We start from the raw sequence: 115,343 nt of genomic DNA, 5'->3' as shown, positions 1-115,343 counted from the left end.
GCAAAATCGCCGTCCTCGACGCTCACGCCAACCCGCTCGATCGCGACGCCGTCGATCATGCGTGCGAGAAACTCGCGGCTGATCTCAGGCAACATCGTGTTGGTCAGAATCGCATCGATCATCCGGCCACCCGATTCGCTCTCCGTGCAGCGACTCACGACCAGTTGCGCCACGGCGTCGTCATAGTCGAGCGGCACGCGATAGCGATCCTCGATACGCCGCTTGATGCGGTCCAGTTGCAGTCTCACGATCTTCGCGAGCATCGCGCCACTGAGCGGGAAGTAAGGGATCGGCACGAGCCGGCCTAGCAGCGCGGGTGGAAACACCTCGAGCAACGGTTCGCGCAGCGCTTTGGCGAGGCCCTGCGCATCCGGCATCAGCTCCGGGTCCTGGCACAGGCCGGCAATCAGATCCGTGCCGACGTTCGTGGTCAGCAGGATCAAGGTGTTCCTGAAATTGATCGAGCGGCCTTCACCGTCATCCATCACGCCCTTGTCGAACACCTGAAAGAAGATTTCGTGGACATCGGGATGCGCTTTCTCCACTTCGTCGAGCAGCACCACCGAATACGGCTTACGCCGCACGGCCTCGGTCAGCACTCCGCCTTCGCCATAACCGACATAGCCTGGCGGCGCGCCCTTCAGCGTCGAAACCGTGTGCGCTTCCTGAAACTCGCTCATGTTGATCGTAATCAGGTTGTGCTCGCCACCGTACAGCGCCTCGGCGAGCGCCAGCGCGGTCTCGGTCTTGCCAACGCCCGACGTGCCGGCGAGCATGAACACGCCGATCGGACGGTTGGGGTTGTCGAGACCGGCGCGCGATGTCTGGATGCGCCTGGCGATCATCTCCATCGCGTGGTCCTGACCGACGACGCGCTCGCACATCAGGTCGGCGAGATTCATCACGGTCCGCAGTTCGCTACGGACCATGCGTCCGACCGGAATGCCGGTCCAGTCAGCGACGACCGACGCGACCGCCTGGTAGTCGACATTCGCCAGGATCAGCGGGTTTTCGCCCTGCCGCTCGGCGAGCTGCGCCTGCAGTTGTTTCAACTCGGCAAGCACCTCTCCCCTCGTGTCATCGTCGAGCGCCGGCGGCGCGAACGAGTTTGTCGATGCGTCGGACTTCGCGTCGCCGTGCGCAGTCGGTTCCCGCGCACTGCCGGCGCGCTCGCCCGGCGCGGCCTCGCGTCCTAGCCGCGCGCGCAACGCCAGAATCTGCTGGACCAGCGATTTCTCGTTGTCCCACGCGGCTTCGAACTGCTGCAACCGCAGCCGTTCCGCTTCGAGCGTCGCTGAAGCCAGCGACTCGCGAGCCTCCACCTCCATGCCGACGCTTTTCTCGCGCGCGATGATCGTCTGCTCGGTCTCCAGCGCCTCGATCCGCTTGAGTGTGTCGTCGATTTTCGCCGGCACCGCGTGCTGGCTGATCGCGACACGCGCGCACGCGGTGTCGAGCAGGCTCACGGCCTTGTCCGGCAACTGACGCGCGGGAATATAGCGATGCGACAACTTGACGGCTGCTTCGAGCGCTTCGTCGAGAATCTGCACACGATGATGCTGCTCCATCACGCTCGCGGTACCGCGCATCATCAGGATGGTCTTCTCTTCGCTCGGTTCGTCCACCTGCACGGGCTGGAAACGTCGCGTCAGCGCCGGATCCTTCTCGATGTGCTTCCGGTATTCGGCCCAGGTGGTCGCGCCGATCGTGCGCAGATTGCCGCGCGCGAGCGCGGGCTTGAGCAGGTTCGCCGCGTCGCCGGTGCCCGCCGTACCGCCCGCGCCCACCAGCGTATGCGCTTCGTCGATGAACAGGACGATCGGCTTGCGCGAAGACTGCACTTCGTCGATCACCTGACGCAGGCGGTTTTCGAACTCGCCCTTCATGCTCGCGCCGGGGCCTGCAACAGGCCGATATCGAGCGCACGTACCTGCACGTTGCGCAATGGCGGCGGCACGTCGGCACGCGCAATGCGCAGTGCGAACCCCTCCACCACAGCCGTCTTGCCGACACCCGCTTCGCCGACCAGCATGGGGTTGTTCTGGCGCCGGCGCATCAGTACGTCGACCAATTGGCGAATCTCGGCGTCGCGGCCGACCACCGGGTCGATCTTGCCGTCGCGCGCCTGCGCGGTCAGATCGACCGTGAACTGCTGCAACGCCTGTTGCCTGCCCATCTGCGCGGGCGCCATCGCACCGCTGCTCTCGCCCGGCGCAACCTCGCCGGACGCAACCGCGCCGGACGCAACCGCGCCGGCACGAAACCCGTCGGTGGCAAGCTGGCCGTCTTCCGGCGAGCCTTCGACGATGCCGGCGAAGTCGTCGGCCAACGTCTCGGCGCGTAGCTTGGCGAATTCCCCCGAGACATCGAGCAATGCGTGGCGCAAGTGTCGCGTGCGCAAAAGGCCGACGATCAGATAGCCGGTGCGCACCTGGGCTTCGCCGAACAGCAGCGTAGCGAATACCCAGCCGCGCTCGACCGCTTCTTCCACCTCGGCCGACAGATCGGAGATGCTCGTACTGCCGCGCGGCAAACGTTCGAGTGCGACCGTGACGTCGCGTGCAAGGTGCGACGGATCCAGGCCGAAATGCCTGACGATGCGATGCAGATCCGAATCCTGCAGTTGCAGGATCTGATGCATCCAGTGCGCCAGTTCGACGCACGGGTTGCCGCGTAGCCTGCAGAACACGGTAGCGCTTTCGATACCCCGATAGGCCAGCGCGTTGAGCTTGCCGAACAAGGCGCCACGACTTATTTCAGCCATGATTCCAATCCTGTATGACCAGAGGCGGCCGCGAAGCAGTCGCCAGTTCAGTTGAAAGATGCCTGGACATGCGTACGCCGGACTTCACTCGGCCGGGCTCAACACGACCTGGTCGGCATCGTTGTGCTGCGGATAGCGGCCCATCCACGTGTTGAAGCCCATGCGGGCCGCCTGACCCAGATGCGTCAGCGGCACTTCTTCTTTCTTCAGCACGAGCTGCACGTCCCAGCCCTTCTCGTCGCCCACATACAACTTGACCGCCGCGACCAGTTGCAGGAGCGTGTCGCCGCCCGGCAAAAAACGGTTGAACTCGTTGCGGGTCAGCGGCCCCACGCGCAGCCGGAAGCGCTGCTGCGCGCCGCGCACATGCGTGCCGAGCAATGCGTCGCGGCCCATCGAGGCCATGCTCTTGCCCATATGCAAACGCGCGTCCCGAGGCAATTGCATCCACCCGACGACGAACTCGAGCACGCGCACCGGCACACCGAAGAAGTGCTCGAGAAAACGCCTGAGTCCTTCGGCATTGCGCGCTTGCGGCACCAGACGCCCGGCGAAAAAGCGCTTGTACTGATCGGGCAGCGCGTCGCGTCCGTCGAGGTGCGGCGTGGCGATGCCGATCAGCGCGCCGACATAGGTGCGAAACTGATCCTGTTCCGGACGGTCCAGCTGCACGGTGGGCTGCGCATCGGCCCACGCGCGATAGAAGAGGCTCAGCATCCGGTGATGAAACACGTCGGCAAACGCGACGAACGTCGGGTCTTTCGCGTTCCGCTCCCGATCGACGGCGTATTCGGTGAGGTGCAACGGCAGCGGCCCGTTCGGTCCGAACAAACCGAGAAACAGCCCAACCAGCCGCGCCGGCCGGCCGGCCTTTCCCGCCTCGAAACGCGCGATGCTGCGCGACGGAAATTCCAGTGCCGCGGCATGGGCGAGACGCACAGGATCTTCGGCCGGCCTGGTCGAATGACCGAACCGCGGCCGTTCCGGATACGCGCATTCGAGACGGCGCATTGCCTCGAAGAACTCGAAATCTTCCGGGCTCGCGCGCAACGCGGCTTCGAGCACTACAGGATCGGGCGCTTGCCGGGATTCGCGGGCCATCGGGCCACCTCGTTTCGTTCGAGCGTGCGCAACACCGTCTCGGCGAATGAATTCAGCGAGACATAGCGCGCAAAGAAATGCTGCAATACCGACGCGAGCAGAAATGCGCCGCTGCCTTCAAAAGCGGCATCGTCGCAGCTCAGCGTAATCTCGAGCCCGCGGCCATACGTGATCGGCCCGGGCACCGGCACGCGACGCGTGATGGGCTTCGCCGCGACATGCTTGATGCCTTCGATCTGCCGTCGCGTCGCGGCGTCGAACTCGTCGTGATACAGGCCGAGCATTTCGCGCAGCGCCGCCGCGCCCGTTTCGCCTTCCTCGTCGAGCAGTGACAGATAGTTCAACTGCAGGTGGCTGATGAGCCGCCACGCGGATTCGCCGGTCGCGCTCGGCGCGCGTGGCCGGGTCGGTCCAGCCACACAGCGGATCGACGACACGGGCGCGTCGGTATCGAGCGTGAAATCGGTGTACGACTTGCCCACCGGCATATGTAGCGGCAAATCGCGATTCGTGCACAGCAGCCGCAGTCCTAACTGGCGCAGCGTGGTCGCATAGGGCGCGTCGTTGGCATCCACGAGCGCGATAAACGTTTCGCTGCCGACGTAGCTTGAGCGTGCGCCGCGTTGCTTCTGGCGGCTCGAGATCAGCCGCGGCTCGCGGCGCAGCGTGTAGAACGCCGCCTGCCCGCCGTGCCATGTGCGAGCGGTGCTGTCATAGAACGGCAGGAAGCTTTGCTCCGGCTCCTGGCGATCGCCGTAGCCCTGCACTTCCAGCACGCTATGCACTTCGAAATCCATCGGCCGGGTGTGGTCGCCGAGCACGTGATACTCGGTGTCGCCCTGCTGCACATGAATACGATCCGCGCGGCGCTCGAACAGATTGATTGCCGGCGCGCAGAACAGGCGGAAGTTGCCTGCATCAATCGCGTTGTGCAGGCGCGTCACGCTGCGGTCGAGCCACACCACGATCTCGAACTCGTTGCCCCGCGAACGTGCGAGCAGCGGGCGCAGCTCCGTGAACTCGGCAAACAGGAAACGCTCCGGACACGCGAAATACTCCTGCAACAGCCGGTAACCGCTGAACGAACGGCCACCGTAGGGCAGTATCGCGTCATCTTCGTCGAAGCCTTTGGCGCGCAGCGCCGACGCGTCATGCTGTGTCTCGATGGTTTGCCCATCCGGCGCGGCTGCGCGCACGGTATAGCCGATGCGGTTGGCCATCAGCTGCTCGTAGAGCCATCGCGGCAGATCGTCGGCGCCGGCGAGATAAACCGGCAGGCTGTCGAGCGCGAGCGTGTTCGCCGGCACGCCGGAAAGGGTTGCGAACGTCAGGCGCAAACCCGCGCGGACCTGCCCGGCTTTCGACGGCGGCGGCACGAGGTCAGCGGCGGCAAGCGCCGCGGGTGTGTCCAGGTATCTCGCCTCGGTGATCGCGAGCGGCCACAGCGTCACGTCGTGCGCGGTGCGGTATTCGCACGCCGTGCGTTCGCCGAAGCCGGTGAGACCGCGCAACACCGTGTGCCGCGCGACCGGGTGTCCGGTGGCAGGAAGGTCTTCGGCTTGATCCGGATACAACTGCACGACCGCCATCGACGGAATCGGCGTCAGGTAATGCGGGTAGATCATCTCCAGAAGATGCTGCGTGAACACCGGATACTGCGCATCAAGCTTCATTTGCACGCGCGCCGCCAGAAACGCGAAGCCTTCGAGCAACCGTTCGACGTACGGGTCAGCGCAATCGAGACCTTCCATCCCGAGACGGCCGGCAATCTTCGGATACTCGCTCGCAAACTCCGCGCCCATCTCGCGGACGTGTTGCAGCTCACGGTTGTAGTAGCGCAAGTGTCGTGGGTCCATGACGATCAGCCGAAGCGTTGCGACACGTGAAACTCGCCGGTCTCGAGATCGACGTCGGTGCGAAGATAGAGAGAAAGCGGCATCGGGTTCGCCCACATGTCGGCTTCGATCAGGAAACGCAGCGAACGGTTGCCCATGCGCGCTTCGTCGACCTCGACGCTCACCTGAACAGTGCTGGCGATCAGACGTGGTTCGAAGTCGAGCAGTGCCGAACGGATCCGGTTCTGCAACAGCTCGGCATCGATACCCGACAACGCCGCACCCGCAAGATCGGGGATACCGAAATTCAGTACGGAATTACCCACCTGCGCGAATCCGGTCAGCTCGTCGCTGCTCCAGTGCCGCGTGCAGTTGAGCAGCCACGCGATATCGCGTGTCACGTATTCGCGCAAACGCGCGGCCGTAATGACGCGCTGCTCCCGGCTCTCCTCGCGCTGCGCAGGATCGAAATCGGTGAGACGATCGAGCAGCGACGGCTGCAGACGCTCCTGGGGCATCAGTTCTGCCATGACGTGCGCCCCCTCAAGCTGTTTCGAACGTGATCGAGCGCACGTCGAGCAAAGGATATTCGTCGACGTCGGTGATCAGCATGCGCTGACCAACGCCGATGAAACAGCCGTCGCCGAGATCGGTCCAGGCCGTACGCTTTGCCAGCGCGAGCGCGACGTCGTCACCTCGCTCGCTGCCGCAATAGCGGCAAGGCACGAAGCCGATCGCCTCATCACCGCTCTTCCAGGTGATTCGCACCGGCGCCCAGATCTTGTCGCGCAGATCAGTGGGCGCATCGAAAGACAGCGCAGCGACGCGCGAGAACGGCACCCACGCATAGCTGTCCTTCAGGATCACTTCGAGGCACGGCCCGAAACGCGGGTCTGCGTCGGCGATCCATTTGAACGGCACGCCATCGATGCTGCCGCGCACCGTTTCCGCTTCGTCGAAGGCTCGCGCGCGCAATGCGAGCGCTTCGGCGATCCGTCCGCCGCACAGTTGTTGCAGCGACTGCAACAGCAAGCGCTCCCATTCCGACCGCTCGCCGACCGTTGCCGGGTTACGCAGGGCGGCCAGCACGGCTTCGCGTTCGCGTTCGCCGACCAGTGCCGCGCGGTAGGCGGCGACCATCAACGCGTTTTGTCGTTCCAGTTCGCCCGCCACGGTCAACTGGGTTCCCGCACGCTCCCAGTCACCCCGCAACGCAAGCAACTGAAACAGAAACACGCGCAGCGTCGCGTCCGCGGGCGAGTTTTTCACTTTCGCGGCCAACGCTTGCAACGCGTCGTTCAAATGACCGTCCGCGAGCAGCTTTTCAGGTTTGACATCGACTGAAGAAAGTGTCACTGGATGTGCTCCATTCAATGAAAGAAAGCGGGCGAAAAGACCGGTATCGCCGCCTGCTTACTGCTTGGTGACCTGCTGGATATCGAATGTGAAATCCTTGGTGCCGCCGTTTGCCTTGCCCTCATCGTCCTGCGGCTGGAACGAGTACTTGAACTTCCCGAAATGCAACGTGATGTTCTCGGTGAGTCGTTCGTCGCCACCGCTGCCGCCCGTGGATACCGACGTGACCAGCACCCCTTCGCTCAGCTCGATGGTCAGGAAGTCGGTCTGCTGACCCGTTGCGTTGGTGACGTACAGATAGGCGTTGTCGACGCGCGCGCCCGTGCAGCAAGCGTTTAGCAACGCGTTCGAGCAACTGTCGATGTACTTCGTGACGGTGATGTCCTGAATGTTGGCCTTGCCGCCCGATGCATAGCCCGCACCCGTGTGCAGATTGCCGGTATTGCTGGCGCCCCACGACCACGCGATGATCGGAACCTGGTTCTTGTGCTTCGAGTGATTGGAAGCGCCCTGGATCGTGACCGCTCCGGAGCCGAATTTCAGGTGCATGTCGAATGCCATAGTGACCTCTATTTGTGAGCCAAAGAGTGCGCTCGCCGTAGCGGCGAACGATCAGGACCGGAACGCTGCCGCTCCGGACGATTACCTGCAAGGTGAGATGCAGCAGAAGCCTCAGGCCGCCTGCGCGGAAGGCAGTCGCGATACGAGCCGCAGCGATACGGTGAGTCCTTCGAGCTGGTAGTGCGGCTTCAGGAAGAACTTCGACGTGTAGTAGCCGGGATTGCCTTCGACGTCCTCGACGACGACTTGCGCGGCAGCGAGCGGCTTGCGGGCCTTGGTTTCCTCGCTGGAATTCACCGGATCGCCATCGACATAATTCATGACCCAGTTCGACAGCCAGCTCTCCATCTGCTCGCGCGTGCTGAATGAGCCGATCTTGTCGCGCACGATGCATTTGAGGTAGTGCGCGAAACGGCAGCACGCGAACATGTATGGCAAACGTGCCGACAGATTCGAATTCGCCGTGGCGGCCGGATCGTCGTACTCTTCCGGCTTCGCGACCGATTGCGCGCCGATGAATGCCGCGATGTCCGAATTCTTGCGATGCACGAGCGGCATCAACCCCATCTTGTCGAGTTCGGCCGAGCGCCGATCGGTGATCGCGATCTCGGTCGGGCACTTCATGTCGACGCCACCGTCGTCGCTCGGGAAGGTATGCACCGGCAGACTGTCGACTGCTCCTCCCGACTCGACGCCGCGAATCCGCGTGCACCATCCGTAGTACTTGAACGAACGGTTGATGTTCACCGCCATCGCATACGCAGCGTTCTGCCATGTGTACTTCGATGAATCCGCGCCTTCGGTGTCTTCTTCGAAGTCGAACCCGTCGACTGGGTCGGTCTTCGCGCCGTACGGCAGGCGTGCAAGCGTGCGCGGCATCGTCAGCGCGAGATAGCGGGCGTCGTCCATTTCGCGAAGCGAACGCCAGCCCGCGTAGTCCGGCGTCGTGAAGATCATCGACAGATCGCGCGGATTGGCCAGCTCGTTCCAGCCTTCCATGCCAAGCAACGTCGAATCCGCCGCCGAGATGAACGGCGCATGCGCGGCGGCGGCGACCTGCGAAATGCCGCGTAGCAGTTCGACGTCCTGCGGACCGTGATCGAAGTAGTAATCGCCGATGAGGCAGCCATACGGTTCGCCACCCAGCTGACCATATTCTTCTTCATAGATGCGCTTGAACACAGGGCTCTGGTCCCATGCAACGCCCTTGAAGCGCTTGAGATTTTTTGCGAGTTCCTTCTTCGATAGGTTCAGCACCCGGATCTTCAGCATCGGATCCGTTTCGGTGTTGGTAACGAGATGGTGCAGCCCTCGCCACGCGCCTTCCAGCTTCTGAAAGTCCGCGTGGTGCATGATCTGGTTCAACTGCTCGCTGAGCTTGCGGTCGATCTCGGCGACATACGCGTTGATGGTTTGCGTCAGGTCATCCGAAACGATGTGCGAATCCTGCAGCACCTGTGCAGCGAGCGTGCGCACGGCCGATTCGACTTCTTGCTTCGCGCGCTCGTTCTTCGGCTTGAACTCCCTGTTGAGCAGCGCGGCGAAATCATCGGCGCCGCTCAATGAGTCCTCGACGCCTTGCTCGATCTGATTCTGGCTTTCCATGATCGCGCTCACTCCTGTGCGGGTTCGATGTCGGCGGCTTTCGGCGCCGCGCCCAGTGATTGCAGCAAGGCGGGATCCTTGATCGCCTGCGCGATCAGCTTCTCCGCGCCCGACTTGCCATCGAGATAAGTGCCGAGGTTGGCGAGCTGCGTGCGCGCCTCGAGCAGCTTCGCGAGCGAGTCGACCTTGCGCGCCACCTCGGCGGGCGAAAAATCGTCCATGCCTTCGAAGGTGATATCGACCGCCAGATTGCCTTCGCCCGTCAGCGTGTTGGGCACGCTGAAGTTCACCCGCGGCCTCATCGACTGCATGCGGCTGTCGAAGTTATCGACGTCCACTTCCACCGCCTTGCGCGCTTCGAGCGGCGGAAGATCGCCCGCATTGGCGCCTGACAGATCCGACATCACACCCATCACGAACGGGATCTGCACTTTCTTCTGCGCGCCGTACAGTTCCACGTCGTACTCGATCTGTACGCGTGGCGCCCGATTGCGCGCGATGAATTTCTGACTGCTCTGTCTCGTTGCCATGCGCTGATTTCCTCTGGTATCCGTAGGGTTTCGTGAATCCGGCGATGCGTCTTACGAGCCTGCACTCGACTTGCAGCGTTGCAGACGCGTCGTCCATGCACCCAGAACAGCGCAGCATCGCGATCTATTCCACGTCTGTCGAAGCTGTTGCGTTCATGTTCCAGATCACACTCGCCGCCGTCTGCGCAAATCAGAACAGCCCAGCCGGGCAGATATTCCGTTCCGTCGTGGGCTGCATCTTTTTGTGCGTGCGTCACGCGGAGACCAGATCACTATATGGGACACGCGGAGGCGAGTTTGCGATCATCGAAACCCTGGAATAAACCCGCGAGCCGGCTGTTTTGTTGATACTCGCGCGATATAACGCGCCGCATTCACTGCGCTTCGTCAAATGAAACGCTCAACCCAACTCACCCGGATGATCTTCGGACTTTTCAAGCGGTCTGTACCGTTCGCCTTGCTGCTGCTCGCACCCTATGCCAATGCGGCGTGGACGCTCGTGCAGGCCGATGCGGCCGCCACCGTCATTCATGAGACGGGGCGTTATAAGGCAGATGTCGGGCAGCGCTTTGCGCTTGACGATATGGTCGAAACGCCGACGGGCGCAGGCGTGCAGATCCAGGACGACGCGGGCAATAGCATCGCGCTGGGTCATGGCACTCGCGTGATGCTAATGCGCGACGCGCATATCGCGTTGCTCGGCGGCTGGCTGAAGGTGCTGCACGCGTGCGACGCAAACACGGCGAATTGCGCCGCGCCTGTGATCGAAACCGCGCGCACGCGATTCACGCCCTCGAACGATACCGTGCTGGTCATCGCGGCAACGGCTACGAATTATCGGAGTGGCATTGAGCGGAACGCCAGCGTCCAAGACACCGATGCAGTGTTCTGTGAGAGCGGCGCGGCCAGCATTCTCGGCATCGGCGCTTCGCACGGCAATGTTGCGCCGCTCAAGCTCGATGCGCATCGCTTCGCCATGCATCCCGCGGCGAGCGACACGATTGCCGTGACAGCGGGCCCTGATCCCGCTTTCGTCGCCGCGATGCCCGTTACATTCCGCGACGCGTTGCGTGTGCTGCCGATGCCGGCCCATCCACGCAACGAGCCGCCGGGCAGCATCCGACCGGTCGCTTACGACGACGTATCGGACTGGCTCGACAGCGAACTCGCTGCGCGCAGGGATCCATCGACGCGTTTCACTTCGCGCTTTCGCGCGCGCCTGACCGATCCCGCGTTTCGCAGCGCAGTCGTGCAGCGCATTCGCGATTTGCCGGACTGGCGTGCGCTGGTCTTTCCGCGGCCACCGCGTGCCGTGATACGGAGCCCCGCAATCCAGACCGGTTCCGTCTACGGTTCCGCTTACCGTTCCGCTTACCGTTCCGCTTACCCATCCGCCCCGGTTCGCCCATGAAGCTGTCACTCGCCATCAAGTTCAATCTCGTGTTCATCGCGATCTTCGCGATCGGACTGACCGCCATCGGATTCGTCGCGGATCGTGTGTTGCAACAGCAGGCGCTCGACGAAACGCGTCACGATGCGGACGTCCTTCTGAACGCCGCCAGCGCGATGCAGAACTACACGGCGCAACACATCACGCCGCTGCTCGCGACACAGATCAAATATTCGTTCGTGCCCGAGTCGGTGCCGGCCTACTCGGCGATCGAAATGCTGAACTCGTTGCAGAGCGCGTTTCCGAACTTCTCGTACAAGTCGGCGATGCTCAATCCGACCAACCCGCGCGACCGGCCAAGCGATTGGGAAAGCGAAGTGATCGCCCATCTGCACGACCATCCGGAATTGAAACAGGCCACCGGACAGCGTCATACGCCGGGCGGCGAGCAGTTGCTGTTTCTCGCCCATCCGAGCCGCATTACCGACGCCGCGTGCATGCAATGTCACAGCACGCCGTCCGCGGCGCCGCACACGATGATCGACAAGTACGGGCCGGCCAATGGTTTCGGCTGGACCATGAACGACGTGATCGGCGCAGAATTCGTGTCGGTGCCGATGTCGGAGTCGATCGCGCGCGGCCGCGCGGTATGGCGCAGCCTGATGGTCTCACTGACCGCTGTATTCGCGGTGGTGCTCGTCGTGCTGAACGCAATGGTGCACTTCCTCGTCACGCGGCGTTTGCAGATGTTGTCGCGCGCCGCGGACGAAGTGAGTCTTGGCAAACTCGGCGACGTCGAACTGCCGGCCGGCGGCAGCGATGAAATAGCGTCGCTCGCGGTGTCGTTCGGACGGATGCGCACGAGCCTCGTCGCAGCGTTCGAGATGATCGAAGAGCGCCAGGAGTAAGCGTGCCGCACACATCGTGGACGACTCCATGACTTCCCAAACCAGCGCGACTCCGCGACAGATCGGCCGCTATCGGGTGGAACGGGTGCTCGGTCGCGGCGCGATGGGCACGGTCTATCTCGCGACCGATCCGCATATCCAGCGCGAGGTAGCACTAAAAACGATTCGCACCCCGTCACTGAACGACGGACAAGGCACGGCGGAGCCATCCGGTGCGGAGCTGACCGCACGCTTCCTCAACGAAGCGCGCGCTGCCGGCCGTCTCGTGCATCCGCACATCGTCGGCGTGTTCGACTATGGCGAGGCGCAAGGCGTCGCGTTCATCGCGCTCGAATACGTACGCGGCGAGAACCTCGCGCAACGGCTCGCGCAGCACGCCCGCGATGGCAGCATGATGGCGTTGCTCGATGCGCTCACGTGGTTCGCGCAACTGCTCGATGCACTCGCTTATGCGCACGAACTCGGCGTGATTCATCGCGACATCAAGCCCGCGAACCTGCTGATCGCGCCGCGCGGCGAATGCAAGGTGACCGACTTCGGCATCGCACAGCTCGATACAGGACGCCTGACGCAGACCGGCATGATGATCGGCACGCCAAGCTACATGTCGCCGGAGCAGTATGCAGGCGCGGAGATCGACGCACGCAGCGACCTGTTTTCCGCCGGCGTCGTTCTGTACGAGATGCTGAGCGGGCAATGCCCGTTTAGCGGCGCGCCAGCCGCCGTGATGCATCAGGTAATGAACGAGATGCCGCCGCCCCCATCGACGCATGTCACAAGCCTGCCCGCCGAACTCGATGCCATGGTGCTGAAGGCGCTCGCCAAACGGCCAGACGACCGCTATGCGTCCGCGCAAAGCTGGCGCAACGCCTTGTTGACGCTGCACGACTCGTTCATGGCGCGGCTCGATCCCGACCATACCGTCGTGCGCGCGCAGCCGTTCCGTCAGACGCTTGCGCCACCGGCGGGGGCTGCCAGACCAGACTGGCCACCCGAGTTTCTGGCCCAACTGGAGCAACGGCTCGCCAGCCACGTCGGCCCCATTGCCTCGCTGCTCGTGCGGCGCGCCGCATCGCATGCGACCGACTCGCAAACACTGGCGGCTCAGCTTGCGCGCCATTTTTCCAACGACTCGGCTCGTCGTGAGTTCGATACGCTGCTCAAGCAGCACGTGATCGCTCCGGACGATGCATCGAAGCGCGGTACGCTGCCCATCGAATCGACATGCGCGGCGTGCATGCCGCTCGATGCCGAGCACGTCGAGGCCGCTGCGCGGCGGCTCGCATCGCACGTCGGACCATTCGCACACGTGATCGCAGAGCGGGCCGCGCGCGGCGCGGACGCAGCGACCTTCCGTGCGCGACTGGCCGACGCGCTGCCGGCGTCGGTGGATCGCGAGGCTTTTTTGCGTGCCTTCGACGACCCGTCACCCTGAATCTCCCGGCTCGCGCCGCCGATCGATCGTCAGGCGGCCGCGATCAGGCGATCGATCCGTAACCGCAGCGCTACGGGCAATGCGGGCAAGCTTTGCCGGCCAACGATCTCAGTGTATGGAAACTTCGATGCCATCAGCCATATCACGCGATTCGCAATATCGACGGACTCGTGCATCGCTCGCTCTATGTCGGCCACGCGCGCGTGAGGCAACGTACGATCGACATAGGCAAGCAGGTCGGCGTCGTCGATCGTCATCGCCCGACTTCGACCCGAGGTGGAGCCGAACGTGCGGCCGGTCCCGCGCCGCTGTCGAAGCGCGCGCCAATGCTTTGCCGCGCGCGCGACAGGCGGCTCATGATCGTGCCGATCGGAACATCGAGCACCTGCGCGGCTTCGGCGTAACTCAATCCTTCGAACGCGACGAGCAGCATCACCACGCGCTGAGCCTCGGGCAAGCGCCCGACGGCGGCGATGATCTCACGGCTCAGCAGCACATCTTCGGGAGAACGCGCGGCAGGATCGGAGACGGCTAGCAATGCGTCATCCCACTCGACACTCGCCCGGCCTCGAACGCTGCGTGCCCGCAATTCGTTGAGCCACGTGGAATGGAGGATCGAGAACATCCAGCTGAGCGGTGCGGTGCCGGGCTGCAGTTGATGCGCCCGTTCGAGTCCGCGTACGCACGAACGCTGCAGCAGGTCTTCTGCGTCGTGCTGATTGCCGGACAGGCGCAACGAGAAAGCCCACAATCTGGGCAGCATTCCGGGTAAAAGATCCGGCAAACTCTCAACGACATTGGTGGACATGGTTGAATGGCCAATTTCGAGTAGAGCCCATGAACGACGGCTCGACGTGCCGCTTGAGGGTCACGTCGAACTAACATCGATCACATCAGGAACAAGGCCAGACAGAATTTCTCTGGACCGGTTGATTGGTCTCTTCGCCGAGCAGAGGTTTGGCGGATCTGACGCCACCTCTTTATCTGGGACCGTTGCATGGAGTTCGTCAACGGCTTAAACGCGGATACTTGCAGAATTGCCAAAGGCAGCGCCGCTCCATTTCGATTTTGACCGAACGCGTGCGCAGGGCATCTTTATCCAAAAACCACTGTTGCGACCAATCGTTTGTGGCTATGACCTCGATTGCGAATCGCGGCTCACGGGTCGCCGTTTACTGAATAGAGCGAAACAACGACCAGCGAGGTCATCGTTTCGTTTCACTACGACTCTCCTGTCATACCCCGTCACGCAAAAAACCGGCAGAACTTGACTCCGGACGCCGTCACGCGGAATGGCCCGCACTGCGATCAGATCGCGCCGCGCTCATGTACGCGCATCCCTCGGCTTCGCATCGGGCGCTTCGTTAAGCGCGAACAACGCGTCCACGCTGCTGTTCGAGATCCGCTGTGCGATCGACTGGAGATCGGTTGAGTCCGGTTTGCCGATCAGCGCATAGGCAAGATCGTTCTGCCGCCACGATACGACGGTCATGCCGTTCAACTGCTGTTGCGCGATCGCCTGGTCCGGTCGCGCGTCCTTCATCACACACAGCGCAACCGGCGCGCCGTGGTCGGGCAGATAGACGATCTGGACCAGCGGCTTGTCGTTGAAGCGCAGGCGCGCGACTGCCTTGAACGACAGCCCCGCGTCCCGCAAATCCGGCACACGCAATGCAATGCCGTCGACGTACCGGATCGCCGTGACGGTCTTCGCCGACGCGCCGAGGTCGGGCGTGATGTCGGCAACGGTATCGCGTGTATAGAGCCGTTGATAGCCCACCGCTGCATGGATCCACGACGCCGCATCGTTCGACGCGACAATCGCGCCGCCACTGCCGGGCACGCCCAGCCATGCAGGTCCGAGCCGCATCGCGAGGCCGGCGCAAAACGCGCCGGCGACAAATGCCGCGGCAAGCCACAGCCGCGCCTGCGGCTTTCTTGCGGGTATCGGCTGATGGGATGCGTGATTCGATTCGTCGCGCTGTGCGGCGCTCGCCATTGCTTCGATACGGCGCTGCAATTCTCCCGGTAAAGGCGGTAGCTTCTGCGTTGCAAACGCCTCGCGATAAGGGAGCTGCGACGCGCGCAGCAAATCGACGCTTTCCTGCAACTCAGGCGAAACGGCGAGTTCCTTTTCGATCGATGCCGCCTCGGACGGGTCAAGTTCGCCATCGACATACGCGATCAATTTACTGTCGTCGGGTCTCATAGGACGATAGGCTTAAAGGAAGTTGAGCACGATCAGCATTCGCCTTCAACGCGCGGGGCGGGCACCGCCCGTTCGTCATCAAATTCTATGATAACCGTAGTTGCGCGTTGTTCGCAGGTCGTACGCAGCGCGCGGATGAAGCGTGGATCACCGGCCAGAACTTGCTATTGCCAACCGTTTTCTCAGGCGTCGCTCCCGAAGCCTCGCGGTAGAGACGACATTCAATGATCATTCGATCCGGCAACGGCCTCCTCCCGAGTTCGGCGATTGAACGATACGCTATACGTCGACGACCGCGCGGCCAGCAACGGATCGGCGGATGGCGCGATGCCATCGGGCAGGATGGTCGGATCGAACGTGATGTCGCGACAGGGACCGTCGATCTGTGCCTGCGCGCGATCGATGACGATCGTGCCCACGTCGACCCGCTCGCGTTGCGGTGAGTCGATCCATTGCCGCGTCGAGTCGTCGATCGGATCGCCGGGCATCGCGACGTTCAGCACCAGATGCCAGCGCAATGGCCCCTTCGCGAGTTGCGTCATCAGGTCGTGCGACAGAAAGTCTGGATCGCTTTGCGCGCGTGCTTCGACAGGACGCCAGGGACTGTCCGGCACCACCTCCCAACGTACGAAACGCTTCGCGCCCTGCGCATCCGTAGTCTGGAACGAACTGATACCGAAATAGGCCGCGTTGTCGAAGCGGGACGATGGCGGGTGCAAGCGGACCCATTCGAGAAACGCGCGGGCCTCAGGATGGCCGTCGAGAAACGCCTGCATTTTTGCGGGGTTCGCCTGACCGGTGTGCGGATCCAGCGCTTCCGCCTGAAGCTGTTCGAATAGCGCCTGCGGCGTGCGCACCGCGAAAATCGGCGTCGAATTCATCGCGAGACGCCATTGCTCGCCGCGCGACAGCGCGATCAGCAATGCGAAGCTGCGCACCAGGGCTTCGCCGTCGTCTTGTTGCGGATTGCCGCCGGGCCTCGACAGTCGCCCGACGACGGCGTAGCTGCCGCGTTCGAACACGCTTGCGCGCGATACCGACGCGCCGTTGCCGTTGCTGTCGAAGTGTCCGGTGATGCAGATGCCCTTCGCGTGGTTGCGCCGGAAGCCCGAGTGCGGCGTCGTCGTCGCTTCGAATGCATCGACGATCCGCTGCGAAGTCAGGCGCGGCGGGAACCATCCGGCGCACCAGACGAACAGCGCCAGCAGTAACATAGGCGCCGCGAAAACCGCGAGCCAGCGCAGCAGCAAGCCATGGCCTCGCTGGTGATCAGCCCGACCGGGCATCGTCATGCGCGTCCGTGCGGCCGATGGTGGTCGACACCTCGCCGCCGTAAAGGTGTTTGCCGAGTGCTTCGAGGTCGACGCCGCCGTGCTCGCCGATCAGCGCATAACCGAGTTGGCCGCGCCGCCACGCCACCACGTCCATGCCGCCGACGCGATCGCGCGCGGGCGCCGCGTCGGCCTTCGCTTCTTTCAGCACGCATAGCGCGACGGGGCCGCCGTGCTCCGGCAGGTAGACGATCTGCACAAGCGGTTTGCCACGAAATCTCAGGCGCTGCACGCGCTTGAACGAGAGCCCTTGACTGCGCAGATCGGGAATCTGCAACGCCAGATTGTCGTATTGACGAATATTGGCGGCGGTGGCGGCGGTCGCGCGCATGTCGGGTTGCAACGAGGCGACGGTGTCGCGTGTGTAAAGCTGCTGATAGCCGGCCGCCGCAGCGATCCACGGCGACACGCCCGGATCATTCGATGCCGTCGCGATGGCGCCGCCACCGGTCAGTTGCGGCAACAGACGGAACGCGATGCCGCAGGAGAACACGCCCGCGACGAACGCCACCGCCAGCCACGGCAATGATGCGCGCGGCTTCAGCCGATGCACATTGCCACCGGACGGGATCGATGACTCACCGCTGGTCGCGGTATCGATTGCGTCGGCGGCATTGACCTCGCTTTGTGCGGACGAACCTGCGAGGTGCTGTCGAATCAATTCGTCGACGTTGCGGCGCAATGTCTCTGGCACCGGCGGCAACGCCTGCTGGCTGAATGCTTCCGCATACGGCAATTGCGAGGCCCGCAGTATCGACAGGCGCGACGCCACGTCGTCCGACTCGCGGATCGCGCTCTCGACATGCGTGCATTCGTCCGGCGGCAATTCGCCGTCGACGTAGGCTAACAGGGTGGTGTCGTCGATCGTCATCGCGCCGCTCGCCCGCTGGTGGATGACCGCGCCGCCGGGGCTTCGCGATCGCCGAATTGCGTCCCAATGGTCTGCCGGGCGCGGGACAGGCGGCTCATGATCGTGCCGATCGGCACGTCGAGCGCCTTGGCGGCCTCGGCGTAGCTCAGGCCCTCGACGGCCACGAGCAGCATGACGATCCGTTGTGCCTCGGGCAGACGGTTGACGGCCGCGATGATCTCGCCATTCAGCAGGTTCTCTTCCGGCGTGCGCGCATCGGGATCAGCAATGGTCTGCAGAAAATCGTCGTCCCATTCCATGCTCGAGCGGTTGCGCACGTTGCGCGCTCTCAGCTCGTTGATCCAGGTGGAATGAACGATCGAAAACATCCAGCTCAGAGGAGAAGTGCCTGGCTGCAATTGATGGGCGCGTTCGAGTCCGCGGACACAGGCCCGCTGGACGAGATCCTCGGCGTCGTGCTGGTTGCCGCACAGGCGCAGCGCGAACGCCCATAATCGCGGCAGCATCCCCGGCAGTTGACTGGGCAGACTCTCAACCTCTGCTGTTGGCATGATTGACTGGCTAATGGCGGATTGATGGCGGCCGGGCGTGGCGACCAACGACTGGCCAATTCCGGCTGGTTTCCCCAAGCCGTATTGTGCAACGTTCGCAAAATGTTTGCCGACGCGCGGCAATCGGCTCGCAAACATCATCCGCGGGCAATGAGCGTCAGATCGGCGAAGCACGCGCGCCGTCTTTGACGGTCGCGTCGGCATTCGACGCGCCTTCCTCCGCTTACTTCATGATCCATGGTCGCCGGTGTCCTCACCGGCGCCAATGTGTTGTGGAAATTGCCATACGTCAGCCTGGCTTGCCCCTAGGCGCATCGTGCGTTGATCGTGCGGGCGCTCAAGGGCTTGAACGAGATGGTCAGTATTTCGGTTGTCCACTGGCTGATGCTCGAGCACGGATGGACCTTCGCTGAGGGGCCCGGTACCGTGCCCGATACCGTCAACGGCGCAAGTTTGCTGCATCAGGTCTACACCGCCGCCGATCCGCACATCCCATGCTCCCTCCCGTTCGCGGCCTGCGACTCAATAACGTCGCGCTCGCCGTGAGCGACCTGAACGCGATGGTCGCGTGGTACGAATCCCGACTCGGTTTCGTCGTGACCGGGCGCGGCCTGCTTGGCCTCAAAGCGATGATGTTCGAAACCGACGACCTGGAGGCGATCACGGCCTTGCTGACGGAGCATCAGGTAGACATGGTGTGGGCCGACCAGCCGTTGAGCGCCGAGCGGCGCTCAACCTTGTTGCGCGATCCGGAGGGAAACCTGATTCATATCTTCGGCCCGATGTTGCGCCACACTGGAGACCGCATCAGGGCGGGGCCACCGACGACATGCCGGAGGCCCGCTGCTGACAATCTCGCGAAGCTCTCTCACGACGGCGCCGGTATGGCGCACGGATTGCAGGCTGTTGCGATCGAGTCGTTTAAAGCTGACTCATGCCACCATCAGCGATGATCTCCGTGCCGACGATAAATGCCGATTCGGGTGACGACAGATGCAAGACGGTGGCGGCGATTTCCTCGGCCGTGCCGAAGCGTCCCAAGGGAATCTGATTGAGAATTTGAGCGGCAGTGGCTTCGAGGGTCGCTGCATCCATGCCGAGCTTGCCGTACAGCGGCGTTTGCACCGGCCCGGGGCTGACGACATTCACGCGCACGCCGCGCGGCAATAACTCCGCGGACAAGGTCTTGGCGAGCGAGATCACGGCAGCCTTGCTGGCCGCATAAACGGATGAACCCGGCATGCCGATGTGCGCGTTTATCGAGCCATTGATCACCACCGAAGCACCCTTATTCAAATACGTCAGCAGCGACTGGATCTGAAAATAGGCGCCCTTGACGTTGGTATTGAAGCTCGCGTCCCAGAGCGCTTCGTCCACGTCAGTGAAAGGCGCGAACTTTGCAGCGCCCGCGTTGATGAAGAGCGCATCGAGCTTGATGCCCGCCTTGCCGATCGCAATGGCGAGTTCGCGCGCCGCCGCAACCGAGCCTGTGTCGTTACGAACTGCCACCGCGTCCGCGCCAAGCACCCGTCTAGCCTCTTCGAGAGCCGCGCTGTCACGGCCCGTGATGACGACTCGCGCACCTTCCGCGGCGAACGCCTTTGCTGCGGCGAGACCGATCCCGCTGCTACCGCCAGTGATCAATACAGATTTGCCATGAAATCGAGCCATGTTTTTCTCCGATCAGTCAGGTGAGTTACTGCAATTCAAGGATGCGCCGCTTCAATTGAAATGCCGTACGATCTGGGCGATGCAATCGTTCGATTTTATCGAACATTTGATCAGACGCTCGCGTGGTCCGTGCGGCGTTTTATAACGATTAACGGCCTCGATGCTGGGCTTAAACGACATTTTCTGGTTATCGGCAGTGATCTTTATCGCGATCATTCCGCTAATCTGGCTGACTAAACCGCACAAAGGTGCCGACGCAGGAGCAGCGGGAGCCGCCGGTCATTGATTGGCGCGCCGAGTGGCACGGTGGGCAACTCCACCCGGCGCGACACCAGGAAACACCGAGTCCCAGCCCTTCATGCACGCCTTCGGACGCACCGGTACTTCAATTCGGCGAGCCGCCGCACAGGCACGGAAGGACCGGGATGGTCGTGGGCCAGGTCAGGCTAGCCAGCCGCGCAGCCGCGCGTGATCGAGAAAGCGATAGACGTCGGGCGCAAGTTCGGACGTGCCGAAAAGCCGTTCGAGTTCGCCGATGATGTCGTCGAGCTCGTGTTCTCCGTCGCAACGCGCGAGGATCGCGCCGGCGCTAGTGTTGAGCTTCACCATCCCTTCGGGATAGAGCAGCACGTAGGCGTCCTGCGCCGCTTCCCACTGCAGGCGGAAGACGCTCCGCAGGCGGGGGCGCAGCGGCACGCCGCTATCCGCGTCACGCGTGTTCATAGGGGCCAGGCCTTTTCGACCGCATCGAGGATCGACCAGAGAATATCGAGTTTGAACCGCAGGATATCGAGCGCGCGCTGCTGCGCCTCGGGCGTGCCCGGCGTTGCGAGCGCCGCCCGCGGCGCCACTACGGCACTGCGGGCGGCACGCCGCAGCCCGCTCAGCGATTGGCGATATACATCGTGACTTCAAAGCCGAAACGCACCTCGGCGTACGACGGGGTGATCCATTGCATGGCATGTCTCCTTGTTTGCGATGGGACGGAAGAACCGCACTCGATGCGCGGCCGTTCCCTTCAAAGCAAAGGACATGCCGATGTCGCCACGCGAGGCTCGTTTGGCTCGCGCACAAGCCTTCGCCTGGGTATGGGCACCGACATCGTCAATTCGCTGACGTAAGCGGGACAAACGCGTCGCCATACGACGCGTTCGGCAGATGGGCAGTGTTGATTTTTTGAGCACCACTGCTGCGGGATGCAACAACGGTGTGACAGCACGTGAGCGAAACAGAAGAGAAGTGCTGATGAAAGCGGCGCGGTGGGGTTCAGAAGTCGTCCACCTCACGATCCGGCTCGACCGCGGGCATCTTGCGATAGATCGTGTTGCGCGACACGCCGAGTTCGCGCGCGGCCGCCGAAACGTTGCCGCCATGCCGCGCGAGCGCGGCGGCAATCACCGACACGGTCACGTCCTGCAGGCGCGCGCACTCCGGCGCGAACGCATTGCCCGAGCCCGGCGTATCCGCCGCGCCGCTCGACGAAACGCCGCAGCGCAGATCGTCGAAGAAGTCATCGGGCAAATGCTCGCGCCGGATCTCGCCGTCCGCGTCGACCATGGCCGCCGCGGTGCGCAGCAGGTTGCCAAGCTGCCTGAAGTTGCCCGGCCATGGACAGCGCTCGAACATCGCCATGACATCGGGTGCGACGTGAAGCGGCCGTCCGCTCGCGCTGGCGATCGATTCGCGCAGCAACATCTTCTGGATCACGACCGCGAGGTCGGTACGGTCGCGCAGCCGCGGCAGACGCACCACGAGGCCATTGAGCCGGTAGTAGAGATCCTCGCGGAAGCGGTTTTGCGCGATCATCTCGCGCAAGTCCCGGTGCGTCGCGCAGATGATCGCGACGTCCACCGCGATGCTCCTCGTCGAGCCGAGCGGGTTGACGACGCGTTCCTGCAACACGCGCAGCAGCCGCACTTGCAGCGAGTACGGCATGTCGCCGATCTCATCGAGAAACAGCGTGCCGCCGTTTGCCTGCAGCAGTTTGCCGATCGCGCCTTTGCGCCGCGCCCCGGTGAATGCGCCCTCCTCGTAGCCGAACAGCTCTGATTCGATCAGCGTCTCGGGAATCGAAGCACAGTTGACCGCCAGGAACGGCCCGGCGCAGCGCGGCGAATCGTTGTGGATCGCCTGCGCGAGCAGTTCCTTGCCGGTGCCGGTCTCCCCATTGATCAGGATCGGAATGTCCTTGCCGATCACCCTCCTGACCTTCGCGATGACCGCGGCGACCTGCGGGTCACCCGTGTCGAGATGGCTCAGACGCGAGAGTCCGGCGGCCGCCTGCGGCGGCTCCTCGCGCGCGAGCGCGCGGGCGCCGTCGTGCACGGCGACCGGGCGGCTGCCCTCGGCCAGCGATGCCCGCCTGAACTGCACGCGCGCGCAGACGACCGCGCCGCTGCTCAGGTTGAGCATCAGGTGCGGGTCGAGGCTCACCCGCGCGCGATCGATCAGTTGCGCGCTCGTGGTCTGGAACAGCGACGACAGGGTATGCGCGCGCAGCCCGGAGAGCGACATGCCGAGCTGGAACTGGGCGCTCCGGTTGGCCGACAGAAAGCGTCCGTCGCTCGTGAACGCCACGATGCCTTCCATCAGCGTGCCCAGAAACTCAGGACGACTATGGAAGGACACTTGCAGCGTTTCGTGAAAGGTGGTCGTAAAGAGATGATTCTCGATCATCTGCACCGACATTTTGGCGAGAGCCATCGTGTGCTGATGGTAGCTGCGGTAGTCGCCCGTCACGTCGAGCACCCCGATCGCGTCGCCATACGGATCGAGAATCGGCACGCTCGAGCAGGTCAGGAAGCGGTTTGCCGCCAGGTAGTGCTGGTCGCCGTGCACGACCATCGCGCAGCGCTCGGCCAGCGCCGTACCGATCGCATTGGTGCCCTGGCGGTCCTCGGCCCAGTTCGCGCCGGGCCGCAGCGCGACTTTCTCCGCGCGCGCGAGGAAGTCGTCGTCGCCGATCGAGTGCAGGATCAGCCCTTCGGCATTGGTCAGCACGATCATGCTTTGCGTGTCGGCGATCTGCTCGTGCAGCGACTCCATCACCGGCATCGCATGCGCGCACAACACTCGGTTCTGCTCGCGTTTGAGCACGAGACCCGCGTTCGAAAGAACCTCGTATTCCGGCCGCGCCGACGCGCACAGACCAAACGTTTCGGAGCGTTCGTGCGCTTTCTGAATTGCCGGCACGGGAAAGTCATTGGACCGTATGGCAGTCTGAGCCACGGCCGGGTGAACGTCATCGCGCATTGTCTCCCTCCTGGAAAGCCTGGTACCTTGCCAGACTTTTCTCCGTCCTCTTAAGCAAGCTCCGGGCCATCCATTTCAGCGATAGCGGGGAAGCGAAGCGGCATCAATGCGGCCGCGACGCGCAATGCGTCGTCAAACGCGCGAAATGCCGAGCCGCATCCATGCGGACCGGAGAAGCTGTATTACCGCAAATTGATCCGCGCCGCGATATGCGGCGTCACCCCGAGGGGCGCTTAGCCCGCGATCCTGGCGTCGCCCTCGACCCGAGCGATGCGCGCCAGCGCTGCAACTGTCCTGTTTCTCAACACTCCATCGCCCGGCGTTGTATCGGGATGCAACACATGGAGCGCTCTACGCGCGATATGTGCCGCCGCACGTTTCAGGCGTGCCGCCCTTTCGGACTCGCCCACAAAAATGGCATGTGACTTGCAGTAACGGCACCGCAACCGGATCGACACGGAACAAAGGGGCGACGCCTCTCCCGGCACTGCATCGACAAACACTCAGGAGACGACCATGAAGAACCGTTCGCCCGCCGCAGGCCGGCTGGCTGTCCTTGGAGCGAGCATCGCGATCGCGATGGCACTGAACGTGGCTCCGGTGCACGCCGCCCCGGACTACCCCGCCGTGACCTACGAGCGCCTCGCTCAAGCACAGAGCGACCCAGGCTGGCTCACCTACTACCGCAGCTATAGCGGCCAGTCACATTCGCCACTGAAGCAGATCGACGCATCGAATGTCGCCGGGCTCAAGGAGGCCTGGAGCTATCAGTTCCCCGCGGATCTCAAGCAAGGCTTCGAAGCAACCCCGATCGTCAACGGCGGCTACCTTTTCGTCAGCACGCCGAAAGACAACGTCTATGCATTCGATGTCAAGACCGGCACGAAGCTCTGGAAATACGAGCCGAAGCTCGGCGCGGAATCGTTCAAGACCGCATGCTGCGACGTAGTGAATCGCGGCGTCGCGCTGTATGGCAAGAACGTCTACGTGGCCATGCTGAGCGGCGAGGTAGCCGCGATCGACGCGCAGAGCGGCAATGTCGTGTGGAAGAAGCAGATGTTCGAACCGGGTCTCGGCTACGCGTTCTCGCTCGCGCCGCTCGCGCTCGACGGCGCGATCGTGGTCGGTACATCAGGCGGCGAGTATGGGATTCGCGGCTATATCGCCGCACTCAATCCCGACGACGGCTCGATCATCTGGAAGCGCTATACGATCCCGAATGCCGGCGACAAGGACGGCAATACGTGGCCCGACGGCATGCAGGAACATGGCGGCGGCGCGGCGTGGCTGACTGGCACCTACGACGCCGCCACGCAGACGCTGTACTGGGGCGTCGGCAATCCGGGACCGTGGCTCGCCGCGCTGCGTCCCGGCGACAATCTGTACTCCGATTCCCTGCTCGCGCTCGATCCGAAGAACGGCGACCTGAAATGGCACTATCAGTACACGAGTAACGACACATGGGACTACGACGGCGTCAACACGCCGGTTCTTGCCAACATCAGCTACAAGGGCAAGCAGTATGACGCCATCATCCATGCCGACCGCAACGGCTTCTTCCACGCGATCGACCGCAAGACCGGCAAGCTGATCTACGCGGAGCCGTTCGTCAAGGCGCTGTCGGTGACGGGCTATACCGCCGACGGCAAACCAGTTCAGGACGCCAGCCGGTTTCCCAAGGCCGGCACGACGATCAACACCTGTCCGAGCTTTCTCGGCGGCAAGAACTGGTGGTCGACTTCCTACGATCCCGAGCGGCACATCGCGGTGGTGCCCTCGCTGCATGCGTGCATGAGCCTGTCCGGCAAGTCGGTCAGCTACATGGAGGGTCTGCCCTACCTCGGCGAAGGCTTCGAGATCCAGCCTGAACCGGGCAGCCAGGGTTATGGCGAGCTTCAGGCCATCGATGTCAATACCGGCAAGAAGCTGTGGGGTCACTGGACCAGGATGCCCTGGAACGGTGGCGTCGCCACCACGGCCAGCGGCCTCGCCTTCAGCGGCTCGCTCGACGGCCATCTGTACGCGTTCGACGTGACGACGGGCAAGGTGCTGTGGGAGAGCCCGCAACTCGCGAGCGGCATCGTCGCGCAACCTTCCGTGTTCGAAGTCGACGGCAAGGAATACGTGGCCGTGCTCGCGGGCTACGGCGGTGCGAATCCGATCTGGGGCGGCCCGATGGCCGACGTCGCGAAGGACGTTCCGCGCGGCGGCACGCTGTACGTGTTCGCGCTCGATCGCAGCTAGGCGCAGCCACCGCACCCACACCGTTCTGCCCATCCGGCCTTCGCAGCCGCATCTTGCCGCGCCCGCACGCAGCCCATGCGGGCGCGGTGTTCCCGCCATCACAGGAACGCACCATCATGAACATTCGATTCACACACCTTGCTCTCGCCAGCGCGCTCGTCGCCGGCGCCGCACATGTTGCCGCCCAGGCGGCCGCGCGGACGTCTTCCAGCGTCCGCGTGTGCACGATGCCCGGCAGCCCTTCGGCCGAGCTGGACAAGTCCGTTGCACGCGCGGTGTTGAGCGCGGCGGGCATTACCCCGACATTCGCGCCGCGCGGCATCGACGACGACGGTGGCGACGACGGCATCTCCGCTCGCGAGCTCTCGACATCGCTGCAACGTAACTGCGACGTGATCGCGGGCTTTCCGCGTTCGAGCGTGGCCGACGGCTCCGACTCGCACCTGCTCTTTTCCGACAGCTATCTGCACTCCGGCTACGTCAGCGTCACGCTGCGCGGCGCCCATGCGTCCAACACCCCGGTCACGGCGCCGGACGGCAAGATCACCATTGCCGCCACCTGGTCGAGCCCGTCGCAACTGATCGCGGTCCAGCAGAAGAATGCGCGCTTCGATCTGGAAACCACCTCCAAGCTGACCGTCGACGCCCTCGCGAAAGGGCGCGCCCAGCGCGCGATCGTCTGGTACCCGGCCGTGGTGGCGTATCGGCATGCGCACCCGCAGCAGCACTTCGACGTTGCCGTCGCCGAGTCGCCCTATGCCGACTGGAATCTGGTGTTCGCGTCGGGGCCCGACACGCAGCCGCTGCAAAAGCGCATCGATGACGCGCTCACGCGTCTGCGCAGCGATGGCCGGCTCGCAGCGCTCACGCGCAACTGGGCGCTGCCAACCACCATCGCGAGCGGTTCGGCGACCGCGGCCAGCACTCACGCGAATCTTGCGCACTATCTCGACGGCCCGACCCAGGCGTCACCACGTGCGGACCTATGGCGCGTGGGCGGCATGCCCGCCGCCGGCGGCTTCATCAAGGTTGCGGCGACGACCGGGACACCGTCGTTCGATCACGATCAGGTCACCCACGGTGAACATCTGTATGCCGATTCATGTGCGAAATGCCACGGCGAGAAGCTCGAAGGCAACACCGCGCCGTCGTTGATCGGACCGGCCTTCGCGCCAGCGGCGAACTCGCATCTGACGATCGGCGGCATTTACCAGTACATGTCGACCAACATGCCCGCGGATCATCCCGGCAAGATGAGCGACGAGGAGTACGCCGATCTGATGGCCTTCCTGCTCTATACGAATGGCTACGACACCGGCAGCGCGAAGCTGACCGCGCAAGCCGCGCAATCCTCGACCACACCGCTGAACGCCGGACCGCGCCACTAACACGTTGCTTCGCACCGCATTACGACGCCACGCCGCTTCAATCGAATGCGGCATGGACGACCCATTTCTTTTCTCAGGGCATCATCATGGTCTCTCACAACCGCAGACACTTCATTCTCCAGGCCGCGGGCCTGTGTGCCGCGCTCGCCAGCGCCGACCTCGCGTTAGCCGCGCCGCCCGCCGTAGATGAAAACGACGCCACGGCCAGCTCGCTCGGCTATCGTGCGAAAGCGAGCAGCGTCGACGTCGCGAAGTTCCCCAAGTACCACGCTGGCCAGACCTGCGCGAACTGTCGTTTCTATACCGGCGCAGCGGGCGAGGCTTCAGGACCGTGCCCGATGTTCCCCGGCAAATCCGTTGCCGCTGACGGCTGGTGCAACGTCTATGCGCAACGAGTTTGAGCGCTGGTCCCGCACCTATTCTTAGGCTCCCGAACAAACAGCGAGATCATTTGAACCGGAGAAGATCGATGTCGACGCCCTGGCTGGGGCGCTGCCTGTGCGGCGCGGTGCAATACGAAGCTCGCGGTGATTCACTCGCGCAACTGATCTGCCATTGCCGCGATTGTCAGCGCGCGTCAGGTTCCGCGGGGTTGCCGGTCGTCGTAGTGAGAGCCGCCGGCTTTTCGTTCAAAGGCGACGTCAGGCCTTATACGAAGATCGGCGGCAGCGGAATGCCCACGACGCGCAACTTCTGCGCTCATTGCGGCAGCCTGCTATTCGCTACGCCGCATCATGCGCCGGACATCGTGACCCTCTATGCCGGCACGCTCGATGATCCTGCGCGGTTCAAGCCCGAGTTCGTTCAATTCGCGTCCGAACGCCATCAACTGGATGCCCACCAGCCTGACATTCCCCACCATCCGCGAAGAGCGCCCTGACCGGTGCAATCAAAGATGCCGTGTTTGCGCGGGCGGATTGCCCCAAGCGTTGTGCAGCCCATCGCGATAGGTGACTGGCGCATTCAGCGCGGCATCGAGATCGAGTTCATCGAGGCACATGATGTTCACGTTGATATACGGATACCCTGTGCCGTTTGGCATATCGATGCGATCGAATACGTGGACCCCGCAGCGTTTGCAGAATGGGTGATGCGCGACCGCATTGTGCCCCTGATATTCGCTGAGCGTGGCTTCATCCGAAAGAAGACGAAAATCTTCCCGGCGAACCTGCACGTGCCAGAATCGCAGCCTGCTGCAGTAGCTGCAATTGCACTTCGACGTGCCCTCGTCGAAATCGATGCGAGCCTCGAACTTCACGAATTGGCAATGGCAACTTCCGAGGTACGTGCGCAACATGGGGTTCTCCGGGGTTGAGGGCCGCTGCCATTATGGACGGCACGACTTCGCGCTGCCAATGCACGAGCCGTCGCAACCCTCGCAGTAATGGCGGTCGCGCACCGCGCGATCCACGCGCCAGACGTTCGCCGCAACCGGCGCCGCCGTCCCCGCCGAGCGTCCGTTTTCCCGCGCATGAAACGTCGGCTCGCCCGCCTTGCCGCGGCGAATCGCTTCATCGATGTCCGGCTCGCCGAACATCGCTTTCAGTTCGGCCACGAACGCCGCGATCTCCGGCATCGGATGCCCGGCTGGCTTGCGCACTCGCATGTCCATGAACCCGCCCCCAAAAAGTGCCTGTTCGCTATCTCATAAAAACCATGTAGGATACTGTATATCCATACAGGTATTTTCGCAAATGACAGCCGCCCTGCCAGCACCGGAAGCCATTCACCCGTCCTTGTGGCGGGCGTCCCAGCTTGGCGCTGGCCGCGGCCGCAGCGTCGATACCGGTTATCCGGCCCTGTCGGCGGAGTTGCCCGGCGGCGGCTGGCCGCTCGGCGCGCTGGTCGATCTGCTCGTGCAGCAGGCCGGCGTCGGCGAACTGCGGCTGTTGCAGCCGGCGCTCAGCGCCGTCGGCAAGCGTCCGCTCGTCTTCGTGCAACCGCCGCATACGCCGGACGGCCTCGGGCTCAACTACATCGGCCTGTCGCTGCAGCAGGTGCTGCGGATCAATGCGCCGAAAACCGCCGACGCGCTGTGGTCCGCCGAGCAGATCCTGCGCGCCGGCAGTTGCGGCGCGCTGATCTTCTGGGCGCAGTACGCGCAGGCGTCGTCGCTGCGCCGTCTGCATCTGGCCGCGCAGTCGTCGGAGACGCTTTTCATCATGGTGCGGCCGCTCGCCACCGCGCAGGAGGCATCCCCCGCGCTGCTGCGGCTCGCGCTCAGGCCATCGGCCGAAGGTCTGACCATCGACATCGTGAAACGACGAGGGCCCGCTCGCGCAGAGCCCCTGTCGATTCCCCTTCAACCCACTCCCGTTCTGCTTTCCCGACATGCGCGTCTTTCTCGCCGTTCATCTGCCAAAGTTGCCGCTCGAGGTCTTCAGACCGAAGTGGTCGCCTGAGCCCGCGCATGGCTGCGCGGTGCTGGAGAAAGACAAGGTGGTCATGGCCGACCCCGCCGCGCGCTCGGCAGGCGTGCGTCCGGGCATGAAGCGCGGCGGCGTGCTGACGCTGTCGCCGCAGACCGAGATGTATGAGCGCGATAGCGGCCGCGAAACGGCGGCCCATCGCGAGGTGGGTATCGCGCTGATGCGCTTCTCGCCCGAAGTCGCGCTGCTCGATGAGGCGACGGTCGTCGTCGAGATCGGCGCGAGTTTGCGGCTCTTCCGCGGCCTGCTCGCGCTGTGCCGCGACGCGAAAGCCATCCTCGACGCGCTCGGCTTCACCGCGCGCATCAGTGCCGCGCCGACCGGCCAGGGCGCGTGGCTGCTCGCGAAGTTTGGCAACCGGCGCGTGCTGAAGCTCGCGTCACTCGACCAGCGCCTGTCCGCCCTGCCGATGCTCGCCGTGCCCGAAGTCCGCCCGTTCGCCGACTGGTTCACGGGCCTCGGTTGCGAGCGCATCGCCGATCTGCGCCGCCTGCCCCGCGCCGGCTTGCAGCGCCGCTGCGGCGAACATCTGCTCGACTCGCTCGACCGCGCGTTCGGGACCGCGCCCGAACTGTTCGACTGGCTCGAACTACCGCCCACGTTCTCGGCGCGCATCGAGATGCCGGACCGGCTCGAACACGCGGATGGCGCGGTGTTCGGCGCGCAGCGCCTGATCGTGCAACTGTGCGGATGGCTGTGCGCAAAACAGCTCGCGCTCACCGGCATTCGCCTGTCGCTCGAACACGAGCGCGGACGCGCCGCGATCGAGCCGACCACGATCGACGTCGCACTCGGCGAGCCGACCTGGCGCGAAGAACATCTGATGCGCCTGCTGAAGGAGCGGCTGCATCGTATCGAGCTCGCCGCGCCCGTGATCGCGTTGCGGCTCGACGCGTCGAACGTCGAGTCGGCCGCGCCCGCGTCCGACACATTGTTTCCCGAACCGGGCAGCTCGCAGGAGGATCACGCGCGGCTGCTCGAACTGCTGGTCGCGCGGCTCGGCGAAGAGAACGTGCTGAAACCCGCGCCGAGCGCCGATCATCGTCCGGAGATCGCGAACCGCTGGCTGCCGGTGTCGCAGCCGGTCAAGCCCGGCCCGCTGCCGCAGAATCTGCCCCGCCCGACGTGGATGCTCGACACGCCCGTGCGTCTGCTGATGCGCCAGCACCGCCCGTTCTATGGCTCGCCGTTGCGCATGGTGTCGCCGGGCGAGCGCATCGAGAGCGGCTGGTTCGACGGCGAGCTCGTCACGCGCGACTACTTCGTCGCGCAGGCGGACGATCAGAGCTGCTACTGGATCTACCGCGAGCGCGTGAGCAGCCGCGACGCGGAAGAGGAGCAACGCTGGTTCCTGCATGGCCTGTTCGGCTGATATGCGCGGATGAGCGGCCATGGACACCACCTTCACGATGCTGCCGGCGTATGCCGAGCTGTTCTGCTTTTCCAACTTCACGTTTCTGCGGGGCGCGTCGCACGCTGAGGAACTGGCCGAGCGTGCCGCGCAACTCGGCTACTCCGCGCTCGCGATCACCGACGAATGCTCGCTCGCGGGAGTCGTGCGCGCGCATGTCGCGGCGAAGGAAGCGAAGCTGCCGTTCATCGTCGGTTCGTATTTCCGGCTCGTCAATGCCGATGGTTCGCCGGCTTTCGGCCTGATCCTGCTCGCCCGCAACCGCAACGGCTACGGCAATCTGTCCGAGCTGATCACGCTGGCGCGCATGCGCGCGCCCAAGGGCGAATACCGGCTCACGCCGCAGGATCTGTCGCGGCCGGAGAAGGAATATCGCCACCTGCTCGGCATGCCCGACTGCCTCGCGATTCTCGTGCCGGATTTCCCGGCCAGCGAAGACGCGCTCGACGCGCAGGTCGAATGGCTCGACGAAACGTTCACCGGCCGCGCATGGGTCGGCCTCGTGCTCCATCAACGCGCGATGGACGACCTGCATCGCGGCGCGGTCGAATTCGTCGCGCGCAGCCGCGACGTGCCCGTCGTCGCGCTCGGCGAAGTCGTGATGCACGTGCGCTCGCGCAAGCCGCTGCAAGACACGATGACCGCGATCCGGGTCGGCAAACCGGTCCATCAGTGCGGCTATGATCTGGCGCCGAACGCCGAGCAGCATCTGCGCTCGAGGTTGCGGCTCGCCAACCTGTACCCGCAAGACGCGCTGGCCGCGACGCTCGACATCATGAGCCGCTGCACGTTTTCGCTCGACGAGCTGCGCTACGAGTATCCCGACGAGCTGGTGCCGGCCGGCCATACGCCGGCCTCGTATCTTCGTCAGGAAACCTATGTCGGCGCGCAGCGGCGTTTTCCCGCGGGGATTGCGCATCACGTGCAGCAGCAGATCGAGCATGAACTCGAACTGATCGCGGACCTGCAGTACGAGCCGTATTTCCTGACCGTCTACGACATCGTCCGCTTCGCGCGCAGCCAGCACATTCTGTGTCAGGGGCGCGGGTCGGCCGCGAACTCGGCGGTCTGCTATTGCCTCGGCGTGACCGAGGTGGACCCCGCGCGCGGCAACATGCTGTTCGAGCGCTTCATCAGCAAGGAGCGCGGCGAGCCGCCCGATATCGACGTCGACTTCGAGCACCAGCGGCGCGAAGAAGTGATCCAGTACATCTATCGCAAGTACGGCCGCGACCGGGCGGCGATCGCGGCGGCGGTGTCGACCTATCGTCCGCGTGGTGCGCTGCGGGAAACGGGCAAGGCACTCGGCGTCGATCCGCAGATCGTCGACGCGGTCGCGAAGTCGCATCACTGGTTCGATACCAGTCGGGATCTGCTCGCGCGTTTCGCGGAATCCGGCCTCGACCCGAACCAGCCCCTGATTCAGGCCTGGGCGAAGCTCGCCTCGCAACTGCTGAATTTTCCGCGCCACCTGTCGCAGCATTCGGGCGGCTTCGTGATCAGCCGCGGCAAGCTCACCCGGCTCGTGCCGGTGGAAAACGCGGCGATGGCCGATCGCTCGGTGATCGAGTGGGACAAGGACGACCTCGAATCATTGGGCTTGCTGAAGGTCGACGTGCTCGCGCTCGGCATGCTGTCGGCGATCCGGCGCACGCTCGACCTCGTTTCGGAACAGCGCGGAGAACGCTTCGAAATGCAGGACATCCCCGCCGAGGATGAGGCGACCTACGCGATGATTTCGGCCGCCGATACGGTCGGCGTGTTCCAGATCGAATCGCGCGCGCAGATGAGCATGCTGCCGCGCATGCAGCCGCGCAAGTTCTACGATCTCGTCATCGAAGTCGCGATCGTGCGGCCCGGTCCGATTCAGGGCGGCGCCGTGCATCCCTATCTGCAGCGCCGTCAGGGCTTCGAGCCCGTGACCTATCCGAGCGACGCGTTGAAGACCGCGCTGGGCCGCACACTCGGCGTGCCGATCTTCCAGGAGCAGGTGATGCAGGTGGCGATTCTCGCGGCCGGCTTCACCGCCGGCGAAGCCGACCAGCTGCGACGCGCGATGGCCGCGTGGAAACGCAAGGGCGGACTCGAAAAATACTATGACCGCATCGTGCTCGGCATGCAGGAGCGCGGCTACGACCAGGCCTTCGCCGAGGCGATCTTCGAGCAGATCAAGGGCTTCGGCGAATATGGCTTCCCCGAAAGTCACGCGGCCAGTTTCGCGCTGCTGGTCTATGCGAGCAGCTGGCTCAAGTGTCACGAACCCGAAGCCTTTCTCGCCGCGATGCTGAACAGCCAGCCGATGGGCTTCTATTCGCCGTCGCAACTGGTTCAGGATGCGCAGCGGCACGGCGTCACGGTGTTGCCGGTCGATGTGACGATCAGCGGTTGGGACTCCTCGCTCGAACACCGTGCGGGGGCGACGCGCCCTGCCGTGCGTCTCGGTCTTTCGCTGCTGCGCGGCATGAAGGATGGCGCCGCCGAACGGATCGAGAACGCGCGCGCGGTTCGCCCGTTCGCGAGCGTCAACGATCTCGCGCGCCGCGCGCAGCTCGACCGCAAAGACCTGCATGCGCTCGCGGATGCGAATGCGTTGGCAGCGCTCGCGGGAAACCGCCGCGAAGCGCTGTGGCAGTCGGTCGTCGCGGTGCCGGACAAGGATATGCTCGCGGCCGCGGCGACTCAGGACGAAACGCCCGAACTGGGCGCACCGAGCGAAGCGAACGACATCGTCGCCGACTACCGTTCGCTCGGCCTGACGCTCAACCGCCATCCGCTGGAACTGCTCCGGCCGCAGTTGCTCGCGAACCGGCTGATGCCGGCCTCGACGCTGCGGACCTATCGCGACGGCCGCCTCGCGCGCGGCTGCGGACTGGTGACGGTGCGTCAGCGTCCCGGCACGGCCAAGGGCGTCGTGTTCGTCACGCTCGAAGACGAGACGGGCAACGTCAATGTGATCATCTGGCCGAGTCTGCTCGAAAAACAGCGCAAAGAAGCGTTGGGCGCCGCGCTGCTCGCGGTGTACGGCACATGGCAGTGTCAGGGAGAAGTACGGCACCTCGTCGCGCAGCGGCTGGTCGACATGTCTCATCTGTTGGGCGAGTTGCAGACGACGAGCAGAGACTTCTGCTGACGCGAGCGCGCAAATGCGTATCATCGGAACAGCAAACGGAGGCATCCATGTGCTATTCGGCTCAGATTCTGGCGGACTACCGGCGCTACGTCCGCATGTTCGGCGCGCACATGAGCATCGAGGAATTCGCGCGTCTTTTCTTCGAACGCGCAGAGGACGGTCAGGCCAGGATTCCCAAAGCGATGGAAGACGCCTTCTCGGAACCGCAGTCCGACGCGGAACGGGAAGTCTGGGCGCTGATCGAGCGCTTCAGATCGCAGCAGACCGTGAAGCTCGAACAGGAACTGTTCAAACAGCGCACCCGCTTCGCCGATGCCGAGCGCTCTTTGCAGACCAAAGCCACCAAGGCGGCGACCGACAGCAAACGGATCGCGAAAGACAAGATCGACCGCACGCTCGAGCGACTCGACGACCTCGGCCGAACCGCTCCCAAAGCAGGCGACTCGCGCATCTTTCCCGGCTACTACGCGCCGGTGATGGTGATGGAGCATGGCCAGCGCGTCGTCAAACCGATGCGCTATCAGTGCCGCCTGGCCGGCAAGCCCGCATCGTACGACACCCGCTATCCCGGCACGTACAACGCTCGTCGGGACAGTCTCGAAAGTTTCTGGAAAGCGCTATTCGGCTATTCGCATGGACTCGTGCTGGCCAGTTCTTTCTATGAGAACGTCTCGCGCGCGCGAATGGAAGGCCGCGAACCGGCACCCGGCGAGAAAGATGAAAATGTCCGGCTCGAGTTCCGGCCCAATCCGCCTCACGACATGCTGGTCGCATGCTTATGGTCCCGCTGGAGCGGCAAAGGCGAGCCCGATCTATTGTCCTTCGCGGCCATCACCGATGATCCGCCACCCGAGGTGGCCGCTGCCGGCCATGATCGCTGCATCATTCCGATCAAGCCTGAGCATATCGACGCGTGGTTGAATCCCGATCCGCGCGATCTGGCAGCGTTGTACGCGATTCTCGATGATCGGGACCGGCCGTTCTACGAACATCGGATCGCGGCCTGAATACAAGACGCGGTTTCGCAGGCCGCGCGAGACGGTGTCGGATCATCCTTGCAATCTTCGCGCAGTAACATATTCTGCGTTATGGATGTTCATCGGCTGGCGAAGAATACCCGGTTGTAGAGGTCCGCCAACAGGCGCGATTCGGACCCCATCAATCATCGAAGCGCCTGCGCAGCGGGCCCGACACGATCCACACCCTCGGGTTGCGGCTGCAAGCACAGGAGACGTCGGTATGGGCAAACATCCCGCGGCGGACGCTTCGCAGCAGACCGCGCTCGGCAGCGACGAACTTCAGCTGATCGATGCGTGGTGGCGCGCATGCAATTATCTTTCGGTCGGCATGATCTTTCTGCTGGACAACCCGCTGCTGCGGGAGCCGCTGAAAGTCGAACACGTCAAGTATCGCCTGCTCGGACACTGGGGCGCGAGCCCGGCGTTATCGTTCGTCTGGGCGCATCTGAACCGCGTGATCAAACGCGACGATCTCGACGTCGTCTTCATGGCCGGTCCCGGACACGGCGCACCGGGCGTGCTCGGCCCCACCTATCTGGAAGGCACCTACTCGGAGATCTATCCGGACAAGAGCGCGGATGCGGAGGGCATGCAGAAGTTCTTCAAGCAGTTCTCGTTTCCCGGCCATATCGGTTCGCATGTGACGCCGGAGACGCCCGGGTCGATCCATGAGGGCGGCGAGCTTGGCTACAGCCTGTCGCATGCGTATGGCGCCGTGCTCGACAACCCGGACCTCATCGTGGCCTGCGTGGTCGGCGATGGAGAAGCGGAGACCGGCCCGCTCGCCACCGCGTGGCATTCGAATAAATTCATCAACCCGGCCCGCGACGGCACCGTGCTGCCGATCCTGAATCTGAACGGCTACAAGATCGCCAATCCGACCATCCTGTCGCGCATCAGCAGCAGAGAACTGGAAGCGCTCTTTGTCGGCTACGGCTACACCCCGCATTTCGTCGAAGGATCGGATCACGCGGAAATGCATCGGAAGATGGCGCACACGCTCGATACCGTGCTCGGCGAAATTCGCGCAATTCATCAGCAGGCACGCGCGAACGGCAATCTCGAGCGGCCGCTCTGGCCGATGATCGTGCTGCGCACGCCCAAGGGCTGGACCGGACCGAAGCAGATCAACGGGCACAAGGTCGAAGGCTCGTGGCGCTCGCATCAGGTGCCTTTTTCCGATGTGCGCAACAACTCCGCGAATCTCGAAGTGCTCGAAGAATGGATGCGCAGCTACCGGCCCGCCGAACTTTTCGATGCCGAGGGCCGGCTGATCCCCGAACTCAAGGCGCTGTCGCCCCAAGGCCCGCGGCGCATGAGCGCCAATCCGCACGCGAACGGCGGCGTGCTGCGCCGCGAACTGAAGCTGCCCGACATCCGCGCGTACGCGGTGGATGTGCAGCACGCGGGCAAGGTGCTGCAGGAGAACACGCGGCCACTCGGCGAATTTCTGCGCGACACGATGCGCGCGAACATGAACACCTTCCGCGTGTTCGGCCCGGACGAAACGGCCTCGAACCGTCTGCAGTCGATCTACGAGGTCAGCAAGAAGGTGTGGATGGCCGAGATGCTCCCCGAGGACGAGGACGGCGGCGAACTGGCGCGCGACGGCCGCGTGATGGAGATGCTGTCCGAACATACGCTGATGGGATGGCTCGAAGGCTATCTGCTGACGGGCCGCCACGGCTTCTTCCATACCTATGAAGCGTTTGCGCACGTGGTGGATTCGATGTTCAACCAGCACGCGAAGTGGCTCGACATCAGCCGCAATCACGTGCCATGGCGCGCGTGGGTGTCGGCGGAAAACATTCTGCTGTCGTCGACCGTGTGGCGGCAGGATCACAACGGCTTTTCACATCAGGACCCCGGCTTCATCGATCTCGTCACCAACAAGAGCCCCTCGGTCACGCGCGTCTATCTTCCGCCCGACGCGAACACGCTGCTGGTGGTCGCCGACCACTGTCTGCGCACCACCGACTGCATCAACGTGATCGTCGCCGACAAGCAGAAACACCTGCAATTCACCACCATCGACGAAGCCGTCGTGCACTGCGCCAAAGGCATCGGCGTGTGGCGGCGCGCGAGCAACGACGAGGACGCCGAACCGGACGTGGTGATGGCCTCGTGCGGCGACGTCGCCACCCAGGAAGCGCTGGCGGCGACGGCGATCCTGCGCGAACGTCTGCCCGAACTGAAGCTGCGTTTCGTCAACGTGGTCGACCTGTTCAGGATGCAGCCGGCGAGCGAGCACCCGCACGGTTCGACCGAACGCGAATTCGACAGCCTGTTTACGACCAATAAGCCGGTGATCTTCAATTTCCACGGTTACCCGTGGCTGATCCACAAGCTCGCCTATCGCTTTCGCAATCACGAGAATCTGCACGTGCGGGGCTACAAGGAGAAAGGCAACATCAACACGCCGCTCGAACTGGCGATTCTCAATCAGGTGGACCGCTTCAATCTGGTGATCGACGTGCTCGACCGCGTGCCGCGCTTGCAGGGCAGATCCGCGCATCTCAGGGAAGACATGAGGAACGCGATCGTCAGCAACCTGAACTATGCGCATACGCATGGCACGGACCGCGCCGAGGTCGCCGACTGGGTCTGGCCCTTCTGAACGTCACGCGCAGCATGCACCGAGGAAAGCATCATGGCCGACGCTCCCACCACGACCTCGCAGCAAAGCGCGGATGCAGCGCGCACCGGCCTGAGCGCCGCCGCGCTCCAACGCGGCGTGCTCGACAATCTGCTGTGCCTGCGGGGCCGCTATCCGGCGATCGCTTCCCCGCATGACTGGTACATGGCGCTCGCGTATAGCGTGCGCGACCGGCTGCTGGCCCGCTGGGCAACCTCCGTACAGACCTACGCCAGAAGCGATGTGCGGGTCGCCTGCTACCTGTCCGCCGAGTTCCTGATCGGCCCGCAACTCGGCAACAACCTCGTCAATCTCGGCATCGAGGCCAACGCACGCGAAGCGCTGCGCGCGCTCGGCGTCGACCTCGATATGCTGCTCGAACTCGAGGAAGAGCCGGGGCTCGGCAATGGCGGACTTGGCCGCCTCGCGGCCTGCTATCTGGATTCGCTCGCAAGTTTGGAAATACCGGCCATCGGCTATGGCATCCGCTACGAGTTCGGCATCTTCGACCAGCAGATTCGCGACGGCTGGCAGGTCGAAACCACCGACAAGTGGCTGCAAAAGGGCAATCCATGGGAGATCGTGCGCGCGGAGGTTGCGTACTACGTGGGGTTCGGCGGCAGCACCCACAACGAAACCGATGCACGCGGGCACCTGTGCGTGCGCTGGACACCCACACGGCAGGTCAAAGGCGTGGCTTGCGACACGCCGATGCCCGGCTATCACGTCAACACGTGCAACACCTTGCGGCTGTGGAAGAGCGAGGCGGTCGAGTCGTTCGACCTGCAGGACTTCAATGCCGGCGACTATTACGAGGCCGTCAACGAAAAGGTCATCTCCGAGACGCTGTCGAAGGTGCTGTATCCGAACGACGAGCCCGAGATCGGCAAGCGCCTGCGTCTCGCGCAGCAATACTTCTTCGTGTCGTGCTCGCTGCAGGACATGCTGCGCCTGCTCGAAATCAAGGGCGAACCGGTCGGACACTTCGCGCAGATGTTCAACGTGCAATTGAACGACACGCACCCGTCGATCGCCGTCGCCGAGCTGATGCGTCTGCTGGTGGACGACAGGCAGGTGCCGTGGGACGAGGCCTGGGACATCACGCGGCGCGCGCTCGCGTACACCAATCACACCCTGCTGCCCGAAGCGCTTGAAACCTGGGGGCTGCCGCTGATGCGCAATCTGCTGCCGCGCCTGCTCGAAATCATCTACGAGATCAACCGCCGCTTCCTCGACGAGGTCCGGCAGCGCTATCCGGGCGACGACGCGCGCATCGAACGCATGTCGCTGATCGACGAGCGCGGTGACAAGCTCGTGCGCATGGCGCATCTGGCGACGGTCGGCAGCCACGCGATCAACGGCGTCGCCGAACTGCATTCCGGGCTGCTCAAGCAGACCGTGCTGCGGGACTTCGCCGAATTGTGGCCCGAGCGCTTTCACAACGTCACGAACGGCGTCACGCCGCGCCGTTTCATGCTGCTTTGCAATCCGGCGCTCGCGCGGCTGCTCGACGAGACCATCGGCGCTGGCTGGGTCACCGATCTCGAGCGACTACGCAAGCTCGAAGCCTATGCCGACGACGCCACGTTTCAGCAGCATTGGCGTAGCGTGAAGCAGTCGAACAAGGCCGTGCTCGCCGAGCATATCCGGAGCGTCACGGGCATCGGCGTCGACACCGCCGCGCTGTTCGACGTGCAGGTCAAGCGCATCCACGAATACAAGCGGCAACATCTGAACGCGTTGCTGATCGTCACGCTGTACCGGCGCCTGCTGCGTGATCCGCAGCTCGCGCTGACACCGCGCTGTTTCGTATTCGGCGGCAAGGCGGCGCCCGGCTACGCGACGGCCAAGCTGATCATCCGTTTGATCAACGGCATCGCCGAAGTCGTGAATAACGACCCGATGGTGAACGGGCGGCTGAAAGTCGTGTTCTATCCGGACTTCAATGTGAAGAACGCGCACTTCATCTACCCTGCCGCCGACCTGTCCGAGCAGATTTCGACGGCCGGCAAGGAAGCATCGGGCACCGGCAACATGAAGTTCATGATGAACGGCGCGTTGACGATCGGCACGCTCGACGGCGCCAACGTCGAAATCCGCGAAGAGGTCGGCGACGAAAACTTCTTCCTGTTCGGCCTGACCGCCGACGAAGTGGAACGTGTGAAGCGCGCGGGTTATCGCCCCGCGGACTATGTGAAGGACGACGCGGAACTGAGCGAAGTGCTGCAACTGATCGCCGACGGTCATTTCTCGCGAGGAGACCGCGAGATGTTCCGCCCGCTGATCGACAATCTGACGCACGCGGACCCGTTTCTCGTGCTGGCCGACTATGCCGCCTACGTGGCGCGTCAGGACGACGTGAGCGCCGCCTGGCAGGACACGCGGCGCTGGACCCGGATGTCGATCCTGAACACCGCGCGCTCGGGCAAGTTCTCTTCCGATCGCGCCATCGGCGAATACTGCGACAAGATCTGGAAGATCCGCCCGATGAGGATCACCCTTGATCAATGACCCTGAAACGGGATCGGTGCGTGCTCATGCGGTTCGCTCCGGGTCGCGGTTTCCCGTGGGCGCGTCGGCGGTGCCCGGCGGCATCAATTTCTGCATCTTCTGCCGTCACGCGACGCGCGTCGAGCTGTTGCTGTACGACGCGGCTGACAGCCCCGAGCCGTTCCAGATCATCACGCTCGCCGCCGGTTGCAACCGCACCTTCTACTACTGGCATGTGATGGTCGAAGCGCTGCCGTTCGGCACCTACTACACGTGGCGGGTGGACGGCCCGCGCGATACACGCTCTAGCGGCTACGCGTTCGACCCCGACAGGGAACTCCTCGACCCGTATGCCCGCGCGATTAGCGACGTGCTGTGGACGCGGCCTGCGGTCGGCCAGCCGAATCCCAACGGGCACAAAACCCACCGCGCGATCGTGACGGAACCCCTGCCCTCGTCCCCTGGGCGTATCTGGCGCGGACTCGACGGCGCGATCATCTACGAGCTGCATGTCGGCGGCTTTACACGTGATCCGTCGAGCGGCGTGCAGCATCCCGGTACCTTCGCCGGCCTGATCGAAAAGATTCCGTACCTGACGCAGCTTGGCGTGACCCACGTCGAGCTGCTGCCGGTGATGGCCTTCGACGAACAGGACGTTCCGCCCGCCACGGCGGCCCTCGGCCTGAGCAACTACTGGGGTTACAGCACGCATAGCTATTACAGCCCGCATCCTCGCTACTGCCGCGATCCCGCGCGCGCGCCCCAGGAGTTTCGCGCGCTGACCGACGCCATGCACGCCGCGGGCATCGCCGTGCTGCTCGACGTCGTGTTCAACCATACGGCCGAAGCGGGCGAGACGGGCCCCGTCATCAACTTCAAGGGCCTCGTCAACGATATCTTCTACCACCTCGACGCGGCCGACCGGCGCCGCTACCGGGACTACACCGGCTGCGGCAACACGATCAATTGCAACCATCCACTGGTGACGACGTTCATCGTGCGCTGCCTCGAATACTGGGTGGAAGAACTCGGCGTCGATGGCTTCCGGTTCGATCTGGCGAGTATCTTCGCGCGCGACCAGCGCGGCGAGCTGATGGTCGATCCACCGCTGCCCTGGGCGATCGAGTCTTCGCGTGTGCTGTCGCGCGTGCCATTGATCGCGGAGGCGTGGGACGCCGCCGGCATGTATCAGGTCGGCGCCTTTCCCGGCATGGCGTGGGCCGAGTGGAACGGCCGCTATCGGGACGTGATTCGCCGTTTCGTGCGCGGCGACCCGGGGCTCATCGAGGCGGTCGCCACCTGCATCGCGGGCAGTTCGGACCTCTATGCGGACGACGGCAGGCTGCCCAACAACAGCGTCAACTTCGTGACGTGCCACGACGGTTTCACGCTGATCGATCTCGTCAGCTACGAATCGAAGCACAACGAAGCCAACGGCGACGAGAATCGCGACGGCAGCTCCGACAACCTGTCGTGGAACTGTGGCGCCGAGGGCGAGACCGGCGACGCCGGGATTCTCGGTCTGCGACACCGCCAGGCGCGCAACGCGATGGCCATCCTGTTCCTGAGTCTGGGTGTGCCGATGACGCTCGCCGGCGACGAGGTGCTGCGCAGCCAACGCGGCAACAACAACGCCTATTGTCAGGACAACACGCTCAGCTGGTTCGACTGGACACCCACTGAAGCCGGCTCGGCCATGTCGCGCTTCGTGCGCGAGCTGATCGCGCTGCGCAAGCGCCACGCAAGTTTGCGGCGGCGGTATTTCCTGACCGGCCGGCCCTCGCCGGGGCAGACTCGGCCGGATGCGGTGTGGCACGGCGAGCGCCTGAACGAGCCGGGCTGGCACGATCCAGCCGCGCGTCTTCTCGCCGTCACGCTGGGCGGCGAAGAACCGGGCGAGCCGGCACTGCACGCGGTGTTCAACATGGACGATTGCGCGCGCACGGTCCAGTTGCCCGCGCCCGACGGGCGGCACTGGCGGCGTATCGTCGATACCGCGCGCGACAGTCCGCATGACATCGTACAAGCGGCGCAACAGGCCGCTGTCGAAAGCGATCAATTTCGCGTGGAGGCGCGCAGCGTCGTGGTTCTGGAAGAAGCGAGCTGAACCGACGCAAATAACCCGGGTTCTTGTCCTCGAATGTCGATGCTGTGGCGGAAAGGCCGTGCGCAGTTTCGATTTACTGGCGGAACAAAATCCACCGGCAACGATCGCGGAGGGCATCATGAGAATCAGCGTAGACGGGCCGTCCGTCGTCTTTGCGATGGTTGCGGTCGTGACCCATGGCAGCGCATTCGCGAGGTCCGAAGCCTGCCATCCCACCTCGGAAAAGCAGATTTCCGCACTGTTCGATCGCTGGAACGACTCGCTGAAAACCGGCGACCCGCAGAAGGTCGTGGCGAACTACGCGCCGAACTCGATCCTGCTGCCGACCGTCTCGAACAAGCCGCGTTTGACCGCCGACGAAAAGCTCGACTATTTCAAACACTTCCTCGAAAACAAACCGGTCGGCACGATCGACTTCCGCGACATCATGATCGAATGCAACACCGCGATCGACTCGGGGCTCTACACCTTCAAGTTCGCGGACGGCTCGGTCGTCAAGGCGCGCTATACGTTCACCTACGCGTGGAATGGGCACAAGTGGCTGATTACCAGCCATCATTCGTCGAAAATGCCGGAAGGCAATTAGCCGATGTGGTTTAGAAAAAGTCAGGCTGGGACTTGAACCTCATTCACGAATGACCTGAATACGTCCCGCCTTGACTGCCGCCTTCAATACCGTCCAGTCCGCCTCATTCTGTTCCGCGTAAGCGAGCGCGAATTGCACGACGGCTTCGTCGAATGCCTGCGACTTGCCGACATATCCGCTGAGTAACGCAGGGTCGCCTGCTTTCGCCATCGAATGGGCCAGCGCGTGAGCGCAGGACACCGCGTATTCGCCGAGATCTTCGACGTCGAACGTGGTGAAGTCGAACGCGCCCTTCATGTCGCGCAATTGCCGCACATAGAAGTCGTTGCCGGTGTGATGCATCTTCGACCAGCCGAGAAAAATGTCGCTGGCCGACTGCAGCAAACGCTGCCCGTTCACCACACGCTGGCCGTGATTGGCATAGCGGCTCGGCGCCAGATACCCCTGCAGCGCGGAAGCCCGTGCCTCCTTGAGTTGCAGGAACAGCGGGCACTCTCCGTCGGCCATGAAGAGCGCCTCGTAGCAACGCGTTCCCACCGACCCGATGCCCACGACGCGAATGGCGACATCCACCAGTTCATAGCGATCGAACAGTGCGCGCCTGTCATCGGGAAGCGTTAATGTGCAGAAGCCGCTGCTTTTCCTCGGCCGCCAACTGCGCGACCGGAATGCCCGTGAGCCGCGCGACACTCTGCCCGCACGCAAAACCTTGCCTCGCTATCCCGTCCTTTCCGCCCGATGCGCGGCCTCCTGCACACCTCGTACAGCCGCGGCCACGATCAAGCCGGTGAATACCACGCCGATCAGCCCGAGGCATGCGGCGTCGATCCGGCCGAACGCCGAAGTGGGCACGACATCGCCGTACCCGATGGTGAGCGCCGTGATCGCGCAGAAGTACACGGTTTCACCCAGCCGCGACGGTGTCCGGTTCGCTGTCTCGACGGGCGCGCCCCAGTAGTACATGCCAATCGTCAGCAGGACGAACAGTAGAAGCAGGCTGATCAGAATCGCTCTCAGATACCACAGGGTTATCGCCATTTCCTTCAGGATCTCGCCGGCCCGAGGACGGGCAGCGCCATCACCTGTCGCATTTCCCATTGCACGCTCCTGTTGCGATCACCGGGTCGGCTTTGCAGCATGCCGCACCGCCTCACTCGACACGGCGGTGCTGCTCGAAAAGCAGAAGCATCAAATACGCATAGGCCGTTACGGCCAGAAAGAGCCCCATTCGCACGGTAAACGCGGTGTAGACATCCTTGCCCGCCACGCTGTCCTGCACCGATTGCCCGAGCAGAATGATCATCGTCACGAGACTGTTCAGCCAGAAGCCCGGCGAACAACGCGTGGGTTGCAGGCCGTACAGCTTGCGTCCCACCAGCAGGCCGAACAACAGCATCCACAGAAAGAACATCCACAGATGCACGAACAGCCTCAGCGCAAACCAGAACGCGATGGCGAGCAGACCGCCGAGCAGCGTCGAGCCGATCAGATCGCGTGCGGCGCCGCGGGCCGAGGTCGTGCAGGTTTGTCGGCCGAGGCTGACGGACTTCATGATGATCGGCATGTAGTTCGCCGGGTCGGTCATCGCGAGCAGATAGGCCGGCATGACGACGAGCGCGGCACGCAGCGCGATATAGGCCGCCTCGTCTTCCGCCATCGCTGCCGCGGCGGGCTGTTCTCGCGCGCCCATGCTTTCAGGAAACAATCTGTGCGCCAGCGTCGACGCCAGCACGGCAAGCAGAAGTCCCTTCGCCAGCGCGCCGACGACCGTCAGGGCCAGTTCGAAGTCGGCCGTGCCCGCGGCGGAAATCATCGTCAGTCCCGCGACCAGAAAAGTCGCGACGAGATTGTTGCCGCCACGCAGCCCGTAACGAAACGCGAAGAACAGCATGAGGCCGACGATCATGATGCCGGCCAACGCATAGTGACGAAGCAACGGAACGAGGAGCAGGCCGCTGCCGGTGGTCGACGCCACGACCAGCGAAAGAATCACGCCGGCCTTCAACGATAGCGGGCGATTCTGCGTGGCCAGCAGAAACACCGTGAATACCGGCGCGACGACGGGTATCGGGAAATCGAGTCCAAAGCTGACGGCAAGAGCGATCGCCGTTCCGATGGCCACACGTATCGCGCGATAACCGAGGCGCTGGGTCACGGGCTGCATGGGCTTCTCAATAGACGTAGGAGAGCCAGCTCATCAGCCGGATGAACGCGTGTCCCAGCGGATTGAGCGGATTGCCCTGGGTCGGAAACGCCATTACTTCGGCCTGCCCGCCCACCCGCAGATCGCGCAGACGCGCGCGCTCGCTGTCGTCGAATTCGACGATTACCGGGAAACGCTGCGCGGGACGCAGCCAGTCGCGGCTATTCTGCACGGTGGGCAGGCTGCCCGCCGGCGTGCTCTGCCCCACGCTCACGCCATAGCCGACACTGCGAACCCGCCCGCCGAACACTTCGCCGGGCAGCACGTCCAATGCGATCTCGACGCGCGTGCCGGGTTTGAGATGGCCCAGATTGTTCTCCGTCATGTCGGCGCTGACCCACACGTCGCGGATCGCGATCAGCGTCATGACCGGATTGCCCGCCGCGGCGAACTGACCGACTTCCGTGCGCAGATCGGTCACGACGCCGCTCGAGCGGGCTCTGATCCGCGCGTTGGCGAGATCGAGTTCGGCCTTCTCCAGCGCGCCAGCGGCGCTGCGCAACTGCGCATTCTCCGCCTCGCTTCCGCCCTGCTGCTCCCGCGCCCGCTCGACTTCGGCACGGGCCCCGTCGACCTGGCTTAGCGCCTGTTCATGCGTCGCCCGCGCGACCTCGAGGCGTCGCAGGGAGACGGTGCCCTCGTCTTCACGATAGAGCCGCTCGAGACGGTCGCTGTCCTGGCGCGCCTTGACCTCGTTCGCGATGGCGGCCCGCAACGCCGCGAGTGCCGACTCGACACCGGCCGTGCTGGCACCGACCTGCCGGCGCGTGGACTCCAGATCGGCGCGCGCCCGGTCAGCAGCAATGCGGTAGGGCTCGCTATCGACTTCGAACAGCACATCCCCCGCGTTGACATCCTGGTTGTTATGGACGAACACCCGCGTCACGCGTCCCGACACCTCGGCGGCGACGGGCACGACATAGGCCTGAATCCGCGCCTGCTGCGTATACGGCGTGAAACGGTCGGCGAGCAGATACCAGATCAGGCTCAGCACGATCAGACAGACGACCCATTTGACCGCCCTGCCCGAAGGGTCGGCGGCAGGCGTCGACGACTTCGGCGGGGCGGCGGTTCGAGGCTCGCGGGTATCCTGGGTATCGCTCATCGTGACGCCCCTTCGGCTTGCCCCGGCGTACCGGAAGACGGCGCGGTTTGGTCGAGCAGGTCGCCCCAATCGGTGCGTTGCCGCATCTGCGCACGCGTCGCCGCGTCGACGAGCGGCTGTTCGGTTTCCCAGCCGCCTCCGAGCGCCTTGTAAAGCGCGATCACACTGCCGAGCGCATTGCTGCGATTGACCACGTACGCGTCCTGCTGCGCGAACAGCGCGCGCTGCGCATCGAGGACCCGCTGGAAGTCCGAATACCCTTCCCGATAGATCGTATTGGCGAGCGTCAGCGAGCGCCGCGCCGCACCCTGCGCGTCGTTCAGAATGGTGTCGCGCTGCAAGGCGGCGAGCAGCGCCGTCGCGGCATCGTCGGCCTCGCGCGCCGCCTCGCGCACCGTGTTCTGATAAGCGACCGTCAACTCTTGCAGCCGTGCGTCCTGGACGCGCACGTTGTTCGTGATCCTGCCGTAATCGAACACGTTCCACGTCACGCTCGGGCCCGCGGCAAAGAGCAGTGTGCTCGGTGCGCCCGCGAGCGAACTGGCGGTCCACGTCAGCGTGCCGAGCAACGATACCGACGGGTACAGATCCGCTTGTGCCACGCCGATGAGCGCCGACTGCGAAGCCATCTGATACTCGGCCGCGCGAACGTCAGGGCGGCGCGACAGCAGATCGGCCGGCACGTCCTGCAGCACCGCATGATCCACCAGCGGCACGACGCCTTCCTTGCCCGTCTGCACGTCGAGTTCCGGCAGCGGACCCGGCGCTCGCCCGATCAGCACCGACAGCGCATGACGCGCAAGCACGATCTGGCTTTCGAGATCGGGGATGCTGCTCAGCGTCCCAAGGTACTGCGTCTTCGCCTGCTGGAAATCGAGTTCGTCGGATTCGCCAGCCTTGAAGAGCTTTTGAGCGATGTCGTAGCTGCGTTTTTGCAACTGGGCGTTCTCGCGAGCGATACGTAGCCGCGCCTGCGCGACCCGCAGCGTGAAATACGTATCCGCGACCTGCGCGTGCAACAGAACCAGCGCATCGTCGCGGTTGGCTTGCGCGGCGAAGAACGCGGCGTCGGCCGATTCGATCGCGCGGCTGAAACGTCCCCAGAAATCGAGTTCCCAGCCGATGCTGAAGCCCGCGCCGTACTGCACGAAGGCGCCCGAGCGCGGATTGGAACCATCCGAGCGCTTGCGCGCCGAAGCCAGTACATCGGCACTCGCCTGCTGCACCTGCGGATAGCGTCCCGCGAGCGCGATGCCGAGCTGTGCGCGCGCCTCGAGCACGCGTAGTCCGGCGATCTTCAGGTCGCCGTTGTTCGCGTCGGCTTCGGCGATCAGACGTTCGAGATTCCTATCGCCGAAGATCAGCCACCACTGGCGCACATCGGGCTGTGCACCCGGTTGCGTGACCCGCGCGATCGATTCGCTACTCCAGTGCTCGCTCCACGCTTCATGCTGCGGCTTGAAGTCCGGGCCCACCCGCATGCATCCGCTCAGGCCAACCGCCGCCCCGAAAAGCACTGCGATCCCGTACGGACGCATCAACGGTGACACGGAGCCATCCTCGAGCTTCAGGTCTGCTTCTGTTCGTGGGTCTGCGTGGGTTGCGTGGGTTGCTTGGGTTGCGGCTGGTCTCGGACCCAGCGCCAGAACAGCTGATAACCGACGGCCAGCATCACGGGCCCAACGAATAGCCCGATGACGCCTCCCGTCACCATGCCGCCGAGCGCTCCGATCAGCACGACGGGCATCGGCACCGCGACGCCACGGCCCAGCATCAATGGCTTGAGCACGTTGTCGGCGAGGCCCGCGACGAACACGTAAACCGAGAAGATGATGTTTGCAGTGTTCACGCCGTCCGTGACGATCACGAAGGCGATCACCGGAATGGTGATCAGCGTGGCCGGCAATTGCATGATGCCGAGCAGCAGCACGGCCAGCGCGAGCAACCCCGCGCCGGGTATCCCCTTCACGACGAAGCCGATGCCGATCAGCAGCATCTGGATAAACGCGATGCCCACTACCCCCTGGGCCACCGCGCGAATCGTCGCCGTACACAAGTCGGCGATCTGAGCGCCGTTCTCGGGGCCCGAGATGCGCGAGGCGATCTGCACCGCGCTGTGATAGCCCTTCTCACCGTGGGCCATCAGGATTCCTGCGACGATCAGCGCGACGAAAAATATCACCAGGCCGGCACCGAGACCCGTCACCGTTGCAAGCACAGCGAGCCCGGCCTCCTTCAGCTGCGGGGCGAATTTATGCGCAAGACCGGTCAGGTCCGTCGATGCCTGTTGCCAGAAGTCGTACACACGCTGGCCGACCAGCGGCCAACTCGCCACCGACTCCGCGGGAGGCGGAATCCGGAAGCTACCGCTCCTGGCAATGGCTATCGATTTCTCGACCGAATCGGCTACCGCGAGACCCAGCGCATACGTTGGCACCAGAATCACGACAAGCGCGACAAGCACGATCAGCGTGGCGATCAGGCCATCCTTGCCGCCGAGCATGGAGCGAAGCAGGACCTGCAGCGGATAGAGCGTGATCGCAAGAATCACCGACCAGGCCATCAGGTTAAGAAACGGCGCGAAGATCCGAAAACAGAGTACGGCCAGGACCGCGACGAGTCCGGCGCGGATCAGGACGTCGAGCATCTCTCGGGACGGCGTCCGTTGGGGAATCGGTGTGAGCAGCATAAGTTGTTCTCCCGCCAGGTCGCGTCGCGGTTCGGCGGCGACACCGTGATAGGCCTGCAATCGCGAAAACTCAAACCCACTGGAACGTTCTTGACGCCAATACCAAGGCCTGCCTGCAATTCCGGCATTTTAGGAAGAGGATCGCGCCGGCTTTGTCGTCGACAGAACGCGGCGTTTCACTACTATTGAACCCGCGCCTGAAATATTCAATTGGACTTTGGTCTCATAGCCTCGAGCCGTCCGGAGCTCAGCCCGCCGCCGACAATCATGGAGAGAACCGTGAGATTGATGGCGATCGTCGCCCTTCTTCTGGCCATGACGCCTGGCGCGCCTGCCCTCGCCGCCGGGGTCGGCTTTCAGAAGGTCGACATACCGAATGGCACCGAGCCGCCGCTCACTGCCGGAATCTGGTATCCCACCGATGCGCCGGCCACGCCGCACGCCTTGGGCGACGTCACCCAGACCGTCGCGGCCGGCGCGCCGATCGCAGGCCATCACCTGCCGCTGATCGTGCTGTCGCACGGCGGCGGCGGCTGGTACGGCGCCCATTACGACACGGCGCTCGCGCTGGCTCGCGCGGGCTTCGTCGCGGCGGCGGTCAGCCACGCCGGCGACACTTTCGATGACCAGAGCCGCGTGCTGCAACTCTGGCGCCGGCCCGCGCAGCTTCATCGACTGGTGGACTACATGCTCGACGACTGGCGTGGGCGCGAGCGGCTCGACGCGAACCGCGTCGGCGCATTCGGCTTTTCCAACGGTGGCTTCACCGTGCTCGTGGCCGCGGGCGGCATCCCGGATCTTTCGAAAATCGCTCCGTTTTGCGAAGTTCACCCGGATCATGACCTCTGCGAAGCGTTGCGGCATGCGGGCGTCGACGTTCGTTTCGGCGCGAATGTTCCCGCCAGCGTGTGGGTCCACGATGCGCGCATCAAGGCCGTCGTCATCGCGGCGCCTTCGTTCGGCTTCGCGTTCGGCCGCGCGGGCTTGAGCGGCGTGCGCGTCCCGGTCCAGTTGTGGAGCGCCGCCGACGATCGTCATCAGCCGCATCCCTGGTACGACGAGCCGGTGCGGGACGACCTGCCCCGCGCTCCCGACTATCGCGCGGTGGCCAACGCCGGCCACTACGACTTTCTGCCACCATGCGATGCGCGTCTTGCGCGGCTGCGCCCGGAGATCTGCGACAGCGCGCCGGGCTTCGATCGGAAGGCGCTCCATCAGCGATTCAACGCCGCTGTGGTGCGATCTTTCGAGTCGATGTTGCGATAGGAAAGAGACTCACCCGAATTCGTCGTGTTGCGGCAATGGGTCAGTGATCGAATACCACGGTGCCTTTGAACCCACGAAAATGTGGGCAGTGGGAGACATGGCGGGCGAGTCCGTGAGTGTTCCCAGCGTGACGTGAACGTACTGCCCCTGACGAACCACTGAGAACATCAGGCTTCCACATATTTTGCAGCGCACATCATGCGACGCTCGCTCGTCGCCGAAAATCAACAGGCTGTCTTCGCCCCGAGTGATGCGCAGCTTGTCGCGCTCGATTCCCGCGAAGGGTTTGAACGCCGAGCCGGTCGCGCGCCGGCAGTTTGAACAGTGGCAGTTCAACGCATAGACGAATTCGTCCTTCACCGAGTAATGGACGGCACCGCAAAGGCATCGGCCGGCAAGCAATGGTTTCATGGCTGCTTTTAAACAGAAGGTACGTCGCAAATTGGAAAGTCACGCAACCGTGATTATTCGCGAGCCGACGCGCGATGTCGAACCGCCAGACCGCTAGCGCCTGAAAATTACCTGCGCCGTGCCGACCTCGATCGGAGAGGAGGTGTGCTGGTGGACAATTTTCCATCCGTCGGCCTGCTGCCTCAGCGTCATGGTCAGGCGATTGTCCATGGAGCGCAGTTCCAATCCGTCGGCGTCGACGGCTTTATATGTCGCGAAGGCGTGAACAGCGGCGAGGTCCGCGGCGACGATCGTTTGCGCCGCGCTGAAATCGACTATCACGCGTTCTGTACCCAGCGAACCGAACCAGCCCTCCACCATGGCGCGCCACGATGCGATGCCGTTGTACGACCATGTCCCCCACATGTCGAAGACCACCGCATCGCGGTCGTATAGCGCAACGAACGCGTCCGCGTCTTTTGCCAATACCGCGGCTTTGTAGCCTTCCAGGACTTGCAGGATCGGATTGTCGAGTCGGTTCACAGTGTGCTCCCAGGTCGGATGACGATGGCGGCCAGACTTGGCGCAAAACGGCAGATCCAAGGTTCCTGACCAATTGTCTTACCAGGTAACGACGATCGACGCACCATCGGATCGACATCCCCCCGAAAAAACCTTCAACGCGATATTGCGTTGCATTGATCAGATCCCCGTCCGCTGCGCGGATCACTGGGCGATCTGCTGACGTTGATACTCGTCGTGCTTCATTTGCATATAGTCGGCGCGGCTGACCTCGTGCAATTGCCGCGGATACTGCTCGGTCGCATCGAACCAGTCAGCGAGGCGTTTGTCGAGGCGGGCGTTGGGCGGGCTGGAAAGCGCGCCAAGATAGGCATCGATGGCGAGGTAGTAGCGCATCGTATTGCGTTCGACCAGGCCGCGCACGCCGCCGATGTATTGCGGCTCGCTCGTCGACGAATCGGGAGCAGCGGAAAAGCCCACCTTGTCGCTGCCGATCGTCGCCAGGTAGGTTTTCATGGCAATCCGTCCCGCAGTGCCATATCCGTACGCGTAGGTCAGGTGAATAAAGGTGCGGTTATCGCCCACCGGTATTGCTTCCAGCACGATACGGTAGTCTTTCGTGCTCAGCGGACCCGTGGCGGCAGTGAGCTCGACGCGAAAATAATCAGGGGTGCTCGCTACCGCACGAAAGTTGAATTGCACGCGGTACGACGACGAAAGCGATTCCTCGGTTTTCTTGCCGATGTTCACGGTGAGGATCGTACCGCTGTCGCTGGTCGACGCGTGGCAGTATTTGGTGTTCAGATGCAGGATCAGCACGTCGCACCAGTTGGCCGGGCCCTGAGTCGGGTCGTTGAGCGCGCCGCTGACCACCGCGAAAGGATAGTTGAGCACCCCGTAAATATCGCCCTTGAGCGCCGACGGCAACTCCTGCGATTCGAGGTACAGCGGTCGCTGAAACTGGTTGTGCGCGAGTTGCTGCGTCAGACTTTGATATTTCGCGTGCAGGCGAGCCGCGCCGTCGTCCGCTTGCGCGACGACGCTCTGGCATAAGAAACAGAACACCGTCGTGATCAAGACCATCCACCACGGTCGCGTCCGCAGATTACCCGCCGGGGATGTGGCAAGCCCGCTCATGGTCCTCCTCCTACTTTGGCTCAGGTCGTGGCGCAACGGAGGCGGATCCGATCCTGGCGCCCTCGTGGTTCCCGCATATCGGCGACGTCACACGGCCATGCGCAAAAACAGGCCGCGGAACCCGGACCCTCATCGCTCGCCCGCATCCCATTCCGGGCTGTAACCTCCGAGTGCCGGGTGATACATCTCATCGCCGGAGTGCTGAGTGAACTCAACGTTGAGTCGGTCCTCGCGCAAGCCAAGAATTTCGACGCAGAGCGCGCAAAGCGCTTTGGCCACCTCCATGCGCGACTCGGGCGGGCGCCCCCTTCTGATATCGAGCATCATCAACGCGACGGGCACCGGTTCTCCGCTTTCCTCCGCAATGCGCCAGACGCTACCGGGACCGAGTTCGCGTATGGCTACGCTGATTCGCCTGACGTCCACCGACATCATCCGGGCATAGGTCTCACTCATTTTCGCCGCGAGCAGTCTTTTGCTCTCGACAGAGTAGTGATCGTTTACATCAAGCTGTAGATAAGGCATTGCGTCGATCTCCGGGGGAAAGCGTTTCGCACGCGCCAACTATATGCCGAAAAGCAGTTGCATACGGTCGTGAACCCGCCCAATGCCAACGGCGGGATCTTCAAGCCGAACCGGATGTGGGCGATTGCTTCCCGAGCGCCCTGAACGCCGAAAAGATCGAGCAGATACCTTCGTACCGACCGGCTTCGAACGCTTGGCCGGGCGACAGCCACTGACGACGGCAATAATCGACCCGTGGCATCGGGCTTCCGGACAATGTATCGGAAGCCCGCGTCAAGTCTCAGACAGTCGGAGTTGGATTGCCTGCGCATACCCCGCAGACTGATGCGGTGAAAATCGTCAACGCATCTGCCCGTCAATTTGCCTGCGCAGACGATTTTCCTCGTCTTGAAGCTCGGGCGTAAAAGCTTCGCCAAAGTCCGCAGGCTCAAAGAAAGGGCGAATCTCGATCTCTGAATCGCTGATCATCGGATTCGGGCAGCGCTTTACCCATTCAATCGCTTCGTCCATCGATTGAACCTGCCAGAGCCAGTACCCGGCGATCAATTCCTTGGTTTCCGCAAACGGGCCGTCAATGACGGTGCGGTCCTTCCCTGAGAACCTCACGCGAGCGCCGGCCGAACTCGGCTTCAACCCGTCGCCGCCCTGCATGATGCCGGCCTTGACCAGTTGCTCGTTGTACTGCCCCATCGCCGTGAGGAGTTCCGTACTCGGCATTTGCCCGGCTTCCGATTCGGGGGTTGCCTTGATCATGACCATAACGCGCATTTGGGTTTTCCCTTTGAAGACGAAAGTGTCTGGAGGCAACGACGCCTCCAGTGACTACGACGAATGATCATAGGGGAAATCGACACGCGCAAGACACGATTGCGCGATTTTTCAGAACGTTTCTTAGCCGATTGCGCCGGGCAGATAGCCGACGTACGTGGCAATGCCCTCGCTGCCTTTGCCGCCGATGCCGAGCGGCCATCGCACGCTAGTGCCTTCGCCTACCCTGCGCTTCCATTCCGGACTGACCTGCGCGAGGTAGTGAGTCCAGATCAGCGTCGTGCCCGAGCCATCCTGGCGACGCACCACGGCAATCGGGTAGTTAGGCATCTCGATCTTTGGGTTCAACCGCACGATTGCCGGGTCGTCCCAGAACTGAATCTTGCCGAGAGAAATGTCGGCGACGACCGGCCCCGTCAACATCACCTCGCCGGCCTTGAGCCCCGGAAGGTTCACGACGGGTACCACGCCGCCGATTACGGTTGGAAATTGCCGCAAGCCGATGCGGGTCAGTTGATCGTCGGTCAGTGGCGCGTCCGAGCCCGCAAAGTCGACTTCCCGGGCGATGACCTGCTTGAGCCCATCGGACGAACCCGTGCCCTGATAGATCACCCTGCCGCCACCCGACTTCTGGTAGTCGGCGGCCCATCGGGTGTAGAGAGGAGCGGCGAACGTGCTGCCGGCTCCCTTAATGTCGGCGGCGTAGGCCGCGGCTGCGCATGAACAGCAGATCAGACCAGCCATGATGGCGTCGGATGTTCTCACGAATGTCTCCCGTCGGTTCTTGTTCCGGGACATCGCTGATCCAGACCTGCCACTGCGTGAACTCGTTGGAGGGCGACCGTGCCGGCGATTCAATGTGCAGTTTTCATCGGTGTGCCAGGTCTCCTGCATGACGCGCCATACGGCACATTAAAGAACGGTGACAGGCCGAATTCCAGTTGAATCGTGCTATCGAACGCGCCATGCCCGGCGGCCTCTTCCATAATTGCAGGCATCCGGTTTCCGGATTGCCGACACACATCAGACCTCCCTTCACGTCTCGTCCCACGGTGGCACGCCCGAGAACGCGTTGACCAGGAAATCGATTGCCGCACGAACTTTTGCGCTCACGTGGCGACGGCTCGGATACAGCGCAAGCACGTCGATATCCGGCAAACGGTATTCAGGCAATACCTGGACGAGCCCGCCTGCGCGTAGATCCTCGCCGATCAGAAACGTCGGCTGCCAGATCACGCCGTGCCCCGCGAGCGCCGCCGCGCGCGCGGAGTCGCCGTTATTGGTGTGCATGGGGCAGTTGACCTCGACAGCATGCGTTTTGCCGTCTTTGTCCATCAGTTGCCACTCGTCGGCCGTGGCGGCATACGTATAGCCGATACATCGATGTCCGAGCAGGTCCGACGGCGTTTCAGGATGTCCCCAACGCTTCAGGTAGTCGGGAGATGCACACAGGATGTTTGTCGACGTCGCGAGTTTGCGGGCCGCGTGATCGACCGTGCCGGCGCGCGAGATGCGGATGGCGAGATCGAAGCCCTCCTCGACGATATCGACGACGCGATCTATCAGCGTGACGTCGAGTTCGACGTCGGGATATTGCTGCATGAACCGTGGCCACAGCGGCGCGAGATGCAGGATGCCGAAGCTGACAGGTGCATTGATACGCAGCCGTCCACGCGGTTCGATCGACGTTGTCGACACGAGCCCTTCCGTTTCCGCAACGTCTTCGAGGATTGCCTTGCATCGCGAATAAAGCGTTTCACCGGCCTCGGTAAGAGACAATCTGCGTGAGGTGCGATTCAGAAGCCGCGCACCGAGATGCGCCTCCAGTTCATTCACGTAGCGGGTCACGTTCGCGGGCGAGGTTTCGAGCGCATCGGCCGCGCGCGCAAAGCTGCCCCGGTCGACTACGGTGACGAAGATCTCAAACGCGCGCAGCCGGTCCATATGGCACTCCGGTCATTCATAAAAGCTGAATGATACCGTCATATTTTTGGTCTTTTTGTCTCAAGAACGGAATCTTATAGTACGTATCAACGAGCCGACGCATTGGGCATCGGCCGATGATCAGACCGGAGATTCAACATGCAACGCTTGACAGGAAAAGTCGCTATCGTCACTGGCGCCAGCGCGGGCATTGGTCGCGCCGCCGCCAGGCTGTTCGCCGCGGAAGGCGCGAAAGTTGTCGTGGCCGCACGCCGCGAAGCTGAACTCGAGGCGCTGGTGAGCGAGATCGCTCGCGACGGCGGCACGGCTGTCTCGCTGGCAGGGGACGTCCAATCCGAAGCATTCGCGAAAGCGCTGGTCGAACTCGCCGTCAGCCGCTTCGGCCGCCTCGACATCGCCTACAACAACGCGGGGACGCTCGGTGAAATGGGACCGTCCACAGGCGTATCGGAAGCGGGCTGGTCAGCGACGCTGGCCACTAACCTGACGAGCGCGTTTGTCGGCGCCAAGCATCAGATTCCTGAAATGATCAAGCAAGGCGGTGGGTCGATCATCTTCACGTCGACGTTCGTCGGCTACTCGTTCGCCTTCCCGGGGACCGCCGCCTATGCCGCGAGCAAAGCCGGGCTGATCGGACTGACGCAAGCGCTCGCGGCTGAATACGGCCCGCAAGGCGTGCGCGTCAACGCGATCCTCCCGGGCGCGGTGGACACGGAGATGTATCGCGGTATGAACGATACGGCCGAATCGCAGACGTTCGTGACCGGGCTGCACGCGCTCAAGCGGGTCGCAAAGCCGGAAGAGATTGCCCGCTCGGCGCTCTATCTTGCTTCCGACGATTCGTCCTTCGTGACGGGTACCGCTTCATTGGTGGACGGTGGGGCTTCGATTACGCGCACCTGAGCTTTCTTGACGACGGCACCCGCGGGAATGCGGATGTTCGACGACGACCCGCGAACGGCTGCTTGACCCACGCTTCGATGATGTCGGCTCGTGTCCGGAGGTACGGTTTCGGATGCGCGGCCGACATCGGAGCGTTCGGGCGCGAGCGTCGACCAGCGTCGGCTGATGGACGAACCCCCTACCATGAAAAATAAACGACCACTGTACGGTTCCTCACCTAATCTTTGATCATCTGAACCGCGAAAAGCGAAACGCGAGTCAGCCGGAGTAACCAACAAGGAGTTGGGCCATCATGAAGACGTTAGTCCACACAGCTTGCGCGGTCGCGGTCATGGCTGTGCCAGTTGCATCGCTGGCGCAGTCGGACGGGGCGCTGACGCACGCGCAAGTGCAGGCAGAAATCGCTCAGCTCGAGCAAGCCGGCTTCAATCCGGCCAATGCGAATACCGTCGACTTTCCTACCAACATGCCGACCACCAACGCCACTGCCGCAGGCCAGAGCAGCGGCTACGGCCCTGCGACCAGCGGTACGCAGCAGATGGGTCATCCGGCCAGCACGAGTGGGATGAAGCCGGTGTTCTTTGGCGGATCGTAAGCCTGCCCGTCTGACCAACTCGACGATGCAGAGCATGCCGTCCCCGCCGGGGACGGCATGGAGTGTCGTGCTATGCGCGCTTGGAGAGTGGTTTCGGCCGCCGCCTGAATGCCCGAAGCCGTCATGACGACGATTTCGGACGCACCCGACTCGAGCGCCATGTCGCATGGCGCCCTGTTGTATTGCCAGCCTTGTTTCGCTGAGCGCCTGGGCGCGAACAGCTAACACCTCGTCAGCGTTTGTTAACGTCGATGGTCAGGATTTCGTATCCGGGGTCGGCGTGCTCGTTCGCGACTTTATTCGCTTCCTCGTACGAGCGAAAGGACGTGGCTTCCTTAATCTCCGGTGCCATGCCGATATCGCCGTCCTCTGCGGTGCAGAGGAACTTTTCGCCGGTCTTTACGACGTAGACGGTCGTCATATCTCCCTCCATGGCTTGCAGGGGAACTTCCAGTCTAGCAGGCTGGTAGGGTTGCACACGGTTCGCTGAATCGATGGGCTGGAAAAGGAAGCGAGGAAAAGTCGTGTTGCTGCGCATCGCGGCAACACGTGACGATAGCGACCGTCGTGCGTTCAAGAACCAGGCGATTCTGCTTTGCCTGGTCCGATCGCTGCTTTCGCTTAGGGCGTCACTGCGCGATCGACCGCCGCACATTGCGGGCGATCCACGCCGCAAGACCGGAACGGCCCGCGATCGACAGCGTGCGGCGCGGCCCCAGCACGATGCCGCCGATCACCAGCGCGAGAAGCAGCGCAGCATGCGGCGCCTCGGCGAGCGACGCGAGCACATTGCCGGCGGAGGAGCGCGAGGCTGCCCGCACCGCCGGCAACGCGGCAGTCTGGTTCGCCGCGACCAATGCGGCTCGCGATGCCTCCATGCGTTCCAGAATGGTGACCCGGGCAAGCTCATTTGCGTGATGTGGCTGGCTCATTTGAGCGACTCCCTGAGAGCGTCGAGATCGGAGTGAATCTCGGCCTTGAGCACGTGAAGCGATTGCGCCGGTTTCTGCGCCCGCAAGACGAGCAAGGACACGATGCACACGAGCAGCCACGCGGCGGCCACGCCCCAGACCACCGGAAGGAAGTAAGGCGTCTGCCACGCGGTGGCGATGATCGCGATGCAAATGAAGGACAGCGTGAACAGGCCCGCGACTGCCAACGCCATGAGTGCGCTCAACTCGCGCACCAGACGCTTTCGCGTCTCCTCGACTTCCAGCGCGAGCAGTTCGCTATAGTCGGTTACACGTTCGACGCAGAATCGCCCGACGTTGCGCCACCTCGTGACCTTCGCATGGATCGACATTCCGTCCTCCTTACGATTCATTTGCGCCGGCCGCCATCAGCAAGGACTTCGCCTCTCGGCCGACAGAGCGAAGCGACGCCAGCGTTGAACGCAGCGCAAGAGCCGGGCCCGCGCTGAGCGATCGCACGCCGCGTGCCCGTTTCTGGACGGATGCCTCCACGCGTTCGCCCTGTCGGCACAGCGCTTGCTCGAATCAGGCAGATCATTCGCTCGCCGAGGACGGCATGACCCCGCTCCCCCCAACCGATCACACGGACCGCACCGCCGGCGCAAGCATCGGCGAGACCGGCTCCGATATGGCTAGCGCGGACGGACGCGCGATGCCGGCCGCGCGCGCCGAGCGCGGCTCCCACCACGCGATGCATGACGCGCACCGCGGCGCGCTGATCACGGTGACCGCGCATCGGAACTCGCGAGGCGCCTGGATCGCCGACGTGTCGATTTCCCGCGAGGGCCAGCCGCTGGAGATACCCGCCAATCTGGCCAACGTGGAGCCCGTGACGCCGGAATGGCTCACCGAGGCGGAAGCGTTGCGCGCCGGCATCGAACAGGGCCGCTATCTGATCGACCGGACACTGGGCGGCGGCTCCGGACCTCTGTCGGCGTCGCGGGGGCCGGTGCGTTGACGCGGGCGTCGCAACACGCGCACGCGTCGCAATACGCGCATGTCGCAATACGCGCATGTCGCAAATGTCGTGATTGCGGGTTCGACCGATTGCCCGGGTCGAGATTGTCTTTCTGATCGCCGAGGCGTTAGAACCGTGCCGGCGCCGGCGACCCGGCGCAAACGCGTTACTAGTCGCTATCGAGCCCGCCCGGCGGCGGCCCGATCGTCATGCCCGCGCCCGACCCTGTGCGGGTTCCGGGGGCATCGGTTGCTGTCTCGGGCGGAACGTCCGCGACGCAGCGGCTCGCGTCGCCGTCGCGCAGACATTGCACGAAACGGTCCGCCTCCTGTGACGAGCGAAATCCGTAGATCTTGCTGGCAACCTGCACCTGTGTGTCCGACAGTCGCTTCGACGGCGTTTCCATCACCACTCCTTTTTGCTCGAAGATCTATCTCTACGAGCAACGCGCGCGCCACCTCCAATGCAATCGCGCCGCGACTGCGGCACAGCGCTTGCGTTGGCCATAGGCAGACCTAGCAGGCCTGGCGCGCCGCGCTCAACCGTCTTGCGTCGGCGATGCCGACGGCGGCCCGCAAGTCGTCCGGATGAACCATCAATTCGCGGACCTCGCGCAGCGTCGCGTACTGGTCGAGCGCCGTCCGCCATCTCGGCGATTCGAGCAACTGATGCCACACCGGTTCCAGCACCGCGCAATCGGCATCGCGGCCATCCGCCAGTGCGGCCGCGAAATCGAGGCTGGCGTGCGCCGACAGCAGCTGCATCCGGCTCGCAGGGCCCAGCACGCGCGGCGCCGCTTCGACGGGTGCGTCGCAGCAATAGAGCACGGTCCTGCGAAGACCGGCCCCGTCGCTCGTCATCGCGGCGAGCGACGCGCCGCTCAAACCCACCGTCCCCTGCTGCGTCCGAAACGGGTAGACGGTGTGCGGGTCCGCATGCGCAAGCAGCGTCAGTCCACGCACGAGCCGCGGCAGATCGGTGGTGGCCGCATCGACCGATGCCTTCGCTTCGACAAGCAGGCAGACGTCCCACGCCGCCGCGTCGGCCGGGGGCTGTGCCTGGCGCAGCAGCACCACGTCCCATTCGGTTTTCGCGCGCTCGTGGCTCGCGGGTATCGCGGCCGGTACGCGCATCGAGTTCACGACACGGTACGAGGCGAGCGCACCCTGCGCGTCATTGAGGCGCCGCGCGAGCGCGTCGAGCGCATCCGCGGCCGATGCCTCGACCGCGGCGCCGCGCTGCTTCGAACTCAAGCCTCGTGCCACGGCAGTCGAGCTTCCCGGGCGCGGCCCCTGGCGATCCCACAGCGTCTGGTACTGACGCACGCGCTCGTCGGAGGCGAGCGCGTAAAGACGGCGCAAGCGTTGCAAAGCAGCACTCTCCAGCAATTGCGCGAGGCCGCGTTGCAGCGCCGCGTCGTGCGCGATTTGCGGCGTATCGATGCAAGCTTGCACGGCTTCGGCCAGCTCGGGCCACGCTTCGGCGAACGCCAGCGCGTGCAGACGCGCCAGCGCGTCGCGTTGCAGGCCGGGTAGCAGCCGCTGCTGTTTGGCCGGATGTGCGATCGCATTGACGGCCGCGTAGATCAGCCGGCGATCGACGCTGGCGTGCGCGGCCAGCGACGCGTACTCGCGCACCACCGTGCTGCGATGCCGTAGCAGCGTCGCCTGAAACACTGGGTCGCCGGCGTCCTCGCGCATCGCCTCCCGAATCATGCGCGCGAGCGCCTCGACGAAGAAGCGCTGGTTCGCCGCATCCGGCGCTTCGCCACGCGCGCTCGCCTCGCGAGCCTGCTCGATCGCGAGCGCGAGCACGGTGGCGGGTCTCGCTTGCTGCGTCGGCGCGCAGACGGCCGCAAGCGCCGGCAGGCGATAGCGACGCGCGACAGCGTCGAGCATCTCGTCGAGCAACGAAGGCGATGGCGTCAAGGACATAGCGATATGTCGATCAGTTGGCGAAATAACTGTACATGAAGGTTCGATGCGGCGCGCGGACCGGCACGGGCCGCCCCGTCAAAACGCCATTGCCATAAACTTCATAAAAAATGGGCGCTGGGAAATCCCGATAAACATTACAAAATACAAACATGAATCGAACCGGCAATTACATTTTTCCGACATTAAACATGCTTTACGAATTCAGCACGAAAATTGCTCTCCGGATTAACACGGAGAAAACCGGCTTCAACCATGCAGACGCTTAATGCTCGGCGTACACTCGCCGGGAAGCGCTTGCCATAAGGCGCAAGGGCTACGGTGCCGTCCGCGATCAAACGCGGTTTTGTGGAGACTCAGGAGAACAATCAATGAGCTGGACTCGGGAACAGAGAAACGTCACGATCGCCGCCTATCTGGGCTGGACGCTCGACGCATTCGATTTCTTTCTGATGGTCTTCGTATTGAAAGATATCGCGCAGGAATTCAATACGGACATTCCGTCGGTCGCGGTCGCGATCATGCTGACCTTGATGATGCGCCCGCTCGGCGCATTGATTTTCGGCTGGCTCGCCGACAAATACGGCCGCCGTCCGACGCTGATGCTCAACATCGCGTGCTTCTCGCTGCTCGAACTGCTGTCCGGTCTGTCACCCAACCTGATGACGCTACTCGTGCTGCGCGCGCTGTTCGGTATCGCAATGGGCGGCGAATGGGGTGTCGGCGGCGCGCTGACCATGGAAACCGTGCCGCCGAAGTCGCGCGGCATCGTCTCGGGTCTGCTGCAGGCCGGTTATCCGAGCGGCTACCTGCTCGCGTCGATCGTGTTCGGCGTGTTCTATCAATACATCGGCTGGCGCGGCATGTTCTTCGTCGGCGTGCTGCCCGCGCTGCTGGTGCTGTACATTCGCGCGCACGTGCCGGAGTCGCCCGCGTTCAAGACGCTCGAAAAGAAGGTACGGCCCGGCCTCGTCGCGACGCTCAAGAAGAATGTCGGCCTGTCGATCTACGCGATCATCCTGATGACCGCGTTCAACTTCTTCTCGCACGGCTCGCAGGATCTGTATCCGACCTTCCTGCGCGTACAGCACAAGTTCGACGCGCACACGGTGTCGTGGATCACGATCACACTGAACATCGGCGCGATCTGCGGGGGTCTGTTCTTCGGCTGGGCGTCGGAGAAGATCGGCCGCAAGCGCGCGATTTTCATCTCCGCGCTGATCGCGTTGCCGGTGCTGCCGCTGTGGGCGTTCTCGACCACGCCGATGCTGCTCGCGCTCGGCGCGTTCCTGATGCAGATCTCGGTGCAAGGCGCCTGGGGCGTGATCCCGGTGCACCTGAACGAAATTTCGCCCGATGAAATCCGCGCGACCTTCCCCGGTCTCGTGTATCAGTTGGGCAATCTGATCGCGTCGGTCAACGGTCCGCTGCAAGCGAAAATCGCCGAAATGCACAACAACGACTACGCGCTCGTGATGGCGGTCGTGATCGGCATCGTCGCGCTCGTGATCTGCGCGCTGATTCCGTTCAGCCGCGAGCGCCGCGGCATCGACATGACACAGTCCGCGCGTGCAGTCGTCGGCGCGGAATCGACGGGCGGCGCGGTCGGAGGACGAGCTTAAGAGCTTGAGGCTTTCGAACTGGACGGCTAGCCAATACGCGTCAACGCGTGGGAGCCGGGTCAACCCGGCCGTCGAGCGCAAGGCCAGATTACATCGCAACACAATACAAGGCCGTTCCGATTCGTTCGGAACGGCCTTTTTGTTTTCCGCGCGGCATGACGCGCCGCGCTTCGCCAGCATGGCTCCCCAACAGGTCTTCTAGAGGAGTTCGTCGAGCCCGTCCCTTGATCGCACCGACCCTTCTTTCTTATCCTAAAAAAAACGGTCGTTTCAAATATCGATTTGAATCGCGTGCTTGCGAGCCGGCAGCCCCGGCAACTGGGAGACGGCAACATGACAGTTCGCACACCCGGCCGGCATGCCGGCGATACGAAGTCACGCATTCTCGACGCCGCGGAGACGCTGTTCATCGAATGCGGCTATGAGGCGATGTCGCTGCGCCAGATCACTTCGCGCGCCGAAGTCAATCTCGCGGCGGTCAACTATCACTTCGGCAGCAAGGAATCGCTGATTCACTCGATGCTGTCGCGCCGGCTCGATCAGCTGAACCGGGAGCGCCTGAAGCTGCTCGACCGTTTCGACGTCATGCTCGGCGCGCGCCTGACCTGCGAGCACGTGCTCGGCGCGATGTTCATTCCGGCGCTGCGTCTGTCGCGCGATCCGCGGGTCGGCGGCAAAGCGTTTCTGCGCCTGCTCGGGCGCGCCTACACCGATCCCTCGTCGTTCATCCGCGACTTTCTGAACGCGCATTACGAAGCGGTGGCGATGCGCTTCTTCGACGCGTTCCAGCGCGCGCTGCCGCATCTGCCGCGCGAGGAGCTCGGCTGGCGGTTGCATTTCGCGATCGGCGCGCTGTCGGGGGTGCTCGCCGGCACCGATACCGACAGCCTGATTGCCGAGTTCTCGCAAGGCAAGTCGATGAACGATCTGCAGCTCATCGGGCGCCTTGCGTCGCTGATGGTCTCCGCGCTGAAGGCGCCGCTGCCGGACGGCACGCAACTGGCCGCGTTCGCCGCCGTGCTCGGCGATGCGACCGACGGCGGCGTGGACGGCACGTTCGCCAGTGCGCAAGAACACACTAGCGGCGAGGAGGCCGCGTGTGCAGTGACACGCGACACGTTCGACAGCAAAAGCCGCGGCGGCACTATCGAAGCGGCGCCGGCAAGCTATCAGCATGGGCTGCACGGCACCGCCTGACGACTTCTCACGGCGTCATCGCGTCATCACTCGACGTAACCACCACACGTCGTACATGGAACCCGATCGAGCTCGCTTACCCGAGCAGCACATTTGCGTTGCGCACCTGCGCCGTGCCCGTCAGTCGAATCGGTAAGACACGGTAACGTCCGACGCAAGAGCGCGACTCGCAGCTGGCCCGGCGATTGCGTCACCACAGAGGAGGAAACGTCATGCCGTGGTTCATCCTGGCGCTCGTCATCGCCGCATTCGCTCTCGTCTACGTTCAGGCCCGCGCCTCATGGTGGCTCGCGGCGCTGATCGTCTGGGTCGCGGCCGCGCTCGTGAGCGGCGCGGCCGGCCCACTGCTGACGACACTGCTCGCGATCGTGTTCGTACTCCCCGCCCTCGTGCTGACGATCAAACCGCTGCGCCGCGCATGGCTCGCGAAACCGGTGCTCGACACGTTCCGCAAGATCCTGCCGCAGATGTCGCCGACCGAGCGCGACGCGATCGAGGCGGGCACGGTCTGGTGGGACGCCGAGCTGTTCTCGGGCCGCCCGCACTGGGACACGCTGCTCGGCTTTGGCCCGGCCATGCTCAGCGCCGAAGAGCAGACGTTCCTCGACGTCGAATGCGAGCAGCTGTGCGACCTCGCGAACGACTGGGAAACCACGATGGTCTGGCAGGACCTGTCGCCGCCAACGTGGCAGTTCATCAAGCAGCACGGCTTTCTCGGCATGATCATTCCGAAGCAGTACGGCGGCAAACAGTTCTCCGCGTACGCGCATTCGCAGGTGATCATGAAGCTCGCGACGCGCTGCTCGGCCGCGGCCGTGTCGGTGATGGTGCCGAACTCGCTCGGCCCGGCCGAGTTGCTGATGCACTACGGCACCGACGCGCAGAAGAACTACTATCTGCCGCGTCTCGCGCGCGGCGAGGAAATCCCCTGCTTCGCGCTGACGAGCCCGTATGCCGGGTCCGACGCCGCCGCGATTCCCGATGTCGGCGTCGCTTGCCAGGACCTGCACGAGGGCCGCGAGACGCTCGGCTTTCGCGTCACGTGGGACAAGCGCTACATCACGCTCGGGCCGATTGCGACCGTACTCGGCCTCGCGTTCCGCGCGCTCGACCCCGACCATCTGCTCGGCGCGAACGACGAACCCGGCATCACCTGCGCGCTGATTCCGACCGACCACCCTGGCGTCGACATCGGCCGGCGTCACTGGCCGTTGAACGCGGTGTTCCAGAACGGCCCGAACTCGGGCAAGGACGTGTTCATTCCTCTCGACTGGGTGATCGGCGGACGCGCCCAGGTCGGCAACGGCTGGCGCATGCTAATGGAGTGTCTGGCGGCGGGCCGCGCGATCTCGCTGCCGTCGTCGAACGTCGGGATGGCGAAGATTGCCGTGCGCGGCACCGGCGCATATGCCGCGATTCGGCGCCAGTTCCGCACCGCCGTCGGCAAGTTCGAGGGCGTGCAGGAAGCGCTCGGCCGCATGGGCGGCAACCTGTACGTGATGGACGCCGCGCGCCGCCTGTCCGCGCAGGCGGTCGACCTCGGCGAAAAGCCCTCCGTGATTTCGGCGATCGCCAAATATCACATCACCGAGCGCGCGCGCATGGTCATCAACGACGGCATGGACGTCGTCGCCGGCAAGGGTATTTGCATGGGGCCGTCGAACTTTCTGGCGCGCGCGTATCAGCAGATGCCGATCTCGATCACCGTCGAAGGCGCGAACATTCTGACGCGCTGTCTGATCATCTTCGGCCAGGGCGCGATTCGCTGCCATCCATACGTGTTGAAGGAAATGACGGCGACGCGCGAGCCCGATCGCGCGAAAGCCTTGCGCGAGTTCGACGCTGCGTTCTTCGGTCACGTGAATTTCACGGTGTCGAATGTGGTGCGCAGCGCCGTGTTTGGGCTGAGCGGCGGCGCGCTGATCGCCAAGCCGCGCCGCGCGTATGCGCCGCTCCATGCGTACTATCGCGCGGCGACACGTCTGTCGGCCGTGTTCGCGTTGCTCGCCGACGTGTCGATGTTCGTGCTCGGCGGCGATCTGAAGCGTCGCGAACGCATCTCGGGACGCCTCGGGGACGTGCTGTCGCAGCTGTTCCTGATCTCGGCGACGCTGAAGCGTTTCGAGGACGAAGGCCGACCGCACGACGACCTGCCGCTCGTGCGGTGGGGCGTCGAGGATGCGCTGTACAAGGCGCAGCACGCGCTCGACGGCGTGCTCGCGAACTACCCGAACCGGGTCGCCGCGACGCTCGTGCGTGTGCTCGCATTCCCGTTCGGCCTGCCGCATCGCGAGCCGTCGGACCGGCTCGGCAGCGAGATCGCCGAACTGATGCAAACGCCCGGCGCCGCGCGCGAGCGGCTCGTCGCCGACTCGTACGTGCCGCACCCCGACGTCGATGCGCTCGGCTATGGCGAGCTCGCGTTCGCGCTCAATCCGCAGTTCACGCAAATCGAGCAGAAGCTGCGCGAGGCGGTGAAGCAGGGTCTGCTCGAACCGCTGCCGCAAAGCCTGCCGCAGTTCGCCGCATGGACCGATGCGGCGCAACGCCAGGGCCTCGTCGACGCGGACGAGCGGCGCGTGCTCGACGACTACGCGCGCTACGGCGCGCAGGTCGTCAAGGTCGACGATTTCCCGGCCGACTTCGACCTGCTCGCGAGCTTGCAACAGCGCAAGCAGGCGCTCGAAAAGGCGCTGGAGCTGGTGGCCTGATGCCCGCGCTCACGTAGAAAAAACTACCGACCCGGCGCGGCAAACCGTACCCGAGTCACGCAACTCAAGGCACACTGACACACGTCCGGCGCCCCTGAAAATCACGGGGCTGCCCGCAGCGCGTCCAGCGGAGCAACCGATAACATGAACGACTCCTACCTGAAGTTCGTCAACTCGCCGTTCGGCGGCCGTCTCGCGCGCTCGCTCGGGCTGCCGAAGCCCGAGGTGCTGCGGCGCTATCGCGCGGACCGGCCCGAGTTCGACGGACTGATCGCGATCGGCGCGGGCCGCGAGCCGCGCCTGTTCGACGCGCTTGCGAGTCTGATCGCCACCATCGGCATGACGAGCGTCGCGCACGAAAGCGCCGGGCTGTGGGTGCCGCTCGCCCATCGCCACGGCCTGATGACCGGCCGCTTCGAGCCGGCCGAAGCCGGTGCGCCGGGCAAGCTTGCCGCGTTGATGTTCGACGCGAGCGGTATCGACGACAGCAGCCTGCTCGAACCGCTGCACGGCTTTTTCCACGACACGCTGCGCTCGCTCGGCAAGTGTGGGCGCATCGTCGTGCTGGGCCGGCCGCCCGAGGCCTGCGCGAGCCCGCGTCAGTGGACGGCCCAGCGCGCGCTCGAAGGGCTCGTGCGCTCGCTCGGCAAGGAAGCGCGGCGCGGCATCACCGCGAATCTCGTGTACGTGGAGGAAGGCGCTGAAAACGCCATCGAGGCGACGCTGCGCTTTTTCCTGTCGCCGCGCTCGGCCTATGTGTCCGGTCAGGTGGTGCGGATCGCGGCACCTGGCGCGCTGCCGCACGACGCGCCCGCGTTCGACTGGCGCCAGCCGCTCGCCGGCCGGCGTGCGCTGGTCACGGGCGCGGCCCGCGGCATCGGCGCGGCAATCGCGAGCGTGCTCGCTGCCGAGGGCGCGCATGTGATCGGCCTCGACATTCCGTCCGCGCGCGACGCGCTCGATGCGACGATGCGGCGGCTGAACGGCAGCCCGCTCGCGTTCGACATCGCCGCGCCCGAAGCGCCCGCGCAGATCGCCGCCGCGCTCGACGAGCTCGGCGTCGACATCGTCGTGCACAACGCCGGCATCACGAAGGACAAGACCATCGCGAAGATGACCGACGCCGCCTGGCAAAGCGTGATCGACATCAACCTGAGCGCGCAGGAACACATCGACGACGCGCTGCTCGCGGGCGGCATCCTGCGCGATGGCGGGCGCATCGTCGCGGTGTCGTCGATCAGCGGCATCGCGGGCAATCCCGGCCAGACCAACTACGCCACGTCCAAGGCTGGCGTGATCGGCCGGGTGCAGAGCATGGCGCTGCCACTGCGCGCGCGCGGCATCACGATCAACGCGGTCGCGCCCGGCTTCATCGAAACTCAGATGACCGCGAAAATTCCGCTTGCGATCCGCGAGGCCGGCCGCCGCATGAACTCGATGAGCCAGGGCGGCCAGCCCGTCGACGTCGCGCAGACCATCGCGTGGCTCGCGCATCCGGGCTCGGCCGGCGTGACGGGCCAGGTCGTGCGCGTGTGCGGTCAAAGCCTGATTGGCGCCTGAACGGGAGCATGGGTATGGACGAACCGCGTGATCCGTTCGGCAGCCGTCAGCTCGCTCCCGCGCCGGGCGACGGCGCGCGGCCGAAAACCGTCGTCATCGAAACGCTGCCCGCCCCGGCAAAGCTGTACGGGCGCGCGCTGACGGGCATCGTCAAGCGCGGCCGCGACACGCGGCTGCCGCCGTTGCGGTTCGTGCGCCCCGCCGTCGTGCTCGAGCCCGGCCCCGTGTGGCGCTATGCGCGCGTGTGCGGCTTCATTCCCGAGCACGGCGTGCCGCTGACCTACCCGCACCTGCTCGCGTTTCCGCTGCATCTGCTGATGCTGACCGACCCCGCGTTTCCGTGGCCCGCGCTCGGTCTCGTGCATCTGGCCAATCACGTGCGGCTGCGCCGCCCGCTCGCCTACAAGGACCTGCTGCGCATCGAGGTCGAATTCGGCGCGCTGCTGCGTCACGACAGAGGTCAGGCGTTCGTCGTGCATACGCGCATCTATCGGCGTGGCGAGGCGGTGTGGGACGGCGACAGCGTCTATCTGAAGCGCGCGGTGCCGGCGCTCGGCCATCCGCTCGAAGCGTTGACGCTCGGCCCCGATGCGCTGCAACGGATTGCGCGCTGGCAGCTCGCGCCGCAACTGGGCCGTGACTACGCGAGCGTGTCCGGCGACTACAACCCGATCCACCTCAGCGCGCTGTCGGCAAAGGCGTTCGGCTTTCCGCGCGCGATCGCGCATGGCATGTGGACGCTCGCGCGCGCGACGTCGTCGCTGCAGCCGCCGAAGCCGCTCGCCGAAGCGACGCTCAGCGCCGAGTTCAAGGTGCCGATGCTGCTGCCGGGCGAAGCGTCGCTGTGGAGCGCATCGCCTTCGCTGATCGAGCGCGATCTCGAGGTGCGCGATATCGCCGGGGAAAAGCCGCATTTGCGCGGGCGCATGCAGTGGCGGCTGCTGTGAACCGCGAGCGCGCCGTTCGCATCGACCAATAATCTGGGAACGACACAAAGGAGCCGAGCATGTCCCACCCGCAACCTGCCGTGCGCCGCGTCGCCGTCATCGGGGGCAACCGGATTCCGTTTGCCCGCTCGAACACCGCGTACGCGAGCGCATCGAATCAGGACATGCTGACCTTCACGCTGCAAGGGCTGATCGATCGCTATGACCTGCACGGCGTGTGTCTCGGCGAAGTCGCGGCGGGCGCCGTCATCAAGCACTCGCGCGACTTCAACCTGACGCGCGAGTCCGTGCTGTCCACCACGCTCGCGAAGGAAACGCCCGCCTACGACGTGCAGCAGGCCTGCGGCACCGGCCTCGAAGCCGCGATCCTCGTCGCCAACAAGATCGCGCTCGGGCAGATCGACGCGGGCATCGCGGGCGGCGTCGATACCACGTCCGACGCCCCGATCGGCGTCAACGAGCGCATGCGCAAGATCCTGCTCGAAGCGAATCGCGGCAAGAGTACCGGTCAGCGTCTCGCCGCGCTCAGCAGGCTGCGGCCCGGCATGTTGTTCAAGCCGCTGTTGCCGCGCAACGGCGAGCCCCGCACGGGGCTGTCGATGGGCGAGCATTGCGAACTGATGGCCAAGCGCTGGAACATCGCGCGCGAGGCGCAGGACGTGCTCGCGTACGAGAGCCATCGCAAGCTCGCCGATGCGTACGCGCGCGGCTTCGTCAACGATCTGATGACGCCGTACAAAGGCCTCGCGCGCGACAACAACCTGCGCGCCGACCTGTCGCTCGAAAGGCTTGCGAACCTGAAGCCCGTGTTCGATCGCGACGCGGGCACGCTGACCGCCGGCAACTCGACGCCGCTGACCGATGGCGCATCCGCGGTACTGCTCGCGAGCGAAGCGTGGGCGGCCGAGCGTGGCTTGCCCGTACTCGCGTATCTGAGCTGGTCGGAAACCGCGGCGGTCGACTTTTTCGACAAGCAGGAAGGCCTTCTGATGGCGCCCGCCTACGCGGTGCCGCGCATGCTCGCGCGCGCCGGCCTCACGTTGCAGGACTTCGATTTCTACGAAATCCACGAAGCGTTCGCGGCCCAGGTGTTGTGCACGCTCGCGGCATGGCAGGATGACGAATATTGCCGCACGCAGCTTGGCCTCGCCGGCGCGCCTGGTGCGATCGACCGCACCAGGCTCAACGTGAACGGCGGTTCGCTCGCGACCGGCCATCCGTTTGCGGCGACGGGCGGACGTATCGTCGCCGCGCTCGCGAAGATGCTGGCGCAACTCGACAAACCGGCCGGCAGCGCACGCGGGCTGATCTCGATCTGCGCGGCGGGCGGCCAGGGGGTCGTCGCGATTCTGGAACGCTAGCGCGGCAGCGCATACCAACATTTTCAGGAGGCAACCGATGACCGAGCCCACCCAAGCCCCGCTGCACATGCCGGACGCAGGCGGCACGCCTCGTCAAAACCCGGTGCCCCACCCCGCTCCGAACACCGACGGCATCTGGTACGCGTCCTATCCGGACGACGTGCCGCGCGACATCGACGTCACGCAATACGAGTCGATCGACCAGTTCTTCGACGAATGCACCGCGCGGTTCCGCGAGCGCGTCGCGTACGTGAGCGTCGGCGCGAGCCTGACGTACGGCGAGTTGGGCCGCAAGGCGAGCGCGTTCGCGGCGTACCTGCAAAGCATCGGCGTGGAGCCGGGCGAGCGCGTCGCGATCATGCTGCCGAACACGTTCCAGTATCCGGTCGCGCTGTTCGGCACGATCAAGGCGGGCGCCGTGGTCGTCAATGTGAATCCGCTCTACACGGTGCGCGAACTCGCGCACCAGCTAAAGGACAGCGGCGCGCAGACGATCGTCGTGTTCGAGAACTTCGCGAAGACGCTCGAAGATGCATTGCCCGGCACCAAGGTGCGCAACGTGATCGTGACCGGGCTCGGCGATCTGCTCGCCGACGGCGCGAACCTGAAGGGACACCTGCTCAATTTCATGCTGCGTCACGTGAAAAAAATGGTGCCCCCTTACAAGCTGCCGCAGGCGGTGCCGCTCCTGAAAGCGCTTTCGGCCGGTTATGCGCGGCCGCACACACCGGTGCGCGCGACCCACGAAGACATCGCGTTCCTGCAATACACGGGCGGCACGACCGGCGTCGCGAAAGGCGCGATGCTCACGCACCGGAACATCCTCGCCAATCTGTTGCAGGCGAAGGCGTGGGCCGCGGGGCAGCTGTCCGGCGAGGGCGAAACGGTGCTCACGCCGCTGCCGCTTTATCACATCTACTCGCTGACCGTGAATGCGCTGATCTTCATGGGGCTCGGCGGGCGCAACATCCTTATCGCGAATCCGCGCGACATGAAGCGCGTGATGATGATCATCCGTCACGAAAAATTCACCGGCATGACCGCGGTCAACACGCTCTATAACGCGTTCCTCGACAACGAGGAATTCTGTCGGCGCGACTTCTCGGACCTGAAGCTCGCGATGGCGGGCGGCATGGCGACGCAGAAAGCCGTCGCCGAGCGCTTCAAGGCGGTGACGGGCAAGCCGATCATCGAGGGCTACGGACTCACCGAGTGCTCGCCGATCGTCTCGATGAATCCGGTCGATCTGACCAATCTGCGCGACTTCGAGGGCTCGATCGGCTTGCCCGCGCCGTCCACGCAGGTGCGCTTCAGGAAAGACGACGGCAGCTGGGCCAATATCGGCGAGGCGGGCGAGCTGTGCGTGAAGGGCCCGCAGGTCATGAAGGGCTACTGGAACCGCCCCGACGAAACCGCGAAGGTGATCGACGACGACGGCTGGCTCGCGACCGGCGACATCGGCGTGATGGACTCGCGCGGCTATATCCGTCTGATCGATCGCAAGAAGGACATGATCCTCGTGTCGGGCTTCAACGTATATCCGAACGAAATCGAGGACGTGATCGCCGCGCATCCGGACGTGCGCGAAGTCGCCGCGATCGGCGTGTCCGACCCCGCGCAGGGCGAGCGCGTGAAGGTGTTCATCGTGCGGCGCACGCCGACACTGACCGCCGAGCAGGTGATTGCGTACTGCCGCAAGAATCTGACTGGCTACAAGGTGCCGAAGCTCGTCGAATTCCGCGACGAGCTGCCGCAAACCAACGTCGGCAAAATTCTGCGCCGTGCGTTGCGCGACGAGGAACTCGCGAAACAGAAGTCTGCCTGACGGGAATAAGCGTTGCTTCAAAGCGTTATTGCTTTGTTGCTTCGCGTTATTGCCTTGCATGTTGCATGAGCGGCCGCGTCACTTTCTGGAGAAATTCATGAAGCACCGCATGCCCGCCCGTTCGCATCGCCGGCGACAGCGCTTGCTGGGTGCGCTGCTCGTCGCGGTCGGCCTGCTGTCGGTGCCGACGGCCTTCGCGCAGAACGACGACCGCCCGCCCCCGCTCAACACCGCGAGCGCCGTCAAGCCGCCCACCACGCCGGCCGCGCAGGTCGGCAAGCTGACGCTCGACCAGCAGGTCAAATGGCTGCGCGCCGCGCAGCAAAGCGGCACGCTCGAAAAGCTCGACGACGCGCAACTGGTCGCGCTGTTCCAGTCACTCAATCCGCTGACGCTGCCGCGCTATATCAAGGAAGGGCCGAACGACTACCCGTCGTACGAGTTCACGATGTCGCGCTCCGAGCGCATTCGCGGCATATGGCCCGACAAGCCCGATCACATGCTGGTGCGCGTCGCGCACGACCCGCTGCGCATCTACGCGAAGTGGCTGCCCGACGGCGCGCACGCGGGCCAGGAAATCATCTACGACGAATCGAAACGTAGCGACGAAACCTACGGCCACCTCGGCGGCATCATGAACGTGATGCCGTTGTGGACGTCGCTGACCGGCGCGCTCGCACGCTCGCAATCGAATCACAGCGTGCGCGATCTCGGCACCGAGTACGTTGCCGATCAATACCTGAGTGAAGGAAAAAAATACACCGAGGCCGGCTTGCCGCGTTCGGTGCAGATCGAAGTGAAGACCATCGACGGTGTGCGCGTCGTCGCGTTCACGTTCGAAACACCGGTCGGCCAGCCACAGTTCTACGCGAAAAAGGAAACGCTCGGGCTCGATCTGCGTCATCCGTTCTTTCGCAGCGTCCAGTCTTACGACAATGACGGCAAGATTTTCGAGCAGATCGTGTTCGAGAGCATCACGCCCCGGACATTCGACGATTCGACCTTCGATCCGAAGAACAAGGACTATAAGTTCTAGCGCGCGCTGCGCGGCGTCAGCGCGAAGGCCACGTGGGCGGGTTGCGCATCCAGCCCCTCGCGCGCTTCGTGACGATGCTCGACGAAGCGTCCCGTGCGAAGCGCGAGGTGTTGCAGGACGAAGTAATCGGACGGGCGCGTGAAGCCGATCAGCGCGTGCATCGCGTGCGGGGTCCGCCCATCGTCGAGCAGTGGCGCAAGTGTGGCGAACCAGAGCGCGCCCGCATCGTCGCCGGTTTCGAAGGTCGGCAAGCGAAGATGCGCGGCATAGCGTGCGAACGACGCGCCGCATTCGAGCGTCGAGTCGATGATCGCGAACGCGCGCGCATCGTCAGCGCACGCGGCGGCTTGCGCGAGCCACGGCCATGCACCGCCCGCGGCCGTCGCGAGGCATGCACCGGTGAGCATGAAAGTGCGTCGATCCATTGGCGTGTACGTTCCGTTCTGTTTGCGCTTCGGTCTGCCGTGCGTGTCCGCACGCGTCGTTCACGTGTACCCCCGCCGGTCGCGCCACGCCGCCGGCCAGATGCCCTGCTTGCCCGGCGCGAGAATGCCGTTCGGGTCGAGCGCATCCTTCAGCGTTTCGGCGAAGCGCAGCGACGCACCGTCGTTGAAGCTGTATTGCGCGGCCGCGAAATCCATGTACGCGAGATGCGCGCGATATTCGCCGTAGCCGGCCGCGCGCGCGTCGCTCATCAGCGAGCGCAGCAGCGCGCCGGCCTGCTCCACCTGGTTCGCGTCGTCGCGATCGAAAATCGCGGCGAAAATATGGTGCAGATGCCGCGCGCCCGCGGTAAAGCCACCGTAGTAGTCGAAGCCGTATTCGGCGGCGCGCGCTTTCACCATCGTGTACTGGCGCATCGCGTCGCGCCCGGTCGCCGGACAGATCGGCGCGAAGTCGACGTGCGCGCCCGCGCCGCCGCGCCAGTCGAGCATGCGAAACGCGGTCATCGCGGGAATGCCGGCCATGTTGCGATCGCCGCCGCCAGTCGGCTGAGCATCGCCCGCATAGCGCGCCGCCGTGAGCCGCGCCTCTGGCACCCGCGCGAACGCGCGCTCGATCAGCGCGTAGTGCGCGTCGATCAACTCAGGCGTGCCGTACAGCGCGAAATGCAGGTTCCAGCGCCCGACGCCGAGTTTGTCGAGCATCGCCTGCACCGCGCTCCCGGGCATGGCGCCCGCGCCGTCGTACCACTGCCGGCGTGGCGACAGGCTCGCCGCGCGCCGCAATCCACCCTCGATCACCGCGTGATTGCGGATCGTGCCGTCGAGCCGCAACGGCCGCAGAATCTCGACGATCTCCTCCAGATCGGCCTCGCGACGAAACTGGATTTCTCCGAGCAGATACGCGGGCGGCGCGGGCATCAACCACACGCCGAGCTTCGTTACGATGCCGTAGTTCGACTGCATGAACATCGCATCGAACGACGGCCCGTAGCCCGGCTGATACAGCTGCCACGCAGTGCCGATCTCGACGCCGCCCATGCCGGTGCGCAGCACGTCGCCGTTGGCGAGCACGACCTCCATCCCGCATTGGGCCGCCGCGTGATCGCCGTAGTCGGTATAGCCGAAGCCGCGCTCCAGCGTGTTGCCGACCACGCTGCCCCAGCCGGCAGCCGGTGGATCGACCCACAGCTTGTAGCCCTTGTCGCGCAGATGCGCGTACAGATCGAAATAGCTGACGCCCGGTTCGACCAGCGCATAGGCGAGCGTTTCGTCGACTTCGAGGATGCGGTTCATGCGCTGCAAGTCGAGCACGACCGAGCCGCTGAGACGCGGCGCCGCGCCGCCGTACGCGAAGTTGCGCCCGGTCGAGACGGTCCACAGCGGAATCCGGTACTGATTGGCGATGCGCAGCACCGCGCGGATTTCATCGACCGACGCGGGCAGCAGCGCGGCGCTCGCGACAAACGCCCCCGGCTCGCCAGGAGCGAACGGATCGACATAGGCGGCGAGGCCGGCGTCGGAACGCAGCACGTGCGCTTCACCGACGATCGCGCGCCAGCCGGCGAGCGCCCGGTCGAACTGCGCGGCGGACAGGTTGGGCGGCAGCGTCTGGGGCAAGGCGTCTCCTTGTCGGTCGGGTAACCCGCGGGTGCAGTCGCGCGGGCAGCTATGCGTGCGTCGCCGCTGACGGCCTTGACGACACGCTACCGCCCGCTACTGCTGCCACGTCTCAGGCTTACCACCGAGCGCGCTGCACACGTCGACCGCGATCTCGCGCAGCTTGCCTTCCGCGATCGCGCCAGACAGCGCGTAGCCCATGCCGTCGCTGATCCAGTAAAAGGTGCGGCGGTTGCCGTCGCGAAACAGGCGGAACGCGGTTTCGCCGCGGGTGACGCCGGTCACGTACAGCGTCAGGCGCGCGCCGGCCTGGTTCTCGTACATGAACTGCGCAGCCGGCCCGGCCTCGCCGGGCAACAGCCGGCCGCCCACCAGCGAATAACCATACTCCTGCAGCGACGGCACCGAGAGCGGACGATTCAGCCGCTTCGACAGCCAGGTGATCAGATGCTCCTCTTCGCTCGCGGCGACTTCGACCGGATGACGCCGCTCCGGCGAGTACACCGCGTACGCGATATCCGCGCGCTGCGCAAAACCGGCCGGCTGTCCGCCGAAGCCGCTCCACGCGCCGCCGGTCAGCCGCGGCGCGAGCGGACCGAGGGCCAGCGCGAGCCCGGCACCGGCCGCGAGCCAGCAGGCGGCGAGACCCGCGCGCTGCCACCACGGCCGCGTCCGACGCACGACAATAAAAGCCGGCTCCTCCGCCTCCGTGGGCTGGCTGCCTGCATAGCTTCGCTCGCCGGCTTCAGCGGCTTGCTGCCGATCGTCGGCCCGCTGCCCTGCTTGCGCTTGCCGCGCATCGCTGTCCGGCGCGCCGCACAGCGCCCGCAGCGCCGCCTTCTGCGCGCGCCACGCGGCCACGCGCGCGGTGGCCTGCGGATGCTGGCGAAGCTGCGTTTCGATCGCGGCGCGCTGCTCTTCCGGCAATTCGCCATCGACATAGGCCGACAGCGCGCGCAGATCGAGCTCGTCATGCAAGCCGGAATCGGAGTCATCGTTGTTCATTGTCGGTTTCTCACCACTTTCAGCGGCGCGACTTTATGCGCCGCCCGCGGCGCACGGGGCTGCGGTCCGTGCATCGGCCCTGGCGGCTGCTCGCACAGCAACGCGCGCATATGCTCGCGCGCGCGCGACAGCCGCGACATCACCGTACCGATCGGCACCCCCAGCGCGCTCGATGCCTCCTGGTACGTCAGTTCCTCGACGCACACCAGCAGCAGCACCTCACGCTGCTCGAGTGGCAGGCAGTACAGCGCGCGCTGCACGTCGCGCAGCACCAGACCGTCGACCTCGCCGTGCGGCGCCTCGAGATTACGCCACGGCGCGCTTTCGTCGTCGACGGCGATCTCGCGGCGCCCGCGCAGCTGGTCGATGTACAGATGCCGCAGGATCGTCAGCAGCCACGCGCGCAGGTTGCTGTTCGGCCGGAATGCCGACCAGCGCGCAAGCGCGCGCTCCGCCGTATCCTGCACGAGGTCGTCGGCCCAGGCGCGGTCGCCCGTCAGTGCGCGCGCATAGCGGCGCAGTTGGGGCAGCCACGCGATCACTTCCGCTTCGAATGTCACCCGGCGTGCCAGGCTCGGTCGCGGCGTTAGTAGCCGCCGCCGCTGCTGTTGCTGTTGTTGCTCGAACCCGACGCGGCGTTGTCGGTATCGGCCGCGTGCGCGAGGGAGCCGCACGCGAGCGCGAGCAGGACGAAGAGCGCTGACAGAATACGGGATGCTTTCATGGTGAGCCTCCTGGCAGATGCCCGGCACGCGATCGACCGACCGGCGCGGCGGGCGGCAGCCGCGGAATGCGGTACTGCCATACTGGACTTAACGCCGCGATCGCGTGGTTTATTCCATCGCCGTCGTGGCGCTGTTTCGCTGCGCCGTTTCTCCGGGCTTTTTCGCGGTGCTTCGACGCCGCCGCCGTGGTCACGCAACATGCCCCTATGTTCTTCCTTTTCCGCCAACCATGCCGGCAATGCCTGGAGAGACCGGAAGAAGACGACATTGACCAGCAGATTCGTAACTCAACGTTACAGTCCCGCGTTATCGGATGCTTATGTGCTCACAAGTCGTTATAGTGGACAAAGTTCGCCCCGTCGACGCGTTCTGCCCCCGCATAGGGTAGAAAGGGTAAAATCGCGGCGAACCACCGTCTATCTAACCTGAATTGTCCATGGCTTCCGCAGAATCGCATCCGCAAAACGACTTCATGAACGCTGCGCGCAAGGAACGAAAGCGCGTCGAGATCTATCTGGTCAACGGCATCCGCCTGACCGGATGCATCGAGTCGTTCGATCAGTACCTGGTGATGCTGCGCACGCCGGTTGGCCTGCAAGGCATCTACAAGCGCGCGATCTCCACGATCCAGCTCGACACCGGCACGCGGCCGGCGCCGCGCACGGGCCGAACGTCGCATGGCGAACATGGCGCGCGCGGTCCCCATGGTTCGCGCGAACATCGCGAGCCGCGTGAAGGGCGTGAATCGTACGGCACGCCGTCGGCGGAACGCGCGCCGAGCGAGCGCAGCGGCAACTCCGAAGGTCCGGTGGTCGTCACGCGGCGGCGGCGTCTGTTCGGCACCGGCGGCGAAAGCGGCAATCATGGCGGCAACCACGGCGGCGGCAGCCACGGCGGCAATCAGGAATAAATACGAAGAAGCTGTAGCGGCCGCGCCTCGCTACTCCGCGGACGAACCGAGGCGCCGCAGAATTTTCTCCAGTTGGGTCAGCTGACGCTCGGTCAGCTCGAATCTCCCCTTGACCGCCAGCACGCGGCGCCGCCAGTAGCCGGCGTCGAACAGGTGCAGCGCCGGTTGCCGCGTCGCCCAATCCAGGTGTTCCAGTTCGGCTTCCACGACGTGGGCTGCAAGCACTCGTCGCGTGCCCGCCGGCTTTTTCCCGTTCATCTGGTTCGCTGTGTGATGGATCGATGGAGGTGTCGTTCGCGGCTCAAGCGCGGCTCGAGCGCGGCCGGGACACTCGGAGAACGAATCGATGCCGGCCGGTTTTAAACGACGCGCCTGCGCCATCCGGCGGTCGTTCGCCGATAGCCGCGATGCGCTATGCTGAATGATCGACCCTCTACCGATGGAGCGCGCCATGACCAGCAAAAACCAGCATGCCTCCCGACCGGCGCGCACGCGCCGGACGCCCCCGACGTCCGCCGATACGCGGCTCGACGAAGCGCTGATGGAAAGCTTTCCCGCCAGCGATCCGATCGCCGTCGACGTGACGCAGCCGCCTCGCGAACGGATGCGCAAAACGCAAGCGGATACGCGCAAGCGGCATTGAAGTCGCGCCGTCTCGTGTCGTACGACGGCGGCGCACAACGACACGGCAACGAGCCGTCAGGGCTCGCGAAAAATGCCGAGTGCAAATGCCGAAAAGCCCGGCGGTAAAAGTGCGATGCACGGGCTGGCGGGGTGCGGAAAGCACCGATCAAACATAACAACGGTAACGCCCGCGGACGAGCCGGACGGCGCACCGATTTCCACGCCGTCCCGCCACTCCACCCAGGCTCACACCGTCGCGCTCAATGCACCGGCAAGCCGCTATTGAGCTGACGCTGCAGGTCGCGCACCTGGCGCTGCGCGACGCGCAACTGATCCTGCGCGGCGGCTTTCTGCTGCGCCAGTTCGGTTGCCTCGGCGCGCTTCTGCTCCTGCTGGCTCGCGACGATGCTTTGCTGCTGACGCGCGACGTCGAGGTCGGCCTGCAGCCGGCTCGCGCGATCCTGCGACAGCGCGACCATGCGCTGCGTGAACGCCTTCTGCGCTTCGAGTTGCGTACGGCGGATCTCGATGTCCGACAGTTGCATCGTCTGCCGCGCGAAATCCTTGTAGATCAGCTCGGCGCGCGCGGCGTCCTGCGACTTGATCACGCGCCAGAAGTTTTTCTGCTGGAACAGCGCGACGTAGTAGGTCATCTCCTTGCCGTAGAACAGCAGGCTCGCGCCATAGCTGCCGTTATACGTGGTGCGCAATTCGCTCAGATCCGGGCCGTGGATCATCTGCTGCAATTCAGCCACGTTCCCGGTGGCGGATTGCCGGTTTTCATCCGGCGTCAGTGCAGTGGTTTCCGCCTGGCCAGCCTGCGAGGTGTCGGGCAACGCACTCGTCGTACCCGGCTGGGACACGACCGTACCGCTCGCACCACTGTTCTGCAGAGCCTGTGCATTCGCGCCCTGAAGGGCCCCCAATACGATGCATGCGGCCAGAGCAATCTCTCGTAGCTTCGACTTTCGGTCCATGTGATACCTGTTGAACAGATTTTGTTTTAGTAGAAAACGGGGAATTATTACTCACTTTCGCGGGTTTCGGGCTCTTCGTCGAAAATATGGTACTTGCGCGTTTGCTTCTATAACAGGCACAAGCGTAGTCCCGCCTCACCGGCGCGGCGGTAGACGACGATCCGTTCGATTCGCTGCCGCTGATCGACGCGCCCCACCGCGGTCCGAACCTGACCGTGCAGGTCGACGGCGGGAAGTCGATTTCGTTCGACGAAGTCGCGCAACGCTTCACACCGCTCGTCGGCAAGGACATGCTATGAGCCGGGCGATGCGTCGGGCGATTCCGGCTGGGGCGCGACGGTCGAGGCCAACCGGCCGATCACGCTCGGCTTCACATATCTGCGTTCGTTCACGCCGTATGTGTCGTTTGACGTAGCGCCCGTCTATCTGCACGCGGGCACGCCGTCGCGGTTGCGGTTTTCATCGATCGTATTCGGCTTCGGCGTTTCGGATGCGCACTGCTACAGCCTCGATGTGTCCGTCGGAAAAGCGGTCGGTGATGCGCCAGTGGAGAGCGCATCGCACAGTCCGCGCATCAACGCGAGGTTCTGCTACCAGCTGAATTGACACGCTTCAGAAGTGCCGCGAGCGGATTAGAAGCTCCACTATCAAACGACGCATGCACTTTCGCGTATTCTGCGCTGACGATGCAAACGGCACATCGCTGGCATCGTTCCGCATCGGGAGGGCCGGTACCGCGCATCCGACCACGATGCCCATAACGCCGCGCGACCATGATCGCGCTGTCTCATATCAACGAGGAAGGCAATGACGCAATTCACTCGACGTGCCGGCGCGCTTGCGCTGCGCACCGCCCGTCACGCCGCGCTCGCCGGTGCCCTGCTCGCCAGCGCCGTGACCGCGATGGCGCAGACCGATACACCGATCGGCACGTGGCAAACCATCGACGATCACACGGGCCAGCCGAAAGCGCTCGTGCAGATCACACAAGACAGCAATGGCGAACTGAACGGCAAGGTTATCAAGGGTCTCGGCGCGAACGACCAGCCGGATCGCCGTTGCACCGAATGCACCGATGCGCGCAAGGATCAACCGGTCCTCGGCATGACCATCATCAACAGCATGAAGAAGGATGGCGACGCGTGGGATCACGGCCAGATTCTCGATCCTGAAAACGGCAAGGTCTACAAATGCAAGATGCATCTCGAGGACGGCGGCAACAAGCTCGTGGTGCGTGGCTACATTGGGGTCGCGCTGCTTGGCCGCTCGCAAACGTGGATACGGCAGCAATGAGGGTCGACGTGCGGCGCATGCGTGGCGCCTGGCACGTCGCCTGAATGTGCGCATGATGCTGCAACGATGCGCGCTCCGCATCAGGAGGTGCAACATAAAAAACGGCCGGCGATCAAGAATCGCGCGGCCGTTTTCATTGGGGCAAGCTGTTTGCGATGGTCATGCTGCCTGCTTGAGCGGTGCAGCGTAAGCGACCGGCGACGCCGGCACCGACGTGGCCGGTACCGGATTGTATCCGGCGGTCGGAACACGAAACGCCGCGGGCACGCGCTTGGACGCGGCGCGCTTGTGCTGCACGCTCGCGTGCGTGCGCATACGCGCTTCCATCAATCTGCAGAAATCTTCGCCCGCGGTGCCGAGCAGTTGCTCCGTGACGTGCTTGAGCACGCCCGATTCGTACCACGACTTGAAGCGGCGATGACAGGTCTGATATGACGGGTAGCGGCGCGGCATTGCGGACCAGGTGGCGCCGCTATACATGACCCAAAGCACGCCGTTGAGCACCGAGCGGGTATTGGCAAGTGGACGGCCACGCATTTCGGTACGCGGCCGGAGTTCGGGCAGCAGTGGCGCAACGCGCTGCCATTCTTCATCGGTGATTTCGCGATACGGGTTCATGCTTCCTCCTTTGTCAGAACAACGACAAAAGATAGCCAGTCATCCGTGCGCGGAATATCAGACCACTCCGATTCCTGAAAATGTGTCGTGCGCGGTAGCTCAGGTTAGGGACGTGTCGACGATCCGGCGCGGCGTGTCGAGATACTCCTTCGACTGCATCTCGACAATGCGCGACACCGTACGCGTGAATTCATTAGCCATCGGACCGTCGACGTACAACTGCTCCGGCGGCACCGCAGCCGACATCAACAGCTTGACCTTGTGATCGTAGAACACGTCGATGAGCCACGTGAAGCGGCGCGCTTCCGACGCCATGCGCACCGACATCTGCGGCACGTCCGACAGGATCACCGCGTGAAAGCGGGTCGCGAGTTCGAGGTAGTCGTTCTGCGAGCGCGGGCCCCCGCACAGCGTCGCGAAGTCGAACCAGACCACGCCGTCCGCGCGGCGCAGCGCCTTCAGCTCGCGCTTCTCGATATGCAGCAGCGGGCTTTCGTCGGGCACCGCGGCGAGGCGCGCGAAAGCGTCGCGCAGCGCCTTGCCGGCTGCGGCGTCCAGTGGCGTGTGATAAACCTCCACCTGCGCGAGCGTGCGCTGGCGATAATCGATCCCCGCGTCGACGTTGATCACGTCGAGCTTCTGCTTGATCAGTTCGATCGCGGGCAGCATGCGGTCGCGATGCAGGCCGTCCGGGTAGAGCGTGTCGGGCGCGTAGTTTGACGTCATCACGAACTGCACGCCGTTCTCGAACAGCTTGTCGAGCAGGCGATACAGGATCATCGCGTCGGCGATATCCGACACGTGGAATTCGTCGAAACAGATCAGCCGATAGCGCTTCGCGATGCGGCGCGCGAGTTCGTCGAGCGGATCGGCTTGGCCTTTGAGTTCTTCGAGTTCGCGATGCACTTCGCGCATGAACTCGTGGAAGTGCAGACGGGTTTTGCGATGCAACGGCACGATCATGTAGAAGCTGTCCATCAGGAAGCTCTTGCCGCGGCCCACGCCGCCCCACATGTACACGCCGCGCGGCAGATCGGGGTGAATGATCAGCTTCCTGAACGCGTTCGAGCGGCGCGACTTGTATGCGACCCACTCTTCATAGCACCGCTGCAGGCGGTCGACCGCCGCGCGCTGCGCCGGATCGGATTGATAACCGCGCGTCTGCAGTTCTTTTTCGTAGTATTCGGTGACGTTCATCGTGTTGCTGTAAAAAGAAAGGCGGGAGGGATTGAACCCCGCCCGCCTTTGGTGATGCCAAGGTTGCGTTTCGGTCAGGCGTGCGTGCTTACATGTTCAGCGCGCGCTTGTCGACGGCGAGTGCCGCTTCGCGCATGACTTCCGACAGCGACGGGTGCGGATGGCAAATACGGCCGATGTCTTCCGACGCCGCCTTGAACTCCATCGACACCACGGCTTCCGCGATCAGGTCCGATGCGTTCGCCGAGATGATGTGCACGCCGAGCAGTTCGTCGGTCTTCGCGTCGGCGATCATCTTGACGAAACCGTCCGCCTTGTTGATGCCGAGCGCGCGGCCGTTCGCCATGAACGGGAACTGGCCGGTCTTGATCTCGCGGCCTTCCGCCTTCAGTTGCTGCTCCGTCTTGCCGACCCATGCGATTTCCGGTTCGGTGTAGATCACCCACGGAATGCAGTTGTAGTCGATGTGCGGCTTCTGGCCGTCGATTACTTCCGCGACCAGCACGCCTTCGTCCTCAGCCTTGTGCGCAAGCATCGGGCCACGCACCACGTCGCCGATCGCGTACACGTTCGGCACCGCCGTCGCGCAATGGTCGTCCACGTCGATGAAGCCGCGCTCGTTGGCCTTCAGGCCGATCGCTTCGAGGCCGAGGTTGTCGGTGTTCGGCACGCGGCCGACCGACACGACCAGGCGGTCGGCTTCGAGCGTCTGCGCGTTGCCGTCCTTGTCCGTGTAGGCGATCGTCACGCCGTTTTCGCTCGTCTTCACTTCGCCGACCTTCACGCCGACTTGGATGTCGAGACCTTGCTTCTTGAACTGCTTGGCCGCTTCCTTCGACAGCGCCTGGTCAGCCACGCCGAGGAATTCCGGCAGCGCTTCGAGCACGGTCACGTCCGCGCCGAGGCGGCGCCACACCGAGCCGAGTTCCAGACCGATCACGCCTGCGCCGATCACGGCGAGCTTCTTCGGTGCCGTGTCGAACGAGAGTGCGCCTTCGTTGTCGGCGATCAGCTTGTTGTCGACCGGAATGCCCGGCAGATGACGCGCCTTCGAACCCGTTGCGATGATCACGTTCTTCGCCGTGACGACTTCGCTGCTCGCACCATCTTCACCTTCGCCGCTCACTTCGATCTGCACGCCGGCGTCCGTCTTGCCGGTGAACTTGCCATGGCCCTTGAGCCACGTGATCTTGTTCTTGCGGAACAGGAATTCGATGCCCTTGGTCATCTTCTCGACGATGCCGTCCTTGCGGCCCATCATCTTCGAGACATCGACCGAGACGTTTTCCACCGAGATGCCGTGGTCGGCAAGGTGATGCGACGCGTTCTCGAACTCTTCCGACGAAGCGAGCAGCGCCTTCGACGGAATGCAGCCGACATTCAGGCAAGTGCCGCCGAGCTTCAGCGTGCCGGCCGGGTTCTTCCACTTTTCGATACATGCGACGGTCTTGCCGAGCTGCGCTGCGCGGATGGCGGCGATGTAACCGCCAGGGCCTGCGCCGATCACGACGACGTCAAATTCTTTGGACATGACAATCCCTTTGATGGCGGAACGGCGCCGGGCCACTCGAGGTGGCGCGCGCCGTTCCTGTACTGCGGAATGCTAAAGACGTGCTACGGATGACGCCGGCCCGCGCAAACCGCCGGCCGGCGTCGGTGGAACGTGCGCTTACAGGTCGAGCAGCAGGCGAGCCGGATCTTCCAGCGCATCCTTCATCGCGACCAGCGACAGCACTGCTTCGCGGCCGTCGATGATACGGTGGTCGTACGACAGCGCGAGGTAGTTCATCGGGCGGATCACGATCTGGCCGTTTTCGACCACTGCGCGTTCCTTGGTGGCGTGCACGCCGAGAATCGCGGATTGCGGCGGGTTGATGATCGGGGTGGACAGCATCGAGCCGAACACGCCGCCGTTCGAGATCGAGAACGTACCGCCGGTCATTTCTTCGATGGACAGCTTGCCGTCCTTCGCCTTCTGGCCAAATTCGGCGATCTTCTTCTCGATGTCGGCGAGGCTCAGCTGATCTGCATTGCGCAGGATCGGCACCACCAGACCGCGCGGCGAACCGACAGCGATACCGATGTCGAAGTAGCCGTGGTAGACGATGTCGTTACCGTCGATCGACGCGTTCACGAGCGGGAACTTCTTCAGCGCGTGAACAGCCGCCTTCACGAAGAACGACATGAAGCCGAGCTTCACGCCGTGTTCCTTTTCGAACTTGTCCTTGTACTTGTTGCGCAGCTCCATGACCGGCGCCATGTTCACTTCGTTGAACGTCGTGAGGATGGCGTTGGTTTGCTGCGACTCGAGCAGACGCTCGGCGATACGAGCACGCAGACGCGACATCGGCACGCGCTGTTCCGGACGGTCCTTCAGCCATTGATCGGCCGATGCCGGGGCCTTGACGTCCGGCAGCGACGGCTTCGCAGCCTTCGGTGCGGCAGCCGGAGCCGGTGCAGCCTTGGCAGCCGCCGGAGCAGCCTGGCCAGCGACGAGCACGTCGCCCTTCGTGATACGGCCGTCGCGGCCCGTGCCGGCGACGTCGCCAGCAGCCAGACCCTTCTCTGCCATCAGCTTGCCGGCGGCCGGCGAAGCAGCGGTGTTCGAGCCCGTTGCGACAGCCGCCTGAGCCGCCGGTGCGGGAGCCGCGGCAGCGACCGGAGCCGGCTTCACTTCGGCTTCGACAGCGGCGGCGCCTGCGGTGCCTTCGGTGTCGATCTTCGCGATCACCTGCTCAGCCGTGACCGTGTCGCCGTCGTTCGAGATGACTTGCGCGAGCACGCCTGCTGCCGGAGCCGGCACTTCGAGCACGACCTTGTCGGTCTCGATTTCGATGAGGATTTCGTCCTGAGCGACAGCCTCGCCCGGCTTCTTCTTCCACTGCAGCATGGTCGCTTCCGAGACCGATTCGGAGAGCTGGGGAACCTTGACTTCAACAATAGCCATTATGAATATCCTGAATACGTATCGGGTGACGGCGCTTCTTCACGACCGCCTGCGAACCGTGAACGCCGCGCCTGAACCTCATGGGATCGTTCGGCGCGGCGCGGGAAAGCGCGCTGCGCTTTCCCGGCTCGTCTGTTTCTTTATTTAGCGATCGACGCGCTCTTGAGGCGGCCGAAAGCGCCTTCGACCAGCGCCTTCTGCTGCTCGTAGTGCTTCGCGTAGTAGCCGACTGCAGGGGAAGCCGAAGCCGGACGGCCGCTGTACGCCAGCTTCTGCCCTTCCTTCATGCCTTCCTTCAGATGGTGCTCGATGTAGAACCACGGGCCCTGATTCTGCGGCTCGTCCTGCACCCACACCACTTCGGTTGCGTTGTCGTACTTCTTCATTTCCGCTTCGAACTGCTTGTGCGCGAACGGATAGAGCTGTTCGATACGGATGATTGCGACGTCGTTCGCTTTCGCTTCGCGGCGATGCGCGACCAGGTCGTAGTACACGCGGCCCGAGCAGGCCACCACGCGCTTGACCTTCTTCACGTCGATGGTTTCGTCCACTTCGCCGATGACCGGCTGGAACGAACCCTTCGCGAGTTCCGACAGATCCGACACGGCTTCCTTGTGACGCAGCAACGACTTCGGCGTCGCGACGATCAGCGGCTTGCGGAACAGGCGGATCATCTGGCGACGCAGCAGGTGGAAGACCTGCGCCGGCGTGGTCGGCTGAACGACCTGCATGTTGTGGTCTGCGCACAGTTGCAGGAAACGCTCGATACGCGCCGACGAGTGCTCCGGACCCTGGCCTTCGTAGCCGTGCGGCAGCAGCATGGTCAGGCCCGACACGCGGCCCCACTTCACTTCGCCCGACGAGATGAACTGGTCGATCACGACTTGCGCGCCATTCACGAAGTCGCCGAACTGCGCTTCCCACGCGACGAACGTGTTCGGTTCAGCGGTCGAGTAACCGTATTCGAAGCCGAGCACCGCTTCTTCCGACAGCACCGAGTCGATCACCGTGAACTTCGCCTGACCTTCGGCGATGTTCTGCAGCGGCACGTAGGTGCCGTCGTTCCAGCGCTCGCGGTTCTGGTCGTGCAGCACTGCGTGACGGTGCGTGAACGTGCCGCGGCCCGAATCCTGACCGGTCAGACGAACTGCGTAGCCCGAAGCGACCAGCGATGCGAACGCGAGGTGCTCGCCCATGCCCCAGTCGAGCTTCGCTTCGCCGCGGCCCATGGCGCGACGGTCGTTGATCACGCGCTCGACGAGCGGGTGAACCTTGAAGTTTTCCGGAATCGTGGTGATGCGTTCGGCGAGGCGCTTCAGTTCCGCGAGCGGCACGGCCGTGTCGGCCGCGTCGGTCCACTTGCGGTTCAGGAACGGCACCCAGTCCACCGCGTACTTGCTCTTGTAGTTCGAGAGCACCGGGTCGACCGTGTGGTGGCCCTCGTCCATCGCCTTGCGATAGGCCTTGACGAATTCCTCGCCATCCTCGGCCTTGATGATGCCCTGCTGAACGAGCTTTTCAGCGTACAACGCACGCGTGCCGGGGTGCTTCGAAATCGTCTTGTACATCAGCGGCTGCGTGACCGCCGGGGTGTCCTGCTCGTTGTGGCCCAGCTTGCGGAAGCAGACGATGTCGACGACGACGTCCTTGTGGAACTGCATGCGGAAGTCGATCGCCATCTGGGTGGCCAGCACGACCGCTTCGGGATCGTCACCGTTCACGTGCAGCACCGGCGCTTCGATCATCTTGACGACGTCCGAGCAGTACAACGTGGAGCGCGAGTCGCGCGGGTCCGACGTCGTGAAGCCGATCTGGTTGTTGATGACGATGTGCAGCGTGCCGTGCGTGCCGTAACCGCGCGTTTGCGCGAGGTTCAGCGTTTCCATCACGACGCCCTGGCCGGCGAAAGCCGCGTCGCCGTGGATCTGCACCGGCAGCACCTGAATGCCGTTTTCGTCGCCGCGACGGTCCATACGCGCCTTCGCCGAGCCCTCGACCACCGGGTTGACGATTTCGAGGTGCGACGGGTTGAACGCGAGCGACAGGTGAACCGGGCCGCCTTCCGTCGCGACGTCCGACGAGAAGCCCTTGTGGTACTTCACGTCGCCAGCCGGCAGATCATCGACGTGCTTGCCTTCGAATTCGGCGAACAGGTCTGCCGGCATCTTGCCGAGCGTATTGACCAGCACGTTCAAACGGCCACGGTGAGCCATCGCGATGACGATTTCCTGAACGCCGCGCAGACCGCCGTGACGCACGACTTCGTCCATCGCCGCGATGAAGCTCTCGCCGCCTTCGAGCGAGAAGCGCTTCTGGCCGACGTACTTGGTGTGCAGGAAACGCTCGAGGCCTTCGGCGGCCGTCAGGCGATTCAGGATGTGCTTCTTCTTGTCGTTGTTGAAACTCGGCGTCGAACGGATCGATTCGAGGCGTTCCTTCCACCAGCGCTTCTGCTCCGGATCGCTGATGTACATGTACTCGGCGCCGATCGTGCCGCAGTACGTGTCGCGCAGGGCTTTGACGATCTCGCGCAGCGTCGCGCGCTCGAACCCGAAGTACAGATTCGTTGCGCTGAACTCCTGGTCCATGTCGGCTTCGGTGAAGTCGTAGAACGCGGGTTCAAGTTCGGGGATCGCGGGACGCTCGCGGCGCTTCAGAGGATCGAGATTGGCCCATTGCGAGCCGAGGAAGCGATATGCGCCGATGAGGGACTGGACGTAAACCTGTTTGCGGGCGGTTGCGAGATCTTCGCCGCCGGCCGTTGCGCGCGGCAGGAAGGCATTGGCCTTGGCGCGCTGGGCAAACGATTCGACGATCGGGCCATGGGCCACGTCGTTGGCGTTGCTGCCGTCCGATGCGGGCACGTTCTGCAACGCATCGAAATAGCTGCGCCAGGTCTCGGGCACTGACGCCGGATTATCGAGATACGCTTCGTACATTTCTTCAACGTACGGAGCATTGCCGCCGAACAGATAAGAGTTCGACTGGAATTGCTTCATCATTTTTACGCTCACCTTTCTTCGAGTTTCTCGAGAAATAGCGGGTTACCGAACCTTCCGCGACACGGCCTGACCGTTTAGCGGATTGCGCGAATCAAGTCTTGCTTGGAAGGACCTAAAACTTTGCACCCGGGAGCATAGCACAGAACGAATAGCCCAGATAGCGAACGGCACAGGTGCAAAGCCTGTGATGGCGGGCGTTTCGCGGGCGACGGGGTGCCTTTTCACAGCGCGCAACAGTGTTCTGTGGGAAATGGAGGCGAAGGGCGTGACAGGTCGCGACACTTGGGGCGCAGCGGGAAATGATCGGCATGATGCAGCGCCGCCAATTTTGATGCGCCAAAAACAACGAAGCCACCCGAAGGTGGCTTCCGTTCCCTGCTATTCAGACAGGTTTGCGTCCCGCTTACTCGCCGGCAACCTTGTTGCGGCTCGCGCTGCGGCGCTCGTGTTCCTTCAGGTAGCGCTTGCGCAGACGGATCGACTTTGGCGTGACTTCGACGAGTTCGTCGTCGTCGATGAACTCGACCGCGTATTCGAGCGACAGTTGAACCGGCGGCACGAGACGCACGGCTTCGTCGGTGCCCGATGCGCGCACGTTCGTGAGCTGCTTACCCTTGATCGGGTTCACGACGAGGTCGTTGTCGCGGCTGTGAATACCGATGATCATGCCTTCGTACAGCGCCTCGCCGGGCGACACGAACATGCGGCCGCGATCCTGCAGCTTCCACAGTGCGTACGCGACTGCCGCGCCGTCGTCCTGCGAGATCAGCACGCCGTTGCGACGCTCGCCGACCGCGCCTTCCTTGACCGGCTGGTACGAATCGAACGTGTGGCTCATCAGACCCGTGCCGCGCGTGAGCGTGAGGAATTCCGACTGGAAGCCGATCAGACCACGCGCCGAAATACGGTACTCGAGACGCGTGCGGCCACGGCCGTCCGATGCCATGTCGAGCATTTCGCCCTTGCGGCGGCCAAGTTCTTCCATCACGCCGCCCTGGTGCGTGTCTTCCATGTCGACGGTCAGGTTTTCATACGGCTCGTGCTTCACGCCGTCGACTTCCTGCATCACGACGCGCGGACGCGACACGGCCAGCTCGTAACCTTCGCGCCGCATGTTTTCCACCAGAATGGTCAGGTGCAGCTCGCCGCGGCCCGCCACTTCGAACGTGGTTTCGTCGCCGGTGTCCTTCACGCGCAGCGCGACGTTGTGATTCAGCTCCTTCATCAGGCGGTCGCGAATCTGACGGCTCGTGACGAACTTGCCTTCGCGGCCCGCGAGCGGCGACGAGTTGACGAGGAAGTTCATCGTCAGCGTGGGTTCGTCGACGGTGATCATCGGCAGCGCTTCCGGCTGTTCCGGAGAGCAGATCGTCACGCCGATGCCCACTTCCTCGATACCGTTGATCAGCACGATGTCGCCCGCCTCGGCCGAGTCGACCTGCACGCGATCGAGGCCCTTGAACGACAGCACCTGGTTGATCTTGCGATTGAGGATTTCGCCTTCCGGGCCCGAGCGCACCGCGACGGCCATGCCCGGCTTGATGCGGCCGCGCGTGATACGGCCAATGCCGATACGACCAACGTACGACGAGTAGTCGAGCGACGTGATTTGCAGTTGCAGCGGACCTTCCGGGTCGGCCGGGCGCACCGGCACGTGCTGCAGGATTGCCTCGAACAAAGGACGCATGTCGCCGTCGCGTACATCAGGCGTGAGACCCGCGTAGCCGTTCAGGCCCGATGCGTAGACGATCGGAAAGTCGAGCTGCTCTTCGCTGGCGCCGAGCTTGTCGAACAGGTCGAAGGTCTGGTTGATCACCCAGTCGATCCGCGCGCCCGGACGGTCGACCTTGTTGACCACGACGATCGGCTTCAAACCCAGCGCGAGCGCCTTCTTCGTGACGAAGCGGGTTTGCGGCATCGGGCCTTCCACCGCGTCGACGAGCAGCAGCACCGAGTCGACCATCGACAGCACGCGCTCCACTTCGCCGCCGAAGTCGGCGTGCCCCGGCGTGTCGACGATATTGATGTGCGTGCCCTCGTACTCCACCGCGCAGTTCTTCGACAGGATCGTGATGCCGCGCTCTTTTTCGATGTCGTTCGAGTCCATCACGCGCTCGGCGATCTGCTGGTTCTCGCGGAACGTGGCGGTCTGACGGAGGAGCTGGTCGACGAGCGTGGTCTTGCCGTGGTCGACGTGAGCAATGATGGCGATGTTGCGTAGGGCGCGGGTCATAGGAAACCTGAAGACGGTTGAGTGCGCCGCTTGCTTATGCTGCTGGTTGAGGAGCCAAACCACGACAACAAGCCCAAAGCGCACTTTTGGGAACCCAAAATTATAGCACGCACGGATGATCCTTTCTGGTATTCCCCGATAGACCGTCCGCTCTCCGCGCCTGCGCGAGTTGCGCGAATCGCGCCTTGCCCCGCTCTACGTCATTCCGTACGGTTTGTTGCTTGAGCGCGAAATAATCCTTGCCTAAGCTGTATTAACGCTTGTCGCGTCAATCAACAGCCAGCTATACTAATGCCTAGTCAACCATTGCATTCGCACGAGAATCATGACGGAGCCGTCCAACGAATCCACGCCGGATCTCAGCGAGTACCAGCTCGGCGAAAGCGTCGGCTATCTCATCTCACGGGTGAAATCGACGCTATCAAACCTGATCACGCAGCGCAGCATGGCCGAACTCGGCATCACCAGCCAGCAAGGCAGCATCCTGTTCATGGTGGCGAGCGGCAAATGCCTGCTCGCGGCTGAGTTGGCGCGTGAATACGGTATCGACGCAAGCGCCGTCACGCGCCTGATCGATCGGCTCGAAAAGCGCGGCCTGCTCACGCGGGTGCGCAGTAACGAAGACCGGCGCGTCGTGCGCCTCGCGTTGACGCCGGAAGGCCATGCGATCGCGGCTCGCATGCCGGCCATTTTCAATGGCGTGCTCGATAACCTGCTGAACGGGTTCACCCCGGAAGAAGTGGGCTTCCTGAAGAGCATGCTGCGTCGCGTGCTCGTCAATTCCGGCGAACACACGGGACTTTCCCGCGACGCCGCAAGCCATCCCGATAGCAAATCGTAATAGCTTGCTTGCTGCGTCCATCAATACATTCCACTCAAAGAAGAGTCGAGCGATGAAATCCCTTTCCCTGTCCGCGCCCGCGCTGTCGAGCCGGGCCGCTGTCGCCGCCGCGGTGACGGCGCTCGCCCTCACGGGGTGCGCGAACTACTTCGGCGTCAAAAGCGACAAGCAGATCGCGTCGCCGACGCAGTACGACTCGACGCAGAGTCTGCCCAACGAGGGCGGCCAGTGGCCATCGCTCGACTGGGCCAACCAGTTCGGCGACCCGCAACTGCCGAAGCTGATCGCGGAAGCGCTCGAGGGCAGCCCGTCGATCGCCCAGGCGCAAGCGCGGCTCGCAAAGGCTTCGTCGTATATCGAAAGCTCGCGCGCGGCGCTGTTCCCGAAGGTCAGCGCGAGCTATTCGTGGACCCGCGAGCTGTACTCGGCAAACTCCCTTTACCCGCCTCCGTTCGGCGGCACCTGGTATAGCGAGAACAACGTGCTCGCGAGCGCGTCGTGGGATCTCGACCTGTGGGGCAAGAACCGTCAGCGGCTCGGCCAGGCCGTGTCGCAGCAGAAAGCCGCCGAGGCCGATATGCAGCAGGCGCGCGTGACGCTCGCCGCGTCGGTCGCGAGCACCTACAACCAGCTCTCGCAGCTGTATGCGTTCCGCGACATCGCCGCGCGTGAAATCGCGAACCGCCAGGACGTCGGCCGTATCACGAATGACCGCGTGACGGCCGGCCTCGACACCAACGTCGAGAAGCAGACCGCCGCCGGCAACGTCGCGACGAGCCAGTCGAACCTGACCGACCTCGACGGACAGATCACCGTCGTGCGCTACCAGTTGGGCGCGCTGCTTGGCAAAGGCCCGGACCGTGGCCTGCAGATCGACAAGCCGGTGCTCACCGGCGGCGACGTGGTCGCTCTGCCGGACAACATCCCGGCCGACCTCGTGGCGCGTCGCGCGGACATCGTCGCCGCGCGCTGGCAGGTCGAAGCCGCGATGCATGACGTGAAGGAAGCGAAAGCCGAGTTCTACCCGGACGTGAATCTCGCGGCCGGCTTCGGCTTCGACGCTTTCGGCTGGGGCCGTTTCCTGACCGCGTCGAGCCGTCAGATCCAGTTCGGCCCGGCGATCCATCTGCCGATCTTCGACGCCGGCGCGTTGCGCGCGCAGTTGAAGGGCCGCTACGCCGACTTCGAGGGCGACGTCGCGAACTACAACCAGACGCTGATCAACGCGCTGCAGGACGTCTCGACGCAGGTGTCGTCGATCCGCTCGATCGACCGCCAGGAGGGTGACGCCCAGCGCGCGCTCGACGCGTCGAGCAAGGCGTACCAGCTCGCCGTAATCCGCTACAAGGCCGGCCTGTCGCCGCAGCTGCAGGTGCTCACCGCCGACGAAAACCGCCTTGCCGCCGAGCAGACGGTCACGGGCCTGCAGATGCGCCGCCGTAGTCTGCAGATCGGTCTGATCAAGGCACTGGGCGGCGGCTTCGACGCAACCCAGACCGGTCTCGTCGTGCCGACCGATGCTCCCGCATCGGCCAACGCCGCGAACCACGCCACGAGCACCGCCGCGAACTGAGCGAGCCCGCCCGCGCCGACGCACACGCATACACACGAACACCCGAATAAACGACGACGTTCAAAAGAACCCGGAGCACATCAATGAGCACCCCCCAGCAGCCCGCCACTCCACCGCAAGCGGCGAACAACGGCAAACGCAAGCGCATGATGACGCTGCTCGTCATCGTGATCCTGATTGCCGCGGTCGCGTACGGCCTGTACTACTTCCTCGTCGCGCGCTTCCATGAAGACACCGACGATGCCTACGTGAGCGGCAACGTCGTGCAGATCACCCCGCAGGTCACGGGCACCGTGATCGCGGTCAACGCGGACGACACCCAGGTCGTCAAGGCCGGCGACCCGCTCGTCGTGCTCGACCCGGCCGACGCGCGCGTCGCACTCGAACAGGCCGAGGCCAATCTTGCGCAGGTGGTGCGCCAGGTGCGCGGTCTGTTCGCCGACGACAGCCAGTACGAAGCGCGGGTCGCGGCGAGCCAGGCCGATCTGTCGCGCGCCCAGGACGACCTGAAGCGCCGTATGACGGTCGCGCAGACCGGCGCGGTATCGCAGGAAGAAATTTCGCACGCACGCGACTCCGTGAAGAGCGCGCAAGCCGCGCTCGACGCCGCCAAACAGCAACTCGCGGCAAACCGCGCGCTGACCGCCAACACCACGATCGCCGATCACCCGAACGTGCAGTCCGCCGCCGCGAAGCTGCGTGACGCATACCTGAACCACGCTCGCAATACTCTGCCGGCGCCGGTCACAGGCTATGTCGCAAAACGCTCGGTGCAGGTCGGCCAGCGCGTATCGCCCGGCTCGCCGCTGATGGCGATCGTGCCGCTGCATGACGTGTGGGTCGACGCGAACTTCAAGGAAGTGCAACTGAAGCACATGCGCATCGGCCAGCCGGTCGAACTGACGGCCGACGTCTACGGCTCGTCGGTGCCGTATCACGGCAAGGTGGTCGGCTTCTCGGCCGGCACGGGTTCGGCGTTCTCGCTGCTGCCTGCGCAGAACGCGACCGGCAACTGGATCAAGGTCGTGCAGCGTCTGCCGGTGCGTATTTCGCTCGATCCGCAGGAACTGGAGAAGCATCCGCTGCGTATCGGTCTGTCGATGCAAGCTGACGTGAACATCAAGGACGACACCGGCGGCCAGCTCGGTCAGGCGCCGTCCACGGCTTACCAGACCAACGTCTTCGACAAGTACGGCGCGGAAGCCGATGCGGAAATCGCGCGCATCATCTCGGAAAACGCCGGCACGAACGCGAACGGCGGCGCGCAGAAGTCGAGCGCGGCGAGCGCCGCGGCCGCCGCGAAACCGGCGGCCCATAAGAGCTGAGGGTCCGCCCGATGATTCATGGAAGGCTCTTTTAATGGCTCAGGCTCAGGCGCAAGCCCCTCACCCGCCGCTCGAGGGCGCGCAACTGGTGATCGGCACCATCGCGGTGTCGCTCGCCGTGTTCATGAACGTGCTCGACACGTCGATCGCGAACGTGTCGATCCCGTCGATTTCCGGCGACCTCGGCGTATCGTCCGACCAGGGCACGTGGGTGATTACGTCGTTCGCGGTGGCCAACGCGATCTCGGTGCCGCTGACCGGCTGGCTCACCGACCGCATCGGCCAGGTGCGGCTGTTCATGGCGTCGATCGTGCTGTTCGTGCTGTCGTCATGGATGTGCGGGCTGTCGCCGAACCTGCCGTTCCTGCTTGCGTCGCGCGTGCTGCAAGGCGCGGTGGCCGGCCCGATGATCCCGCTGTCGCAGACGCTGCTGCTCGCGAGCTATCCGCGCGCGAAGGCGCCGATGGCGCTATCGATGTGGGCGATGACCACGCTAATCGCACCGGTTGCCGGTCCGATTCTCGGCGGCTGGATTTCCGACAACATCTCGTGGCCGTGGATCTTCTACGTCAACATTCCCGTCGGCGCGGTCGCGGCCGCCGCGACGTGGATGATCTTCCGTAACCGCGATTCGGTGATCAGGAAGGCGCCAATCGACGGCGTCGGTCTCGGTCTTCTGATCGTCTGGGTCGGCTCGCTTCAGGTGATGCTCGACAAGGGCAAGGACCTCGACTGGTTCTCGTCGACGACGGTCGTCGTACTCGCGGTCGTTGCGGTGATCGCGCTCGCGTTTTTTATCGTGTGGGAGTTGACGGCCGAGCATCCGGTGGTTGATCTGTCGCTGTTCAGCCGCCGCAATTTCACCGGCGGCACGATCGCGCTGTCGATCGGCTATGGGCTTTACTTTGGCAATCTCGTGCTATTGCCGCTGTGGCTGCAGACCGATATCGGCTACACGGCGACCGAAGCCGGACTCGTGATGGCACCCGTCGGTGTGTTCGCGATCCTGTTGTCGCCGCTGACCGGCAAGGTGCTGCCGCGTACCGATCCGCGCTATATCGCGACGCTGTCGTTCCTGATTTTCGCGCTGTGTTTCTGGATGCGCTCGCGTTATACGACGGGCGTCGATACGTACTCGCTGATGCTGCCCACGCTGATTCAAGGTATCGGTATGGCCGGCTTCTTTATTCCGCTCGTGTCGATCACGCTGTCGGGCTTGCCGGGCCATCGGATTCCGGCGGCCTCGGGGCTGTCGAACTTCGTGCGGATCATGTGCGGCGGTATCGGCACGTCGATCTTCCAGACCGCCTGGGATCACCGCACGATCATGCATCACGCACAACTGACCGAACAGGCGAATGCTTACAACCCGGCGTTCGGTCAATCGATTCGTCAGATGGGCGCGGCGGGCCTGGATCAGCAGCAGACCTATGGTCTCTTCAACACCATGGTCACGCAGCAGGCCGCGCAGCTCGGCGTAAACGATCTGTTCTTCATTTCGGCCGGTATTTTTGTCGCGCTGATCGCGCTGATCTGGATCACGCGGCCGGAACGGGCAGGCGGCGATGCGGGAGCGGCGGCGGCCACGGCGCATTGAGGGGGGTGTTTGTGGTGTTGCTTTAGTTCGACACCGCTCCACCGGAGGGCATGATCAAAACGGGATCGCTCGATGGCGATCCCGTTTTTTTATTGTCCGCGCCGGGCTGGCAAAACGGCGACCTCTAGCTCTCCGTCGTCACGATCACACGGTCGGGTGCGAGCACACCTTCGCCCGGCTTCGCGACCCCCAGAAGCCGCCCCTGCGCCGAGTACACCCTCACGCGCGGGGCATTCACCGCGTCGGCGGCGATCGTCAGCGACGACAGCTTCAGGCGCTGGCCGTGAAGGAAGCGGCGCGTGTCATCGTCGTTCAGACAGACCTGCGGGAACGTGGACAGCAGCGCGTCGACCGGTTGCAGCCATGCGTCGCGTTCGAGTTCGGTCGCGTAGGACAACGCGTCGAGCGTGACCGAATGCTCGAGCGTCAGCGCGCCGACGCCCGTGCGCCGCAGCGCGACCAGATGCGCGCCGCAGCCGAGCGCTTCGCCGATATCCTCGGCAAGCGTGCGCACATAGGTGCCCTTGCTGCACGTTACGCGAAACGTCACATCCGGCAACGCGCACGCAATCAGCTCGAGCGCGCGAATCGTCACCTGCCGCCCTTCCCGTTCGACCGTCTGGCCGGCGCGCGCGTACTCGTACAGCGGCCTGCCATCGCGCTTGAGCGCCGAGTACATCGGCGGAATCTGAACGATCTCGCCGATGAATTTCGGCAAAGCCGCCCGCACCGCCGCTTCGTCGCAGTCGACGGCGCGGATGTCGAACGCCTCGCCTTCGGCGTCGCCGGTGGTCGTGCGGATACCGAGGCGCATCGTCGCCTCGTAGGTCTTGTCGGCTTCGAGCAAGTCTTGCGAAAACTTGGTGGCCTCGCCGAAACACAGCGGCAGCAGGCCGGTTGCCAGCGGATCGAGCGTGCCGGTGTGGCCCGCTTTTTTCGCGAGATAAAGACGTTTCGCGCGAACCAGCGCGTCGTTGCTCGACAGGCCGAGCGGCTTGTCGAGCAGCAGCACGCCATCGAGCGCGCGACGCGGCACGCGGGGGCGTTGAGGTGCGGTCATGTCGAGGGAGGCAGAACGTTCGGGAAATGCGAAAAACGGCGCCGCGCGCTACATGGAACGCCACGGCATGGCAGACGCTCAGTCGTCTTTCGCGCGCATGGAATTTGCCTCGTCGATCAGACGCGACATCTCCACGGCGCGCTCGATCGTCTTGTCGTAGTGGAAATGCAGCGTCGGCACCGTGTGGATATGCAGGCGCTTGAACAGCAGATTGCGCAGATGGCCGGCAGCGTGCGTCAGCGCTTCGAGCGTTTGCTGCGGGTCGCCCGTCAGCGTCGTGAAGTAGACCTTTGCGTGCGCGTAGTCGGGCGTTAGCTCGACGCTCTGAAATGTGACAATGCCGATGCGCGGATCCTTGACCTCGCGCAGAAGCTCAGCCAGGTCGCGCTGGATCTGATCGGCGATCTGCACGTTGCGATTGGGAGTAGTACGTTTCTTAGGCATGGTGTTGTGTGCTCCGCTAAGACGGATGCAAAAAATGGGTTCGCGCGAGCCGTGTTCGATATTCGTTCGATACGACGGCGTCGCGGTCGCCGCGGCGGGGTGAGAGTCCATTTGCGGCGAACGCGGCAACCAAGCCAGCAACAAACTCGACACTGCGGGCTCAAAAACAACGGGCGGAGCGGGCGTCAAGCCCGTTCCGCCCGCTGTGCCGTGCCGCGCGAATTACAGCGTACGCGCGACTTCGGTGACCTCGAAGACTTCGAACTGATCGCCTTCGACGATATCGTTGAAGTTCTTGATCGACATACCGCACTCGAAGCCCTGACGGACTTCTTTCACATCGTCCTTGAACCGCTTGAGCGAATCGAGCTCGCCCGTGAAGATGACGACGTTGTTGCGCAGCACGCGCACCGACGACGAGCGCTTGACGAAACCGTCCGTGACCATACAGCCGGCCACCGTGCCGACCTTCGGCACCTTGAATACCTGGCGTACATCCACCGTGCCCGTCACGACTTCGCGCTTCTCCGGCGCCAGCATGCCCGACATTGCCGCCTTCACGTCATCCACGGCGTCGTAGATGATGTTGTAGTAGCGGATGTCGACGCCATTAGCTTCCGCGAGCTTGCGAGCCTGCGCATCCGCGCGGGTGTTGAAGCCGATGATGACCGCCTTCGACGCCGTCGCGAGATTGACGTCCGACTCGCTGATGCCGCCGACCGCTCCGTGCACGATCTGCACGCGTACTTCGTCGGTGGAGAGCTTCTGCAGCGACTGCACCAGCGCTTCCTGCGAACCCTGCACGTCGGCTTTGACGATGAGCGGCAGGTACTGCACTTCGCCCTCGCCCATCTGCTCGAGCATGTTCTCGAGCTTCGCGGCCTGCTGCTTTGCGAGCTTGACGTCGCGGAACTTGCCCTGACGGAACAGCGCAACTTCACGCGCCTTGCGCTCGTCCGGCATCACGATTACTTCTTCGCCAGCCTGCGGCACTTCCGACAGACCCTGGATTTCGACCGGGATCGACGGACCCGCGGACTTGGTCGGCTTGCCGGTTTCGTCGAGCATGGCACGCACGCGACCGTAGGCGCTGCCTGCCAGCACGACGTCGCCGCGGTTCAGCGTACCTGACTGGACGAGGATCGTTGCGACCGGACCCTTACCCTTGTCAAGCTTCGCTTCGATGACGAGACCCTTGGCCGGCGATTCGACCGGTGCCTTCAGCTCCAGCACCTCGGCCTGCAGCAGCACGTTTTCGAGCAGATCGTCGATGCCCGCGCCAGTCTTCGCCGACACCGCCACGAACGGCGAGTCGCCGCCGTACTCTTCCGGCACGACGCCTTCCGTGACGAGCTCCTGCTTCACGCGCTCCGGATTCGCTTCCGGCTTGTCGATCTTGTTGATCGCGACGACGAGCGGCACGCCGCCAGCCTTCGCGTGGGAGATCGCTTCCTTCGTCTGCGGCATCACGCCATCGTCGGCGGCCACCACCAGGATCACGATGTCGGTCGCCTTCGCACCGCGGGCACGCATTGCCGTAAAGGCTTCGTGACCCGGCGTGTCCAGGAACGTGATCACGCCGCGCGGCGTTTCGACGTGGTAGGCGCCGATGTGCTGCGTAATACCGCCCGCTTCGCCTGCCGCAACCTTCGCGCGGCGGATGTAGTCGAGCAGCGAGGTCTTGCCGTGGTCGACGTGGCCCATCACCGTGACGACCGGCGGACGTGGCAGCGCTTCGGCGTCGCTCGCTTCGCCTTCGACCAGCATGGCTTCCGGATCGTCCAGCTTCGCCGCGAGCGCATGGTGGCCCAGTTCCTCGACGATGATCATCGCCGTTTCCTGGTCCAGCATCTGGTTGATCGTGACCATCTGGCCGAGCTTCATCATCACCTTGATGACTTCCGAAGCCTTCACCGCCATCTTGTGCGCGAGATCCGCGACCGTGATGGTTTCCGGCACATGCACTTCACGCACGATCGGTTCGGTCGGCGCCTGGAACGTGGTGGTCTGCTCCTGATGCTTGCCACGCCCCTTCGGACCGCCGCGCCAGCCACGATCGACGCCGCCGCTCGAATCGCCGCGCGTCTTGATGCCGCGGCGCTTCGCTGCGTCGTCCTGCCAGCCGCTCTTACCGCCGCCCGGCTTCTTCTTGTCGCCCGCCGACGGTGCGCTCGCGGGCGCCGGAGTCGCGGCGGTTGCCGGCTTTCTCGCTGCCGGGCGCGCCGGTGCTTCACCAGCCGGACGCGCCGGCTTGTGCAGCGTGCCCTTGGCTTCGGCCGCCTTGGCCGGCTCGGCGGGCTTCGGTGCCGGTTCCGGCGCCTTCACCTGCGCCTTGCGCGGCGTGTTCATCATTTCGCGAATCGCGCGCGCTTCGGCTTCGGCCGCCGCGCGGCGCTTGGCGATTTCTTCCTGTTCGGCGCGCGCCTTTTCGGCGGCCACGCGCGCGGCATCTTCCGCTTTCTTCGCGGCTTCGCGTTGCGCGGCGCGTTCCGCTGCCGCGCGTTCGTCGTCCTGCTCGTTTGCCTTCTCGGCAACCGGTGCAGCGGCTTTCGCCGCCGCCTGCTGGGCCTTCTCGCGAGCCGCCGCCTCGGCCGCAGCCGATGCACGCTTCTTTGCATCTTCTTCCGCGCGCTGACGCTCGGCTTCCGCGGCCTGCTCGCGCGCCTGACGGTCGACTTCTTCGCGCTCGAGCTGTTCCTGGCGCGCCTTCAGCTCCTGCGCCTGCTTTTCGAGCAGCTCAGCTTCGTGACGTGCTTCTTCCTCACGACGCTGCAGTTCGAAATCTTCTGCGTCCGCGTTCTCGGCCACATGATTCGATGCATCCCCGCCTTCCGCGACAGTCTCGTCGCGGCGGACGAACGTGCGCTTCTTGCGCACCTCGACCTGAATGGTGCGAGCTTTGCCCGTCGCATCGGACTGCTTGATCTCCGACGTATGCCGTTTCGTCAGCGTGATCTTGCGCTTGTCTGCATCAGTCGAGCCGTGAGACTTGCGCAAGTGGTCGAGCAGACGCGCCTTGTCCGTTTCGGACAAGGAGTCGGCTTCGCTCGCTTTTGTGACGCCAGCTGCCTGCAGCTGCTCAAGCAGCACGCCTGCAGGCATTTTCAGTTCCGCGGCAAATTGGGCTACGTTGTTACTCGCCATTCATTCCTCTTAATGCAAGGACCGATTCCTTGCGGTTAGCATCGGGTCATGCGGCCTGACGGCCGCGTTCAATTCAGTGCGCCATGGTCATTTCTCACTGGAACCAGTGTTCACGTGCTTTCATGATCAACGCCTTAGCGGCATCCTCTCCCATCCCAGTCATCTCGACCAGTTCATCCACGGCCAGCTCGGCGAGTTCGTCGCGCGTCTGGATCTGATGTTCGGCCAGTTTCGCGAGCAGGTCGGCGTCCATGCCGTCCAGGCTCTTCAGGTCGAGCGCTACATTCTCGACCTTTTCTTCGTTCGCGATCGCCATCGTCAACAGCGCGTCGCGCGAGCGGTTTGCGCAGTTCGTGAACGGTGTCTTCGTCGAATGCCTCGATTTCGAGCATTTCGTTGAGCGGCACGTAGGCGATCTCTTCGAGGCTTGTGAAGCCTTCGTCGATCAGGATGTCGGCGACTTCCTCGTCGACATCGAGACGCGCCATGAACAGGTCGCGCAGGACGCCGCGCTCCTGATTCTGCTTCTGCGCAGATTCGTCCGGCGTCATGATGTTGATCTGCCAGCCGGTGAGCTCGCTGGCAAGCCGCACGTTCTGGCCGCTGCGGCCGATCGCGACCGCGAGTTCGTTCTCGTCGACGACGACGTCCATCGAATGCTTTTCTTCATCGACGACGATCGACTGCACGGCTGCCGGCGCGAGCGCGCCGATCACGAACTGGGCGGGGTCTTCCGACCATAGCACGATGTCGACGTTTTCGCCACCGAGCTCGTTGCGTACGGCCTGCACGCGCGAGCCGCGAATACCGACGCAGGTGCCGATCGGATCGATGCGCTTGTCATAAGCCACCACGCCGATCTTCGCGCGCACGCCCGGATCGCGAGCCGCCGCCTTGATCTCGAGCAGGCCCTGCTCGATTTCCGGCACTTCCATCTCGAACAGCTTCATCAGGAATTCCGGCGCCGTACGCGACAGCTCGATCTGCGGACCACGCGCGGTGCGGTCGACCTTCGCGATATACGCGCGCACGCGGTCGCCCACCCGAAGGTTTTCCTTCGGGATTAGCTGGTCGCGGCGCAGCAACGCTTCGACGCGGCCCGATTCGACGATGAAGTTGCCCTTGTCGAGGCGCTTCACCGAGCCGGTCATGATGTGTTCGCCGCGCTCGAGGAAGTCGCTCAGGATCTGCTCGCGCTCGGCGTCGCGCACCTTCTGCAGGATCACCTGCTTGGCGGCCTGCGCGCCGATACGGCCGAATTCGATCGACGGCACCGGCTCCTCGATGAACTCGTCGAGCTGAATATTGGGCTGCTGCTCGCGCGCCTCGAATAGCAGAATTTCCTGATCCGGTTCCTGCAGACCGGCTTCGTCCGGCACCACCTTCCAGCGGCGAAACGTTTCGTGCTCGCCGCTTTCACGGTCGATGTGGACGCGGATATCCGCATCTTCTTCGAAGAGTTTCTTGGAGGCCGAAGCGAGAGCCGCTTCGAGCGCGGCAAATACCACGTCCTTATCGACATTCTTCTCGCGTGCCAGCGCATCCACCAGCATCAACACTTCGCGACTCATTGTTTGCGGCTCCTAAAGTCAACTTTCGGAACAAGGCGCGCCTTGTCCATGTCCGCGAGCGTGAAATCGAGCATCGCGGCCCCTTCTTTTCCTTCAAATTCCAGACCGATCGTCTCGCCTTGCGGAGCATGCAAAATGCCCCGGTACGATTTCCGACCGTCCAATGGCTTTTTCAGTGTGATAACCGCTTCGCTGCCCGCGAAACGTTCAAAATCCGCCAGTTTCTTCAGCGAGCGATCGAGACCGGGTGACGATACTTCGAGCCGCTCGTAATCGATATTTTCGACCGTCAGAACGTGCTGGAGCTGACGCGTGACTTTCTCGCAATCTTCGATTGCGATGCCGGCTGGCTGGTCGATATAGATACACAACATGCCGCGCCCGGTGCGCTCGAGATCGACGAGCTCGTAGCCGAGTCCCACGACCGTGGTTTCAATCAGTTCCGTCAGTTGCACAGTGCCCTCTTAGATGTTCGCGCAGCGAGCCTCGCCTCTTCTGCAAACAACCAATGCGGGCCGCGCGCCAAGCCGGCGCACGTTCGTGCGAACCCGAGATGCCGAACCACGATGAACTGAGCGGCAAAAAAAAATGGGCTGAACGCCCATCATCTTATTGCCGGTGGTCGCACCTGAGCCGCACATGAAACCGTACGCCCAGCGACTTCGCGATTGTAGCCATTTTCCGGCCCAAACGCAATCCGCGGAACGCCGGGCGATGCGCATTTCCGCTTGATTTGATAGGAATCTTTCGACAATGTGGCGGCAAATCCGGGCTTTTGCAAGGTTGCCCGAGCCGTCGGGAGGGGGAGCCGGACGGGCTACGCCAACACTTTGCGGCGATGCGTCCTGTCGGTCTTCAGCGCAGTTTCGCACGGCGTTTGACGCATCGGAACGCCGCTCGAACACGGCAAACAAGAGGCGGCATAAAATCGCCAAAAACGATAAACGGCTCGGCCGGGAAGCACTCGACATTGCTAGTCAGTATGACTCCCGTGAGGCAATGGCTGGCCTGCCGTGAGGAATCAAGCGCGGGTTAGCATTGCAGCCAGAACAGCACAGTGCGGACACGGCCGCTCCCGGCGATTTCCGGCACGGAGTCCAGCGTGGAAGACGATAGCACGCTGTGCGTCGGTCTCGATGTACACAAAGACTCGATCACAGTCGCGTATGCGCTGGGCTCGGGCGAAGTCGAACTGCTGGGCAAGATCGGCATGACGCAGGCTGATATCGATCACCTGTGCAGGCGCCTGCAGTCGAAAGCGCGGCACATCTGCGTTGTCTGCGAGGCCGGTCCATGCGGCTACGGACTTTACCGGCAGTTCGTGCAGAAGGGATTCGGGTGCATCGTGTGCGCCCGATCGCTGATTCCGAAAAAAAACGGGTGAACGGGTCAAGACTGAGCGGCGTGATGCGATCAAGCTTGCGCGGTCTTTGCGCGCCGGTGACCTCTCCGCAGTGTACGTGCCGAGCGACGCGAAGCGTTCCGCGATCTGGCACGGACGTGGGTGGCGCCAAAGACGACCTGAAGCGCGCACGGCAACGCGTGAAGGCCTTTCTACTCTCGCTTGGGACGAGTAACCCGCGACCAGGCTACGCAACGAACTACTGCATCCGACTTGCGGTTCCAGATAGCGGCAGGCTCATTGGGCGGACATCTGTAGTGCGGTACCCAACCCGCGGATATCAGCTTGATCCACCGCCGAAATGTACTGCTACGCCGCCCTGAGGAAATTCCGGCAACTTGAATTCGAGAAACTGAAAAAACCGATCCCGATTGACACCGGGAGTCATATCTGCCTGGCAGATCATGCGAACTGCACGAAAGGGTATGGCCGTTCAACGGCCACCCCTCAAACGCGGTACAGCGCCCCGCTCAACGGCCGCGCGAGCGACCACGCGCCGTGCCGCCGCCACGATTCGCGCCGCCCGAACCCGCGTTGCCGCCGGCACGGTTGGTGTTGCCGCCACGATTGCCGCCCGGCCCGCGATTGCCGCCGCTGTCGCCGGCCGCGCCGGCACGCTTGCCGCCAGTGCGCGCACGGTTGCCGTTGGGCGACGACCCGCGATTGCCGTCGACGCGCTGCCCCCCGGCGCCGCGATTTCCCACACCGACACCAGAACCAGTGCCGCCCCCCATGCCCGCGCCGAAGCCACCGCCCGCCGCGCCACGGCGACCCTGTCCGCGCGGCTGCTGCTCGAAGCGGCTGTGCGACATCAACACCGGCTCGCGGTTGATAAAGCCCATCGACGTCTGCATCGGATCCGGCTGACGACGCTCCGGCGCCGCATTGCGGCTACCGCGCTCCTCAGTCGGCGCCTTCAGGCCGACCGACGCCATCAGTGCGCGCACCTGATTGTCCTCGAGTTCTTCCCAGCGGCCGCGCTTCAGACCACGCGGCAGGGAGATCGGGCCGTGGCGCGTACGGATCAGCCGGCTGACCATCAGGCCGGCCGCTTCGAACATGCGGCGTACTTCGCGATTCCGCCCTTCGGCGAGCGCGACGTGGTACCAGTGATTCGTGCCTTCGCCGCCGCCGTCGCGGATGCGCAAGAAATTCGCCGGGCCGTCCTCGAGTTCGACGCCGTGTAGCAGCTTCTGACGCATACCCTCGGCGAGCTCGCCGACGACACGCACCGCGTATTCGCGCTCGACGCTATAACGCGGATGCATGAACCGGTTCGCGAGATCGCCCGAGGTGGTCAGCATCAGAAGACCTTCGGTGTTGAAGTCGAGACGCCCGACCGCGACCCACTTGGCGGTTTTCATCGGTGGCAGCTTGTCGAACACCGATGGACGGCCTTCCGGGTCCGCGTGGCTAACGATTTCGCCGGTCGGTTTGTGGTACAGCAGCACGCGCGGCGGCTTGCTGGCGAGCCTGCGCTTCACCGGCTTGCCGTTGATGCGGACCTGGTCGGTCGGCATGATGCGCTGGCCGATGTGCGCCGGTTCGCCGTTCACCGACACGCGGCCGGCGATGATCAGCTCTTCCATGTCGCGGCGCGAGCCCATGCCCGCCTCGGCGAGCACCTTGTGCAGCTTCGGCGCGTCGTCATCGGGCGACAGCACGCGCTTCGGGCCCGCTGCCTTGCCACGGCGCAGCATCGGCGCGCGTACGCCGCCAGTCGTGGTGTTGTCGGCATCGAATGCGGGCGACGTCACGTATGAGAACAGATCGTCCTGAGCTGACTCCGCGGCCGCATCGGCGCCGCGGCGATTCTGGCGCTGGCCCTCACGTTGACCTTCGCGCGGCTGACGTTCCCGCTGGTCTTCGCGTGACGCGCCCTCGCGCTTCGCACCGCCGGCGTTACGACGCCCGCCCTGTTTCGCGCCCGCGTCCTTGCGCGGCGTGCGCACCTGGGCGACGACCTCGCCGTCCGGCGGCGTTTCGGCAACGACCGGCGCGCCTTGCGCGGGCGCGCCCTCGGCTGCCTTCGTCTTCGCGCCGGCACGGCGTCGGGCGATCAGGCTGCGCGGCCCGCGACGCAGACCGCGGCGGGGGCGCTCTTCGCCCTCTGCTTCCGCGCCATGAGCCTGGCGCTCGCCCTCGCCTGTCGTCGCTTGCGTAGTGCGTTCGTCGGTCCGCGCCGACGGCACGGGGCGCTCGGATTCGGACGAATCGGTGTCGTGGGTATGTGTCAAAACAACCTCAAAATGTCAGGTCGCGCGCGCCCGTTGCGGGCGCGGCAAAAAAGTTCGGTTACGTCAGGCGCTGCGCGACTCGGTTTCGTCGTCGGTCAGAAAGCCTGCGTCCTGCGCGGCATCGCGGCGATCCTCGGGATCGTCGTGCGCCGCCTCGATCGGGTTCGGCTCGGCAGCGTGCTCCGTATTGCGAGCTACGCCCGAGCCGTGCGCGGGTGTTGCCGGATCGGTCTGGGCGACCGGATCGTAATGCTGTGCCGAGCCGGCGACGCTGGCATGCGCTGCCGTGGGTGCCGGTTCGGGCTGTTGCTGCGTGTCATGCGGCGCGCTCGACGCGTCTGACGCACTCGACGCATTCGTCGTGCCGTCCTGCCCGGTCGCTTCCGCAGGGGGCTCCGGTTCGAGCGTCGACTCGGCCACCGTCTCGGGCGGCGCTGCTTCAAATCCCGACGCGGCATGCTGCGCCGCTTCCGGCGGAGCCGGCTCGCCAGCCTCACCCGTCATGTCGTGCCCGGCATCCTGCACCGGCTGCTGCATGCTTTGCGCGTCGCCCTCAGCAAACTCGATCGCGTGCTGACCCAGCAGATCCGCGTTCAGTTGTGCGGACGGATCGGCAAGCGGAGGCAACTCGTCAAGCGCCGTTAGGCCAAGGTCATCGAGGAACTGGCGCGTGGTCGCATACAGCGCCGGACGCCCCGGCACGTCGCGATGACCGATCACCTCGATCCAGCCGCGATCCTCGAGCTGCTTGACGACCTGCGTATTCACCGTCACACCGCGAATTTCTTCGATATCGCCCCGTGTCACCGGTTGCCGGTAGGCAATGATCGCGAGCGTTTCGAGCACCGCGCGCGAATATTTCGGCGGTTTTTCCGGATGCAGCCGATCCAGGTACGAACGCATCGCGGGCCTGCTTTGAAACCGCCAGCCCGACGCCAGCCCGACCAGCTCCACACCGCGCCCAGACCAGTCCCGCTTCAGGTCTTCGAGCAAGGTCCGAACAGTGTCTGCCGACACGCCGTCGGCAAAGAGCTTGCGCAATTCGCCGAGCTTTAACGGCTCCTGCGCGCAGATCAAGGCAGTCTCGAGGACGATCTTCGCCTCTTGGGTATTCATGCAGCTAGGTCAGACCCTGTGGTCAAAGAACCGGATCAAACAGACGATGTGGAACTGAAGACGCGCTCGCCCGATTCTGATCGGTCATATTGATGGGAGCACGCACCGGGGGGTGGCGAACAGACTTATCGAGCCAGACCCAGCCGGACGGAGCGGCGATATTCCTGAAAGGAATCGCGTGACTGAGCGCCATATTACGCAAAAACGACCGGGGCGTAAAGCCGTGATCTGCCGTGCATCTTCTGCTGCGGCGCCGACCGGTGTAGCCGCGCCCGCCCGGGTCGAGTCGACAGCAAGAAGATTCTCACGATTCGCGGCTTTTCGCCGCTCGCGGTGCGTCAACACGAAGCGCGGGGGGCGTACGAGACCGCATGATCAGGCCCCGGCGTGGCGCGCCAGAAACCGCGTCAAGCGCTCGACGCCGGCATCGAGCCGCACCGTATCGCACGCATAGCACCAGCGCACGAACCCCTCGCCCTGCGGCCCGAACGCGCTGCCCGGTGCCACGCCGAGCCCGACCTCCCGCACGATCGCCTTGCACAAATCGAGACTGCGCGTCGAGCCCGGCATTGAGAAGAACAGATACATCGCGCCCAGCGGGGCCTTTACATCGACGCCGGGAACCGCCGACAGCGCGCGTACCAGATGATCGCGTGACGTCCTCAGGTCGCGCACCAGCTGCTGTGTAAAACGCTCGCCCTGCTGGAGCGCCGCGATGCCCGCCTGCTGCACGAACGACGGCGCGCACGACGTGTTGTACTCGACCAGCTTCGCCAGGTCGTCCATCAACGCGGTCGGCGCGACGATCCAGCCGAGCCGCCACCCCGTCATCAGCCAGGCTTTCGAGAACGAATTCACGCAGATCACGCGTTCGTCGCGTGTCGCGAGGTCGAGAAACGATGGCGCGGTGCGCACACCGGCCGCCTGGGCGGCGTCATCGCCGGGATAGTAGAGCCGCTCATAGACCTCGTCCGCGACGATCCAGATGCCGTGCCGCCGGCAGTGTTCGAGCACGCTGCGCTGGTCGTCGCGATTCATCACCCAGCCGGTCGGGTTGTTCGGCGAGTTGATCATCAGCATCTTCGTGTCAGGCGTCAGCGCGGTCAGCAATTGCCCGACGTCGAGCTCCCAGCCGCGTTCGCCGTAGCCGAGCGCGACGGTTTCGACATGCGCGCCGAGAATCTTCGGGATTTCGACCAGATTCGGCCATAGCGGCGTCACCGCGACGACGCGGTCGCCGCCGCCGACCACCAGCTGCGCGGCGAGCATCAGCGCGTTGACGCCCGCGCTCGTGACCGCGACGTGCTCGGGCGACGTCGCCCCGTGCAACTCGCTGACATAGCCCGCAAGTGCCGCGCGCAATGGCGCGATGCCGAGATTGTGCGTGTAAAACGTCGCGCCGGCGGCGAGCGCCGCGCTCGCGGCGTCGCGAATGAATGCGGGTGTGACGCGATCGGACTCGCCGAACCAGAACGGCAGCACGTCGTCGACGCCGAAACCGGCGTTCGCGACTTCACGGATTTGCGATGGACGCAGCGCGCGTACGACGTCGCGCGCATTCGGGATGGAGGGCACGGGCAGGTCCAATTCGCTCATCGAGGCTTCCGGGTGGGTGAAGGATAAGAGGCTCGAAGCGCAACCGCGAAGGCGTGCGCGATGAAGATGGTAGTTTAGCGCGCCGGGTAACCGGACAGCGGCGCGGCGAGTAGCGGCAGGCGGCGTGTGGGCGGCGGGCAGCGCCCGGCGCCGATCCACCAGTCGAACGGATCGCACGCGATCCCGCCCGTTAATTCAACTCCTCGGCCCGGCCCGGCAACTGGCGGATCAGATTCCACACCGCCTCGGCCGCGGGCGACAGCGACCGGTCGCGCCGCCGCACCAGTTCGACGAGGCGTTCCGCGCGCGGCACCAGCGGACGCGCGACCAGCGACGCCCCCGCCGGCAGCGGCAGCGCGAGCCACGGCAGCACGCTGATCCCGACGCCCGCCTCGACGAGCCCGAACACCGTCGCTGAATGACCGAGTTCCTGCACCACGGTGGCGTTCACGCCCTGCGCCTGCATCACGGCATCGATGAGGGGGCGGCTGCCGGACGCATAATCGAGCATCACGAGTTGCTCGCCGTCGAGGTCCTTCCACGTAACCTGCTTGCGCGTGGCGAGCCGGTGATCGTCACGCGACACGATGCAGAACGAGTCCGTCATCAGCGTCTCGCTGAGCAGATCGTCGTCGGAGAACGGGCCGATGATCACGCCGAAGTCCACTTCACCCGACTTCACCTTGCGCACTACGTCGCTTTGCACGTCGTCGCGCAGCCCAAGCGTCACATAAGGAAACTGCTGTCCACACGACGCGACTACGCGGGGCATCAGCCGGCACGCGACGGTCGGGCTCGCCGCGACCACCACGCGTCCGCGGCGCTGCTCGCCGATTTCGCGGATCTCGCGCAACGCGTCGTCGAGATCCCCCAGCAGTCGCGACACACTCGCCACGAGGTTGCCGCCTACGTCGGTTAGTTGCACTTCGCGCGTCGTGCGATCGATGAGCTTCAGGCCGATCTCGCTTTCGAGCTCGCGCACGCAGCGACTGACCGCCGACTGCGTGAGGCCGATTTCGGCGCCGGCCCGACTGAAGCTTTGCAGGCGCGCCACCTCGATGAAAACCCTGAGCTGTCGCAGCGTCACATTCATTTGTTCACCTCATTAATAGCGCAGCTTGATGCGCATTGTACGACCAAATACATGCGGCATAGCACCGTCCACGTGGCCGCTGCAATGCAGCAAAAAAGCGCGAACGCACGCCGGCCGGGCTTATCTGCCCCAGATTGGTGATTGTCCCGATTTGCGAGATGGGTTTTTTGGATTCTTATACGGCCCTGGTTGGCGCCCGCGTTGGCCCGCCGCCACGGGGCTTTCAGGCAATCGGCAGCAGATTGGCACACTTCGTGCGTTGAGAAACGCACAGGGAGGGCGCCATGATTTCCGATGGCAATCCGTGGCAAGCCCGTCCCCTTTGGCACTCGCCTATCGAGTGCGTGAAGAGTGCGCGGCGCGGGGCAGCGCACCGGAGTTAGCTTCGCTGAGGTGAAACATGATGCTGTTCGACGATTTGAGAGATAACGAGTGGGCGCTGGTCGAGGCTTTGTTCTGCGCCGAGCCGGCGCGCAGCGAACGGCGCGGTCGACCGCGCGTGGAAGCTCGGGCGGTGGTCAACGCCGTGCTTTGGGTGTTGTCGACAGGCGAAGGCTGGTCCAAGTTGCCCGGCCGCTACCCGTCCCCCCCGACTTGCCGCCGGCGCTTCGACGAGTGGCAAGCCGATGGCACGCTCGCTGAAATTGTGAAACGGCTTGGCACGAGCGGCCGCGAAATCTCGCTGCGCGGCCGGATCGGCGCAACGGCCGCGAAACCGCCGGCACCGCCGAGCCGCGACCGCCTACGCGGCGCGTTCTGGACCAATCCGGAATCGTGGCGCGCGCCGGTCAAGATGGCCTGACGCGAAACTACGCGGTCACCGGGCGCCTGTAGGCGCCCGGTTTTTTATCCAGCCGACTTTTCCACGATTGCGTGCGTGCGCACGACCCGCCAGCATTTGACGGTCGCCGCGAGACGCTGTCTTCTCCGCTTCGCGCGCACCTTTCGTCGCGCCTCCCGCACGACCGCCACAGCGCTCCTTGCGCGCTGCCTCAGACTGCCAAACTACCCGATAGCTCCGGGTGAAACATCCATTTACTATTAATTACAGCGTGCTTTCGTCCCCCGGCATACCTTAATGCTTATGCAAACAGGCCTTGAGTCGACGGACTCCAGGTTGAGGGGGATTTCGGAATGAAACCAATGTCACTGCTGTTGTGCGGCATTGTGCTTTCATCGATGGCCGCGCCCGCAATTGCGCAACAACGCCCGCAAGGGTGGAACTGGCGCCCGGACCGCCAAGCCACGCTGGAAGCGTGGCAGCAAAGCGAGGCCCATAATCGAGATTTCACGCCGCCGACGCCGCGCGGCGATCTGCGCGGCGATATCGCCAGCAATGTGCGGGCACGGCCCGATGCGCCGCGCGAGGATCAGCGGCGGCGTTGATTTGCTAGGTCGCCGCCCGGACGGCGCGTCGCGCAACGGTGCCCAGTATCTTGCATTGCACACTTACGATCGGGGAACCACCGGACGCGGCACCAGTCTGACTCAACGCCATTAGCACAGCGTGGCAGTAGTAATTCCGGTATGCCCGTATCTTCGTGATACGGGCTTTTTTTCGCCCTCGAGGCGTTGATGGCATGAAACGCGCGCAACGGCAACGACCTGCGCGGATCGCGTCGCCGCCTCGTCGATGGGAAGCCGAGATTCGCCCCCGGACGCGCACGGCGACCGGTCGACGTTAGCGACGGCCCGCCGAGGGGGTGACAGGCCCGGGCGGACAGTGACTCAGTTCAGATAAGCGATGAACCTTGAGCTAAGATCTGACTTCGGCTGTCGCGGCGGACTGCGGTTCGGCCGCGCCGAGAACATAATCGTTCATGCGTTGCGCTGTCCATGTGAGCAGACGCTCGTCGTGCTCGAGCCGCGCAAACTCCGCTTTGCCGCGTTCGGTGAGCACGGCGATGTCGACGGGAGCATGAAAGCCTGGCGCCGGTGCGACGGTTCGCTGACGAACGGTGTCCATCAGCCCCAGCGCGCGAAGATATTGGAAGACACCCGGCCTTCTGGCCCAGGGAACCTGACGATATTGCGCTCGCCGCAGCGCTTCAAGTACCGCTTCGTTGGAATACGTGGTCATCTCACTTCTTTCTTAAAGTGCAGCTATGACACATTCATGCCCACGCGTCACTGCGCCACCGGCGACGCGCGTAGCACCCGCTCCTGGTCGGAAGCTCGCCGCCTGTCTGACAGCGGATTTCCGCCAGGTGCTGCCTGGTCTCGTTTTCGGAACCCCCGTCAGAACGGCATGTTAGCGTTCTCTCCATGAACCGACGATGCAACCGCCGCGGCGCGATGGCAGGCCCGTGGATTTGTCCCGAAAGACATACGTTACCCCATTTAAATTGATTCTATTCACTTTATTAGCGCTTTTTTTTGCAGCAATCGTGCTATGGAAACGTGCGCGCCGGCCGCTCATCGTCTGCATGATCGCGCTGTTCTGGCTGCTCGCGGCCGGCTGGCTGACCGCGCCACTGCTCGATCTGGCGCAGCCGCAACGACAGAGCGCCACGGCCGCCACCTTCGCGCCACGCACCGCGATCATCCTGCTTGGCGGCGGCACGGTCTACGACCACGACCACGTGCTGGTGCCACCGCGCGACGTACTTTCGCGCATTGAGGTCAGCGCACAGAACTACGCGGCCTGCAAGCGCACGGCGAGCACGTGCCGCGTGATCGTCAGCGGCGGCAATCCGCAGCGGCATAGCGCGACCGAAGCCGACACCTACCTGCCCTATCTGCTGCGTCAGCAGGTGGCGCGCTCGGACATCGTGCTTGAGCAAAGGAGCCGCACGACCTATGAGAACGCGCGCAACGTCTCGGTTATTGTCGGTCAATCACATTACGACACGTTGATACTCGTCACCTCCGCGTATCAGATGCCGCGTGCGCTGCTCGATTTTCAGCGCTTCGGCGTCGAGCCGCAGCCGCAGATTTCGAGCGCGCGGCGCGCGCGGATCGGCGTGCTGCCGCGCTTCGCCAATCTCGTGGCTGCGGAGATAGCGTTGCATGAGCTGATCGGCCTCGCGCAATTTCACCTGTATCGCGCGATCGGCTGGTTCTGACGAACGATGTAGGCCGCTCCGCTCTCGCATTCGAGGACGTCGCGGTTTATTCAACCAGCGTCCAGCTATTACAAAATGTAACAAGTGTTGAGCACGGTTACAAAGCCATCGGCTGGAGAAGAGTTTGCTCGATAGAATGCATTGTCTTTCCCACTGGACAGGCAATACTCGGTCCACCACCATTCTACGGAGGTAACGATGAAGAAAGTGTCCATGGCGATCCTGGTTTCCTTGTGTGCGGCAGCCGGCGCGGCTTACGCGCAGGACAACGGCATCACGACGAGCACCGATCCGGCGAAGGCCGCCGACGTCGAGCAGCGTGCGCAAGATTTGCAAAACCGCGAGCAGTCGATGGGAAGCGCACCCGCCGCGCCGGCCAAGCATCACAAAATGGCTCCGCATCATCCGAAGAAGGGTGCCGACGCGTCGGGCACCTGAGCGACTTCGCGGATCTCGCCTCGCGGTCTCGTCGTGAAGGTGAAAAAGCCGAAGCTGGCAGCGCCGGTTTCGGCTTTTTTATTCGTGCGACCCGCTCGCTGCTGGCAAGGCATTCCGAGCGCGCACCGGCTTGGCAAGCCGCCGGCGCTCTGCTCTCTGTATGCTAAAGTCGCGCACCGACCGGCGAGCCGCCGGCATCCCCTAACCCGTGCGCACCCTGGTGCGGAGGACAGCATGAGCAACATCCAGCTTGATATCGAATGGACCGAAGCAGCATCTCGCAAGATCGAAAAACTGATGCCGCGTGGCGGTCAGGAAGCGTACCTCGCGCTGCCGCCCGTCGAATGCCTGCCGATGGAAGGCGACGTGCTGTTTCTCGGCCCGGCTGGCAAGCAGCAGCCGTTCATTGTCGCGGAGCGCCAGTATCACCATGACGGCGACGCCGACTGGACCATCATCCTGATTCTGGATGTCCCGCAAGCAACCCACTGATCGCTGACGGCGCGCCGGCGGCCGCAGGGCCGCCCCACCTGTCCAGCGTGTCCGCGCGCCGCTGACGCCCGCGCCCGAATTCAGGCGATCTTCGACACCACGCGAATCTCCGCGTGCTCGATCCAATCCGCGGCCGCCTTCTTATAAGCCTGGATATGCGCGGATTTCGCATGCGCCGCGAGCGCATCCTGGCTTTCCCACCGCTCGATGAACACGAACCGGCGCGGCTCCTGCACGTCGCGGTGCAAGTCGTACTGCAGTACACCCGCTTCTTTGCGCGTCGGTCCGACGATGCCTTCGAGGGCCTCGCTCAACCGCTCCTCATGTCCCGGTTTCGCCACCGAAATTGCGACCACCGCGATTTCCGCCATGCCCGATCTCCTATTTTCGAAAATCAGCAGCATACCCGCCGATCGCTGAACCTGCCGGCGAGGGCGCCGGCCAGCATAGCGACGCACGAATCTCGCCTCTGCCCGCCATGCCGCGCCACCGTCACGTCGCGCCAGAATCCGCCCGGCAGAGCAGTGCCAAGCCCGCCGCTCGAATGGCCACATCGGCGCCTACAGCGGCACTAGCGTGTGAGCACCGTCGGCGCCTGGAGTTTGGCGGGCGACCTCTGGGCGCCCTGCTACCCTCGGCGTGGTACGGTAACTCATTGCGATTGAGAATCGGTTTCGCGCGTGGCAAGCGCGCGGGACGCTCCGGCGCATTACCGCAACGGATTGTCGCACGGCCGTAGGCAGCCGTTTTGCAGACGATTTTCGCGCCCATGCGTTTGTGATAACCCGCACATTGTCGCGCGCTGCAAACTGCTAGACTCATTTTGACCAATTCGCCGGAGTCCAGCGTGGCTGGTACCGCCCTCCGTGTTCGCGGGACGCGTTCGTTTCGTTCCGGCGGCGCTTCGGGTGGGCGAGCGCTACGCGCCGAATGGGTTTGCGTGCCCCTTCATTCCCTTGCCGCAACGATCCCATGTCAGCTCTCATGCCCGCTTCTATGCCATCCGTCAGCGAATTGACCGTGAGCGGCCTGCTCCCGCACCTGGTCCGCGGCGAGTCGGGCTGGACCGCGACCTGGCGCGCGTTGACATTGCACAGCGTGTTCCAGCCGGTGCTGTCGGTCACGCATCAGTGCGTGGTCGGCTACGAGGGGCTGTTGCGCGCGTTCGATCCGGTCGGTCTGCCCGTCTCGCCCGAAGTATTGTTCTCCGGCACGCGCACGGCCGCCGAAGCGCGCGAACTCGATCGCATCGCGCGCTGCCTGCATGTGGCGAACTTCATGGAGCAAGGCATCAGCACCGGGTGGCTGTTTCTGAACACGCGCCCGCAGGTGTTCGAAACCGGCTGGCCGCAGCGCGCTTTCATCGACGAGTTGTCCGCGCATTTCGGGCTGCCGCAGGAGCGCATCGTGATCGAAGTGCTCGAGCAGCCCGCCGACGATGAATCCGCCGTCGCCAGCATGCTCGCCGCCTCGCAGCCGCGCGATTTTCTGATCGCGATCGACGACTTCGGCACCGGCTTCTCGAACTTCGATCGCGTGTGGCGCTTTCGCCCCGACATCGTCAAACTCGACCGTTCGCTCGTCGCGCGCGCGGGCAAGCGCGAGGGCGACGAATCGATGATCAGCCATCTGATCGCGATGCTGCATCAGTCGGGCACGCTCGTGCTCGCCGAAGGCGTCGAAACCGATGAAGAGCTGATGATCCTGATGCAGGCCGACGTCGATTTCGTGCAGGGGTTCTGGTTCGGTCAGCCAAAGAGCAGCGTGCTGGCCGCCT

Annotated in this window: 99 protein-coding genes and 8 pseudogenes (2 of these 107 running past the window's edge); 44 read left to right on the top strand and 63 right to left on the bottom strand. The window is 64.1% G+C overall.

Annotated features, from left to right (window positions below; all coding sequences use genetic code 11):
- The 8 genes and pseudogenes from tssH to tssB form a co-directional block, all read right to left on the bottom strand.
- Nucleotides 1-2,764: pseudogene (gene tssH / locus OKW41_RS28440) on the bottom strand (type VI secretion system ATPase TssH) (it extends 58 nt beyond the left edge of the window).
- Between the two features lie 84 nt (nt 2,765-2,848).
- A complete protein-coding gene (gene tssG, locus OKW41_RS28435; protein ID WP_429574684.1) occupies nt 2,849-3,865 on the bottom strand; it encodes a type VI secretion system baseplate subunit TssG in 1,017 nt (338 codons plus the stop codon).
- A complete protein-coding gene (gene tssF / locus OKW41_RS28430; protein WP_429574683.1) occupies nt 3,829-5,721 on the bottom strand; it encodes a type VI secretion system baseplate subunit TssF in 1,893 nt (630 codons plus the stop codon). The genes tssG and tssF overlap by 37 nt, the downstream gene beginning before the upstream one ends.
- A 5-nt stretch (nt 5,722-5,726) precedes the next feature.
- Entirely contained in the window at nt 5,727-6,230 is a 504-nt protein-coding gene (gene tssE, locus OKW41_RS28425) for a type VI secretion system baseplate subunit TssE (RefSeq protein WP_429574682.1), read from the bottom strand.
- A 13-nt stretch (nt 6,231-6,243) separates the two neighbouring features.
- Nucleotides 6,244-7,056 carry a type VI secretion system accessory protein TagJ gene (locus OKW41_RS28420; RefSeq protein ID WP_429574681.1) on the bottom strand — a complete coding sequence of 271 codons (813 nt, stop codon included), beginning with the start codon at nt 7,054-7,056 and terminating at the stop codon, nt 6,244-6,246.
- Nucleotides 7,057-7,113: 57 nt separating this feature from the next.
- Nucleotides 7,114-7,617, bottom strand: a complete 504-nt coding sequence (locus OKW41_RS28415; RefSeq protein WP_090804249.1) for an Hcp family type VI secretion system effector — start codon at nt 7,615-7,617, stop codon at nt 7,114-7,116.
- Between the two features lie 111 nt (nt 7,618-7,728).
- Nucleotides 7,729-9,222 (bottom strand): type VI secretion system contractile sheath large subunit, encoded by a 1,494-nt coding sequence (gene tssC, locus OKW41_RS28410; protein WP_429574680.1) that lies wholly within the window; start codon nt 9,220-9,222, stop codon nt 7,729-7,731.
- 8 nt (nt 9,223-9,230) lie between these two features.
- Nucleotides 9,231-9,752, bottom strand: a complete 522-nt coding sequence (gene tssB, locus OKW41_RS28405) for a type VI secretion system contractile sheath small subunit (protein ID WP_429574679.1) — start codon at nt 9,750-9,752, stop codon at nt 9,231-9,233.
- 391 nt (nt 9,753-10,143) lie between these two features.
- On the opposite strand from tssB, the gene OKW41_RS28400 reads away from it, so the two are divergent.
- The 3 genes from OKW41_RS28400 to OKW41_RS28390 are packed head-to-tail and all read left to right on the top strand — an operon-like array spanning nt 10,144 to nt 13,485.
- Nucleotides 10,144-11,163, top strand: a complete 1,020-nt coding sequence (locus tag OKW41_RS28400) for a hypothetical protein (protein WP_429574678.1) — start codon at nt 10,144-10,146, stop codon at nt 11,161-11,163.
- Nucleotides 11,160-12,050 (top strand): c-type heme family protein, encoded by an 891-nt coding sequence (locus OKW41_RS28395; RefSeq protein ID WP_187618829.1) that lies wholly within the window; start codon nt 11,160-11,162, stop codon nt 12,048-12,050. Before OKW41_RS28400 ends, OKW41_RS28395 begins: the two co-directional genes overlap by 4 nt.
- Nucleotides 12,051-12,078: 28 nt before the next feature.
- Nucleotides 12,079-13,485: a serine/threonine-protein kinase gene (locus OKW41_RS28390; RefSeq protein WP_429574677.1), complete on the top strand. Its 1,407-nt coding sequence runs from the start codon at nt 12,079-12,081 to the stop codon at nt 13,483-13,485.
- A gap of 29 nt (nt 13,486-13,514) precedes the next feature.
- Here the strand turns inward: OKW41_RS28390 and OKW41_RS28385 are convergent, their stop codons facing one another.
- From OKW41_RS28385 to OKW41_RS28360, 6 genes are all read right to left on the bottom strand, one after another.
- Complete coding sequence (locus OKW41_RS28385) at nt 13,515-13,742, bottom strand: hypothetical protein (protein ID WP_429574676.1); 228 nt, start codon at nt 13,740-13,742, stop codon at nt 13,515-13,517.
- The gene (locus OKW41_RS28380) at nt 13,739-14,293 is read right to left on the bottom strand and encodes an RNA polymerase sigma factor (RefSeq protein WP_429574675.1); all 555 of its coding nucleotides are present in this window, start codon (nt 14,291-14,293) and stop codon (nt 13,739-13,741) included. The genes OKW41_RS28385 and OKW41_RS28380 overlap by 4 nt, the downstream gene beginning before the upstream one ends.
- A 516-nt stretch (nt 14,294-14,809) precedes the next feature.
- The gene (locus OKW41_RS28375; protein WP_429574674.1) at nt 14,810-15,694 is read right to left on the bottom strand and encodes an anti-sigma factor family protein; all 885 of its coding nucleotides are present in this window, start codon (nt 15,692-15,694) and stop codon (nt 14,810-14,812) included.
- Between the two features lie 221 nt (nt 15,695-15,915).
- Entirely contained in the window at nt 15,916-16,980 is a 1,065-nt protein-coding gene (locus OKW41_RS28370; protein ID WP_429576500.1) for a catalase family peroxidase, read from the bottom strand.
- A complete protein-coding gene (locus tag OKW41_RS28365) occupies nt 16,964-17,896 on the bottom strand; it encodes an anti-sigma factor (protein ID WP_429574673.1) in 933 nt (310 codons plus the stop codon). Before OKW41_RS28365 ends, OKW41_RS28370 begins: the two co-directional genes overlap by 17 nt.
- Nucleotides 17,893-18,447, bottom strand: a complete 555-nt coding sequence (locus tag OKW41_RS28360; RefSeq protein ID WP_429576499.1) for an RNA polymerase sigma factor — start codon at nt 18,445-18,447, stop codon at nt 17,893-17,895. Before OKW41_RS28360 ends, OKW41_RS28365 begins: the two co-directional genes overlap by 4 nt.
- Nucleotides 18,448-18,732: 285 nt before the next feature.
- On the opposite strand from OKW41_RS28360, the pseudogene OKW41_RS28355 reads away from it, so the two are divergent.
- Nucleotides 18,733-18,936: pseudogene (locus tag OKW41_RS28355) on the top strand (glutathione S-transferase family protein); the annotation flags it as partial.
- Nucleotides 18,937-18,989: 53 nt separating this feature from the next.
- Nucleotides 18,990-19,400 carry a VOC family protein gene (locus OKW41_RS28350; protein ID WP_429574672.1) on the top strand — a complete coding sequence of 137 codons (411 nt, stop codon included), beginning with the start codon at nt 18,990-18,992 and terminating at the stop codon, nt 19,398-19,400.
- On the opposite strand, the gene OKW41_RS28345 is transcribed toward OKW41_RS28350, so the two are convergent.
- The 5 genes and pseudogenes from OKW41_RS28345 to OKW41_RS28325 form a co-directional block, all read right to left on the bottom strand.
- On the bottom strand, nt 19,369-20,118 hold the full coding sequence (locus OKW41_RS28345) for an SDR family oxidoreductase (RefSeq protein WP_429574671.1): 750 nt from the start codon (nt 20,116-20,118) through the stop codon (nt 19,369-19,371). The genes OKW41_RS28350 and OKW41_RS28345 overlap by 32 nt on opposite strands.
- A gap of 441 nt (nt 20,119-20,559) precedes the next feature.
- Entirely contained in the window at nt 20,560-20,841 is a 282-nt protein-coding gene (pqqD, locus tag OKW41_RS28340) for a pyrroloquinoline quinone biosynthesis peptide chaperone PqqD (protein ID WP_184044028.1), read from the bottom strand.
- Nucleotides 20,838-20,936: pseudogene (locus OKW41_RS28335) on the bottom strand (pyrroloquinoline-quinone synthase PqqC); the annotation flags it as partial. The gene pqqD and the pseudogene OKW41_RS28335, both read right to left, overlap by 4 nt.
- Before the next feature lie 65 nt (nt 20,937-21,001).
- Nucleotides 21,002-21,076 (bottom strand): pyrroloquinoline quinone precursor peptide PqqA, encoded by a 75-nt coding sequence (gene pqqA, locus OKW41_RS28330; protein ID WP_090805708.1) that lies wholly within the window; start codon nt 21,074-21,076, stop codon nt 21,002-21,004.
- A 308-nt stretch (nt 21,077-21,384) separates the two neighbouring features.
- Nucleotides 21,385-23,370 carry a sigma-54-dependent Fis family transcriptional regulator gene (locus OKW41_RS28325; RefSeq protein ID WP_429574670.1) on the bottom strand — a complete coding sequence of 662 codons (1,986 nt, stop codon included), beginning with the start codon at nt 23,368-23,370 and terminating at the stop codon, nt 21,385-21,387.
- A gap of 516 nt (nt 23,371-23,886) precedes the next feature.
- Between OKW41_RS28325 and OKW41_RS28320 the strand changes: the two genes are divergently transcribed.
- From OKW41_RS28320 to OKW41_RS28305, 4 genes are all read left to right on the top strand, one after another.
- Nucleotides 23,887-25,614: a methanol/ethanol family PQQ-dependent dehydrogenase gene (locus OKW41_RS28320; protein ID WP_429574669.1), complete on the top strand. Its 1,728-nt coding sequence runs from the start codon at nt 23,887-23,889 to the stop codon at nt 25,612-25,614.
- A gap of 116 nt (nt 25,615-25,730) precedes the next feature.
- Nucleotides 25,731-27,002, top strand: a complete 1,272-nt coding sequence (locus OKW41_RS28315) for a c-type cytochrome (RefSeq protein WP_429574668.1) — start codon at nt 25,731-25,733, stop codon at nt 27,000-27,002.
- Nucleotides 27,003-27,088: 86 nt separating this feature from the next.
- On the top strand, nt 27,089-27,403 hold the full coding sequence (locus OKW41_RS28310; protein WP_429449187.1) for a high-potential iron-sulfur protein: 315 nt from the start codon (nt 27,089-27,091) through the stop codon (nt 27,401-27,403).
- A 68-nt stretch (nt 27,404-27,471) separates the two neighbouring features.
- Nucleotides 27,472-27,882 (top strand): GFA family protein, encoded by a 411-nt coding sequence (locus OKW41_RS28305; RefSeq protein ID WP_429574667.1) that lies wholly within the window; start codon nt 27,472-27,474, stop codon nt 27,880-27,882.
- Between the two features lie 9 nt (nt 27,883-27,891).
- Here the strand turns inward: OKW41_RS28305 and OKW41_RS28300 are convergent, their stop codons facing one another.
- Nucleotides 27,892-28,299 (bottom strand): GFA family protein, encoded by a 408-nt coding sequence (locus OKW41_RS28300; protein WP_429574666.1) that lies wholly within the window; start codon nt 28,297-28,299, stop codon nt 27,892-27,894.
- 30 nt (nt 28,300-28,329) lie between these two features.
- Entirely contained in the window at nt 28,330-28,614 is a 285-nt protein-coding gene (locus OKW41_RS28295; RefSeq protein WP_429574665.1) for a hypothetical protein, read from the bottom strand.
- Between the two features lie 82 nt (nt 28,615-28,696).
- Between OKW41_RS28295 and imuA the strand changes: the two genes are divergently transcribed.
- The 8 genes from imuA (at nt 28,697) to OKW41_RS28255 (ending at nt 42,809) form a co-directional block, all read left to right on the top strand.
- Complete coding sequence (gene imuA / locus OKW41_RS28290) at nt 28,697-29,404, top strand: translesion DNA synthesis-associated protein ImuA (protein WP_429449179.1); 708 nt, start codon at nt 28,697-28,699, stop codon at nt 29,402-29,404.
- A complete protein-coding gene (locus OKW41_RS28285) occupies nt 29,334-30,803 on the top strand; it encodes a Y-family DNA polymerase (RefSeq protein WP_429574664.1) in 1,470 nt (489 codons plus the stop codon). The genes imuA and OKW41_RS28285 overlap by 71 nt, the downstream gene beginning before the upstream one ends.
- A gap of 19 nt (nt 30,804-30,822) precedes the next feature.
- A complete protein-coding gene (locus OKW41_RS28280) occupies nt 30,823-33,972 on the top strand; it encodes an error-prone DNA polymerase (protein ID WP_429574663.1) in 3,150 nt (1,049 codons plus the stop codon).
- A 47-nt stretch (nt 33,973-34,019) separates the two neighbouring features.
- Nucleotides 34,020-34,979, top strand: coding sequence for an SOS response-associated peptidase family protein (locus OKW41_RS28275; RefSeq protein ID WP_429449173.1), 960 nt, complete (start codon nt 34,020-34,022; stop codon nt 34,977-34,979).
- Nucleotides 34,980-35,211: 232 nt separating this feature from the next.
- Nucleotides 35,212-37,608 (top strand): phosphoketolase family protein, encoded by a 2,397-nt coding sequence (locus OKW41_RS28270; RefSeq protein ID WP_429574662.1) that lies wholly within the window; start codon nt 35,212-35,214, stop codon nt 37,606-37,608.
- 33 nt (nt 37,609-37,641) lie between these two features.
- Nucleotides 37,642-40,137, top strand: a complete 2,496-nt coding sequence (locus OKW41_RS28265) for a glycogen/starch/alpha-glucan phosphorylase (RefSeq protein WP_429574661.1) — start codon at nt 37,642-37,644, stop codon at nt 40,135-40,137.
- A complete protein-coding gene (gene glgX / locus OKW41_RS28260; protein ID WP_429574660.1) occupies nt 40,127-42,223 on the top strand; it encodes a glycogen debranching protein GlgX in 2,097 nt (698 codons plus the stop codon). Before OKW41_RS28265 ends, glgX begins: the two co-directional genes overlap by 11 nt.
- 118 nt (nt 42,224-42,341) lie before the next feature.
- Nucleotides 42,342-42,809, top strand: a complete 468-nt coding sequence (locus OKW41_RS28255; protein WP_429574659.1) for a DUF4440 domain-containing protein — start codon at nt 42,342-42,344, stop codon at nt 42,807-42,809.
- A 39-nt stretch (nt 42,810-42,848) separates the two neighbouring features.
- On the opposite strand, the gene OKW41_RS28250 is transcribed toward OKW41_RS28255, so the two are convergent.
- Genes OKW41_RS28250 through OKW41_RS28225 form a run of 6 tightly spaced genes read right to left on the bottom strand, consistent with a single transcriptional unit; the run spans nt 42,849 to nt 48,806 of the window.
- A complete protein-coding gene (locus OKW41_RS28250; protein WP_429576498.1) occupies nt 42,849-43,499 on the bottom strand; it encodes a DUF2252 family protein in 651 nt (216 codons plus the stop codon).
- Nucleotides 43,500-43,526: 27 nt separating this feature from the next.
- The gene (locus OKW41_RS28245) at nt 43,527-43,907 is read right to left on the bottom strand and encodes a potassium channel family protein (protein ID WP_429449163.1); all 381 of its coding nucleotides are present in this window, start codon (nt 43,905-43,907) and stop codon (nt 43,527-43,529) included.
- 52 nt (nt 43,908-43,959) lie between these two features.
- Nucleotides 43,960-44,973, bottom strand: a complete 1,014-nt coding sequence (locus OKW41_RS28240) for a DUF2955 domain-containing protein (RefSeq protein ID WP_429574658.1) — start codon at nt 44,971-44,973, stop codon at nt 43,960-43,962.
- A gap of 7 nt (nt 44,974-44,980) precedes the next feature.
- Entirely contained in the window at nt 44,981-46,117 is a 1,137-nt protein-coding gene (locus OKW41_RS28235; protein WP_429574657.1) for an HlyD family secretion protein, read from the bottom strand.
- A complete protein-coding gene (locus OKW41_RS28230) occupies nt 46,114-47,655 on the bottom strand; it encodes a TolC family protein (RefSeq protein ID WP_429576497.1) in 1,542 nt (513 codons plus the stop codon). The genes OKW41_RS28235 and OKW41_RS28230 overlap by 4 nt, the downstream gene beginning before the upstream one ends.
- 29 nt (nt 47,656-47,684) lie before the next feature.
- Nucleotides 47,685-48,806, bottom strand: a complete 1,122-nt coding sequence (locus tag OKW41_RS28225) for an AI-2E family transporter (RefSeq protein WP_429574656.1) — start codon at nt 48,804-48,806, stop codon at nt 47,685-47,687.
- Between the two features lie 288 nt (nt 48,807-49,094).
- Between OKW41_RS28225 and OKW41_RS28220 the strand changes: the two genes are divergently transcribed.
- Complete coding sequence (locus OKW41_RS28220) at nt 49,095-50,072, top strand: alpha/beta hydrolase family protein (RefSeq protein ID WP_429576496.1); 978 nt, start codon at nt 49,095-49,097, stop codon at nt 50,070-50,072.
- 9 nt (nt 50,073-50,081) lie between these two features.
- Here the strand turns inward: OKW41_RS28220 and OKW41_RS28215 are convergent, their stop codons facing one another.
- The 7 genes and pseudogenes from OKW41_RS28215 to OKW41_RS28185 form a co-directional block, all read right to left on the bottom strand.
- Nucleotides 50,082-50,483 carry a GFA family protein gene (locus OKW41_RS28215; RefSeq protein WP_429574655.1) on the bottom strand — a complete coding sequence of 134 codons (402 nt, stop codon included), beginning with the start codon at nt 50,481-50,483 and terminating at the stop codon, nt 50,082-50,084.
- 93 nt (nt 50,484-50,576) lie between these two features.
- Nucleotides 50,577-51,005 (bottom strand): YybH family protein, encoded by a 429-nt coding sequence (locus tag OKW41_RS28210; protein WP_429574654.1) that lies wholly within the window; start codon nt 51,003-51,005, stop codon nt 50,577-50,579.
- 183 nt (nt 51,006-51,188) lie between these two features.
- Nucleotides 51,189-52,067, bottom strand: a complete 879-nt coding sequence (locus OKW41_RS28205) for a hypothetical protein (RefSeq protein WP_429454415.1) — start codon at nt 52,065-52,067, stop codon at nt 51,189-51,191.
- A 183-nt stretch (nt 52,068-52,250) separates the two neighbouring features.
- Nucleotides 52,251-52,646: a tautomerase family protein gene (locus OKW41_RS28200; protein ID WP_429449152.1), complete on the bottom strand. Its 396-nt coding sequence runs from the start codon at nt 52,644-52,646 to the stop codon at nt 52,251-52,253.
- Nucleotides 52,647-52,985: 339 nt separating this feature from the next.
- Complete coding sequence (locus OKW41_RS28195; RefSeq protein ID WP_429454413.1) at nt 52,986-53,414, bottom strand: YciI family protein; 429 nt, start codon at nt 53,412-53,414, stop codon at nt 52,986-52,988.
- Nucleotides 53,415-53,540: 126 nt separating this feature from the next.
- Nucleotides 53,541-54,158 (bottom strand): annotated as a pseudogene (gene pstS / locus OKW41_RS28190) (phosphate ABC transporter substrate-binding protein PstS); the annotation flags it as partial.
- A 291-nt stretch (nt 54,159-54,449) separates the two neighbouring features.
- On the bottom strand, nt 54,450-55,358 hold the full coding sequence (locus OKW41_RS28185) for a LysR family transcriptional regulator (RefSeq protein WP_429574653.1): 909 nt from the start codon (nt 55,356-55,358) through the stop codon (nt 54,450-54,452).
- A gap of 138 nt (nt 55,359-55,496) precedes the next feature.
- On the opposite strand from OKW41_RS28185, the gene OKW41_RS28180 reads away from it, so the two are divergent.
- A complete protein-coding gene (locus OKW41_RS28180) occupies nt 55,497-56,261 on the top strand; it encodes an SDR family oxidoreductase (RefSeq protein WP_429574652.1) in 765 nt (254 codons plus the stop codon).
- Between the two features lie 292 nt (nt 56,262-56,553).
- Nucleotides 56,554-56,856, top strand: a complete 303-nt coding sequence (locus OKW41_RS28175) for a DUF4148 domain-containing protein (protein ID WP_429449149.1) — start codon at nt 56,554-56,556, stop codon at nt 56,854-56,856.
- Nucleotides 56,857-57,088: 232 nt separating this feature from the next.
- Here the strand turns inward: OKW41_RS28175 and OKW41_RS28170 are convergent, their stop codons facing one another.
- From OKW41_RS28170 to OKW41_RS28160, 3 genes are all read right to left on the bottom strand, one after another.
- Entirely contained in the window at nt 57,089-57,277 is a 189-nt protein-coding gene (locus OKW41_RS28170) for a hypothetical protein (protein WP_018418322.1), read from the bottom strand.
- A 208-nt stretch (nt 57,278-57,485) separates the two neighbouring features.
- Nucleotides 57,486-57,788 (bottom strand): hypothetical protein, encoded by a 303-nt coding sequence (locus OKW41_RS28165; protein ID WP_429574651.1) that lies wholly within the window; start codon nt 57,786-57,788, stop codon nt 57,486-57,488.
- The gene (locus OKW41_RS28160) at nt 57,785-58,159 is read right to left on the bottom strand and encodes a phage holin family protein (protein ID WP_429574650.1); all 375 of its coding nucleotides are present in this window, start codon (nt 58,157-58,159) and stop codon (nt 57,785-57,787) included. The genes OKW41_RS28165 and OKW41_RS28160 overlap by 4 nt, the downstream gene beginning before the upstream one ends.
- A 224-nt stretch (nt 58,160-58,383) precedes the next feature.
- On the opposite strand from OKW41_RS28160, the gene OKW41_RS28155 reads away from it, so the two are divergent.
- Nucleotides 58,384-58,785, top strand: coding sequence for a DUF6566 family protein (locus tag OKW41_RS28155; RefSeq protein WP_429449145.1), 402 nt, complete (start codon nt 58,384-58,386; stop codon nt 58,783-58,785).
- Between the two features lie 169 nt (nt 58,786-58,954).
- Here OKW41_RS28155 and OKW41_RS28150 read toward each other — a convergent pair whose 3' ends face one another.
- Nucleotides 58,955-59,191: a hypothetical protein gene (locus tag OKW41_RS28150; RefSeq protein ID WP_429449143.1), complete on the bottom strand. Its 237-nt coding sequence runs from the start codon at nt 59,189-59,191 to the stop codon at nt 58,955-58,957.
- A 109-nt stretch (nt 59,192-59,300) separates the two neighbouring features.
- A complete protein-coding gene (locus OKW41_RS28145) occupies nt 59,301-60,719 on the bottom strand; it encodes a 3-deoxy-D-arabino-heptulosonate 7-phosphate synthase (RefSeq protein ID WP_429574649.1) in 1,419 nt (472 codons plus the stop codon).
- A gap of 371 nt (nt 60,720-61,090) precedes the next feature.
- Between OKW41_RS28145 and OKW41_RS28140 the strand changes: the two genes are divergently transcribed.
- The 8 genes from OKW41_RS28140 (at nt 61,091) to OKW41_RS28105 (ending at nt 72,978) form a co-directional block, all read left to right on the top strand.
- Nucleotides 61,091-62,341, top strand: coding sequence for an MFS transporter (locus OKW41_RS28140; protein ID WP_429574648.1), 1,251 nt, complete (start codon nt 61,091-61,093; stop codon nt 62,339-62,341).
- A gap of 333 nt (nt 62,342-62,674) precedes the next feature.
- Nucleotides 62,675-63,538, top strand: coding sequence for a TetR/AcrR family transcriptional regulator (locus OKW41_RS28135; protein ID WP_429574647.1), 864 nt, complete (start codon nt 62,675-62,677; stop codon nt 63,536-63,538).
- Nucleotides 63,539-63,750: 212 nt separating this feature from the next.
- Nucleotides 63,751-66,249 (top strand): acyl-CoA dehydrogenase, encoded by a 2,499-nt coding sequence (locus OKW41_RS28130; RefSeq protein WP_429574646.1) that lies wholly within the window; start codon nt 63,751-63,753, stop codon nt 66,247-66,249.
- A gap of 144 nt (nt 66,250-66,393) precedes the next feature.
- Nucleotides 66,394-67,809 (top strand): 3-oxoacyl-ACP reductase, encoded by a 1,416-nt coding sequence (locus OKW41_RS28125; protein WP_429574645.1) that lies wholly within the window; start codon nt 66,394-66,396, stop codon nt 67,807-67,809.
- A 14-nt stretch (nt 67,810-67,823) separates the two neighbouring features.
- On the top strand, nt 67,824-68,756 hold the full coding sequence (locus OKW41_RS28120; protein ID WP_429574644.1) for a MaoC/PaaZ C-terminal domain-containing protein: 933 nt from the start codon (nt 67,824-67,826) through the stop codon (nt 68,754-68,756).
- Between the two features lie 59 nt (nt 68,757-68,815).
- Complete coding sequence (locus OKW41_RS28115; RefSeq protein ID WP_429574643.1) at nt 68,816-70,117, top strand: acetyl-CoA C-acetyltransferase; 1,302 nt, start codon at nt 68,816-68,818, stop codon at nt 70,115-70,117.
- A 37-nt stretch (nt 70,118-70,154) separates the two neighbouring features.
- Nucleotides 70,155-71,942, top strand: a complete 1,788-nt coding sequence (locus tag OKW41_RS28110; RefSeq protein ID WP_429574642.1) for an AMP-binding protein — start codon at nt 70,155-70,157, stop codon at nt 71,940-71,942.
- 97 nt (nt 71,943-72,039) lie between these two features.
- The gene (locus tag OKW41_RS28105) at nt 72,040-72,978 is read left to right on the top strand and encodes a DUF1571 domain-containing protein (protein ID WP_429574641.1); all 939 of its coding nucleotides are present in this window, start codon (nt 72,040-72,042) and stop codon (nt 72,976-72,978) included.
- Here OKW41_RS28105 and OKW41_RS28100 read toward each other — a convergent pair.
- The 5 genes from OKW41_RS28100 to OKW41_RS28080 form a co-directional block, all read right to left on the bottom strand.
- Complete coding sequence (locus tag OKW41_RS28100; RefSeq protein WP_429574640.1) at nt 72,975-73,403, bottom strand: hypothetical protein; 429 nt, start codon at nt 73,401-73,403, stop codon at nt 72,975-72,977. The two genes, OKW41_RS28105 and OKW41_RS28100, sit on opposite strands and share 4 nt — an antisense overlap.
- A gap of 60 nt (nt 73,404-73,463) precedes the next feature.
- Nucleotides 73,464-75,041: an FAD-binding oxidoreductase gene (locus OKW41_RS28095; RefSeq protein WP_429574639.1), complete on the bottom strand. Its 1,578-nt coding sequence runs from the start codon at nt 75,039-75,041 to the stop codon at nt 73,464-73,466.
- Nucleotides 75,042-75,137: 96 nt separating this feature from the next.
- Nucleotides 75,138-76,046, bottom strand: coding sequence for an anti-sigma factor family protein (locus OKW41_RS28090; RefSeq protein ID WP_429449122.1), 909 nt, complete (start codon nt 76,044-76,046; stop codon nt 75,138-75,140).
- Nucleotides 76,043-76,606: an RNA polymerase sigma factor gene (locus tag OKW41_RS28085; RefSeq protein ID WP_429449120.1), complete on the bottom strand. Its 564-nt coding sequence runs from the start codon at nt 76,604-76,606 to the stop codon at nt 76,043-76,045. Before OKW41_RS28085 ends, OKW41_RS28090 begins: the two co-directional genes overlap by 4 nt.
- Nucleotides 76,607-76,632: 26 nt before the next feature.
- Complete coding sequence (locus OKW41_RS28080) at nt 76,633-76,770, bottom strand: hypothetical protein (protein ID WP_167368637.1); 138 nt, start codon at nt 76,768-76,770, stop codon at nt 76,633-76,635.
- A 437-nt stretch (nt 76,771-77,207) separates the two neighbouring features.
- Here OKW41_RS28080 and hfq point away from each other — a divergent pair, with 437 nt between their 5' ends.
- A complete protein-coding gene (gene hfq / locus OKW41_RS28075) occupies nt 77,208-77,681 on the top strand; it encodes an RNA chaperone Hfq (protein WP_429574638.1) in 474 nt (157 codons plus the stop codon).
- Between the two features lie 30 nt (nt 77,682-77,711).
- On the opposite strand, the gene OKW41_RS28070 is transcribed toward hfq, so the two are convergent.
- A complete protein-coding gene (locus OKW41_RS28070) occupies nt 77,712-77,939 on the bottom strand; it encodes a hypothetical protein (protein WP_429576495.1) in 228 nt (75 codons plus the stop codon).
- Nucleotides 77,940-78,132: 193 nt separating this feature from the next.
- Here OKW41_RS28070 and OKW41_RS28065 point away from each other — a divergent pair, with 193 nt between their 5' ends.
- Nucleotides 78,133-78,324, top strand: a complete 192-nt coding sequence (locus OKW41_RS28065; RefSeq protein ID WP_090805694.1) for a hypothetical protein — start codon at nt 78,133-78,135, stop codon at nt 78,322-78,324.
- Between the two features lie 241 nt (nt 78,325-78,565).
- Here the strand turns inward: OKW41_RS28065 and OKW41_RS28060 are convergent, their stop codons facing one another.
- Complete coding sequence (locus OKW41_RS28060; protein ID WP_429449116.1) at nt 78,566-79,282, bottom strand: DUF2968 domain-containing protein; 717 nt, start codon at nt 79,280-79,282, stop codon at nt 78,566-78,568.
- 294 nt (nt 79,283-79,576) lie between these two features.
- Here OKW41_RS28060 and OKW41_RS28055 point away from each other — a divergent pair.
- Both OKW41_RS28055 and OKW41_RS28050 read left to right on the top strand, forming a co-directional pair.
- Nucleotides 79,577-79,888 (top strand): annotated as a pseudogene (locus OKW41_RS28055) (ShlB/FhaC/HecB family hemolysin secretion/activation protein); the annotation flags it as partial.
- Between the two features lie 201 nt (nt 79,889-80,089).
- Nucleotides 80,090-80,575, top strand: coding sequence for a DUF2147 domain-containing protein (locus OKW41_RS28050; RefSeq protein ID WP_429574637.1), 486 nt, complete (start codon nt 80,090-80,092; stop codon nt 80,573-80,575).
- Between the two features lie 159 nt (nt 80,576-80,734).
- On the opposite strand, the gene OKW41_RS28045 is transcribed toward OKW41_RS28050, so the two are convergent.
- From OKW41_RS28045 to typA, 6 genes are all read right to left on the bottom strand, one after another.
- Nucleotides 80,735-81,193 (bottom strand): transposase, encoded by a 459-nt coding sequence (locus tag OKW41_RS28045; protein WP_429574636.1) that lies wholly within the window; start codon nt 81,191-81,193, stop codon nt 80,735-80,737.
- 99 nt (nt 81,194-81,292) lie between these two features.
- A complete protein-coding gene (zapE, locus tag OKW41_RS28040; protein ID WP_429574635.1) occupies nt 81,293-82,390 on the bottom strand; it encodes a cell division protein ZapE in 1,098 nt (365 codons plus the stop codon).
- Between the two features lie 88 nt (nt 82,391-82,478).
- On the bottom strand, nt 82,479-83,921 hold the full coding sequence (lpdA, locus tag OKW41_RS28035) for a dihydrolipoyl dehydrogenase (RefSeq protein ID WP_429574634.1): 1,443 nt from the start codon (nt 83,919-83,921) through the stop codon (nt 82,479-82,481).
- 138 nt (nt 83,922-84,059) lie between these two features.
- Complete coding sequence (gene odhB, locus OKW41_RS28030; RefSeq protein WP_429449108.1) at nt 84,060-85,337, bottom strand: 2-oxoglutarate dehydrogenase complex dihydrolipoyllysine-residue succinyltransferase; 1,278 nt, start codon at nt 85,335-85,337, stop codon at nt 84,060-84,062.
- Between the two features lie 140 nt (nt 85,338-85,477).
- Nucleotides 85,478-88,339: a 2-oxoglutarate dehydrogenase E1 component gene (locus OKW41_RS28025; protein ID WP_429574633.1), complete on the bottom strand. Its 2,862-nt coding sequence runs from the start codon at nt 88,337-88,339 to the stop codon at nt 85,478-85,480.
- A 403-nt stretch (nt 88,340-88,742) separates the two neighbouring features.
- Nucleotides 88,743-90,572, bottom strand: coding sequence for a translational GTPase TypA (gene typA, locus OKW41_RS28020; protein ID WP_429449105.1), 1,830 nt, complete (start codon nt 90,570-90,572; stop codon nt 88,743-88,745).
- A gap of 325 nt (nt 90,573-90,897) precedes the next feature.
- On the opposite strand from typA, the gene OKW41_RS28015 reads away from it, so the two are divergent.
- From OKW41_RS28015 to OKW41_RS28000, 4 genes are all read left to right on the top strand, one after another.
- Nucleotides 90,898-91,413 (top strand): MarR family winged helix-turn-helix transcriptional regulator, encoded by a 516-nt coding sequence (locus tag OKW41_RS28015; RefSeq protein WP_184029907.1) that lies wholly within the window; start codon nt 90,898-90,900, stop codon nt 91,411-91,413.
- Between the two features lie 52 nt (nt 91,414-91,465).
- Nucleotides 91,466-92,986: an efflux transporter outer membrane subunit gene (locus OKW41_RS28010; RefSeq protein ID WP_429574632.1), complete on the top strand. Its 1,521-nt coding sequence runs from the start codon at nt 91,466-91,468 to the stop codon at nt 92,984-92,986.
- 83 nt (nt 92,987-93,069) lie between these two features.
- Complete coding sequence (locus OKW41_RS28005; protein WP_429574631.1) at nt 93,070-94,311, top strand: EmrA/EmrK family multidrug efflux transporter periplasmic adaptor subunit; 1,242 nt, start codon at nt 93,070-93,072, stop codon at nt 94,309-94,311.
- A gap of 34 nt (nt 94,312-94,345) precedes the next feature.
- Complete coding sequence (locus tag OKW41_RS28000; RefSeq protein WP_429574630.1) at nt 94,346-95,908, top strand: DHA2 family efflux MFS transporter permease subunit; 1,563 nt, start codon at nt 94,346-94,348, stop codon at nt 95,906-95,908.
- Between the two features lie 124 nt (nt 95,909-96,032).
- On the opposite strand, the gene truB is transcribed toward OKW41_RS28000, so the two are convergent.
- The 5 genes and pseudogenes from truB to rimP form a co-directional block, all read right to left on the bottom strand.
- Nucleotides 96,033-96,968, bottom strand: a complete 936-nt coding sequence (truB, locus tag OKW41_RS27995) for a tRNA pseudouridine(55) synthase TruB (RefSeq protein WP_429574629.1) — start codon at nt 96,966-96,968, stop codon at nt 96,033-96,035.
- Between the two features lie 78 nt (nt 96,969-97,046).
- Nucleotides 97,047-97,412, bottom strand: a complete 366-nt coding sequence (rbfA, locus tag OKW41_RS27990; RefSeq protein ID WP_429449094.1) for a 30S ribosome-binding factor RbfA — start codon at nt 97,410-97,412, stop codon at nt 97,047-97,049.
- Between the two features lie 222 nt (nt 97,413-97,634).
- Entirely contained in the window at nt 97,635-100,556 is a 2,922-nt protein-coding gene (gene infB, locus OKW41_RS27985; protein ID WP_429574628.1) for a translation initiation factor IF-2, read from the bottom strand.
- 94 nt (nt 100,557-100,650) lie between these two features.
- A pseudogene (nusA, locus tag OKW41_RS27980) lies at nt 100,651-102,127 on the bottom strand (transcription termination factor NusA).
- A complete protein-coding gene (gene rimP / locus OKW41_RS27975) occupies nt 102,124-102,582 on the bottom strand; it encodes a ribosome maturation factor RimP (protein WP_429449089.1) in 459 nt (152 codons plus the stop codon). Before rimP ends, nusA begins: the two are co-directional and overlap by 4 nt.
- Before the next feature lie 647 nt (nt 102,583-103,229).
- Here rimP and OKW41_RS27970 point away from each other — a divergent pair.
- Nucleotides 103,230-103,696, top strand: a pseudogene (locus tag OKW41_RS27970) (IS110 family transposase); the annotation flags it as partial.
- Between the two features lie 303 nt (nt 103,697-103,999).
- Here the strand turns inward: OKW41_RS27970 and rluB are convergent.
- The 4 genes from rluB to OKW41_RS27950 all read right to left on the bottom strand — a co-directional run bounded on the left by rluB (nt 104,000) and on the right by OKW41_RS27950 (nt 109,571).
- Nucleotides 104,000-105,766, bottom strand: a complete 1,767-nt coding sequence (gene rluB, locus OKW41_RS27965; protein ID WP_429574627.1) for a 23S rRNA pseudouridine(2605) synthase RluB — start codon at nt 105,764-105,766, stop codon at nt 104,000-104,002.
- Between the two features lie 63 nt (nt 105,767-105,829).
- The gene (gene scpB, locus OKW41_RS27960; RefSeq protein WP_429574626.1) at nt 105,830-106,882 is read right to left on the bottom strand and encodes an SMC-Scp complex subunit ScpB; all 1,053 of its coding nucleotides are present in this window, start codon (nt 106,880-106,882) and stop codon (nt 105,830-105,832) included.
- Between the two features lie 375 nt (nt 106,883-107,257).
- Nucleotides 107,258-108,478, bottom strand: coding sequence for a pyridoxal phosphate-dependent aminotransferase (locus OKW41_RS27955; RefSeq protein ID WP_429574625.1), 1,221 nt, complete (start codon nt 108,476-108,478; stop codon nt 107,258-107,260).
- A gap of 190 nt (nt 108,479-108,668) precedes the next feature.
- A complete protein-coding gene (locus OKW41_RS27950) occupies nt 108,669-109,571 on the bottom strand; it encodes a LysR substrate-binding domain-containing protein (RefSeq protein ID WP_429449081.1) in 903 nt (300 codons plus the stop codon).
- 403 nt (nt 109,572-109,974) lie between these two features.
- On the opposite strand from OKW41_RS27950, the pseudogene OKW41_RS27945 reads away from it, so the two are divergent.
- Nucleotides 109,975-110,370, top strand: a pseudogene (locus tag OKW41_RS27945) (transposase); the annotation flags it as partial.
- A 335-nt stretch (nt 110,371-110,705) separates the two neighbouring features.
- Nucleotides 110,706-110,957, top strand: coding sequence for a hypothetical protein (locus OKW41_RS27940; protein ID WP_429449079.1), 252 nt, complete (start codon nt 110,706-110,708; stop codon nt 110,955-110,957).
- A 370-nt stretch (nt 110,958-111,327) separates the two neighbouring features.
- Here the strand turns inward: OKW41_RS27940 and OKW41_RS27935 are convergent, their stop codons facing one another.
- Entirely contained in the window at nt 111,328-111,651 is a 324-nt protein-coding gene (locus OKW41_RS27935) for a hypothetical protein (protein ID WP_018418368.1), read from the bottom strand.
- Between the two features lie 265 nt (nt 111,652-111,916).
- Here OKW41_RS27935 and OKW41_RS27930 point away from each other — a divergent pair, with 265 nt between their 5' ends.
- From OKW41_RS27930 to OKW41_RS27920, 3 genes are all read left to right on the top strand, one after another.
- On the top strand, nt 111,917-112,636 hold the full coding sequence (locus tag OKW41_RS27930; protein ID WP_429449077.1) for a YdcF family protein: 720 nt from the start codon (nt 111,917-111,919) through the stop codon (nt 112,634-112,636).
- Between the two features lie 198 nt (nt 112,637-112,834).
- The gene (locus tag OKW41_RS27925) at nt 112,835-113,074 is read left to right on the top strand and encodes a hypothetical protein (protein ID WP_018418370.1); all 240 of its coding nucleotides are present in this window, start codon (nt 112,835-112,837) and stop codon (nt 113,072-113,074) included.
- A gap of 234 nt (nt 113,075-113,308) precedes the next feature.
- Nucleotides 113,309-113,566, top strand: coding sequence for a hypothetical protein (locus OKW41_RS27920; protein WP_008923870.1), 258 nt, complete (start codon nt 113,309-113,311; stop codon nt 113,564-113,566).
- Between the two features lie 80 nt (nt 113,567-113,646).
- Here the strand turns inward: OKW41_RS27920 and OKW41_RS27915 are convergent, their stop codons facing one another.
- Entirely contained in the window at nt 113,647-113,937 is a 291-nt protein-coding gene (locus OKW41_RS27915; protein ID WP_429449074.1) for a putative quinol monooxygenase, read from the bottom strand.
- A 625-nt stretch (nt 113,938-114,562) separates the two neighbouring features.
- Here OKW41_RS27915 and OKW41_RS27910 point away from each other — a divergent pair.
- Nucleotides 114,563-115,343, top strand: the 5' portion of a protein-coding gene (locus tag OKW41_RS27910; protein WP_429576494.1) for an EAL domain-containing protein. It continues 515 nt past the right edge of the window; only the first 781 of its 1,296 coding nucleotides appear in the window; its start codon is at nt 114,563-114,565; the stop codon falls past the right edge of the window.

The organism is Paraburkholderia sp. UCT70 (assembly GCF_050434085.1).
Classification (GTDB): domain Bacteria; phylum Pseudomonadota; class Gammaproteobacteria; order Burkholderiales; family Burkholderiaceae; genus Paraburkholderia; species Paraburkholderia tuberum.
Note: the sequence above shows the minus strand (reverse complement) of the source record. Positions and strands in the feature narration are given on the sequence as shown.

What these genes read in the sequence shown, in the direction of transcription:
- tssG (WP_429574684.1), bottom strand. Translation starts at nt 3,865, where the DNA reads ATGGCCCGCGAATCCCGGCAAGCGCCCGATCCTGTAGTGCTCGAAGCC.
- tssF (WP_429574683.1), bottom strand. Translation starts at nt 5,721, where the DNA reads ATGGACCCACGACACTTGCGCTACTACAACCGTGAGCTGCAACACGTC.
- tssE (WP_429574682.1), bottom strand. Translation starts at nt 6,230, where the DNA reads ATGGCAGAACTGATGCCCCAGGAGCGTCTGCAGCCGTCGCTGCTCGAT.
- OKW41_RS28415 (WP_090804249.1), bottom strand. Translation starts at nt 7,617, where the DNA reads ATGGCATTCGACATGCACCTGAAATTCGGCTCCGGAGCGGTCACGATC.
- tssC (WP_429574680.1), bottom strand. Translation starts at nt 9,222, where the DNA reads ATGGAAAGCCAGAATCAGATCGAGCAAGGCGTCGAGGACTCATTGAGC.
- tssB (WP_429574679.1), bottom strand. Translation starts at nt 9,752, where the DNA reads ATGGCAACGAGACAGAGCAGTCAGAAATTCATCGCGCGCAATCGGGCG.
- OKW41_RS28400 (WP_429574678.1), top strand. Translation starts at nt 10,144, where the DNA reads ATGAAACGCTCAACCCAACTCACCCGGATGATCTTCGGACTTTTCAAG.
- OKW41_RS28395 (WP_187618829.1), top strand. Translation starts at nt 11,160, where the DNA reads ATGAAGCTGTCACTCGCCATCAAGTTCAATCTCGTGTTCATCGCGATC.
- OKW41_RS28390 (WP_429574677.1), top strand. Translation starts at nt 12,079, where the DNA reads ATGACTTCCCAAACCAGCGCGACTCCGCGACAGATCGGCCGCTATCGG.
- OKW41_RS28385 (WP_429574676.1), bottom strand. Translation starts at nt 13,742, where the DNA reads ATGACGATCGACGACGCCGACCTGCTTGCCTATGTCGATCGTACGTTG.
- OKW41_RS28380 (WP_429574675.1), bottom strand. Translation starts at nt 14,293, where the DNA reads ATGTCCACCAATGTCGTTGAGAGTTTGCCGGATCTTTTACCCGGAATG.
- OKW41_RS28375 (WP_429574674.1), bottom strand. Translation starts at nt 15,694, where the DNA reads ATGAGACCCGACGACAGTAAATTGATCGCGTATGTCGATGGCGAACTT.
- OKW41_RS28370 (WP_429576500.1), bottom strand. Translation starts at nt 16,980, where the DNA reads ATGCCCGGTCGGGCTGATCACCAGCGAGGCCATGGCTTGCTGCTGCGC.
- OKW41_RS28365 (WP_429574673.1), bottom strand. Translation starts at nt 17,896, where the DNA reads ATGACGATCGACGACACCACCCTGTTAGCCTACGTCGACGGCGAATTG.
- OKW41_RS28360 (WP_429576499.1), bottom strand. Translation starts at nt 18,447, where the DNA reads ATGCCAACAGCAGAGGTTGAGAGTCTGCCCAGTCAACTGCCGGGGATG.
- OKW41_RS28345 (WP_429574671.1), bottom strand. Translation starts at nt 20,118, where the DNA reads ATGGCTCGATTTCATGGCAAATCTGTATTGATCACTGGCGGTAGCAGC.
- pqqD (WP_184044028.1), bottom strand. Translation starts at nt 20,841, where the DNA reads ATGAACACGCGTGACGCGGATAGCGGCGTGCCGCTGCGCCCCCGCCTG.
- OKW41_RS28325 (WP_429574670.1), bottom strand. Translation starts at nt 23,370, where the DNA reads ATGCGCGATGACGTTCACCCGGCCGTGGCTCAGACTGCCATACGGTCC.
- OKW41_RS28320 (WP_429574669.1), top strand. Translation starts at nt 23,887, where the DNA reads ATGAAGAACCGTTCGCCCGCCGCAGGCCGGCTGGCTGTCCTTGGAGCG.
- OKW41_RS28315 (WP_429574668.1), top strand. Translation starts at nt 25,731, where the DNA reads ATGAACATTCGATTCACACACCTTGCTCTCGCCAGCGCGCTCGTCGCC.
- OKW41_RS28310 (WP_429449187.1), top strand. Translation starts at nt 27,089, where the DNA reads ATGGTCTCTCACAACCGCAGACACTTCATTCTCCAGGCCGCGGGCCTG.
- OKW41_RS28305 (WP_429574667.1), top strand. Translation starts at nt 27,472, where the DNA reads ATGTCGACGCCCTGGCTGGGGCGCTGCCTGTGCGGCGCGGTGCAATAC.
- OKW41_RS28300 (WP_429574666.1), bottom strand. Translation starts at nt 28,299, where the DNA reads ATGTTGCGCACGTACCTCGGAAGTTGCCATTGCCAATTCGTGAAGTTC.
- OKW41_RS28295 (WP_429574665.1), bottom strand. Translation starts at nt 28,614, where the DNA reads ATGGACATGCGAGTGCGCAAGCCAGCCGGGCATCCGATGCCGGAGATC.
- imuA (WP_429449179.1), top strand. Translation starts at nt 28,697, where the DNA reads ATGACAGCCGCCCTGCCAGCACCGGAAGCCATTCACCCGTCCTTGTGG.
- OKW41_RS28285 (WP_429574664.1), top strand. Translation starts at nt 29,334, where the DNA reads ATGCGCGTCTTTCTCGCCGTTCATCTGCCAAAGTTGCCGCTCGAGGTC.
- OKW41_RS28280 (WP_429574663.1), top strand. Translation starts at nt 30,823, where the DNA reads ATGGACACCACCTTCACGATGCTGCCGGCGTATGCCGAGCTGTTCTGC.
- OKW41_RS28275 (WP_429449173.1), top strand. Translation starts at nt 34,020, where the DNA reads ATGTGCTATTCGGCTCAGATTCTGGCGGACTACCGGCGCTACGTCCGC.
- OKW41_RS28270 (WP_429574662.1), top strand. Translation starts at nt 35,212, where the DNA reads ATGGGCAAACATCCCGCGGCGGACGCTTCGCAGCAGACCGCGCTCGGC.
- OKW41_RS28265 (WP_429574661.1), top strand. Translation starts at nt 37,642, where the DNA reads ATGGCCGACGCTCCCACCACGACCTCGCAGCAAAGCGCGGATGCAGCG.
- OKW41_RS28255 (WP_429574659.1), top strand. Translation starts at nt 42,342, where the DNA reads ATGAGAATCAGCGTAGACGGGCCGTCCGTCGTCTTTGCGATGGTTGCG.
- OKW41_RS28245 (WP_429449163.1), bottom strand. Translation starts at nt 43,907, where the DNA reads ATGGGAAATGCGACAGGTGATGGCGCTGCCCGTCCTCGGGCCGGCGAG.
- OKW41_RS28240 (WP_429574658.1), bottom strand. Translation starts at nt 44,973, where the DNA reads ATGCAGCCCGTGACCCAGCGCCTCGGTTATCGCGCGATACGTGTGGCC.
- OKW41_RS28235 (WP_429574657.1), bottom strand. Translation starts at nt 46,117, where the DNA reads ATGAGCGATACCCAGGATACCCGCGAGCCTCGAACCGCCGCCCCGCCG.
- OKW41_RS28230 (WP_429576497.1), bottom strand. Translation starts at nt 47,655, where the DNA reads ATGCGTCCGTACGGGATCGCAGTGCTTTTCGGGGCGGCGGTTGGCCTG.
- OKW41_RS28225 (WP_429574656.1), bottom strand. Translation starts at nt 48,806, where the DNA reads ATGCTGCTCACACCGATTCCCCAACGGACGCCGTCCCGAGAGATGCTC.
- OKW41_RS28220 (WP_429576496.1), top strand. Translation starts at nt 49,095, where the DNA reads ATGGCGATCGTCGCCCTTCTTCTGGCCATGACGCCTGGCGCGCCTGCC.
- OKW41_RS28215 (WP_429574655.1), bottom strand. Translation starts at nt 50,483, where the DNA reads ATGAAACCATTGCTTGCCGGCCGATGCCTTTGCGGTGCCGTCCATTAC.
- OKW41_RS28205 (WP_429454415.1), bottom strand. Translation starts at nt 52,067, where the DNA reads ATGGTCTTGATCACGACGGTGTTCTGTTTCTTATGCCAGAGCGTCGTC.
- OKW41_RS28200 (WP_429449152.1), bottom strand. Translation starts at nt 52,646, where the DNA reads ATGCCTTATCTACAGCTTGATGTAAACGATCACTACTCTGTCGAGAGC.
- OKW41_RS28195 (WP_429454413.1), bottom strand. Translation starts at nt 53,414, where the DNA reads ATGCGCGTTATGGTCATGATCAAGGCAACCCCCGAATCGGAAGCCGGG.
- OKW41_RS28185 (WP_429574653.1), bottom strand. Translation starts at nt 55,358, where the DNA reads ATGGACCGGCTGCGCGCGTTTGAGATCTTCGTCACCGTAGTCGACCGG.
- OKW41_RS28180 (WP_429574652.1), top strand. Translation starts at nt 55,497, where the DNA reads ATGCAACGCTTGACAGGAAAAGTCGCTATCGTCACTGGCGCCAGCGCG.
- OKW41_RS28175 (WP_429449149.1), top strand. Translation starts at nt 56,554, where the DNA reads ATGAAGACGTTAGTCCACACAGCTTGCGCGGTCGCGGTCATGGCTGTG.
- OKW41_RS28170 (WP_018418322.1), bottom strand. Translation starts at nt 57,277, where the DNA reads ATGACGACCGTCTACGTCGTAAAGACCGGCGAAAAGTTCCTCTGCACC.
- OKW41_RS28165 (WP_429574651.1), bottom strand. Translation starts at nt 57,788, where the DNA reads ATGAGCCAGCCACATCACGCAAATGAGCTTGCCCGGGTCACCATTCTG.
- OKW41_RS28160 (WP_429574650.1), bottom strand. Translation starts at nt 58,159, where the DNA reads ATGTCGATCCATGCGAAGGTCACGAGGTGGCGCAACGTCGGGCGATTC.
- OKW41_RS28155 (WP_429449145.1), top strand. Translation starts at nt 58,384, where the DNA reads ATGACCCCGCTCCCCCCAACCGATCACACGGACCGCACCGCCGGCGCA.
- OKW41_RS28150 (WP_429449143.1), bottom strand. Translation starts at nt 59,191, where the DNA reads ATGGAAACGCCGTCGAAGCGACTGTCGGACACACAGGTGCAGGTTGCC.
- OKW41_RS28145 (WP_429574649.1), bottom strand. Translation starts at nt 60,719, where the DNA reads ATGTCCTTGACGCCATCGCCTTCGTTGCTCGACGAGATGCTCGACGCT.
- OKW41_RS28140 (WP_429574648.1), top strand. Translation starts at nt 61,091, where the DNA reads ATGAGCTGGACTCGGGAACAGAGAAACGTCACGATCGCCGCCTATCTG.
- OKW41_RS28135 (WP_429574647.1), top strand. Translation starts at nt 62,675, where the DNA reads ATGACAGTTCGCACACCCGGCCGGCATGCCGGCGATACGAAGTCACGC.
- OKW41_RS28130 (WP_429574646.1), top strand. Translation starts at nt 63,751, where the DNA reads ATGCCGTGGTTCATCCTGGCGCTCGTCATCGCCGCATTCGCTCTCGTC.
- OKW41_RS28125 (WP_429574645.1), top strand. Translation starts at nt 66,394, where the DNA reads ATGAACGACTCCTACCTGAAGTTCGTCAACTCGCCGTTCGGCGGCCGT.
- OKW41_RS28120 (WP_429574644.1), top strand. Translation starts at nt 67,824, where the DNA reads ATGGACGAACCGCGTGATCCGTTCGGCAGCCGTCAGCTCGCTCCCGCG.
- OKW41_RS28115 (WP_429574643.1), top strand. Translation starts at nt 68,816, where the DNA reads ATGTCCCACCCGCAACCTGCCGTGCGCCGCGTCGCCGTCATCGGGGGC.
- OKW41_RS28110 (WP_429574642.1), top strand. Translation starts at nt 70,155, where the DNA reads ATGACCGAGCCCACCCAAGCCCCGCTGCACATGCCGGACGCAGGCGGC.
- OKW41_RS28105 (WP_429574641.1), top strand. Translation starts at nt 72,040, where the DNA reads ATGAAGCACCGCATGCCCGCCCGTTCGCATCGCCGGCGACAGCGCTTG.
- OKW41_RS28100 (WP_429574640.1), bottom strand. Translation starts at nt 73,403, where the DNA reads ATGGATCGACGCACTTTCATGCTCACCGGTGCATGCCTCGCGACGGCC.
- OKW41_RS28090 (WP_429449122.1), bottom strand. Translation starts at nt 76,046, where the DNA reads ATGAACAACGATGACTCCGATTCCGGCTTGCATGACGAGCTCGATCTG.
- OKW41_RS28080 (WP_167368637.1), bottom strand. Translation starts at nt 76,770, where the DNA reads ATGAAAGCATCCCGTATTCTGTCAGCGCTCTTCGTCCTGCTCGCGCTC.
- hfq (WP_429574638.1), top strand. Translation starts at nt 77,208, where the DNA reads ATGGCTTCCGCAGAATCGCATCCGCAAAACGACTTCATGAACGCTGCG.
- OKW41_RS28070 (WP_429576495.1), bottom strand. Translation starts at nt 77,939, where the DNA reads ATGAACGGGAAAAAGCCGGCGGGCACGCGACGAGTGCTTGCAGCCCAC.
- OKW41_RS28065 (WP_090805694.1), top strand. Translation starts at nt 78,133, where the DNA reads ATGACCAGCAAAAACCAGCATGCCTCCCGACCGGCGCGCACGCGCCGG.
- OKW41_RS28060 (WP_429449116.1), bottom strand. Translation starts at nt 79,282, where the DNA reads ATGGACCGAAAGTCGAAGCTACGAGAGATTGCTCTGGCCGCATGCATC.
- OKW41_RS28050 (WP_429574637.1), top strand. Translation starts at nt 80,090, where the DNA reads ATGACGCAATTCACTCGACGTGCCGGCGCGCTTGCGCTGCGCACCGCC.
- OKW41_RS28045 (WP_429574636.1), bottom strand. Translation starts at nt 81,193, where the DNA reads ATGAACCCGTATCGCGAAATCACCGATGAAGAATGGCAGCGCGTTGCG.
- zapE (WP_429574635.1), bottom strand. Translation starts at nt 82,390, where the DNA reads ATGAACGTCACCGAATACTACGAAAAAGAACTGCAGACGCGCGGTTAT.
- lpdA (WP_429574634.1), bottom strand. Translation starts at nt 83,921, where the DNA reads ATGTCCAAAGAATTTGACGTCGTCGTGATCGGCGCAGGCCCTGGCGGT.
- odhB (WP_429449108.1), bottom strand. Translation starts at nt 85,337, where the DNA reads ATGGCTATTGTTGAAGTCAAGGTTCCCCAGCTCTCCGAATCGGTCTCG.
- OKW41_RS28025 (WP_429574633.1), bottom strand. Translation starts at nt 88,339, where the DNA reads ATGATGAAGCAATTCCAGTCGAACTCTTATCTGTTCGGCGGCAATGCT.
- typA (WP_429449105.1), bottom strand. Translation starts at nt 90,572, where the DNA reads ATGACCCGCGCCCTACGCAACATCGCCATCATTGCTCACGTCGACCAC.
- OKW41_RS28015 (WP_184029907.1), top strand. Translation starts at nt 90,898, where the DNA reads ATGACGGAGCCGTCCAACGAATCCACGCCGGATCTCAGCGAGTACCAG.
- OKW41_RS28010 (WP_429574632.1), top strand. Translation starts at nt 91,466, where the DNA reads ATGAAATCCCTTTCCCTGTCCGCGCCCGCGCTGTCGAGCCGGGCCGCT.
- OKW41_RS28005 (WP_429574631.1), top strand. Translation starts at nt 93,070, where the DNA reads ATGAGCACCCCCCAGCAGCCCGCCACTCCACCGCAAGCGGCGAACAAC.
- OKW41_RS28000 (WP_429574630.1), top strand. Translation starts at nt 94,346, where the DNA reads ATGGCTCAGGCTCAGGCGCAAGCCCCTCACCCGCCGCTCGAGGGCGCG.
- truB (WP_429574629.1), bottom strand. Translation starts at nt 96,968, where the DNA reads ATGACCGCACCTCAACGCCCCCGCGTGCCGCGTCGCGCGCTCGATGGC.
- rbfA (WP_429449094.1), bottom strand. Translation starts at nt 97,412, where the DNA reads ATGCCTAAGAAACGTACTACTCCCAATCGCAACGTGCAGATCGCCGAT.
- infB (WP_429574628.1), bottom strand. Translation starts at nt 100,556, where the DNA reads ATGGCGAGTAACAACGTAGCCCAATTTGCCGCGGAACTGAAAATGCCT.
- scpB (WP_429574626.1), bottom strand. Translation starts at nt 106,882, where the DNA reads ATGAATACCCAAGAGGCGAAGATCGTCCTCGAGACTGCCTTGATCTGC.
- OKW41_RS27955 (WP_429574625.1), bottom strand. Translation starts at nt 108,478, where the DNA reads ATGAGCGAATTGGACCTGCCCGTGCCCTCCATCCCGAATGCGCGCGAC.
- OKW41_RS27950 (WP_429449081.1), bottom strand. Translation starts at nt 109,571, where the DNA reads ATGAATGTGACGCTGCGACAGCTCAGGGTTTTCATCGAGGTGGCGCGC.
- OKW41_RS27940 (WP_429449079.1), top strand. Translation starts at nt 110,706, where the DNA reads ATGAAACCAATGTCACTGCTGTTGTGCGGCATTGTGCTTTCATCGATG.
- OKW41_RS27935 (WP_018418368.1), bottom strand. Translation starts at nt 111,651, where the DNA reads ATGACCACGTATTCCAACGAAGCGGTACTTGAAGCGCTGCGGCGAGCG.
- OKW41_RS27925 (WP_018418370.1), top strand. Translation starts at nt 112,835, where the DNA reads ATGAAGAAAGTGTCCATGGCGATCCTGGTTTCCTTGTGTGCGGCAGCC.
- OKW41_RS27920 (WP_008923870.1), top strand. Translation starts at nt 113,309, where the DNA reads ATGAGCAACATCCAGCTTGATATCGAATGGACCGAAGCAGCATCTCGC.
- OKW41_RS27915 (WP_429449074.1), bottom strand. Translation starts at nt 113,937, where the DNA reads ATGGCGGAAATCGCGGTGGTCGCAATTTCGGTGGCGAAACCGGGACAT.